Source organism: Methylobacterium currus, assembly GCF_003058325.1.
In the GTDB taxonomy this organism is placed as follows: Bacteria; Pseudomonadota; Alphaproteobacteria; order Rhizobiales; family Beijerinckiaceae; genus Methylobacterium; species Methylobacterium currus.
Genome location: NZ_CP028844.1, coordinates 205,001 through 315,843 on the forward strand (window position 1 = coordinate 205,001; position 110,843 = coordinate 315,843).

General features: G+C 71.2%; 110 protein-coding genes and 2 pseudogenes (1 of these 112 cut by a window edge). 58 read left to right on the plus strand and 54 right to left on the minus strand.

The window, feature by feature from the left end; all coding sequences use genetic code 11:
* The first annotated feature begins 216 nt into the window (after positions 1-216).
* The 5 genes from DA075_RS31020 (at position 217) to DA075_RS31040 (ending at position 5,662) form a co-directional block, all read left to right on the plus strand.
* Positions 217-1,149 carry a LysR substrate-binding domain-containing protein gene (locus tag DA075_RS31020; protein ID WP_164712571.1) on the plus strand — a complete coding sequence of 311 codons (933 nt, stop codon included), beginning with the start codon at positions 217-219 and terminating at the stop codon, positions 1,147-1,149.
* Between the two features lie 154 nt (positions 1,150-1,303).
* Positions 1,304-2,476 (plus strand): CaiB/BaiF CoA transferase family protein, encoded by a 1,173-nt coding sequence (locus tag DA075_RS31025; RefSeq protein ID WP_099957008.1) that lies wholly within the window; start codon positions 1,304-1,306, stop codon positions 2,474-2,476.
* Positions 2,473-3,345: an HpcH/HpaI aldolase/citrate lyase family protein gene (locus DA075_RS31030; protein WP_099957009.1), complete on the plus strand. Its 873-nt coding sequence runs from the start codon at positions 2,473-2,475 to the stop codon at positions 3,343-3,345. Before DA075_RS31025 ends, DA075_RS31030 begins: the two co-directional genes overlap by 4 nt.
* Entirely contained in the window at positions 3,342-4,451 is a 1,110-nt protein-coding gene (locus DA075_RS31035; RefSeq protein ID WP_210207087.1) for a zinc-binding dehydrogenase, read from the plus strand. Before DA075_RS31030 ends, DA075_RS31035 begins: the two co-directional genes overlap by 4 nt.
* A 185-nt stretch (positions 4,452-4,636) precedes the next feature.
* Positions 4,637-5,662: a TRAP transporter substrate-binding protein gene (locus DA075_RS31040; protein WP_099957011.1), complete on the plus strand. Its 1,026-nt coding sequence runs from the start codon at positions 4,637-4,639 to the stop codon at positions 5,660-5,662.
* Here DA075_RS31040 and DA075_RS31045 read toward each other — a convergent pair.
* From DA075_RS31045 to sorA, 7 genes and pseudogenes are all read right to left on the minus strand, one after another.
* Positions 5,587-5,967 (minus strand): FAD-dependent monooxygenase, encoded by a 381-nt coding sequence (locus tag DA075_RS31045; RefSeq protein ID WP_108394343.1) that lies wholly within the window; start codon positions 5,965-5,967, stop codon positions 5,587-5,589. The two genes, DA075_RS31040 and DA075_RS31045, sit on opposite strands and share 76 nt — an antisense overlap.
* Positions 5,968-5,984: 17 nt before the next feature.
* Positions 5,985-6,371 carry a hypothetical protein gene (locus DA075_RS37240; RefSeq protein WP_099957012.1) on the minus strand — a complete coding sequence of 129 codons (387 nt, stop codon included), beginning with the start codon at positions 6,369-6,371 and terminating at the stop codon, positions 5,985-5,987.
* The gene (locus DA075_RS38690) at positions 6,372-6,710 is read right to left on the minus strand and encodes a LodA/GoxA family CTQ-dependent oxidase (RefSeq protein ID WP_420813176.1); all 339 of its coding nucleotides are present in this window, start codon (positions 6,708-6,710) and stop codon (positions 6,372-6,374) included.
* Positions 6,646-7,050, minus strand: a pseudogene (locus tag DA075_RS38695) (LodA/GoxA family CTQ-dependent oxidase); the annotation flags it as partial. The pseudogene DA075_RS38695 and the gene DA075_RS38690, both read right to left, overlap by 65 nt.
* Before the next feature lie 131 nt (positions 7,051-7,181).
* Positions 7,182-7,958, minus strand: coding sequence for an SDR family oxidoreductase (locus DA075_RS31060; RefSeq protein WP_099957014.1), 777 nt, complete (start codon positions 7,956-7,958; stop codon positions 7,182-7,184).
* Positions 7,959-8,010: 52 nt separating this feature from the next.
* A complete protein-coding gene (sorB, locus tag DA075_RS31065) occupies positions 8,011-8,325 on the minus strand; it encodes a SorB family sulfite dehydrogenase c-type cytochrome subunit (RefSeq protein WP_420813177.1) in 315 nt (104 codons plus the stop codon).
* 18 nt (positions 8,326-8,343) lie between these two features.
* The gene (gene sorA, locus DA075_RS31070; RefSeq protein WP_099957016.1) at positions 8,344-9,555 is read right to left on the minus strand and encodes a SorA family sulfite dehydrogenase catalytic subunit; all 1,212 of its coding nucleotides are present in this window, start codon (positions 9,553-9,555) and stop codon (positions 8,344-8,346) included.
* Between the two features lie 399 nt (positions 9,556-9,954).
* Here sorA and DA075_RS31075 point away from each other — a divergent pair, with 399 nt between their 5' ends.
* A complete protein-coding gene (locus tag DA075_RS31075; RefSeq protein ID WP_099957017.1) occupies positions 9,955-11,550 on the plus strand; it encodes an acyl-CoA synthetase in 1,596 nt (531 codons plus the stop codon).
* A 258-nt stretch (positions 11,551-11,808) separates the two neighbouring features.
* Positions 11,809-13,068 (plus strand): DUF2252 family protein, encoded by a 1,260-nt coding sequence (locus DA075_RS31080; protein ID WP_099957018.1) that lies wholly within the window; start codon positions 11,809-11,811, stop codon positions 13,066-13,068.
* Between the two features lie 29 nt (positions 13,069-13,097).
* On the opposite strand, the gene DA075_RS31085 is transcribed toward DA075_RS31080, so the two are convergent.
* Positions 13,098-14,366 carry a serine hydrolase domain-containing protein gene (locus DA075_RS31085; protein ID WP_099957019.1) on the minus strand — a complete coding sequence of 423 codons (1,269 nt, stop codon included), beginning with the start codon at positions 14,364-14,366 and terminating at the stop codon, positions 13,098-13,100.
* Positions 14,367-14,558: 192 nt separating this feature from the next.
* Between DA075_RS31085 and DA075_RS31090 the strand changes: the two genes are divergently transcribed.
* A complete protein-coding gene (locus tag DA075_RS31090) occupies positions 14,559-15,053 on the plus strand; it encodes a DUF3429 domain-containing protein (protein WP_099957547.1) in 495 nt (164 codons plus the stop codon).
* 7 nt (positions 15,054-15,060) lie between these two features.
* On the opposite strand, the gene DA075_RS31095 is transcribed toward DA075_RS31090, so the two are convergent.
* Together DA075_RS31095 and DA075_RS31100 are read right to left on the minus strand one after the other, a co-directional pair.
* A complete protein-coding gene (locus DA075_RS31095) occupies positions 15,061-16,041 on the minus strand; it encodes a right-handed parallel beta-helix repeat-containing protein (RefSeq protein ID WP_164712572.1) in 981 nt (326 codons plus the stop codon).
* A gap of 101 nt (positions 16,042-16,142) precedes the next feature.
* A complete protein-coding gene (locus DA075_RS31100; protein WP_099957548.1) occupies positions 16,143-16,346 on the minus strand; it encodes a hypothetical protein in 204 nt (67 codons plus the stop codon).
* 190 nt (positions 16,347-16,536) lie between these two features.
* On the opposite strand from DA075_RS31100, the gene DA075_RS31105 reads away from it, so the two are divergent.
* Positions 16,537-17,631, plus strand: a complete 1,095-nt coding sequence (locus DA075_RS31105; RefSeq protein ID WP_099957021.1) for an adenylate/guanylate cyclase domain-containing protein — start codon at positions 16,537-16,539, stop codon at positions 17,629-17,631.
* 17 nt (positions 17,632-17,648) lie between these two features.
* Positions 17,649-18,836 (plus strand): aminotransferase class V-fold PLP-dependent enzyme, encoded by a 1,188-nt coding sequence (locus DA075_RS31110; protein WP_099957022.1) that lies wholly within the window; start codon positions 17,649-17,651, stop codon positions 18,834-18,836.
* Positions 18,837-18,851: 15 nt separating this feature from the next.
* Here the strand turns inward: DA075_RS31110 and DA075_RS31115 are convergent, their stop codons facing one another.
* Positions 18,852-19,244 (minus strand): hypothetical protein, encoded by a 393-nt coding sequence (locus tag DA075_RS31115; protein ID WP_099957023.1) that lies wholly within the window; start codon positions 19,242-19,244, stop codon positions 18,852-18,854.
* Positions 19,245-19,575: 331 nt separating this feature from the next.
* Here DA075_RS31115 and DA075_RS31120 point away from each other — a divergent pair, with 331 nt between their 5' ends.
* From DA075_RS31120 to DA075_RS31175, 13 genes are all read left to right on the plus strand, one after another.
* Positions 19,576-20,085 (plus strand): RNA polymerase sigma factor, encoded by a 510-nt coding sequence (locus DA075_RS31120; RefSeq protein WP_099957024.1) that lies wholly within the window; start codon positions 19,576-19,578, stop codon positions 20,083-20,085.
* A gap of 104 nt (positions 20,086-20,189) precedes the next feature.
* Entirely contained in the window at positions 20,190-21,137 is a 948-nt protein-coding gene (locus DA075_RS31125; RefSeq protein ID WP_099957549.1) for a FecR family protein, read from the plus strand.
* A 227-nt stretch (positions 21,138-21,364) separates the two neighbouring features.
* The gene (locus DA075_RS31130; RefSeq protein ID WP_244936706.1) at positions 21,365-23,791 is read left to right on the plus strand and encodes a TonB-dependent receptor; all 2,427 of its coding nucleotides are present in this window, start codon (positions 21,365-21,367) and stop codon (positions 23,789-23,791) included.
* Between the two features lie 550 nt (positions 23,792-24,341).
* The gene (locus DA075_RS31135) at positions 24,342-26,111 is read left to right on the plus strand and encodes an IucA/IucC family protein (protein WP_099957026.1); all 1,770 of its coding nucleotides are present in this window, start codon (positions 24,342-24,344) and stop codon (positions 26,109-26,111) included.
* Positions 26,095-27,807: an IucA/IucC family protein gene (locus DA075_RS37900; RefSeq protein ID WP_244936693.1), complete on the plus strand. Its 1,713-nt coding sequence runs from the start codon at positions 26,095-26,097 to the stop codon at positions 27,805-27,807. The genes DA075_RS31135 and DA075_RS37900 overlap by 17 nt, the downstream gene beginning before the upstream one ends.
* A complete protein-coding gene (locus DA075_RS37905) occupies positions 27,804-29,069 on the plus strand; it encodes an AMP-binding protein (protein ID WP_164712573.1) in 1,266 nt (421 codons plus the stop codon). The genes DA075_RS37900 and DA075_RS37905 overlap by 4 nt, the downstream gene beginning before the upstream one ends.
* Positions 29,066-30,388: a DUF6005 family protein gene (locus tag DA075_RS31145; RefSeq protein WP_420813174.1), complete on the plus strand. Its 1,323-nt coding sequence runs from the start codon at positions 29,066-29,068 to the stop codon at positions 30,386-30,388. Before DA075_RS37905 ends, DA075_RS31145 begins: the two co-directional genes overlap by 4 nt.
* Positions 30,385-30,663, plus strand: coding sequence for a DUF2218 domain-containing protein (locus DA075_RS31150; RefSeq protein WP_099957027.1), 279 nt, complete (start codon positions 30,385-30,387; stop codon positions 30,661-30,663). The genes DA075_RS31145 and DA075_RS31150 overlap by 4 nt, the downstream gene beginning before the upstream one ends.
* A gap of 5 nt (positions 30,664-30,668) precedes the next feature.
* Positions 30,669-31,193 (plus strand): GNAT family N-acetyltransferase, encoded by a 525-nt coding sequence (locus DA075_RS31155; RefSeq protein WP_232388720.1) that lies wholly within the window; start codon positions 30,669-30,671, stop codon positions 31,191-31,193.
* A gap of 76 nt (positions 31,194-31,269) precedes the next feature.
* The gene (locus tag DA075_RS31160; protein WP_244936694.1) at positions 31,270-32,190 is read left to right on the plus strand and encodes a siderophore ABC transporter substrate-binding protein; all 921 of its coding nucleotides are present in this window, start codon (positions 31,270-31,272) and stop codon (positions 32,188-32,190) included.
* 2 nt (positions 32,191-32,192) lie between these two features.
* Positions 32,193-33,134 carry an ABC transporter permease gene (locus DA075_RS31165; RefSeq protein ID WP_099957029.1) on the plus strand — a complete coding sequence of 314 codons (942 nt, stop codon included), beginning with the start codon at positions 32,193-32,195 and terminating at the stop codon, positions 33,132-33,134.
* On the plus strand, positions 33,127-34,092 hold the full coding sequence (locus DA075_RS31170; RefSeq protein WP_099957030.1) for an iron chelate uptake ABC transporter family permease subunit: 966 nt from the start codon (positions 33,127-33,129) through the stop codon (positions 34,090-34,092). The genes DA075_RS31165 and DA075_RS31170 overlap by 8 nt, the downstream gene beginning before the upstream one ends.
* On the plus strand, positions 34,089-34,847 hold the full coding sequence (locus DA075_RS31175) for an iron ABC transporter ATP-binding protein (RefSeq protein ID WP_099957031.1): 759 nt from the start codon (positions 34,089-34,091) through the stop codon (positions 34,845-34,847). Before DA075_RS31170 ends, DA075_RS31175 begins: the two co-directional genes overlap by 4 nt.
* 149 nt (positions 34,848-34,996) lie before the next feature.
* Here DA075_RS31175 and DA075_RS31180 read toward each other — a convergent pair whose 3' ends face one another.
* Positions 34,997-35,206, minus strand: coding sequence for a hypothetical protein (locus tag DA075_RS31180; protein WP_099957032.1), 210 nt, complete (start codon positions 35,204-35,206; stop codon positions 34,997-34,999).
* 308 nt (positions 35,207-35,514) lie between these two features.
* Here DA075_RS31180 and DA075_RS31185 point away from each other — a divergent pair, with 308 nt between their 5' ends.
* Both DA075_RS31185 and DA075_RS31190 read left to right on the plus strand, forming a co-directional pair.
* Positions 35,515-36,012 (plus strand): Ros/MucR family transcriptional regulator, encoded by a 498-nt coding sequence (locus DA075_RS31185; protein ID WP_099957033.1) that lies wholly within the window; start codon positions 35,515-35,517, stop codon positions 36,010-36,012.
* 319 nt (positions 36,013-36,331) lie between these two features.
* Positions 36,332-37,915 carry a gamma-glutamyltransferase gene (locus DA075_RS31190; protein ID WP_210207089.1) on the plus strand — a complete coding sequence of 528 codons (1,584 nt, stop codon included), beginning with the start codon at positions 36,332-36,334 and terminating at the stop codon, positions 37,913-37,915.
* Between the two features lie 248 nt (positions 37,916-38,163).
* On the opposite strand, the gene DA075_RS31195 is transcribed toward DA075_RS31190, so the two are convergent.
* From DA075_RS31195 to DA075_RS31215, 5 genes are all read right to left on the minus strand, one after another.
* The gene (locus DA075_RS31195) at positions 38,164-39,060 is read right to left on the minus strand and encodes a hypothetical protein (RefSeq protein WP_099957035.1); all 897 of its coding nucleotides are present in this window, start codon (positions 39,058-39,060) and stop codon (positions 38,164-38,166) included.
* A gap of 128 nt (positions 39,061-39,188) precedes the next feature.
* Positions 39,189-40,367 (minus strand): hypothetical protein, encoded by a 1,179-nt coding sequence (locus DA075_RS31200; protein WP_123834520.1) that lies wholly within the window; start codon positions 40,365-40,367, stop codon positions 39,189-39,191.
* A 785-nt stretch (positions 40,368-41,152) separates the two neighbouring features.
* Entirely contained in the window at positions 41,153-41,923 is a 771-nt protein-coding gene (locus DA075_RS31205) for an SDR family NAD(P)-dependent oxidoreductase (protein ID WP_099957037.1), read from the minus strand.
* Between the two features lie 10 nt (positions 41,924-41,933).
* Complete coding sequence (locus DA075_RS31210) at positions 41,934-43,325, minus strand: four-carbon acid sugar kinase family protein (protein WP_099957038.1); 1,392 nt, start codon at positions 43,323-43,325, stop codon at positions 41,934-41,936.
* Entirely contained in the window at positions 43,322-44,596 is a 1,275-nt protein-coding gene (locus tag DA075_RS31215; RefSeq protein ID WP_099957039.1) for a ribulose-bisphosphate carboxylase large subunit family protein, read from the minus strand. Before DA075_RS31215 ends, DA075_RS31210 begins: the two co-directional genes overlap by 4 nt.
* A 142-nt stretch (positions 44,597-44,738) precedes the next feature.
* Here DA075_RS31215 and DA075_RS31220 point away from each other — a divergent pair, with 142 nt between their 5' ends.
* From DA075_RS31220 to DA075_RS31230, 3 genes are all read left to right on the plus strand, one after another.
* Positions 44,739-45,620, plus strand: a complete 882-nt coding sequence (locus tag DA075_RS31220) for a LysR substrate-binding domain-containing protein (protein ID WP_099957040.1) — start codon at positions 44,739-44,741, stop codon at positions 45,618-45,620.
* Positions 45,621-45,646: 26 nt separating this feature from the next.
* Positions 45,647-46,549, plus strand: a complete 903-nt coding sequence (locus DA075_RS31225) for a glycine/sarcosine/betaine reductase selenoprotein B family protein (RefSeq protein ID WP_099957041.1) — start codon at positions 45,647-45,649, stop codon at positions 46,547-46,549.
* A 102-nt stretch (positions 46,550-46,651) separates the two neighbouring features.
* Positions 46,652-47,269 (plus strand): hypothetical protein, encoded by a 618-nt coding sequence (locus DA075_RS31230; RefSeq protein WP_099957042.1) that lies wholly within the window; start codon positions 46,652-46,654, stop codon positions 47,267-47,269.
* A 241-nt stretch (positions 47,270-47,510) separates the two neighbouring features.
* Here DA075_RS31230 and DA075_RS31235 read toward each other — a convergent pair whose 3' ends face one another.
* Positions 47,511-47,810 (minus strand): hypothetical protein, encoded by a 300-nt coding sequence (locus tag DA075_RS31235; RefSeq protein ID WP_099957043.1) that lies wholly within the window; start codon positions 47,808-47,810, stop codon positions 47,511-47,513.
* Positions 47,811-48,125: 315 nt separating this feature from the next.
* On the opposite strand from DA075_RS31235, the gene DA075_RS31240 reads away from it, so the two are divergent.
* Together DA075_RS31240 and DA075_RS31245 are read left to right on the plus strand one after the other, a co-directional pair.
* Positions 48,126-48,707 (plus strand): YqaA family protein, encoded by a 582-nt coding sequence (locus DA075_RS31240; RefSeq protein ID WP_099957044.1) that lies wholly within the window; start codon positions 48,126-48,128, stop codon positions 48,705-48,707.
* A gap of 13 nt (positions 48,708-48,720) precedes the next feature.
* On the plus strand, positions 48,721-49,233 hold the full coding sequence (locus DA075_RS31245) for a disulfide bond formation protein B (protein ID WP_414468193.1): 513 nt from the start codon (positions 48,721-48,723) through the stop codon (positions 49,231-49,233).
* 4 nt (positions 49,234-49,237) lie between these two features.
* On the opposite strand, the gene DA075_RS31250 is transcribed toward DA075_RS31245, so the two are convergent.
* Complete coding sequence (locus DA075_RS31250; protein ID WP_099957045.1) at positions 49,238-49,561, minus strand: hypothetical protein; 324 nt, start codon at positions 49,559-49,561, stop codon at positions 49,238-49,240.
* 166 nt (positions 49,562-49,727) lie between these two features.
* On the opposite strand from DA075_RS31250, the gene DA075_RS31255 reads away from it, so the two are divergent.
* Both DA075_RS31255 and DA075_RS31260 read left to right on the plus strand, forming a co-directional pair.
* Entirely contained in the window at positions 49,728-50,045 is a 318-nt protein-coding gene (locus DA075_RS31255; RefSeq protein WP_099957046.1) for a hypothetical protein, read from the plus strand.
* Positions 50,046-50,156: 111 nt separating this feature from the next.
* Positions 50,157-52,370 carry a cation:proton antiporter domain-containing protein gene (locus DA075_RS31260; RefSeq protein WP_244936695.1) on the plus strand — a complete coding sequence of 738 codons (2,214 nt, stop codon included), beginning with the start codon at positions 50,157-50,159 and terminating at the stop codon, positions 52,368-52,370.
* Between the two features lie 20 nt (positions 52,371-52,390).
* Here the strand turns inward: DA075_RS31260 and DA075_RS31265 are convergent, their stop codons facing one another.
* The 4 genes from DA075_RS31265 to cpdR form a co-directional block, all read right to left on the minus strand.
* On the minus strand, positions 52,391-52,864 hold the full coding sequence (locus DA075_RS31265; RefSeq protein ID WP_099957047.1) for a DUF1178 family protein: 474 nt from the start codon (positions 52,862-52,864) through the stop codon (positions 52,391-52,393).
* Between the two features lie 120 nt (positions 52,865-52,984).
* The gene (locus DA075_RS31270; RefSeq protein ID WP_099957048.1) at positions 52,985-53,824 is read right to left on the minus strand and encodes a carbon-nitrogen hydrolase family protein; all 840 of its coding nucleotides are present in this window, start codon (positions 53,822-53,824) and stop codon (positions 52,985-52,987) included.
* A gap of 83 nt (positions 53,825-53,907) precedes the next feature.
* On the minus strand, positions 53,908-54,165 hold the full coding sequence (grxC, locus tag DA075_RS31275; protein ID WP_099957049.1) for a glutaredoxin 3: 258 nt from the start codon (positions 54,163-54,165) through the stop codon (positions 53,908-53,910).
* Between the two features lie 86 nt (positions 54,166-54,251).
* Entirely contained in the window at positions 54,252-54,608 is a 357-nt protein-coding gene (gene cpdR / locus DA075_RS31280; protein ID WP_048427828.1) for a cell cycle two-component system response regulator CpdR, read from the minus strand.
* A gap of 222 nt (positions 54,609-54,830) precedes the next feature.
* On the opposite strand from cpdR, the gene DA075_RS31285 reads away from it, so the two are divergent.
* A complete protein-coding gene (locus tag DA075_RS31285; RefSeq protein WP_099957050.1) occupies positions 54,831-55,721 on the plus strand; it encodes an N-formylglutamate amidohydrolase in 891 nt (296 codons plus the stop codon).
* A 265-nt stretch (positions 55,722-55,986) separates the two neighbouring features.
* Here DA075_RS31285 and DA075_RS31290 read toward each other — a convergent pair whose 3' ends face one another.
* Positions 55,987-57,078 (minus strand): IS5 family transposase, encoded by a 1,092-nt coding sequence (locus DA075_RS31290; protein WP_099951685.1) that lies wholly within the window; start codon positions 57,076-57,078, stop codon positions 55,987-55,989.
* Between the two features lie 287 nt (positions 57,079-57,365).
* Here DA075_RS31290 and DA075_RS31295 point away from each other — a divergent pair, with 287 nt between their 5' ends.
* Both DA075_RS31295 and DA075_RS31300 read left to right on the plus strand, forming a co-directional pair.
* A complete protein-coding gene (locus DA075_RS31295; RefSeq protein WP_099957051.1) occupies positions 57,366-58,250 on the plus strand; it encodes an HpcH/HpaI aldolase/citrate lyase family protein in 885 nt (294 codons plus the stop codon).
* 192 nt (positions 58,251-58,442) lie between these two features.
* Positions 58,443-58,796, plus strand: a complete 354-nt coding sequence (locus tag DA075_RS31300; protein WP_099957052.1) for a hypothetical protein — start codon at positions 58,443-58,445, stop codon at positions 58,794-58,796.
* A 70-nt stretch (positions 58,797-58,866) separates the two neighbouring features.
* On the opposite strand, the gene DA075_RS31305 is transcribed toward DA075_RS31300, so the two are convergent.
* Entirely contained in the window at positions 58,867-59,271 is a 405-nt protein-coding gene (locus DA075_RS31305) for a hypothetical protein (protein WP_099957053.1), read from the minus strand.
* Between the two features lie 252 nt (positions 59,272-59,523).
* Between DA075_RS31305 and DA075_RS31310 the strand changes: the two genes are divergently transcribed.
* From DA075_RS31310 to DA075_RS31325, 4 genes are all read left to right on the plus strand, one after another.
* Positions 59,524-60,774 (plus strand): pilus assembly protein, encoded by a 1,251-nt coding sequence (locus DA075_RS31310; protein ID WP_164712574.1) that lies wholly within the window; start codon positions 59,524-59,526, stop codon positions 60,772-60,774.
* 133 nt (positions 60,775-60,907) lie between these two features.
* Positions 60,908-61,294: a phasin gene (locus tag DA075_RS31315; RefSeq protein ID WP_099957055.1), complete on the plus strand. Its 387-nt coding sequence runs from the start codon at positions 60,908-60,910 to the stop codon at positions 61,292-61,294.
* 322 nt (positions 61,295-61,616) lie between these two features.
* Positions 61,617-62,462, plus strand: a complete 846-nt coding sequence (locus tag DA075_RS31320; RefSeq protein WP_099957056.1) for a phasin family protein — start codon at positions 61,617-61,619, stop codon at positions 62,460-62,462.
* A gap of 70 nt (positions 62,463-62,532) precedes the next feature.
* Positions 62,533-62,799, plus strand: coding sequence for a hypothetical protein (locus DA075_RS31325; protein ID WP_099957057.1), 267 nt, complete (start codon positions 62,533-62,535; stop codon positions 62,797-62,799).
* Between the two features lie 150 nt (positions 62,800-62,949).
* On the opposite strand, the gene DA075_RS31330 is transcribed toward DA075_RS31325, so the two are convergent.
* The 4 genes from DA075_RS31330 to DA075_RS31345 form a co-directional block, all read right to left on the minus strand.
* Complete coding sequence (locus DA075_RS31330) at positions 62,950-63,210, minus strand: hypothetical protein (protein WP_099957058.1); 261 nt, start codon at positions 63,208-63,210, stop codon at positions 62,950-62,952.
* A gap of 116 nt (positions 63,211-63,326) precedes the next feature.
* Entirely contained in the window at positions 63,327-64,172 is an 846-nt protein-coding gene (locus tag DA075_RS31335) for a class I SAM-dependent methyltransferase (RefSeq protein WP_099957059.1), read from the minus strand.
* Positions 64,169-65,218 carry a lysylphosphatidylglycerol synthase domain-containing protein gene (locus DA075_RS31340; protein WP_099957060.1) on the minus strand — a complete coding sequence of 350 codons (1,050 nt, stop codon included), beginning with the start codon at positions 65,216-65,218 and terminating at the stop codon, positions 64,169-64,171. Before DA075_RS31340 ends, DA075_RS31335 begins: the two co-directional genes overlap by 4 nt.
* Before the next feature lie 138 nt (positions 65,219-65,356).
* Positions 65,357-66,244, minus strand: coding sequence for an alpha/beta hydrolase (locus DA075_RS31345; protein ID WP_099957061.1), 888 nt, complete (start codon positions 66,242-66,244; stop codon positions 65,357-65,359).
* A gap of 180 nt (positions 66,245-66,424) precedes the next feature.
* Here DA075_RS31345 and DA075_RS31350 point away from each other — a divergent pair, with 180 nt between their 5' ends.
* On the plus strand, positions 66,425-67,051 hold the full coding sequence (locus DA075_RS31350; protein WP_244936696.1) for a GNAT family N-acetyltransferase: 627 nt from the start codon (positions 66,425-66,427) through the stop codon (positions 67,049-67,051).
* Positions 67,052-67,055: 4 nt separating this feature from the next.
* Here DA075_RS31350 and fliJ read toward each other — a convergent pair whose 3' ends face one another.
* Positions 67,056-67,463 (minus strand): flagellar export protein FliJ, encoded by a 408-nt coding sequence (fliJ, locus tag DA075_RS31355; RefSeq protein WP_048431487.1) that lies wholly within the window; start codon positions 67,461-67,463, stop codon positions 67,056-67,058.
* Positions 67,464-67,555: 92 nt separating this feature from the next.
* Positions 67,556-68,920, minus strand: coding sequence for a flagellar protein export ATPase FliI (fliI, locus tag DA075_RS31360; RefSeq protein ID WP_099957555.1), 1,365 nt, complete (start codon positions 68,918-68,920; stop codon positions 67,556-67,558).
* Between the two features lie 430 nt (positions 68,921-69,350).
* Between fliI and ctrA the strand changes: the two genes are divergently transcribed.
* Positions 69,351-70,052, plus strand: a complete 702-nt coding sequence (gene ctrA / locus DA075_RS31365; protein ID WP_048450105.1) for a response regulator transcription factor CtrA — start codon at positions 69,351-69,353, stop codon at positions 70,050-70,052.
* A 669-nt stretch (positions 70,053-70,721) separates the two neighbouring features.
* Here the strand turns inward: ctrA and DA075_RS31370 are convergent.
* The 6 genes from DA075_RS31370 to chpT all read right to left on the minus strand — a co-directional run bounded on the left by DA075_RS31370 (position 70,722) and on the right by chpT (position 77,626).
* Positions 70,722-71,639 carry a CheR family methyltransferase gene (locus DA075_RS31370; RefSeq protein ID WP_099957062.1) on the minus strand — a complete coding sequence of 306 codons (918 nt, stop codon included), beginning with the start codon at positions 71,637-71,639 and terminating at the stop codon, positions 70,722-70,724.
* Positions 71,640-71,679: 40 nt separating this feature from the next.
* Positions 71,680-72,870, minus strand: coding sequence for a protein-glutamate methylesterase/protein-glutamine glutaminase (locus DA075_RS31375; protein WP_099957063.1), 1,191 nt, complete (start codon positions 72,868-72,870; stop codon positions 71,680-71,682).
* A gap of 188 nt (positions 72,871-73,058) precedes the next feature.
* Positions 73,059-73,424: a response regulator gene (locus DA075_RS31380; RefSeq protein ID WP_099957064.1), complete on the minus strand. Its 366-nt coding sequence runs from the start codon at positions 73,422-73,424 to the stop codon at positions 73,059-73,061.
* Between the two features lie 16 nt (positions 73,425-73,440).
* Complete coding sequence (locus tag DA075_RS31385) at positions 73,441-73,941, minus strand: chemotaxis protein CheW (protein WP_099957065.1); 501 nt, start codon at positions 73,939-73,941, stop codon at positions 73,441-73,443.
* A gap of 84 nt (positions 73,942-74,025) precedes the next feature.
* Entirely contained in the window at positions 74,026-76,755 is a 2,730-nt protein-coding gene (locus tag DA075_RS31390) for a hybrid sensor histidine kinase/response regulator (RefSeq protein ID WP_099957066.1), read from the minus strand.
* A 181-nt stretch (positions 76,756-76,936) separates the two neighbouring features.
* Positions 76,937-77,626, minus strand: a complete 690-nt coding sequence (chpT, locus tag DA075_RS31395; protein ID WP_099957067.1) for a histidine phosphotransferase ChpT — start codon at positions 77,624-77,626, stop codon at positions 76,937-76,939.
* Between the two features lie 163 nt (positions 77,627-77,789).
* On the opposite strand from chpT, the gene DA075_RS31400 reads away from it, so the two are divergent.
* Positions 77,790-78,668 (plus strand): 3'(2'),5'-bisphosphate nucleotidase CysQ family protein, encoded by an 879-nt coding sequence (locus DA075_RS31400; RefSeq protein ID WP_099957068.1) that lies wholly within the window; start codon positions 77,790-77,792, stop codon positions 78,666-78,668.
* 49 nt (positions 78,669-78,717) lie between these two features.
* On the opposite strand, the gene DA075_RS31405 is transcribed toward DA075_RS31400, so the two are convergent.
* Positions 78,718-79,200, minus strand: coding sequence for a YHS domain-containing (seleno)protein (locus DA075_RS31405; RefSeq protein WP_099957069.1), 483 nt, complete (start codon positions 79,198-79,200; stop codon positions 78,718-78,720).
* A 102-nt stretch (positions 79,201-79,302) separates the two neighbouring features.
* Here DA075_RS31405 and DA075_RS31410 point away from each other — a divergent pair, with 102 nt between their 5' ends.
* The 3 genes from DA075_RS31410 to DA075_RS31420 all read left to right on the plus strand — a co-directional run bounded on the left by DA075_RS31410 (position 79,303) and on the right by DA075_RS31420 (position 81,522).
* Positions 79,303-79,941, plus strand: a complete 639-nt coding sequence (locus DA075_RS31410; RefSeq protein ID WP_099957070.1) for a DUF1134 domain-containing protein — start codon at positions 79,303-79,305, stop codon at positions 79,939-79,941.
* Positions 79,942-80,104: 163 nt separating this feature from the next.
* The gene (locus tag DA075_RS31415; protein ID WP_099957071.1) at positions 80,105-80,989 is read left to right on the plus strand and encodes a hypothetical protein; all 885 of its coding nucleotides are present in this window, start codon (positions 80,105-80,107) and stop codon (positions 80,987-80,989) included.
* A gap of 287 nt (positions 80,990-81,276) precedes the next feature.
* Positions 81,277-81,522, plus strand: coding sequence for a 3',5'-cyclic-nucleotide phosphodiesterase (locus DA075_RS31420; protein ID WP_099957072.1), 246 nt, complete (start codon positions 81,277-81,279; stop codon positions 81,520-81,522).
* 22 nt (positions 81,523-81,544) lie between these two features.
* Here the strand turns inward: DA075_RS31420 and DA075_RS31425 are convergent, their stop codons facing one another.
* Positions 81,545-83,653 (minus strand): hybrid sensor histidine kinase/response regulator, encoded by a 2,109-nt coding sequence (locus DA075_RS31425; RefSeq protein ID WP_099957073.1) that lies wholly within the window; start codon positions 83,651-83,653, stop codon positions 81,545-81,547.
* A 357-nt stretch (positions 83,654-84,010) separates the two neighbouring features.
* On the opposite strand from DA075_RS31425, the gene lptM reads away from it, so the two are divergent.
* From lptM to DA075_RS31475, 10 genes are all read left to right on the plus strand, one after another.
* A complete protein-coding gene (gene lptM / locus DA075_RS31430) occupies positions 84,011-84,361 on the plus strand; it encodes an LPS translocon maturation chaperone LptM (RefSeq protein WP_244936697.1) in 351 nt (116 codons plus the stop codon).
* 120 nt (positions 84,362-84,481) lie between these two features.
* Positions 84,482-85,753: a diaminopimelate decarboxylase gene (gene lysA / locus DA075_RS31435; protein ID WP_099957074.1), complete on the plus strand. Its 1,272-nt coding sequence runs from the start codon at positions 84,482-84,484 to the stop codon at positions 85,751-85,753.
* A gap of 102 nt (positions 85,754-85,855) precedes the next feature.
* The gene (locus tag DA075_RS31440) at positions 85,856-86,065 is read left to right on the plus strand and encodes a hypothetical protein (RefSeq protein ID WP_099957075.1); all 210 of its coding nucleotides are present in this window, start codon (positions 85,856-85,858) and stop codon (positions 86,063-86,065) included.
* 86 nt (positions 86,066-86,151) lie between these two features.
* Positions 86,152-88,776, plus strand: a complete 2,625-nt coding sequence (locus tag DA075_RS31445; RefSeq protein WP_099957076.1) for a TIGR02302 family protein — start codon at positions 86,152-86,154, stop codon at positions 88,774-88,776.
* Positions 88,777-89,013: 237 nt separating this feature from the next.
* Positions 89,014-89,199: a twin transmembrane helix small protein gene (locus DA075_RS31450; RefSeq protein WP_099908654.1), complete on the plus strand. Its 186-nt coding sequence runs from the start codon at positions 89,014-89,016 to the stop codon at positions 89,197-89,199.
* A gap of 136 nt (positions 89,200-89,335) precedes the next feature.
* Positions 89,336-89,938 carry an acyloxyacyl hydrolase gene (locus tag DA075_RS31455; RefSeq protein WP_099957077.1) on the plus strand — a complete coding sequence of 201 codons (603 nt, stop codon included), beginning with the start codon at positions 89,336-89,338 and terminating at the stop codon, positions 89,936-89,938.
* A 121-nt stretch (positions 89,939-90,059) separates the two neighbouring features.
* A complete protein-coding gene (locus DA075_RS31460) occupies positions 90,060-90,647 on the plus strand; it encodes a cob(I)yrinic acid a,c-diamide adenosyltransferase (protein ID WP_099957078.1) in 588 nt (195 codons plus the stop codon).
* A gap of 231 nt (positions 90,648-90,878) precedes the next feature.
* A complete protein-coding gene (locus DA075_RS31465) occupies positions 90,879-91,628 on the plus strand; it encodes an electron transfer flavoprotein subunit beta/FixA family protein (RefSeq protein WP_099957557.1) in 750 nt (249 codons plus the stop codon).
* Positions 91,629-91,671: 43 nt separating this feature from the next.
* Positions 91,672-92,622, plus strand: a complete 951-nt coding sequence (locus tag DA075_RS31470; protein ID WP_099957079.1) for an electron transfer flavoprotein subunit alpha/FixB family protein — start codon at positions 91,672-91,674, stop codon at positions 92,620-92,622.
* 165 nt (positions 92,623-92,787) lie between these two features.
* A complete protein-coding gene (locus tag DA075_RS31475) occupies positions 92,788-93,669 on the plus strand; it encodes a 3-hydroxybutyryl-CoA dehydrogenase (RefSeq protein WP_099957080.1) in 882 nt (293 codons plus the stop codon).
* 57 nt (positions 93,670-93,726) lie between these two features.
* Here DA075_RS31475 and DA075_RS31480 read toward each other — a convergent pair whose 3' ends face one another.
* From DA075_RS31480 to DA075_RS31540, 13 genes are all read right to left on the minus strand, one after another.
* Positions 93,727-94,206 (minus strand): hypothetical protein, encoded by a 480-nt coding sequence (locus tag DA075_RS31480; protein ID WP_099957558.1) that lies wholly within the window; start codon positions 94,204-94,206, stop codon positions 93,727-93,729.
* Between the two features lie 155 nt (positions 94,207-94,361).
* Positions 94,362-94,676, minus strand: a complete 315-nt coding sequence (locus DA075_RS31485; RefSeq protein WP_099957081.1) for a hypothetical protein — start codon at positions 94,674-94,676, stop codon at positions 94,362-94,364.
* Positions 94,677-94,788: 112 nt separating this feature from the next.
* Complete coding sequence (locus DA075_RS31490; protein ID WP_099957082.1) at positions 94,789-95,796, minus strand: NAD(P)H-quinone oxidoreductase; 1,008 nt, start codon at positions 95,794-95,796, stop codon at positions 94,789-94,791.
* Positions 95,797-95,877: 81 nt separating this feature from the next.
* Positions 95,878-96,540, minus strand: a complete 663-nt coding sequence (gene upp / locus DA075_RS31495) for a uracil phosphoribosyltransferase (protein WP_048464658.1) — start codon at positions 96,538-96,540, stop codon at positions 95,878-95,880.
* A gap of 38 nt (positions 96,541-96,578) precedes the next feature.
* A complete protein-coding gene (locus DA075_RS31500; RefSeq protein WP_099957083.1) occupies positions 96,579-97,814 on the minus strand; it encodes a URC4/urg3 family protein in 1,236 nt (411 codons plus the stop codon).
* A 53-nt stretch (positions 97,815-97,867) separates the two neighbouring features.
* Positions 97,868-99,118 (minus strand): GTP cyclohydrolase II, encoded by a 1,251-nt coding sequence (locus tag DA075_RS31505; protein WP_099957084.1) that lies wholly within the window; start codon positions 99,116-99,118, stop codon positions 97,868-97,870.
* 163 nt (positions 99,119-99,281) lie between these two features.
* Positions 99,282-99,707, minus strand: coding sequence for a DUF2852 domain-containing protein (locus DA075_RS31510; protein ID WP_099957085.1), 426 nt, complete (start codon positions 99,705-99,707; stop codon positions 99,282-99,284).
* A 125-nt stretch (positions 99,708-99,832) separates the two neighbouring features.
* Entirely contained in the window at positions 99,833-100,615 is a 783-nt protein-coding gene (locus DA075_RS31515; protein ID WP_099957086.1) for a molybdate ABC transporter substrate-binding protein, read from the minus strand.
* 68 nt (positions 100,616-100,683) lie between these two features.
* On the minus strand, positions 100,684-101,538 hold the full coding sequence (hpnK, locus tag DA075_RS31520) for a hopanoid biosynthesis-associated protein HpnK (RefSeq protein ID WP_099957559.1): 855 nt from the start codon (positions 101,536-101,538) through the stop codon (positions 100,684-100,686).
* Positions 101,539-101,654: 116 nt separating this feature from the next.
* Entirely contained in the window at positions 101,655-103,091 is a 1,437-nt protein-coding gene (gene hpnJ / locus DA075_RS31525) for a hopanoid biosynthesis associated radical SAM protein HpnJ (RefSeq protein WP_099957560.1), read from the minus strand.
* A 78-nt stretch (positions 103,092-103,169) separates the two neighbouring features.
* Complete coding sequence (gene hpnI, locus DA075_RS31530) at positions 103,170-104,354, minus strand: bacteriohopanetetrol glucosamine biosynthesis glycosyltransferase HpnI (protein WP_099957087.1); 1,185 nt, start codon at positions 104,352-104,354, stop codon at positions 103,170-103,172.
* Positions 104,355-104,474: 120 nt separating this feature from the next.
* Positions 104,475-105,143: an MlaC/ttg2D family ABC transporter substrate-binding protein gene (locus tag DA075_RS31535; RefSeq protein WP_099957088.1), complete on the minus strand. Its 669-nt coding sequence runs from the start codon at positions 105,141-105,143 to the stop codon at positions 104,475-104,477.
* Between the two features lie 4 nt (positions 105,144-105,147).
* A complete protein-coding gene (locus DA075_RS31540; protein ID WP_099957089.1) occupies positions 105,148-106,236 on the minus strand; it encodes a lysylphosphatidylglycerol synthase domain-containing protein in 1,089 nt (362 codons plus the stop codon).
* 428 nt (positions 106,237-106,664) lie between these two features.
* On the opposite strand from DA075_RS31540, the gene DA075_RS31545 reads away from it, so the two are divergent.
* The 3 genes and pseudogenes from DA075_RS31545 to DA075_RS38705 all read left to right on the plus strand — a co-directional run bounded on the left by DA075_RS31545 (position 106,665) and on the right by DA075_RS38705 (position 108,519).
* Positions 106,665-107,729: an amidinotransferase gene (locus DA075_RS31545; RefSeq protein ID WP_414468209.1), complete on the plus strand. Its 1,065-nt coding sequence runs from the start codon at positions 106,665-106,667 to the stop codon at positions 107,727-107,729.
* Positions 107,730-107,879: 150 nt separating this feature from the next.
* Positions 107,880-108,065, plus strand: a pseudogene (locus DA075_RS38700) (NAD-dependent epimerase/dehydratase family protein); the annotation flags it as partial.
* Positions 108,066-108,156: 91 nt separating this feature from the next.
* On the plus strand, positions 108,157-108,519 hold the full coding sequence (locus DA075_RS38705) for an NAD(P)H-binding protein (RefSeq protein WP_420813175.1): 363 nt from the start codon (positions 108,157-108,159) through the stop codon (positions 108,517-108,519).
* Between the two features lie 513 nt (positions 108,520-109,032).
* On the opposite strand, the gene DA075_RS31555 is transcribed toward DA075_RS38705, so the two are convergent.
* Together DA075_RS31555 and DA075_RS31560 are read right to left on the minus strand one after the other, a co-directional pair.
* The gene (locus DA075_RS31555) at positions 109,033-109,908 is read right to left on the minus strand and encodes a DUF3313 domain-containing protein (RefSeq protein WP_244936699.1); all 876 of its coding nucleotides are present in this window, start codon (positions 109,906-109,908) and stop codon (positions 109,033-109,035) included.
* Between the two features lie 266 nt (positions 109,909-110,174).
* Positions 110,175-110,843, minus strand: the 3' portion of a protein-coding gene (locus DA075_RS31560; RefSeq protein ID WP_099957092.1) for an SDR family NAD(P)-dependent oxidoreductase. 120 nt of this gene lie beyond the right edge of the window; the window shows 669 of its 789 coding nt (coding positions 121-789); its start codon lies beyond the right edge, outside the window — the gene reads right to left on this strand; it ends in the stop codon at positions 110,175-110,177.

A 110,843-nucleotide genomic window follows, 5' to 3' on the forward strand; every position in this document is an offset into this window, starting at 1 on the left:
GGGGCGCGGCCGTCGGATCGCCGCGGTCGCGCTCCGGTCGAGTCGGGACAGTCGAACCGCCCCACGTCAAGGGACGAAACGGGACGGCGTCCCCCGGTAACCCGGCGAGAGATCGGGCGATCGGGGTCGTCGCTGCGAAACCCGTTGATTTCCCGCCTGCGATCGCAACACACTCCGCCAGCCGGCACCGGCCAAGAAGACGAGCGGATCGCCGCCATGTCCCCTCCTACCCTGAAGCAGATCCGCTTCTTCGTCGCCGCGGTGGATTGGGGCAGCCTGTCGCGGGCGGCAGCGCATCTCAACGTGGCGCAGCCGGCCCTGAGCCAGCAGATCGCCCAGCTCGAAGCCATCCTGCGCAACGAACTCCTGATCCGGACAGCCCGGGGCGTGCGGCCGACCGAGGCGGGCCAGCGCTTCTACCGCCACGCCCGCACGATCCTGCGGCAAGTGGACGGGGCAGTCGCCGATCTCACCCGGCCGGGACCCATCATCGGGCGCGTGGCGATCGGCCTGCCGACCAGCGTCGCCACCATCCTGGCGCATCCGCTGCTGAGCACGATCCTGCGCGATTATCCGGGCATCCGGCCGGAACTGTTCGAGAGCCTGTCGGGCTACCTGCACGAGCTGATCGCCCAGCATCGTCTCGAACTCGCAATCCTCTACCGCGACCGCTCCGGTCCCGGGCTTTCCGTGCAGCCGATCCTGCGCGAGGAGCTGTTTCTGGTCACCAAGGCCGGCGCCGATATCCCCGCCACCATCACCATGCGGGAGGTCGCAGGCTTGCCGCTGGTGATGCCGAGCCCGACCCACACCCTGCGCACGATGGTGGAAGCGGCCTTTTCGCGAGAGGGCCTGTCCCTCACGGTGATCGCCGACGTCGACAGCCTGCCGACCATGCGCCGCATCGCGGCCTCGGGGCTCGCCGCCGCCATCCTGCCGATCTCAGGGCTCTCGGGACTCGACGAGGCGGCGCGACCGGCGATGATCCGCATCGTCGAGCCGACCATCACCCGCCCTCTCGGCCTCTGCTACGCCGCCGACCAGCCCCTGGCCGGCCCCGCCGCCCTGGTGGCCGACCTGATGGTGGCGGAGGTGCGCCGCCTGGTCGAGAGCGGCGCCTGGGGCAACGCGGTCCTGGCCGACCCGTAAGACCTCCGGCCATAGGATTTTCCGATAGCCACCCCGGAAAATCCGTCTCGATCGTGGCCACTCCCTCGGACAGGATGGATCCCCAAGCAAGACAGGCCGGGGAGGCACGGATGGTACGCAAGTGGCGAGACGCCGTTCTCGACCGGGGCCGCCAGTGAGCGCCGCGAGCGCGGCCGACGGGCCGCTCGGCGGAATCCGGGTGCTCGACCTCTCGCGCCTCGTCGCCGGCAACATGCTGAGCCTGCAACTGGCCGATTTCGGCGCCGACGTGATCAAGCTCGAGCCCGACCGGGGTGATCCGCTCCGGCACTGGCAGGAGAACGGCATCCCGGCCTGGTGGACGGTCTATGGCCGCAACAAGCGCTCGATCCGCCTCGACCTGCGCGAGCCTGAGGGCAAGGCCGCCTTGCGCCGGCTCGTGCCGACGGCCCAGGTGCTGATCGAGGGGTTCCGGCCCGGCGTGATGGAGGCGGCAGGCTTCTCGCCGGAGGTGCTGCTCGGGCTCAACCCGAAGCTGGTGATCGTCCGGGTCAGCGGGTTCGGGCAGACCGGGCCTTACGCCCAGCGCCCGGGCTTCGGCTCGCTCATCGAGGCGATGAGCGGGTTCGCGGCCAAGAACGGGTTCGCCGACAAGCCCCCGGCCCTGCCGAACCTGGCGCTGGCCGACATGGTGGCGGGCCTGTCGGGGGCCTTCGCCACCCTGGCGGCCCTGCGCGTGGCCGAAAAGCCGGACGGCGCCGGGCAGGTGGTGGACCTGTCGCTGCTCGAGCCGCTGCACGCGACTCTCGGGCCCGACGCCGCGATCCACCGGCTCACCGGACGGGTGCCGTCGCGCATCGGCAACCGCGTCAGCATCACCGCGCCGCGCAACGTCTATCGCACCCGGGACGGCGAGTGGCTCGCGCTCTCGGCCTCGACGCAAGCCATGGCGGCCCGGCTGTTCTCCGCCATCGGCCGGCCCGAGATGATGGCGGATCCGCGCTTCGCCACCAACTCCGCCCGGCTCGACAATGTCGACGAGGTCGATGCGATCGTCGGCGGCTTCATCGCCGAGCGCGACCTCGCCGACAACCTCGCGTATTTCGAGGCCGCAGAAGTCACGGTCGGCCCGGTCTACGACCCGGCGGGCTTCGCGGAGGATCCGCACGTGAAGGGCCGCGGCGTCCTCGTCGAGGTCGAGGATCCCGAGCATGGCGCGGTGCCGATGCATGCCCCCTTCCCTCGCCTGTCGCGCACGCCCGGCCGGATCCGGCGCCTCGCTCCCTCCCTCGGGCAGGACGAGGCCGCCATCGCCGCAGAGCTCGACGGGACGGAGGCCACGAGATGAGGCTGCGCTCCCTGCTCTTCGCCCCGGCCGACGCGCCCCGCAAGGTCGAGAAGGCGGTCGGATCGGGCGCCGACGGCGTCATCCTCGACCTCGAGGACAGCGTCGCGCCCGGCGCCAAGGAGGCGGCGCGGGACGAGGCCGTCACCGTGCTCCGCGCCCGGCCGGGCGCGTTGATCGTACGGATCAATTCCCGCGGAACCGGCTGGTACCTCGGCGACCTCGCCGCCCTCGTTCCGGCGCGGCCCGCCGCGATTCTCCTGCCGAAATGCACCTCGCCGGCCGATCTGCTGATGCTCTCCGGCCAGATCGACGTGCTGGAGGCGGCCGGCGGCGTGCCGGCCGGCTCCGTCGGGGTGCTGCTGCTCGCGACCGAGACGGCGGAGTCGCTCAAGACCATGGATTATGCCGGCGTGTCGCCGCGCCTGCGCGCGCTCTGCTTCGGGGCCGAGGACCTGTCGGCGGATCTCGGCATCAGCCCGCGCCGTCCCGACGGCCGCCTGGCGGCGCCGGTGGCGGCGGCCCGCGACCGGCTGCTGATCGCGGCGGCCGCGGCCGGCGTCGCGGCGATCGACACTCCCTTCCCCGATCCGCGCGATCCCGCCGGCCTCGAAGACGAGACCGCGGCCGCCGCGGCAGACGGCTTCTCCGGCAAGCTCTGCATCCATCCGGGCCAGCTGGAGACGGTCACGGCCGCCTTCACGCCGCCGCCGGAGCGCGTCGCCTGGGCGCGGGAGGTGGTGCGGCTGCTCGAGGGTAGCGGCGCCGGCGTCGCAATCCTCGACGGAAAGATGATCGACATCGCCCACCTCAAGCTCGCGCGCCGCGTGCTCGCGATGGCGCCCGAGGGGCGGTCGGAGGAAAGGTCATGATGCGCTTCCCGAAGACCAGCCGCGCCGCCGTAGTGCGCGAGTTCAAGGCTCCGGTCTGCATCGAGGAGGTGCCGGTCCCGCAGGAGCTGGAGCCCGGAACGATCCTGACGAAGATCGAGACCTGCTCGATCTGCGGCACCGACGTCCATCTCTGGCAGGGCTCGCTCGCCCTCAAGGTCGATCTGCCGGTCATCATCGGCCACGAGATGGTCGGCCGGATCGTCGCCATGGGGGCCGGAACCGAACGCGATTCGGTCGGCCAGCCGTTGCGCGTCGGCGACCGCATCACTTGGACCCACACGGCCTGCGGGCGCTGCTACTTCTGCACCGTCGCCCGCGAGCCGACCCTGTGCCAGTACAGCCGCAAGTACATGTACGAGCGGATGGACGTCGCGCCCTACCTGCTCGGCGGCTTCTCCGAATACGGCTACGTGCTGCCCGATTCCGGGCGCGTGAGGGTGCCGGATTCCGTGCCGAACGAGCTCGCCAGCATGGCAAGCTGCGCCTTCCGCTCGGTGATGAACGCGTTCGACGTCCTCGGCCGCGTCGACCCGACCGACACGGTGGTGGTGCAGGGCGCCGGCCCCCTCGGGCTGCTGGCCACGGCGGTGGCCAAGATCTCGGGCGCGCGCCGGGTCGTCACCCTCGGCGCACCGGAGGCGCGGCTGGCGCTCGCCCGGGACTTCGGGGCCGACGAGGTGATCTCGATCGAGGCGACGAGCCACGCGGAGCGCCTCGACCGGGTCCGGGCCCTCACCGACGGGCGCGGCGCCGACGTGGTGATGGAGTTCACCGGCCACCCCGCCGCGTTCGGCGAGGGCCTCGACCTCGCCCGCCGCGGCGCCGCCTACGTCGTCGTCGGCCAGCTCGGCCAGGGCACGACGACGATCGCGCCCTCCACCATCGTGGCGAAGAACCTGCGGGTGCTCGGCTCGTTCTCCGGCCAGGCCAAGGCCTATTGGAAGGCGCTGCAATTCGTGGCGAACCACCAGCACGAGGTGCCGTTCCACACGATGGTGACCAACCGCTACAGCCTCGACGAGGTCGATACGGCGCTCAACCGGATGAAGAACTTCGAGGAGATCAAGCCGATCATCGCGTTGTGAGGAAGACGATGCCGGCGGTGATCCGCGTGACCGCCCCCATCGACACGTCTCGTCGTCATCTCGGGCTCCGCTGCGCGGCCCCAGGATGACGACGGGGCGTCACGGACGACGTTTGCGATCACGATCAAAGACGAGAACACCCGCCTCGCGGCCCCGCCGCCAACCAAAAAACCTCAGGAGGAACGATGTCGAGCGCCCCCCTCTCGCGCCGCGCCCTGGTCGCCGGCACGCTCAGCGCCGGCCTGGTCGGCTCGGCCTTTCCGCTGCGCCGCGCCCGCGCGGCGGAGTTCGTGTTCAAGCTCGGTACCGACGTGCCCGAGACCCACCCGATCAACATCCACGCCCGCAAGGCCGCGGACGCCATCCGGGCGCAGACCGATGGGCGGGTGGATCTGCAGATCTTCTCCAACAACCAGCTCGGCGGCCAGAGCGACATGCTCTCGCAGCTGCGCTCAGGCGCGCTCGAATGCTTCGCCCTCTCGGGCGTCAACGTGCTCTCGACGATCATCCCGACCTCGTCGATCTACGGCCTCGGCTTCGCCTTCCCGGATTACGACGCAGTCTGGCGCGGCATGGACGGGCCGTTCGGCCAGCACCTGCGCGGCCAGATCGAGAAGGCCGGCTTCGTCGTCATGGAGAAGATCTGGGACAACGGCTTCCGCCAGATCACCAACAGCGTACGGCCGATCAGGGAGCCGAAGGACCTCCAGGGCCTCAAGATCCGGGTGCCGGTGAGCGCGCTGTGGACCTCGCTGTTCCGCTCGCTCGGTGCCGCACCGACCAGCCTCAACTTCGCCGAAGTGTATTCCTCGCTGCAGACCAAGGTGGTCGACGGGCAGGAGAACCCGCCGGTCATCATCAACACCGCGAAGATCTACGAGGTGCAGAAATACTGCTCGGTGACGAACCACATGTGGGACGGCTGGTGGTTCCTGATCAACCGGCGCGCCTGGAACCAGCTGCCGGCCGACCTCAAGGACGTGTTTGCCCGCAACGTCGATGCGGCCTGCCTGGAGGAGCGCAAGGACGTCGCCCGGCTCAACGCGTCGTTGCGCGAGGAGCTGGTGGGCAAGGGGCTCGCCTTCAACGATGTCGACACCGCGCCCTTCAAGGAGGAGCTGCGCAAGAGCGGCTTCTATGCGGAATGGCGCAAGAAGTTCGGCGACGAGGCGATGGGCCTGCTCGAAGCGGCGGCCGGCAAGCTCGGCTGAGACGCCGCCCCCGTACTCATGCGCCGTGCCGCCGGCTCCAGAACGGCCGGTCGGCCCACCGGGTCTCCAGGCTTACCCGGTGCGTGGCCCTCGGCCAGGAATCCCTCCCACAGGCCCATGTCGCGCAAGAGCCGGCGCGCCGCCGCCGGCAGCGCCTCGCCGATGCGGGCGGCTCCCGGCGTGCGGGGATCCACCCGGTCCAGCACCAGCGTGCGGCAGGAGGGGGCCAGCAGCGACGCTGCGGCGGCGCCGGCCGGGCCGGCCCCGATCACCACGATGTCGGCGGCGAGGTCCGTCGTCGGCACGGCGGCTCCCGACCCGGTCAGCGGTGCCGGTGCGGCGGCAGGCGCCGCACCGTGTCGATGTCGGACAGGTCGGTCACCTTCGAATCGGGGGCGGCATTCCGCTTCAGGAGCTGGATGCCGGGCTTTGCCGGGACGGTGAGGTCCTGGACCTCCATGACCGTCGGGAAGGCGCCATCCGCGGGGCCCGGACGGCTTTCCACCACGCCCATCTTGTCGCAATGCGCGATCATCGTGTTGATCTGCGACGTGTAGCTTGCCGCGAGGTCGAGCGGGGCGTCCCAGTCGGCCCGGCGGGCGAAGGCGGCCGTCCGCTCCGCCAGCGGCCGGCGTTCGTCCCGGACGATGTCGTAATCCTCGCGCGTCAGGACCTGGTTCGGCACCCGGGCGGGCCAGAAGGTCGGCACCTAGGGATCGTAGGCCTTGGCGTAGCCGGAGCGGCAGCTCGCCGTGTCGCATTGCCAGGGCACGGCCATCAAGCAGGTCAAGCCGCCCGCGATCTGGGGTCCCAGGCAGCCATCCGGAGCGAGCGCCCGCGCACAGGTCAGGGTCATGCCGAAATCCGGCTCGACCCAGCCGTCCGGTGCGTGGGCGAACCGGAACGGCGCGCGGCACATCCCGATGTGGCGCACCGGCCAGGTCATCTCGCAGCCCGGATGGAAGGCGTCGGCGAGGCAGAAATCCAGCGCGGCCTTGGTAGGAGCCGGGCGGCAGCGGCAGCGGGTCTGGCACCTCCGGTCCGAGATACCACTCGGTCTCGCTGTTGCCGACGCGGGCGATCCCGATCGACGGGCAGATCGCGGCCGAGGTGACGATGTCGTCGCCGTGGGCAGAGGAACCGGGAACCACTGTGATGTTCGTCGACCCTGCTGGGCTGACCCTTGCGTCCCTTCGGGACGAATCGACGCCGTCCGAGTCATAGACGTTGCGCGCCGTCCTTGCATGAATCCGATCCGAATTTCGATCTCCGACTTCTTCTTCGTCGGAAAAGTTTTTCTTGATATTAAAATATTTCTTGCGTCGATTTGATTCGACAGCAACGTCATCGCCTGCCGTTGACGCCGTGGGCTCGACACGGAACGTCACAATCCGGATCTTATGCCTGTCTTGAAAATCCCCCGATCATCCAATGACATGAATACCCCGCGTGGCATCGGCCGCGCTGCGGCGCGTCGCAGCGCGGACCGGCCGGTGACGCGGACGGATCGGGCGCGGGGTCACACGACCACGGCGACCTTCGCTCCGTCCATGGTGAGCGTCACGCCCGTGACGTAGCTGGCCTTCGCGGAGGCGAGGAAGAGAATAGCGGAGGCGATCTCCTCCGGCTCGGCCATGCGCCCGAGCGGGATGCCCGCCTCCGCCCGCGCCTGGGCCTCGTCGACCGTGATGCCCTGCAAGGCCGCCTCGGCCTGCATGCCCTCCGCCACCCGGTCGGTCCGGGTGAGGCCCGGGCTGACGCCGACGACCCGCACGCCGCTGCCCGCATAGGCCTGCGCGAGCCCGGCCGTCGCCAGCATCAGGGCCGCGTTGGCGGCGCCGCCAGCGATGTGGGTCGGGGCCGCCACCTTGCCGCCATTGCCGATGACGTTGACGATCACGCCGGTGCCGCGGGCGGCCATCCGCTTCACCGCCGGATCGAAGACGTTGACGTAGGTGAAGAGCTTGGCGTCGAAGGCGGCCCGCCAGCGGTCGGGCGTGAGGTCGCCCGGCGGCACGCGCCTCGCCGCGCCGGCGCTGTTCACCAGCACGTCGACCGGACCGAGTTCCGCCTCCAGGGCGTCGAGGGCGGCGAGCGCCTGGGCCGGGTCGACGAGGTCGGCGGTGGTGCCCGCGACGGGACCGAGCGCGGCGCGGGCGCGGTCGAGGTTGTCTCGCGAGCGCGAGACGATCCCGACCTTCGCGCCCTCGTCGAGGAAGGCGCGGGCGCAGGCGAGGCCGATCCCCTTCGAGCCGCCGGTGATCAGCACCACCTTGCCGTCGAGTCCGAGCTGCATCGTGTGTCCTCCCGATGTTGTTCGTCAATCCGCAGCGGGTCGCCCGCCGCCGTCAATAGGTGTCGGCCAGGTAGGCTGCGATGGCCTTCGCCTGGGCCTCGTCGATCGGGGCGCGGTAGACCTTGATCATCTTGGTCACCTCGGCATCCCAGAACGCCTGGCCTTTGCCGGGCGGCTGCATCGCGATGTAGTCGACCGAGTGGCAGGCCGCGCAGTTCCCCTGCGCCGCCGCGAAACCGTCAGCATGGGTGCCGGCCTTCGGCGCCCGCAGCTCTGCCGTCGGCTCCGGCAGGTCGTAGCTCCGGGGTGCCGCGAGCGCGGTGCCGGCGAGGACGAGGGCCGCGGCGGTAAGAGGCAGGTGCTTCATCATCGTCGAGCCTCCCGGTCAGGCAGCCTGGATGCGGGTCGTCTCGACCCCGTTGCGCAGGTAGCCGGCCGGGTTCCAGCGCGATTCCATCGGCTGGGTCGCGCCGTCATGGCCGGTCGCCCGCACCCGGATCGCGTGTGCGCCCGGCGCCAGGTCGAGGCTCAGGGTCCAGGGCCGGAAGGCGAAGCGGCCGAGATCCTCGCCAAGCCGCGCCTCGGTCCAGCTCCGCCCGTCATCGGCCGAGACCGCGACCGAGCGGATGCCCGACCCACCGTCGAAGGCGATGCCGCGCAACTCCGTGCGGCCGGCCGTCACGCGGGCGCCGTCCGTCAGGTTGGTCAGGAAGGAGCGGATGGTGAAGCGGTTGATCGGCACGGTCTTGTCCGGCGCCTTGCCGGGCTCGGTGCAGGCGCAGTCGTTGTCCGGGATGCGGTAGGCTGACGTCATCCAGAACCCGTCGAAGGGCTTGTCGAGGACCGTGATGCTGTCGAGGTGCTTGACCCAGTAGGTGCCGTAACGGCCCGGCACCACGAGGCGCAGGGGATAGCCGTTGAGCCAGGGCAGGTCCTCGCCGTTCATCGCGAAGGCGAGCATCACCGTGCCGTCGCGGGCGTGTTCGAGGGGGAGCGACTTGGCGAAATCCGGCGTCTCCGGAATGACCGGGCCGTCGAGCCCCGAGAAGGCGACCTCGACCGCACCGGCCTTCACCCCGGCCCGGTCGAGCACGGCCTTCAGCGGCACGCCGGTCCATCGAGCGCAGCCCATGGCGCCGTTGGCGAGCTGGCCGCCGGCCACGCGGGGGACGAAGAAGCCGCGCGAGTTGCCCGAGCACTGGTTGACGGCGACGATCTCGGTCGTGGGCATCGCCTTGAGCGCGGCGAGCGACAGCGAGAGCGGCGTCGCGACATGGCCCGTGAGGGTGAGCCGGAAGGTGTCCGGATCGATCGTCGTCGGGATGTCGGCGAGGTGGTAGCGGACGAAGAAGGCGTCGTTCGGCGTGATCGGGCCCTCGTCGAAGACCCGGAACGGCGTCTCCAGCTGCGGCGGCCGGGCGGTGGTCTGCAAGAGCGGGCGCTTGCCCGGATAGGCGACCAGCGGCCGCTCGCCGTTGCCGAACGGCAGCGTGACCATCTCGCCGGCCATGGCCCGCCACGGCCCGAGACCGGCGCCCCCGAGGCTCGCCAACCCGCCGAGGCCGATCCGGCCGATGAGGCTGCGTCTGTCGAGCATGTCGTTCTCTCCCGTCGCGATCCGATCTGCCAGCGTCGCGCCGGGACGATACTCCCGATGCGGCCGATTCATCCGCCCCGGATGAAAAAACGTCGCGCGCGGAGCTGTCGGCGACGCTTCGCGCCCGGAGCCCGGTCGACCCGGACCGCTTTCGCCATCGCTGGACATCGGGAGTTCCCTGGGAATCGACGGGCCGGTGATCGAGGCCGCGCGACCGGCGCGCCCTCGCCGTCCCTGCCGGCGAGAGCCGGGCTTCGCTGGCCACCAAGCCCGATGGCGGGGTCCGGACAGGGCCTCGCCGACCTTGCGATACCTCGTGACGTGGCGATACCTCGTGACTTGCCGGCGCCACCCTGAGACAAAGAGGAATAAGCACCAAGACACGAGGGAGAGACGACCATGGACCGCGACGGCACCTTCGCCGGATCCGAGGCCGCGCGCGCCCGGCGCGACACGATTTCCGACGCCTTGCGCCGCACGGCCCGGCGCTACCGCGATCGGACCGCGCTGTCCTTCGGCGAGCGGCGTTGGAGCTTCGCTGACCTCGACCGCGCCGTCGACCGGGTCGCCCGCGGCCTGATCGAGGCGGGGCTGATCCGCGGCGACCGGGTCGGGGCGCTCGGGCGCAACTCGGATGCCTACCTGATCCTGTGGCTCGCCTGCGCCCGGGCCGGCCTGATCCACGTCCCGGTCAATTACGCGCTCACCGGGCGCGAGCTGCGCTACATCGTCGAGCAATCGGGCGCCCGCGCGCTGATCGTCGATCCGGCGCTGGCGGGGAATGCCCGGGAGGCTCTGGACGAGGGGACGGGCCCTTGGTTCGGCACCCTGTTCGGCGGCACCGGCCTCGACGTGCTGCGGCTCGCGCAGGGCGAGAGCGAGGCCGAGCCGGTGGACGTGCCGGTCGCCGACGAGGACGTGGTGCAGCTCCTCTACACATCGGGCACCACCGCGGCGCCGAAGGGCGCCATGATGACGAGCCGCGGCCTCCTCGCCGAGTATCTGAGCTGCGTCATCGCCCTCGATTTCGGCCCCGGCGACCGGGCCCTCGCCGCTCTGCCGCTCTATCACACGGCGCAGATGCACGCCTTCACCATGCCCCAGCTCCTCGCCGGGGCCGAGACGGTGCTGATCGAGGCGCCCGCGCCGGAGACCTGCCTGCGCCTGATCGAGGAGCACCGCCTCACCTCGTTCTTCGCGCCCCCGACCGTGTGGATCAGTCTCCTGCGCTCGCCCGACTTCGCGCGGCGGGACCTCTCGTCCCTGCGCCACGTCTATTACGGCGCCTCGATCATGCCGGTACCGGTGCTCGAGGAGCTGCGCACCCGCCTGCCCGGGGCGCGGCCCTACAATTGCTACGGCCAGAGCGAGATCGCGCCGCTCGCCACCGTCCTGCGTCCCGAGGAGCACGATGCCCGCCCGGCCTCCTGCGGCCGCCCGGTCTTCAACGTCGAGACCCGGATCGTCGACGACGCCATGCGCGACGTGGCCCCGGGCGAGCGCGGCGAGATCGTCCACCGCTCGGCCCAGCTGATGGCCGGCTACTGGGACAAGCCGGAGGAGACGGAAGAGGCCTTCCGCGGCGGCTGGTTCCATTCGGGCGATGTCGGGATCATGGACGAGGACGGCTACATCACCGTGGTCGACCGGGTGAAGGACGTGATCAAGACCGGCGGCACCATCGTGGCGAGCCGCGAGGTCGAGGAGGTGCTGTTCACCCATCCGAGCGTCTCGGAGGTGGCGGTGATCGCCCTGCCGCACCCGAAATGGATCGAGGCCGTGACGGCGGTCGTGGTGCTGCGGCCGGGCGCGGCGGCCGGGGCCGAGGAGCTGATCGCCCATTGCCGCACCGGGCTGGCTCCGTACAAGGTGCCGAAGCGCATCCTGTTCCAGGACGACCTGCCCCGGAACACCGCCGGCAAGCTGCTCAAGCGCGAGCTGCGGACGCATTATGCGACGCTGGACTGGGCGGGTGAGGACATGCGGGGCGCGTGAGCGCGTCTCAGCCGGCCACACCGCGCCCAGGGTCACCGGGTGCTCGCCCCAGGATACCCCGACGGCCATCCATCCACGCGCACGGGGCCCGCTCCGGTGCGCGTGACGGGCAGCCGGCTCGCCGTAGCCCTCCGAGCACGTCCGAGCATCCCTCTTCATCCACACCAGAGACGAAACGACGCGCGTTGCCATCCTGTTCTCGTGCGTTGACGGGAGCGGCCAAGGTAGCGTGTCGGCCGTGCTCGCGTAGGTGATGGAATGCCCGAGACCCGTAGCTTCGGCCCGCAAGACCGTGCGGCCGTCCTGGAACGTCAGCGCACCCTGAAGATGGCACGATCGGCCCACGCCTACGTGCGCGGCAACACCCTGAAGTTCTACGAGTGGCTGGACGGGCTTCCCCGCGGCACCCTGCCGGAGGGGCCGCCGGTCTGGATCTGCGGCGATTGCCATCTCGGCAATCTCGGGCCGCTCGCCGATGCCGAGGGGCGGGTCGAGATCCAGATCCGCGACCTCGACCAGACGGTGATCGGCAACCCGACCCACGATCTCGTCCGCCTCGGCCTGTCGCTGGCGAGTGCAGCGCGCGGCTCGGACCTGCCCGGCGTCGTCACGGCCCGGATGCTGGAGGAGATGGTCCGCGGCTACGCGCAGGGACTCGGCGTGAACGGGGTCGGCGAACAGGGCGTCGACGAGACCCCGCCGGAGCCGGAGGTGGTCCGCACGGTGCGCCGCCGCGCCCTCGGCCGGCGCTGGAAGCAGCTCGCCCGCGAGCGCCTGAGGGATGTCGAGCCGCGGATCCCCCTCGGCCGCAAGTTCTGGGCCCTCGACGCGGCGGAGCGCGACGCCCTGCACGACCTGTTCGGGGAGGAAGCGGTGCGCCGCCTCGTTCTCGCCCTCGACGGGCGCGACGCGGCGGATCTTCGCCTGGTCGATGCGGCCTACTGGATGAAGGGCTGCAGCTCGCTCGGCTTCCTGCGCTACGCCGCTTTGGTGCGGATCGAGGAGCCGGAGGGCAAGGGAGACGGCAAGGGAGACGGTAAGGGAGAGGCGAAGCGGCAAGACAGGAGCCGGCTGGCCCTGGTCGACCTGAAGGAGGCGGTCGCGCCCGCGGCCCCCCCGGCGCCCGGTGTCCGGATGCCCGGGGACGCCGCCGAGCGCATCGTCGCCGGAGCGCGGGCGCTGTCGCCGAATCTCGGCGAGCGGATGCTGCCCGTGCATCTCCTCGGCAAGCCGGTGGTGATGCGCGAGCTCGCCCCACAGGACCTGAAGCTCGACGTCGACCAGTTCAGCCGCGAGGAGGCGGTTCGGGCCGCCCATTACCTCGCCTATGTGGTCGGCCGGGCGCATGGCCGGCAGATGGACGAGGCGGCCCGCCGGGAGTGGCGGGCGGAGGTGACGAGCGGCTGCGACGCGCAGGCCCCGTCCTGGCTGTGGTCGAGCGTGGTCGAGCTCGCCGGGCGCCACGAGGTCGGCTACCTGCAGCATTGCCGCCTCTACGCCGAGAGACGCGCCGCCTGAAGGCCGGCTCCCCGCCTGCCGTGAGGGCGCTACTGCACCAGCGCGCCGTAGAGGAGGTTCTTGAACAGGAAGCGGGTGTGCTGGCGCGTGCTCGGGCCGGCCGCCAGGAAGATCCCGACGATCCCCTCCTTGCGGTCGACCGTGAAGCTGGTGCCGCCTGCGCCCGCCCACATCGCGTCGCCCTTCGAGCCTGGGGCCCAGGCTCCGCCCTCGTCGAGGCGCACGCCCCAGCCGAGACCGAAGCCGTAGCCGGGCCCGGTGGTCGGGGTCGGCGCGCCTTCGAGGCCCTGGATGTGGTTCGACAGCATGAACTCGACCGATTCGCGCGACAGGATGCGTACGCCGTCCAGCTCGCCGCCATTCGCCACCATCTGGGCGAAGCGGAAGTAATCCTCGGCCGTGATGAGCGCGCCGGCCCCGCCATGGACGTAGCGCTTGCCCGGATCCTGCTCGCTGCGCGCGAGCTTCCACAGGTCGGTCTTGAGCGGATCGGAATCGTAGGCGTCGGCGAAGCGGGCGGCCTGGTCCGGCCGGAGCTGGAAGCTCGTCTGCGTCATGCGCAGGGGCCGGAAGAGCACCTCGTCGAGGACGCGGTCGAGGCGCTGGCCCGACACCTTCTCGACGACGAGACCGAGCACGTCGGTGGCCACCGAGTATTCCCAGCGCGTGCCCGGCTCGTAGGCGAGCGGGATCGCGGCGAGCCGCTTGACGAACTCGTCGTTCGAGAGGTCGCCGTTCAGGCTCTCGACGTCGGCTTTCTCGTAGGCCTCCCTCATCTCCGGGAAGGGCGCGGAGCCTCCGTAGGTGAAGCCCGCGGTGTGGCGAAACAGGTCCCAGACCAGGATCGGGCGCTTGGCCGGAACAGCGACGCGGCTCGTGCGCCCGCGCTCGTCGCGGACCTCCGCGTAGACCTTCATGTCCTTGAACTCGGGAAAATACTGCGCGAGCGGATCTCGCAGGCCGAGCCGGCCCTGCTCCATCAGCGCCATGGCGGCCACGGCGGTGAACGGCTTCGTCATCGAGAAGCCGCGAAACACCGCGTCGCGGGTCATCGGCTTCGTCTTCGCGGAATCGAGGAAGCCGTGGGCCTCGAAGTGGACGATCTTGCCGTTGCGGGCGATCAGCGTCACCGCGCCGGGCACCGTCCCCTTCTCGATCTCCCGGCTCATCGCCGGCGCGATGCGGGCCAGGCGCTCGGTCGAAAAGCCCTCCTGCACCGGCGGCCCGTCCGCGGCGAGCGAGGCGCCCGCCAAGAACGCACCCTTCAAGACCACACCCGTCACGACCACGGTCGCCATCGACCAAGACAGAGCGCGTTTCGCGGTCCGGCCCATCCCGTCCTCCCGATTTTTTGGCAGCATAGACCGTGGACGGCCGAGGGACCAGCAGCTGAGCCTGGACGACCCACGAGGACGATCGCATGCCCATCCTGTCTGTCGAACGGGGCGCGGTGCGACGTGACGAGAGCGACAGCGGGAGACGTGCAGACCATGCAGGACGACGTGACCGGCCGGACCCTCATGATCCACGAGCCTCGGGCGGTGCCGCGGCTCGGCGTCGCCCTGGGCTTCGGACCGATGCCGCCCTTCGTGGCCGGCTCGGCCGCGTCCTGGACGCTGGGGGGCGAGCCCGGCCAGGCGGCGGTCACGGTGACGCTGCTGTGGGGGTGCGCGATCCTGCTGTTCTTCTCCGGCGTCCGCCGCGGGGTCAGCTTCCGCACCGAGGGCGGCGCGACGGTGACGCAGATCGCCACCATGATGGGCTTGTTCGTTCTCGGCTTCGGGGCCCTGCTGGCGGTCGCCCTGGGCCGCGCCGCCTTCGCCGCCGCCCTCCTGATCGCCGGCTACAGCGCGGTCGCCGTGCTCGATCCCATCGCCGCCCGGCGCGGCGAGGCGCCTCTGTTCTTCGCGCGGCTGCGCCCGATCCAGATGCCGCTCGCGATCGTGAGCCTCGCGGCGATCCTGGTCCTGGTCGCGCGGGGGTGAGGCCGCGTCACTCGACCGTGTTGGGCGCCACGACGTTGCCGGTGCCGTTGTCGGCATTGTCGATGCTGCTGCCGAACGGGTAGCCGGCATCCTCGCCGCAGGTCAGCCGCCAGCCGTTGCGGGAATTCACCACGACCGGCGCGGCCTGGAAGAAGCCGCTGGTGCGGAAGGTGTTGCCGGTGATCACGTTGTCGGAGGGAGTCTGGTGGCGCACCGTGCCGCCCTCGCCGCAATTGCGGTAGAGGCGCACGCCGCCCTGGCCGCGCAGGGTGAAGCGGTTGCCGGTGATGCGGTTGCGGGCCGAGCCGTCCACCGCGATGGTCTCGCGTCCCGTCTCGGTCTCGAAGTCGTTGTCCTCGATGCGGTTCTCGGCGCTCTCGGCATCGAGGTAGAGCGCCGTCGAGACCGAGCGGCCGGCGAGCCGCGAGCCCCGCAAGGCGACCTGGGTGACGCCGGGGCCGAGATAGAGCGGGATCGGCCCGGCGGCGACGATGGTCGTGCCGGCGATCGTCACGTCGGTCGGCGCGGCGTCCTGGGCCCGCCCGGTGTGGCCGAGGCTGTGCGAGGAGTCGCGCAGGAGCGGGCCCTGCCCGTTCTCGCCCATGCCCCAGATCCGGACATGGCCGTAGATCGTGCAGTCGCGGATGCGGATGTCGGCCGGACGGTCCCATGTACCGCCCGGGCGGGCAGGAGGCCGGGAGCGGATCGCGATCGTGTAGGCGCCGAGATGCGCCGGCTCGCCCGCACGGCCGAGGGTGGCGCCGGCGCAGTCGAGCGTGAGGCCGGACGCCGCCGCGCCCTCGATCACGAGGCGCTTGAGTACCCGGTCGCCCGGCGACAGGCGCAGGGAGCAGGTGAGCCGAACGTCGTCGTCCTCCGCCGTCGGCGGCGCGAGGAGGCGCGCGCGGGTCCCCGCGTCGCAGGGCGCGGCGGCGGCGGGGCGCACCAGGGCGGGCGGGTCGGGCGGCGTCGGGAGCGTGAACGGCATCGAATCGCCCATCCCCGTCGGACGCTCATGCGGAAACGGGCGGGACGTCAGGCGTCCCGCCCGTTTCCGGACTCATGAGAGATGTGCGGCGGCGCCGGCGCTTACCAGCGCCCGCTGCCCGCGGAGTGCATGCTGCGCTCGACGGCGGCCAGCGCGCTGGCCTCGGCCTTCGCTTCCGTCGGATGCGGGCGGTCGGACCGCTCGACCAGCTTGCCGTTCCGGCGGATGGCCCACTGGAACTGGCCGGCCGGCTTCGTGATGGGGGAAACTTCGATGGTGTAGGGAGTGGAAGTGCTGTCTGCCATGACCCCCATATAAGGGCGGTGCGGGCACTTTTCCACCCCATCCCGGCCAACTGTCATCCCGGCCGGTTCCGTACCGGCCAAATGATGCGCGCGCGCCTTGCACGGCGCTATATCCTTGCACCGCCGCAAGGCGGGGAAGCGCAGGGCGAGACCTGCTATTCTCGGCTGAGCGAGGCGCGAGTGAGGAGCCATGACGTCGTCTTCACCCGTGACGCCCGCTGAGGCGTCGGCCCGGCCGCTGGGCCAGGGCGGGGCCGTGATTCCTTTCCGCGCCCGGTTCTGGATCGTGGCGCCGCTCATCGGGGCGCTGGCGGGCCTGCTCTACGGCCACGCCGTCGGCGTCGACCCGTTCGTCGCCGCGGTCCGGGGCGTCTTCATCGGCGCGCCGCTGATGCTCTACGAGCGCGGCCTCCTCCTCCGGCGCTGGCGCGAGGCGACGCGCCGGGCCGCGACCCCGGTCTTCGCGGTCGCGACGCTGGCGACCTACATCGCGATGATCGTCCTCGGCAACGCGGTCGCCGGCACGATCCTCCATCGCGGCTTCGGCGTCATGGCCGATGCCCGCAGCGCGATGATGATGTCGCAGACGGGCTTCGCCTACGCCCTTGGGATCTCGGCGCTCGCGACCTTCGTCTTCCGCGTCCGCGAGCTGATGGGACCGCGGGTCTTCGCGAGCCTGCTGGTCGGCCGCTATCACCGCCCGATCACCGAGGAGCGCATCTTCCTGTTCCTCGACGTGGCGGGCTCGACGCGCTTCGCCGAGGAGCACGGCGACCTCGCGGCCCAGAGCTGGCTCGGGGCGATCTTCGCATCCATCGCCCTGCCGGTGCACCGCGCCCGCGGCTCCATCGACGACTATGTCGGCGACATGGCCCTGGTGAGCTGGTCGATCGACCGCGGCACCCGGGACGCCGCCTGCCTGCGCTGCGTGTTCGATGTCGTCCGCACGATCGAGGCCGAATCCGAGCGCTGGGTCGCCCGGTTCGGCGCGATGCCGGCCTTCCGCGCCGCGCTCCATTGCGGCCCGGTGGTGACCGCCGAGATCGGCCTGGAGCGGCGCAAGATCGCGTATTTCGGCGACGCGCTGAACACGACGAGCCGGCTCGAAGGACTGGCCAAGGAACTCGACGTCCCGCTCATCGTCTCGGGCGACCTCCTCGACCGTCTCGGTCCCCTGCCCGGCGATCTCCGCGCGGCGGATCTCGGCCTGCGCCCGGTGCGCGGCCGCAAGGAGCCGTTGCGGATCGCGACGGTGCGGGAGACGGCTGCATCCCACGATCGGTAGCCTGCGAAGGATGGATCATGAGCCTCGACGTCGCCGCGCTCCGGTCGGACACTCCGGGGGTCGCGCACCGCGTCCACCTGAACAATGCCGGCGCCGGGCTGATGCCGCGGCCGGTGCTCGACGCGATGCTCGGCTATCTCACCCGCGAGGCCGAGATCGGCGGATACGAGGCGGCGGCTGAAGCGGCCGGAACGCTCGACGGCGTCTACGACAGCATCGCGCGCCTCCTCGGCGCAGAGCGGGACGAGATCGCCCTGACCGAGAACGCCACCATTGCCTGGCAGCTCGCCTTCTACGCCCTCGCCTTCCGCCCAGGCGACCGGATCCTCACGGCGCGGGCCGAGTACGCCGCCAACTACGTCGCCTTCCTCCAGGTGGCGCGGCGAACCGGCGCGGTCATCGAGGTCATTCCCGACGATCCCAATGGGGTGCTCGATCCGGAGGCTCTCGCGGCCATGATCGACGAGCGCGTGAAGCTGATCGCGATCACCTGGGTCCCGACGAATGGCGGCCTGCGCAACCCTGCCGCGGCGGTCGGCCGGATCGCGCGCGCCCATGGCGTGACCTACCTTCTCGATGCCTGCCAAGCGGTCGGGCAGATGCCGGCCCGGGTCGACGAACTCGGCTGCGACATCCTCTCGGCGACCGGCCGCAAGTTCCTCCGCGGTCCCCGCGGCACGGGATTCCTCTATGTCCGGCGCGACCTCCTGCGCGATCTGGAGCCGCCGATGATCGACCATTTCGCGGCGCCCTGGATCGCGCCGGACCGATACGAGTTGCGCCGGGACGCCCGCCGCTTCGAGACGTGGGAGAACAACTACGCGGCCCGGCTCGGGCTCGGCCGAGCGGTCGACTATGCCCTCGCCCTCGGTCTCGATGCGATCGAGACGCGCTGCCGCGCCCTCTCGGCCCGCCTGCGCGACGGTCTCCGCGGCGTTCCCAGCGTTGCCGTCCACGACCTCGGGCCCGATCCGGCCGCCATCGTCACGATCTCGGTCGGGGACCACGATCCGGACGCGGTGAAGGCGGATCTGGCCCGGTCCGGCTACAATGTCAGCGTATCCCGCCCCTCGAGCACCCTGCTCGACGCGCAGGCGAGGCGGCTTCCCGCCCTGCTGCGGGCTTCCCCGCACTATTACAACACGGAGGACGAGATCGACCGATTCGTCGCGGCGCTCGCCACGCTGCTCTCCGGGCGCGATTGAGTCGGAAGCGGGGGGTCAGGTTCGGCTTTGGCGCTCGGCGGACGCCACCACGGCCATCGCCAGCGTGACGGCAGCCGCATCCTCGGCGAATCCCCGGGCGCGTCCGGCGGAGGTGCGGGATTCCGCGCCGCGCGCGGCCCGGCCGAGGAGCGTGCCGGCGACGGCGCCGATGGCGAGCCGTGCCGCGAAGGACGGGGGGATGCGCCGGTCTGGCGCGAACGGCATCTTGTCGCCGGCGATCTCGGCCAGGGCGGCCGCGGTGGCGAGGCCCCGGGCGCCGGGGCCGGAGGGGATGAACGCGCCGCGGGTCCGATGCTCCGCCGCGGCGAAAGCCAGCGCGGCGCAGGCCGTCATGCTGCGCAGGCCCGCCACGAACCCGATGCCGAACGAGCCGCCGTCATCCCGCATGATGCCGCCCTCTTGCCCTGATGCGAGGGACAAGGCGCGGGCGCCGCGGCACGTTCCTGCCAGAGGCCGGAGGGTCCTGGCCCGCCGATCGTTGCAATCCTGCACCATGACGGGGATTTTCATGCCCCGGTGCGCATCGGGAAGGCCGGCGAGGCAGGCATGGTCGCCAATTATTTCCGCCAGACACACAACGGCTTGCGCCGGCGCACCCCGCCTAGTTTAGAACTAGACGTACTACGATGAAGATCTCGCGTTGCGACAAGCGCTTGTGCAAGCGTATCCAAGATGGTTGATTGATCAAGGGCAGTTTAGATCAGTTCGGAGTTGGGGCATGCCGGCAGTCTCGATCGATGCTCTGCATCGGGACGACGGGGTGAGGCTGCGGCGCTTCCTGACGCGCCGGCTCGGCAACCCGACGGATGCGGCCGACGCGCATCAGGAAACCTATCTCCTGATGCTGGCGGCGCTCACCCGGACGCAGATCGAGCAGCCCTCCGCCTTCCTGTTCCAGATCGCCAGCAACGTGGCGCGCCGGATGCGCAACCGGCAGCGGCTGGAAGGCCGGATCTTCCAGCCCGTCAGCGACGAGGATTGGGCCGGCCTCGCCGACGGGCATGCCAGGCCGGAGCAGCAGGCGATGGCCCGCCAGGACCTTCGGCGGCTCGCCGCCGCCATCGACGACTTGCCGCCGCGCTGCCGTGAGGCCTTCCTGCTCGCGCGCATCGAGGGATTGCCGAACGGCGAGGTCGCGGCACGGCTCGGCATCAGCCGGAACATGGTCGAGAAGCACCTGATCAAGGCGCTGCTGCATTGCCGCCGCCGCTGCGGCGATCTTTTCTAAGCAGCGGAGGTCAGGAGTCCGGCGTCTCGTCGATCATACGGGACAGGGCTTGCATCCCCGGACCGTCCGGGCTTGGGTAAGGCCCCGTGAGGGTACCCTTGGCCATCGACCAGACCGACGCGCGGGACCGGGACGACGATTCCGACGAGGATCCGATCGACGAGGCGGCGGCCGGCTGGGTCGTGCGCCTCGCCTCCTCCGACGCGACCGCGGCCGACCGGGCGGCATTCGACGTCTGGCTCGCGGCCGGTCCGGCCCATGCGGCGGCCTATGCCGAGATGGACGCCCTGTGGCGCCAGCTCGGCCATCTGCCCGACCGGGCGCCCCCTCCCGCCAAGCGCCGGAGCCGGACGGGACCGGCCTGCCTCGCCGCGGCTGTCGTGCTGGGCTCGTTCCTGGCCTCCCAGGCGGGCCTCGTCGACTGGCTGCGCTCCGACCTCTGGAGCGGGGTCGGCGACATCACGCACGCGACCCTGCCCGACGGCAGTCGCGTCGACCTGAATACCGGCACCGCGCTTGCCCTGCACTTCTCCGGGACCGAGCGCCGGATCGCCTTGCTGCGCGGCGAAGCCGTGTTCGACGTGGCCCGCGATCCCGGCCGGCCCTTCGTCGTCGAGGGCGGCGGGCTCCGCGTCCGGGCCGTGGGCACGGTCTTCTACGTCCGCGCCGACGGCGCCGGGCAACCGGTCGGCGTCGCCGAGGGCAGGGTCGAGGTCACGGCAGCAGGCCGGCCTCTCGCCGTTTCGGCCGGCGAAGCGTTTCGCGAGGGCCCCGCACATGCCGTCGTCAAGGCGGATGTCGCCCGGGCGATGGCGTGGCGCGACGGGCGCCTGATCGTCTCCGGCGAGCGCCTGTCCGACGTGCTGGCCGAGCTCGCGCGCTATCGCCGCGGGCGCATCCTCCTGCTCGACCGCCGAGCCGGCGAGCGGCGAGTCACCGGTGCCTTCGATCCGCGCCACACGGACGAGGCGCTCGACGCCCTCGCCGCCAGCCTGTCCCTCCGCGTCGCCCGGCTCACCCCCCTGCTGGTCCTGGTCGGCTCCCCGCTCTGAAAAAAATTTCAGGAGATCGTGCGGTCCGACGTCAGGAGATCGCGGCCCCGTTGATCTCAAGCCGGTAAGGGGCTGAGGGCGCGTGGCAGTGCCGCCCCTTCGCAAGACGGACGGGGTGGTCGGACATGGTGGCGCGCAGGCGTGGGGTTGGGTGCGGACGGTTGGCCGGGATGGCGCTCGCCGGCGTGTCGCTGCTGGCGCTGGTGCCGGCGGCGCACGGTCAGACGATGTCGCGCGCGGCGTCCGGGGTGACCGAGGCCGCCGACGATGCCGTCGCCCTGTCGATCCCGAACGGACCACTCGAACCAGCGCTCGTCCGTTTCACCGAGCAGGCCAAGGTCAAGCTGGTCTACGGGACCGACCTGACGCAGTCCCTGACGACGACCGGCATCGAGGGCACGTTCCAGCCCCTCGACGCCCTGGGCAAGCTCCTCGACGGGACCGGCCTGAGCTATCGCCGGGTGAGCCCGTCCACCCTCACCCTGGTCAATCCGCGTTACGCCCAGCTCGGGGGCAAGCCGGAGGCGACCGTGCCCCTCGACGAGATCGTCGTCGAGGGCCGCCGCGCCCCCGGCCCCGCCGCGGGCCTGCCGCCGCCGACCGGGACGGTGGGACAGCCCCCCGTACCGTACGCCGGCGGCCAGGTCGCCACCGGCGCCCGGATCGGCCTCCTCGGCAACCGCTCCGTGCTGACGACGCCGTTCAACGTCACCGGCTACACCGAGAAGCTGATCGCCGACCAGCAGGCGCGGTCCCTCGCCGACGTGGTGCTGAACGACTCGTCGGTGCGCAACGACGCGCCGCCCTTCAGCGAGCGCGACTCGTTCTTCATCCGCGGCTTCTCGGTCGTGAACCTCGATGTCGGGTTCGACGGCCTGTTCTATCTCGCCAACCCGCGGCGGGTGTTCACGGAGGGCATCGAGCGGGTCGAGATCCTGAAAGGCCCGTCGGCCTTCCTCAACGGCGGCACCGGCCGCGTCGGCGGCACGATCAACCTGATCCCGAAGCGCGCCTATGACGAGCCGCTGACGCGGCTCACCACCACGTATCTGAGCGACTCGCAGGTCTGGACCCACGCCGATCTCGGCCGCCGCTTCGGCCCCTCGAAGGAATGGGGCGTTCGCACCAACCTCTCCTACCGCAACGGCGATACGCCGCTCGACAAGAACGCCATCGAGGTCGGCGTCGCGACCCTCGGCCTCGATTATCGCGGCGAGCGCCTGCGCGCCTCGCTCGATCTTGTCCACAACACCCAGAACATCACCGCGCCGACCTCGCTGTTCAACTCGGTCGCCCCGACCATCCCGGTGCCGCGGGCGCCGAACAACCGCCTCAACACCGCCAGCTCGCTCGAATATATCGACACCCGCCAGAACATGGCGGCGGGCCGGGTCGAGTACGACATCCTGCCCGACACGACGCTCTACGCGGCCGGCGGCGTGAGCCGCTACAACGAGGACTTCCTGACCTCGTTCTATCGGGTGACGAGCCTGACCGGCCAGGCGACCAACACCCTGTCGATCCAGCCCCAGGAAATCGAGGGTCTCACCGGTGAGGTCGGCCTGCGCACCAAGTTCCAGACCGGCCTGCTCGGCCATACCCTGACCGTCTCGGCGGTCGAGGCGAACAACCGGAACTACCGTGGCGGCTTCCTCACGCCGACCCTGCCGGTCTTCCAGACCAACATCTACGATCCGGTCCACTTGGCGCGCGGCTCGGTCAACACCGCCCTGCTGCCGCGCTCCAACAACCGGCCCCTGTTCACGGAGCTGAGCGCCCGCAGCGTCGGCATCGCCGACACCCTGTCGCTGGGCGAGGACCGCTTTCTCCTGACCCTGGGCGGGCGGTTCCAGGAGATCGACCAGCAGAGCTACGTCACCACCCCCGGACGGACCCTCGGCAACCTGGCCTCGAACTACCAGCGCGGCCGGTTCAGCCCGGCGCTCGCGGCGGTGTTCCGCCCGACCGACAACCTGTCCTTCTACGGCAACTACATCGAGGCGCTGGAGCCGACGCAGATCGCGCCGATCGCGGCGATCAACGCCAACGAGGTCTTCGCGCCCGCGGTCAGCCGGCAGCAGGAGATCGGCGCCAAGTACGATTTCGGCACCGTCGCGGTCTCGGCGTCGCTGTTCGAGATCGAGCAGCCCAACGCCTTCACCGACCCCGCCACGCGGCGGTTCTCGGTCAGCGGCCTTCAGCGCAACCGCGGCGCCGAGCTGTCGGTATTCGGCGAGCCGGTGCCGGGGGTGAGGCTCGTCGGCGGCGTCACCTTTCTCGACGGGCGGCTGGTCAACACCGCCGGCCGCCAGTTCGACGGCAAGGTCGCCCCCGGCGTGCCGGACGTGGCGTTCAACCTCTATGGCGAGGTCGACCTGCCGCCGTGGCTCGCCCCCGGCCTGACCCTCACCGGCCGCGCCATCTACACCAGCGGCCAGTTCTACAACCAGGCCAACACGCAGCGCGTGCCCGACTGGACGCGGTTCGATGCCGGCCTGCGCTACACCTTCGAGGGCGCGTCCGGAAAGCCCGTGACGGTCCGGGCCATCGTCGAGAACGTGTTCGACAATTCCTACTGGGCCTCGGCCGCCCGCGGCTTCCTGGCCGTCGGCGCGCCGCGCACGGTCATCGTCTCGGCGACGATGGATTTCTGAGGGCCGAGAGAGGAGCAGGATGTGACCCCGTCCCGCTCCCCGTCCGCGGCAAGGCTGTCCGGCGAAAGAAGGAGCGCGGAATCTCTCCTCTCTCCGCCCGCGGGGAGAGGCGGATACCCGCGCCTTGTTCTGTCCCCGGACAACACTGCCGCCCGGGGGGAGACGACATTCTTCCGCTCTCGCTGGATGTCCGCGCCATTTCTGCCGTCCGGGCTGATCGATGTCGCTCAGCCCGCCACGGCCTATGCGACGCGCCAGGCGAAGCAAGTGTATCTCACGGCAGGTAGTGCGCTATGATCCTGATGATCATTAGAAATATCGCATATATGTTTTCATAATAGTTCAAATCTACGCATCTCTGCACGAGAGATCGGCATAATTTCTTGACTCGTGCCTGATGCGCAGGCGATAGACCCGATCGTGGCGCGGGCCCGAAACGATCCCCCCGCGGTCCTGCGGCGGCCCCGCCGATCGCCGGGTGATGGCCGGGCGACGACGCCTCGCCGACGCGCGAAGTCCCCACCGGAGGCCAGAACGAGGTTTGGTCGTCATGCCGCAACCGTCTGAAGCCGTCGCCGAGGCGGCGGCGTTCCGCAGCTTCGCCAACGGCTACCTGCGCGAGATCGATCCCGGCATCCCGGTGCGCCACGCCCTGGCCGACGGGCCGCCCGCGCGTTGCGTGGAGTGGAACCTGCGCGGTCCGCGCGTCGCGATCCGGGCCGAGATCGTGGCGCCCTCGCTCTGCGGCGCGCAAGGCTTCGGCCGGCTCTGGACCCGCCACCTGTACGAGCCGCGCTGGCGCCCGGTCGCGCCGATGCGGGCGCTCCAGGACCTGCTCGGCGAGGCCTATGCGCGCTGCGACGATCAGGGCGACACGGCCCGCGGGCGGGAGCTGGAGCTGCTGGGGCGGGTGCTCGACAGCTACCGCGAGACTGCCCGCCAGCTCGACCTCGCCGCGCCGGCCCCCGGCGCGGGGACGGACTTCATCGAGGCCGAGCGGGCGCTCGTCTTCGGCCATTGGCTGCACCCGACGCCGAAGAGCCGGCAGGGCCTGACCCCGTGGCAGGCGCGCGTTTACGCGCCCGAGGAGGACGGGACGTTCCGCCTCGCGGTCTTCGCCGCCGATGCCGCCCGGGTGCGGCACGATTCGGCGATCGCCCGCTCCGCCCCGGAGATCGCCCGGGACCTCCTCGGCCCGGATGCCACGGGCCTGAATTTGCTGCCCGGCGAGATCGCCCTGCCGATGCATCCGCTCCAGGCCGAGGCGCTGCTGCTCACGCCCTCCATCGCCGCGATGGTGGAGGCGGGGACATTGAGGCCGCTCGGCGCCTTCGGCCCGCTCTTCACCGCGACCTCGTCGCTGCGCACCGTCTACGCACCGGACAGCGCCTGGATGGCGAAGTTCTCGCTCCCCGTCACCCTGACCAACTCGCTGCGGGTGAACCGGAGGCCAGAGCTGGAGGCCGGGGTCGCGGTGGCGCGGCTGCTGGCGCGCAGCGGCGGTGCCGGGCATCCCGCCTTCCGGATCATCGCCGATCCGGCCTGGCTGACGCTGGACTGCCCCGGCCAGCCGGAGAGCGGCTTCGAGACGGTGTTTCGCGAGAACCCGTTCCGCGGCGGGGCGGAGCGCGGCATCGCGACCGTCGCAGCCCTGACCGCCGAGCCGGTGCCGGGCCGTCCCTCGCGGCTCGAAGCCCTGCTGCGCCGGGTCGGCGGCACCGACCTCGCCCATGCCGGCCGGACCTGGTTCAGCCTCTACCTCGACTGCATGCTGGAGCCGGTCGTCGCCCTCTATGACCGGCACGGCATCGCGCTCGAGGCGCACCAGCAGAATGCGCTCGTCGACGTCGCCGAGGGCTGGCCGCGCCGCGGCTTCTACCGCGACAACCAGGGCTTCTACCTGTCGGAGGCCGCCCGGCCGCGGATCCAGCGCCTGGTGCCCGAGACCGGCACCATCGCGTCGCTCTACTACGACGACGGCGAGATCCGCCGCCGCCTCGCCTATTATCTGATCGTGAACCAGGTCTTCTCCGTGGTGGCCCGGATGGGCCATGACGGGATCGTCCGGGAGGAGGTGCTCCTCGACGACCTCGCCCGCCGGTTGGAGACGATCGCGCGGCGGATGACGGGTCTGGGGAGGGCCTTCGCCCGCTCGGTCCTCGACGGTCCGACGCTCTGCACCAAGGCCAACCTGCGCGTGCGCCTGGCCGACCGCGACGAGCTGGCCTCGGCCGACGGCGCCGGCACCTATATCGACATGCCGAACCCGCTCCGGCGGCAGGCTCACCGGAGCGCCTCCGGCCGTGTCCTGGCATCCTGACATGGCGGAGCCGCCGGCAACCCGTGTCCTGCGGCAGCTCGCGGAAGCGGTGCTGTTCGAGGGGCTGGCCGAGATCGAGGCCGCGCCCGGCGATCACCGGCTGTCCTGGCGGCTCGGCGGGCGGCGCTTTCGCGCCGTCGGCACGCGCGGACCCTTCGGGCGTCCCCGCCTCTCCGCACCGGTGGAGATGGCGACGGAGGGCGGGTGGCACGAAGCCCGGCTCGCCGATCTGGTCGACGCCCTGCCGGCCGCTCCGGAGCACCGGGAGCGTCTGGGGGTGGAGCTTCGGCAGACGGTCGCGCTCTGCCGCTGGAATGCCGGGACCCTGCCCGCGCCGGAGCGCCGCGCGCTGCCCTTCCACGTGCTCGACGCCGCCCTCTGGGAGGGTCACCCCTACCACCCCTGCTTCAAGACCCGCACCGGCTTCACCCTCGACGACCATGCCGAATACGGGCCGGAAGCCGCGCGGGCCTTCCGCCTCGACTGGCTCGCCCTGCCGCGGGACGGGGTCGCCGCCTCGCTGCCGTGCGCCGAGGACGCGTTCTGGCGCGCCACGCTCGGATCGGACTGGGACGGGCTGCTGGAGCGCCTGCGCGAGGCCGGCCATTCCCCCGCCTCGCACGCGGTGATCCCGGTCCATCCCTGGCAGATGCGCCACCTCGCGGAGATGGAGCCGTGGCGCTCCCGGCTGGCGGATGGCATCGCCGTCGTGCTCGGGCCGGCCGGGCCGCCCTACCGGGCGAGCCAGTCCCTGCGCACGCTGCACGATGGCGACGACCCGAGCGCCCCGAGCGTGAAGCTCGCCCTGAGCGTCGTCAGCACGTCGAGCCTGCGGATCCTCGATCCCGCCTTCGTCCTGACCGCGCCGGCGCTCTCGGGCTGGATCGCCGCGATCGTCGCCGGCGACCCGTTCCTCGCCCGGATGGCGGTCCTGCGCGAATACGCCGCCATGATCGCCGACCGGGATGGACGGCTCGCCGCGATCTGGCGCGAGAGCCCGGCCCTGGCGCCCGGCGAGGCGGCGGTGCCGTTCAACGCGCTCTACGCGTGCGAGCCGGACGGACGCAGCTTCGTGGCGCCGTGGCTGGCGCGGTACGGCCTCGCGTCCTGGCTCGACCGGCTGGTGGAGGTCGCGGTGCTGCCGATCTGGCACCTCCTGGTGGCGCATGGCGTCGCCCTGGAGGCGCATGGCCAGAACATGATCCTGGTGCACCGCGACGGCTGGCCCGAGCGGGTGATCGTTCGCGATTTCCACGAGAGCGCCGAATACGCGCCGGACTTCCTCCGCGAAGTGCCGCCCGTGCCGGATCTCGGTGCCATCGACCCCGCTCATGCCGGGCCGCCGGACGACCGCTTCCACGCCATGCGGGCGGCCTCGACCCTCGCCGAGCTGGTGACCGACAGCCTGTTCGTCTTCAACCTGAGCGAGGTCACCCACCTCCTGGCCCGCCGGCACGGGCTCGACGAATCCGGGTTCTGGGACGGGCTCGGCCGGCGCCTGCGCCGCCACGCGGCCGAGCACCGGCTGACGGACCGGCTCGCCCGGCTGGGCGTGGAGGCGCCCCGCCTGCGGGTCGAGGCGCTGCTCGCCCGCAAGCTCGGCCTGGCGGAGGCGCGCTTCGGCCACCTCGTCCCGAACGCTCTCTTCCCCTCTCCCCTTGCCCTCTCCCTTGCCCTCCTGCGGACAGGCTCATGATCGAGATCGACGGACGCATTCTCGCGGCGGACGAGATGGAGGCCGCCCTCGCCCACGTCACCGAGCGCGCCCGCCTGCGCAGCGGCAGCGGCGAGCGCGTCGCCGCGCGTTTTCGCGACACCGCGTCGAGCCTCGCCTTCATCCTGGCCGCCCGCCGGGTGGGCGCGACGCTGCTGCCGATCCATCCGGGCCTGCCGGATGACGGCGCGCGCCGGCTCGCCGCCCGCGCCGGCTGCCACCGGATCTTCCTCGACGACCTCGACGGGGAGTTTCTGGAGGACGCCCCGCCCCCGGAACCCGGTGAGGGCCACCTGCTCCAGATGAGCTCCGGCACGACCGGCGAGCCGAAATGCATCGCCCGCCCCTGGAGCGTGGTGGCGCGCGAGATCGAGAGCTACGTCGCGGCCTTCACCCGGCCGGAGGGAATGACGCCCGTCATCGCCTGCCCGATCACCCATTCCTACGGGCTGATCTGCGGCCTCCTCGTGGGCCTGCGGCGCGGCCGGGCGCCGGTGGTGCTCGACACCGGCAATCCCAAGTACCTGCTGCGCCGGCTGCGCGAGGCCGAGCGCCCGCTGCTCTACACCGCGCCCGCGATGCTGCACACGCTCGCCCGGCTGATGCCGGAGGGCGAGCGCATCCATGCGGCGATGACCTCCGGCACGCTTTTGCCCGCGCCCTGGTTCTCCGCCATCCGGGCCCGGGTGGAGCACCTCTTCCAGCAATACGGCTGCTCGGAGACCGGCTGCATCGCGGTGAATCCCGACCTGCGGCGGGCCGACGCGATCGGGTACCCCCTGCCGCATCACCGCGTCACCGCGGGCACGGGTGCCGAGGCGCCGGCGGAGATCGTGGTCGAGGACGGGGGCGGCACGGTGCGCACCGGCGATCTCGGCTACCGGATGCCCGACGGCATGCTGGTCTTCGTGGCGCGGCAGAGCGACACGATCAACGTCTCGGGCCTCAACGTCTATCCGGGCGAGGTAGAGGACGTGGTCATGGCGATGCCGGGCATCACCGATGCGGTGGCTTTCGCCCGGGCCGACGCCTTCGCGGGCGAGCGGGTGACGCTCCTGTTCAGCGCCGAGGCGCCGGTGCCGCCCCGCGCGCTCCAGGACTGGTGCCGCCGCTACCTCGCCGGCCACCAGGTCCCGGTCGAGGCTTTGCAGGTCGCCGCCATTCCGCGCCAGGCGAACGGCAAGATCTCCCGCCGCGAGGCCGCGGCGCGCTACCGCAACGGCGCCCTGGAGGCCGCGCGATGAGCGTGGCCCTGACCCGGGACGACGCCGTCGCGGCCGTCGAGACGATCCTGCGCGAGGAGATGCACCATCCGCATCTCGACCTGTTCGGGCCGCAGGCGCGGCTCAACGAGGATCTCTACCTCGACTCGGTGCAGGTGCTGCAGCTCATCCTGTCGCTGGAGATGAATCTCGGTCTCTCGATCCCCGAGGAATCGATCGCCCGGCAGGACCTGTCCACGGTGGCCGACCTCGCCGGGCTGCTCGCCCGCGAGCCGGCCGCGCTCCCTGCCGCACCGGATATGCCGCCGGAGGGCGTCCACGGCCCGCTGACCTACGACCTGAAGATCCACTGCTTCGTCAGCTGCGTCTGTGACGGGCTGAAGGCGCGGGGGATCGACCACCGCCCGTTCTACGGCCTGATTTGGGACGCCGAATTCGCCATCACCGACGAGTTCCGCCTCGCCTACCACTCGGACGCCCAGGACCACGAGACGTTTCGCTACTGGTTCGAGCGGCTCTACGGCGTGCCGCTCCACGCCTGGTACGACCCCTCGCGGAGCAAGGACGCGAACGTCGCGACCCTGCTCGACCTCCTGGCGCGCCGCCGCCCGGAGGAATGCGTGATGGTGATGCTGGACATGTTCCACCTGCCGGAGCGGGAGAACAAGTTCAACCAGAACCCCTTCCCGCATTACCTGCTGGTGAGCCTCACCGACGATCCCGAGACCTGGCAGGTGCGCGATCCCGATTTCCGCTGGGAGGGCAGGATCGCGCGGGACCGGATGCTGAACGCCATCCGCCAGCCGACCGTTGCGGGCGGCTACGTCTTCGATCCCGCCTGCGCCCGCCCGCCGGCGGATGCCGATCTCGCGGCCTTCTTCGAGGCCTGCTTCATCCTTGAGGCCAACCCGCTGATCGATGCGGTCCGGGCCATCGTGGCGGCCCACGCCGAGGGGCGGGCTGGGCTCCATCTCGCCTCCGTCGGCGAGGCACTGCGGGAATTGCCGGTCATCACCATCCGCAAATGGGCCTACGAGCACGGCTTCGCCTTCTTCTGGCGCGCCCTGCACTGGCCCGATTCCGAGTTCCAGCGAACGTGCGACGAGATCGAGGCCCTGGTGAATGGCCTCACCACCCTGCACTACGCCGTCCTCAAGCTCGCCCGGTCGGCCGACCCGGCGCAAGTCGCCGCGATCATGGCCCGGCTCGACGGTCTCGACGCGGCCGAGTTCGCGCTCAAGCGCCGGCTCGCCGCGGCCTTGTCGGCCTGGCGCGCCTCGCGCCCGGAGCCGGCGCGTCTCCCGGATCACCGCCCCGTCGAGGAAGGATGCCTCCCATGATCCAGTCCCGCGCCGTCGTCGGCACGGCCCATGCGAGCCGCTACCTGCAGCAGCTCGCCAAGCACTGGTCGCACCGGTTCGAGACCGAGTTCGACACCGAGAAGGCCCGGATCGCCCTGCCGCTGGGCGAAGCGCGGCTCGCCGCCAGCCCCGAGGCCCTGACGATCGACCTCTCCGTGGCCGATCCCGCCTCGCTGCCGGACTTCCACGCCGTGATCGTGCGCCACCTCGAGCGGTTCGCCTTCCGCGAGACGCTGCAAATCGACTGGGCGTGACCGGCATGGAAACGATCGTGGAGGCGACCTTGGACGTGACCGTGCGGGCGATGCGCGAGGCCGACGCGGCGGACCTCTTCGAGCTCTACAACCAGCCCGCCTTCCGCTTCGGGACGCTGGCCCTCCCTTACGAATCCTTCGAGGCGGTGAAGGCCTGGGCGACGCCGCGCTCGCCGCGGGACCTGCATCTCGTCGCGGAGGCCGAGGGCCGGGTGGTCGGCGCCGCGGCGTTGCGGCCGTTCTACGGCCGGCGCGCCCATGCGGCGGAGTTCTGGCTCGGCGTGAACGAAGGGCTTTCGGGGCGCGGCATCGGCTCGCGGTTGCTGGCCGCGATCATCGACACCGCCGACAACTGGCTCAACGTCAACCGGATCGAGATGACGGTGTTCGTCGACAACACCCGGGCGATCGCATTGTATGAGCGGTTCGGGTTCGAGATCGAGGGCACCCACCGCGCCGCGAGCTTCCGGAACGGGGCGTTCGTGGACGTGCACTGCATGGCGCGGCTGCGTCCGGGCGGCGTGAGGTGAGGGGCCTTCGTCGCCGGTCCGGCCGGACTCGCGACGACGGCCTGACTGCCAACAGATCCACGAGAGGAAACCCATCTTGCCGTCGCTCAAGACGATCCGGTGCCGAATCGCGGCCCTCCTCCTGACGCTATTATGCACCGGCCCCGCTGCGGCCGAGATCCCCGTGCAGCACACCCGCGGCCAGACGATCCTGCCGGCGACGCCCAAGAAGGTCGTCGTGTTCGATCTCGCCGCCCTCGACACCCTCGATGCCCTCGGCATCCCGGTCTTCGGCGTGCCGGCAGGGGCGAAGCCGCAATCCCTCGTGCAGTACAACGAGCCCCGCTTCCGCCGGATGGGCACGCTGTGGGAGCCCGACTACGAGGCGATCGACGCGGCCGAGCCCGACCTGATCGTCGTCGGAGGCCGCTCGGGGCCGCGCTACGAGGCGCTGGCGAAGATGGCGCCGACGATCGACCTGTCCGGCGACGACGCCGACCCGCTCGGCAGCGAATTGCGCAACATCCGGACGCTCGCCCGCCTGTTCGGCAAGGAGGCGGAGGCCGAGGCGCGCATCGCCCGGATCCAGGCCGGCATCGCGTCCATCCATGAGAAGGCCGGGCAGGCCGGCACCGCCCTGTTCGTCCTCTCGACCGGGGGACGCCTGAGCGCCTTCGGGCCGGGCTCGCGCTTCGGCCTCGTCCACGGCGCCCTCGGCTTCCGGCCGGCCTCGACCGATCTCGGGGCCGGCATCCACGGCCAGCCGATCTCGTTCGAGTTCATCGCCAAGACCGACCCGGATTGGCTGTTCGTGCTCGACCGTGACGCCGCGATCGGCGTGCGCGGCCAGCCGGCGCGCCAGCTCCTCGACAACGAGCTCGTCCGGCAGACGAAGGCCTGGCGCAAAGGACAGGTGGTCTATGTCGAAGCCGGCAGCTGGTACCTCGCCGCCGGAGGCCTGAGGGCGCTCCAGGCCACGGTCGACCAGATCGCCGCCGCCCTGGGCGGCCGACGCTGAGAATGACCCTGCCTCTCCTTCAGAGATTTCTCCCCGCTTGCCTCGTCCTCCTGGTCCTCGCCGCCGCCAGCCTCCTCGTCGGTGTCGGCGATGCGGGCGGATCCGAGATCCTGCTGGCGAGCCGGGTGCCGCGCACCCTCGCGCTGATCCTCGCCGGCGCCGGCATGGCGGTGGCGGGGGTTATCATGCAGCTCGTGGCGCAGAACCGCTTCGTCGAGCCCTCCACCGCCGGCACGGCCGAAGCGGCGACGCTCGGCATGCTGCTCGTCACGCTGCTCGCCCCCGACGCGCCGGTGGCGGTGAAGATGCTGGCGGCGACCGCGACGGCGCTCGCCGGCACCGCCCTGTTCCTGCGGGTCCTGCGCGCCATGCCGCTGCGTGCCCGCCTGACGGTGCCGCTCGTCGGGATCATGCTGGGCGGCGTGGTCGGGGCGGCCTCGACCCTCATCGCCTACCGCACCGACATGCTGCAATTCCTCGGCACCTGGCAGGCGGGCGATTTCTCGACCGTCCTGCGCGGGCGTTACGAGCTGCTCTGGCTCGCCGCCATCCTGACCCTCGTCGCCTACGCGCTGGCCGACCGCATCACCATCGCCGGCCTCGGCCGCGACGCCGCGATCAATCTCGGGCTCGATCACCGCCGCGTCGTCGCAGGCGCCATCGCCATCGTGGCGATGATCACCGCGGTGACCATCGCCACGGTCGGGGCGATCCCGTTCCTCGGCCTCGTCGTGCCGAACCTCGTCGCGACGGTGGCGGGCGACAACCTGCGCCGCTCCCTGCCGCTCGTGGCGGTCTCCGGCGCCGGGCTGCTGCTCGTCTGCGACGTGCTCGGGCGGGTGATCCGCTATCCCTACGAGATCCCGGTCGGCACGGTGATGGGCGTCGTCGGCAGCGCCCTCTTCCTCGTGCTCCTGCTGCGCCGGGACGCCCGCCATGCATGACGGGCTCGCGCGGCCGCGCCTCCGCCCGGGCCACGTGCTGCTGCTGCTCGCGCTCGCCGCCCTGGGGCTCGCCGTCGCCTTCATGACGGTCGGCGCCAACGGCCGCTGGAGCTTCGTGCTGCCGTTCCGCGGCACCAAGCTCGCCTCGCTGCTCCTCGTCGCCTGCGCCGTCGCCACCGCGACCGTGCTGTTCCAGACCGTGTCCGGCAACCGCATCCTGACCCCGGCGATCATGGGCTTCGACGAGCTCTACCGCCTGATCCAGACCGGCACCGTGGTGGCGGCCGGGACGGGCGGCCTCGGCGACCCGCGGCTGCGCTTCCTCGCCGAGACCGGCGCGATGGTGCTGTTCGCGCTCCTGCTGTACCGCTGGCTCCTGAGCCGCGACGAGCGCGGCCTGCATCTCCTGCTGCTCGTCGGCGTGGTCTGCGGCGTGCTCTTCCGCAGCCTGTCGCAATTCCTGCAACGGATGCTCGACCCGAACCAGTTCGTCGTCCTGCAATCGAGCTTCTTCGCCAACTTCAACACCGTCCATCCGGAATTGCTGGCGCTCGCCGCCCTCGGCCTGGTGGCGGCCGGGCTCGGGGTCTGGCGGCTGACGGGCCGGCTCGACGTGCTGCTGCTCGGCCGGGACGAGGCCATCGCGCTCGGGGTCGACCACCGGCGGACGCTGACCCTGGTGCTGGTCCTCGTCGCGGTTCTGGTCTCGGTCTCGACGGCGCTCGTCGGGCCGGTGACCTTCCTCGGCCTCCTCGTCGCCAACCTCGCCTACCGGGTGATGCCGAGCTACCGCCACGCCGTCGTGCTGCCGGCCGCCGCGCTGATCGCGGCGATCACGCTCGTCGGCGGCCAGCTCGTCCTGGAGCGGGTCTTCTCGCTCAACGCCGCCCTGTCGATCGTGATCGAGTTCCTGGGCGGCCTCACCCTCCTGCTCCTCCTCGCGAGACGCGCCCGATGATCGAGACGCACGACCTCACGCGCCGCTACGGCGACACCGTGGTGGTGGACGGCGTCTCGTTGCGCCTGCCGGAGCGCGCCTTCGTCTCGGTGATCGGGGCGAACGGCGCCGGCAAGTCGAGCGTCCTGTCGATGGTCAGCCGGCTCCTGCCCCCGAGCGCCGGCCGTGCCCTCGTCGACGGGCTCGACGTCGGCACGACCCCCGGCGATGTCCTGGCCAAGCGGCTCGGCATCCTGCGCCAGGAGCACGGCGTCACGGCGCGGGTGACGATCCGCGACCTCGTCGCCTTCGGGCGCTACCCGCATTCGAAGGGCCGGCTGACCCCAGCAGACCGCGCCCACATCGCCGATGCGCTCGCCTTCCTCGATCTCGATCCCCTGGCCGACCGCTTCCTCGACGAGGTCTCGGGCGGGCAGCGCCAGCGCGCCTACATCGCCATGGTGCTGGCCCAGGACACCGACTGCATCCTGCTCGACGAGCCCCTGAACAACCTCGACATGCGCCACGCCGCCGCGATGATGAGCCTGCTGCGCCGGGCCGTCGACGAGCGCGGCCGCACGATCGTGGCGGTGCTCCACGACATCAACTTCGCCTCCTGCTACTCGGACTGCATCGTGGCGATGCGCGACGGCAAGGTGGTGGCGATGGGCCCGCCCGAGGAGATCGTGACGCCCGAGGTGCTGCGCGCGGTCTACGGGATCGACGTCGAGGTGGTGACGGTGAAGGGGTACAGGACCGTGTTCTTCTACCGCTGACCCGTTCCCCCGCGGGATAGCCGGGGAGACGGCAGAGGTTACGCGCCTCTCCCCGTCTCGATCGGACCTGACGCCGCCGGAGCCGCCGGGCGCTTCCGGAGGCGTGGCGGGCTCGTCGTCGATCCGTCGAGCCGCCCCCCTCGGAGGGTTCAGGCCGTCGCCCGCCCGCGTCCGGCGGCGCGCCCGCGCTCGGCGGAATCACATGGCGTCGCCGCCGCCAGGGCGACCCGGTCCGGCACGTCCTCCTCCGAGCCCCACCAGACCGTCTCGCCGCTCGCCAACCGGGCGTAGCGGGCCTGACCGCGAATTCCGACCTCGACCACCCGCCCGAGGCGCCCCGACTTCCGTCCGACATCCATGGCTGCTGCTCCCGCACCGCCTCCGTCAGCGAACGCCGCTCGCGGCCCCGGGTTCGAGCGGGGCCGTGACGCGCCGATGCGAGTCCTGCGCCGGCTGGCACACCGGGTCGGGCCGCGCGGCCGTCTTGATACCGTCATTCCTGATATCCCGCCGCCGATCGACCCGGTGGTGCGCGTCCGTTCGCAATCTTGATCGGCGCTAATTCCACCCGCCCGGCAATTTTATATGCTGATTGTTCAATCTTGCCGATTGACCCTGGAACGGCCGACCTCCATCACGAGAGAGGTTAGTTATCTGGAAGAAAAAAATGGACGACGCGGCCACCCACACCTCTCCGTTGATCGAGCTGACGAGCGATATCGTCGGCGCCTACGTGTCGAATAATAATGTTCGGACCGCAGATCTTCCCGGCCTGATTGCATCGATACACGCAACGCTGGTCGGCCTCGGCCAGTCGGCGACCGAGCCGGAGGAGGACCACAAGGTCACCGCCGCCCAGATCCGGAAATCCGTGACGCCGGATCACATCACGAGCTTCCTCGACGGCAAGCCCTACAAGAGCCTGAAGCGCCACCTCACGACGCGCGGCTACACGCCGGACGAGTACCGGCAGAAGTTCGGCCTGCCCTTCGATTACCCCATGGTCGCGGCCAGCTACGCCGCCCAGCGCTCCGAGCTCGCCAAGAGCCTCGGCCTCGGCCAGATCCGGCGCGACCGCGCGGCGGCGCGAAAGGCGCAGGCCGAGCCCGCCGCACCGGCGCGCCGTGGCCGCCCGCGGAAGTCCGGGGCTCCCACCGAAGGGTGAGGATGCCCGCGACACCGTGACGGCCCGGCAGGGCCGGCATGCGGCGTCGCCTCGGAATCGATCGTCCCGAGGTCCGGCTTGCGGCTGCGGCGGACCGGGCGCCATCGCAGGTCCTACCGGACGCTCTCGTGTCACCTGACCTGCGGCCTCGGGACGAGGCCGCATGTGGGATGCCGCACATCCGCCGAGCCGATACCGGCGCGTCGCCTGATCCGCCCCTGCCCGGCGCTCGATCGGCCCTTGGCGCGCCGCCTGCGACCGGTCATCCTCGGTCGATGCGACAGGCTGCGGGAATGACGGATCTCGGGAGGACATGAGGATGCCGGCTCAGGACACCACGCCCTATCGGACGCAACACTGGTCGGTGACGAAGCCGGTCGCGTCGGGTCGGGACGGCATCGTGGTGGCACAGAACCGCGAGGCCGCCGAGGCCGGGGCGGCGATCCTGGCGGCGGGCGGCAACGCCGCCGATGCGGCTGTCGCCACCGCCTTCGCGCTGGCCGCGGTCGAGCCCTGGAACAGCGGACTCGGCGGCATCGGCTTCGCGCTGGTGCTGCCGCCCGGCGCCGAGCGGGCGACCGTCGTCGATTTCGGGCCCGTGTCGAGCCGCAACATACGGGCCTCCGACTATCCCCTCACAGGCCGGGAGAAGCGCGACCTGTTCACCTGGCCGGAGGTGGCGGAGGACCGCAACGTCCACGGGCCGCTCTCGTTCTGCATCCCCTCGGCGGTGGCAGGCTATGCCACGCTGCACGAGGCGTTCGGGACCGGCCGGCCGGTCGCGGACCTGCTCGCCCCGGCGCTCGCGCTGGCGCGCCGGGGCCTCGCCCTGGACTGGTACACCACCCTGAAGATCGCCACCTCGGCCTCGGTGCTGCGGCTCTACGAGGAGAGCGCGCGGATCTACCTGCCGGACGGGCTGCCGCCGGTTCCGCCCTACCAGGGCACGCCCGGCTTCCGGCCGCTCGGATGCCTGCCCGAGACGCTGGAGCGGCTGGCGCAAGCCGGCCTGCGCGACTTCTACGAGGGCGGGATCGCCCGCGACCTCGTCGCCGACATCGCGGCCCTCGGCGGCGTCATCGACGGGCAGGATCTGGCCTCCTGCCGCGCGGTGCTGCGCGACGCGCCCACGATCGCCTGGCGCGACGACCACCTCGTCCATACGGCGGGCGGTCTCACCGCGGCGCCGACCCTCGCCGAGGTCGTGGCCGGCATGGCGGACGCGAACCGGGCCGCCGCTCCGGACGCTGCCTGGTTCGCCGCGCTCTCGACCGTGATGCGGGAGGCCTATGCCAGGCGCCTCGCGGGCCTGGGCGCCGCCCGGGAGCCGGCCGAGACCTGCACGACGCATCTCACCGTCGTCGACCGGGACGGGATGCTGGTGTCGATGACGACGACGCTGCTCTCCTCGATGGGCAGCCGGGTCGTGCTGCCGACGACCGGCGTGCTGATGAACAACGGCGTGATGTGGTTCGATCCGCGCCCCGGCAGCGCCAACCCGATCGCCCCCGGCGCACGCCCGCTCTGCAACATGTGCCCGGTCATCGTGACGCCGCGCACCGGCGACGGCCCCCGCATCGCCGCGGGGTCCTCCGGCGGACGGCGCATCCTGGCGAGCGTCTACCAGACCCTCGCCTTCCTCATCGATTTCGGGATGGATCCGCAGGCGGCGGCCCACGCGCCGCGCATCGACGTCTCGGGTCCGGACGGAACGAGCGCGGATGCCCGGCTCCCGCCAGAGGTGCGTGACGCGCTCGCCGCGTCGGGCCCGCTCGCGGTGGTGGAGCACGGCGTCCTGCCGATCAACTTCGCCTGCCCGAACTTCGTGCGGGTGGCGGGCGGCGAGGCCGCAGGGTGCAGCGACGCTGCCTCGCCGTGGTCGGCCGCCGTGGCGGCGGGGTAGAGTTCCGATCGATCCAACCGCCTGCGGTCGCGTCGGTTCAACCGGATCGGTTCGAAGCGGGCTGGTGATACGATTTCCGTACGATCCGTCCGGAAATCGTATCACCAGCCCGCGACGGCGGAGCTGCGCTCCGCACGCTTGAGCGAAGCCGATCTCCGCATCGCGAAGCGATCGGCCGGAGATCGCATGACGCGTCGTCTCGGCCAGCCGAGCCTGACGACGATGCCGGCCGAGACGGTGCTGGCCGTTCAGACGCCGAGATAGGTCGCGGCACTCTGGACGATCGTGGCCAGGACGACCGTCGTCTTTGACTTGCCCGTGATCGCCACGTCGAGGCGACCGGCGTCGTCGAAGCTCACCATGGTCTTCGCCGCGGTCGCCGGAAGATAGTAGGGCCACGCCCCGGCGGCCTTCACGCCAGCCTCGACGAGGGACTGGCTCACCGCGTCGAAGGGCGCGGTGGAGCCGGCGGAGACGGACAGACCGGAAGCTACGACGAGGCCTGTCGTCATCCATCGGAGCGTCCCGTTCGGGCCGAAGGCCGTGTCCCAGTTGACCGCGGAGGCCGGATTCCAGGGCGCCGCGCCGGGCGTGCGGTAGGCCAGGGACAAGGCCGAGGAGACGTACCAGTCGCCCGGCTGTGGCCTGACGACGGACAGGTGGTTGCAGGCGACGGTCGCCTTCACCGTGCCACTGGCGAAGGTTGCGCTGGGGTCGAGCGGCGGCAGGCCGCCGAACAGGCCGAAATACCCGGCTGGCGGCGTCGGGACGGCGTCGAAGTGGAAGGTCAAGCCGGACGCCGCGGCGAGCAGGCGGTTCAGCCCGGCGGAATCGATGCTCCACGTCGCCGGAGCCGATCCCCACTCCGCGAGCCGTGCCTGCGCCGCCGCAATGGGATCGAGCAAACTGCCGCTGGGAACCAGCGCTCCGATGACGGCGGAATAGGCGGTAAAGAAGTCCGACGCCGAAGGCGCGTAGATCGGGCCCGGCTTCGGGAGCGTGTTGAACCAGCCCCAGAGCGCGGCGTCGTCGCCGGCGGGAAGGGCCATGGCGGGCTGGGTAATCGCCGCGCCTTGGCCACGGAGCCCGAATGCCTGGATTTCCTGGTCCACGAAACGGCTCTGCAGGGTATCGAAGCTGGACATGGGAGGCCTCCGCAGGATCGTCGCCGAGAGGGGTCGGGTCGTCCGCCGGTCGCATGACGGGCGGACGGACGGCTTTCGAAGGGCGCCCCTCGCCCGCAGGCAAGGGACGCCTTCCGCGCGGATCCGCGTCAGGCGGCGAAGAAGAGTTTGGTCAACGTCTTCGCGGCCTGCGCCTCGGCGCCGAGATACTGGCTTGCGGAGAGCACCTTCGCGCCGATCACCACCGGAACGCCGGGCTTGCTCGTGGTCTTCACGACCATATGGCCCGAGTTATCGAAGCTGACATTCGAGGACGAGCCACCGGAGCCGCCGCTGGTGTAGAACGGCCACAGCCCGTTCTGCGAGTTGGAGGTGATCTGGTTCTGCTCGTCCGACGTGTAGACCGCCGACGAGGTGACGACGATCGACATGCCGCTCACGACCACCAGGCTGGACATGAAGCGCTGCATGTTGCCCTGGGGGCCGAAGGTGTTGGTCCAGTTGATCGGCTTGCTCTGATCCCAGGGCGCTCCGCTCTGGTTGTGGAACGCCAGCCCCAAGGCCGACGAGGTGTACCAGTCGCCGGGGGTCGGCGCGAAGCTCAGCACGTGCTCGAACGTCGCATCGAGATTGACGCCGCTCGACGCGAACTTCTCGCTGACCTCCGAGGTCGAGGAGCTGCCGCCCCACAGGCCGAAGAAACCGCTATTGGCGCTTTTCGTCCAGCTCTGCGAGACGTCGGTATTCCAGCTGCTCTCCGCGACCGAGAAGGACCGATTTGGCGCATTCTTCAGAAGCTGTTTCAGCTTGCTGTAGTCTTGCGAGAAGTCGACCGGCTTCTTGCCGACCGGCTTGTAGGCCGTGACGTTCATCTGGGCCGCGAAGACCGGGTCGAGCATGGCGGCGGCGAGCGCCGAGGCCCCCGAGACCGCAACCGGGCTACATGCCCCGTTGGTGAGGGCCCAGTTGCGGAAGTCGATGGCGCTCGTCCCCGCATCTCCGTTCTGCACGGCCTGCGTGTAGGCATTGTTGCATGCCGGGCCGATGGTGCTCTGGAAGCTGTTCGGCGCTGCCAGCAATGCGGACATCACGCCTTGATAGTTGGAAAGGAACTGATTTCCGCCCGATATCGCCGTGTTCTGGGTCAGGGAATAGGGGGGTATATTGTTGAGATATGCCCAAAGATCCTGATCTGCCGTTTCTCCAGCGACAAGTGGCGGCGATGGCTGGATGATCTGAAAAGGATCATTCGGAGAAAAGCCGAGTCCTTGCGAGAGCGCATTATAAAAACCAGCCTGAAGATCTTGGAAATTATGAGGTTGCGACATGGCTTTCCTCCGAGTTGCCGGACAGATGAGTGATTCGTCTGTCCCTGATTCGATACACCCTCAGGTAATTTTCATCAACCTTAGGTCATAAAAAACTCCGCGGCCGGGCTGCGTCCGGGTCGGCGGAGGGGAAAACAGTTTTCCATGACAATCATGACGATAGCGGGAAAGATTTCGATACTCGTACTCGGAGATATTATATTGATTAATTCGATATATCGAGTGCATTTATCAAATATCCGACAATATTAATGTCTATCGACAGTATCGATCTGACATTTCAATAATGCATATTAAATATCGTAATATATTGTAAAAATAAATAATCGCATACTTCGATATAAAATATCAAGAATTATTGAATTTGTTAAACAATCAAGAAATTGAGGATTGCTCCATCCATAATGCTTTTAAATCATGTGAATGTACTGAATTGCTTCTGCATCGCACGGCCGAAGGATCGCCGCGAGGGTCACGGCCCGGCCGCAAGGGCGCCCCACCGGACACCTCGCCGTCCGTGGATGCGGGTCACGCCACGTGTCGACCGCCGGCCGGAGGCCGCAGCAGCTGACCCGTCTCCAGCCGAACCGCTCTGCTCCTTCGATGAAGGGAGCGGCGTCCGTCCTTTCCGCTACGATCCCGTGCAGGATGGTGCTTCGCCCGGAAGAGCGGGCGCACCGGCTGACCGCATCCGGTCCGAAGCCACCCCCAGCAACGGCGGCTCATCCCTGAGCCGACGAGGTCGACAGGCCGGCCCGCACCGCGGCGCGACCGCTCGCCGCCACTCACCCCGCGTCGCGCTCGAACATCAGACCCGCCTCGCGAAACCCCCCATCGACGTTGAGGGTGTGGCCGTGGATGTAGCGGGCCTCGTCGGAGCACAGGAAGACCGCGGCGTCGGCGATCTCCTCCGGCGTGCCGTAGCGGGTCATCGGGATGCGGGCGGCATAGGCGGCCCGCGTCGCCCGGTCGTGCATCGCCTTGGCGATCTCGGTCTCGATCGCACCCGGCGCGATGTTGTTGACGTTGATGTTGTACTGGGCGAGCTCCACCGCCATCACCTTGGTGAGCAGTTCGAGCCCCGCCTTGGCCGAGCCGTAGGCCGCCCGGCCGTTGCCGCCGCGCTGGCCCGACAGCGAGGCGATGTTGATGACCTTGCCGCCGCCGCTGCGCACCATCTCGCGGGCGCAGGCCTGCGCCACCATGAAGGCGCCGGTGAGATTGACCCCGATGATGCGGTTCCAGTCGGCGAGGCTCGTCTCCAGGAACGGTGTGTTGGCGCCGATTCCCGCATTGTTGACCAGGATGTCGACGCGGCCATGGGCGGCGAGGATCGCCGCCATCATCACGGCGACGGAATCCGGGTCCGCGACGTCGACGGTCACGGGCATCGCCTCCGCCCCCAGGCGGGCGGCGGCCTCCGCCGCGCCCGCCCCGTTCAGGTCGGCGATCGCGACCGTCGCGCCCTCGCGCACGAAGGCGGTCGCGACGGCGAGTCCGATGCCCCGCGCCGCCCCGGTCACGAGGGCGACCTTGCCTGCGAGCCGCTGCGTCATCGTCGTCTCCTCACGCGGGGGTGCGGCCGCCCTGCTTGACGGCCAGGAAGAAGTCGGGCCGGCCGACCTGGCCGCCCTTGAGCGCCAGTTCGAGACCGTCGAGCGGCGTGTCGGCGCCATGGGCGCGACAGAGTGGCGAGCCGGGATCGAGGGGAGCGAGCGCCGTGAGCGCGTCGATCCCGAGCTGGAGCGCGGCATGGCCGGACGTGTCGCCACCGGCGATCACCGCCCGGGCCAGGCCTGCACCGAGCACGACCTCCCGCAAGATGCGCCCGAGCCCGGCCCCGAGCCGCTCGCTCGCCAGGACCGGATCGAGGCCCGCATTCGTCACGGCCTCCCGCAAGGCGGCGACCGCCGGGTCGTCCGGGCCGGCGGCGCTGTAGACCAGGGGATCGCGTCCCTCGCCGAGGGCCTCGCGCGCCGCCTCGACTGCCCGCCCGATCTCCTGCGCAAAGGCCCGGTCGTCGACGACGCGCCTCGCATCGAGCCGGATGCCGGCGAAGCCTCGGTCGAGCGCGTGGGCGATCTGGCCGGCCGTCGCCGGGGAGACCGATCCGGAGACGACCGCGATCCGCTCCACGGGTGCGCACCGGGCCGCCGGCGGCTCGGCCGGCAGCAGGCCCGCCCGGCGCCAATGGGCGACGAGGGCGGCCTCGACCCCCTGCGAGCCGACGGCGAAGACGGGCTGTCCGCCGCGCTCCCAGATCAGCCGGCCGGCCTCGGCCAGGGTCTCGGCATCGAGCACGTCGAGGGAGACGATTCTCCCGCCCTCGGCCACGGCCCGATCGAGCGCCGCGTCGCCCTCGCCCCGCTTCATCGCCACGAAGTCGACGAGCCCGACCGGCAAGGCGGTCTGACGGGCGAGGTGGCGGCCGAGATCGGCCTCGTCCATCGGCGTGACCGGGTGGCGGGCCATGGTCGGGTGGCGGTCGAGGCGGTAGCCCCGGCCGCCGGCCGCCGCGAACAGGTGGCCGAAGCTCTGGTAGCGCCCCATCCCCGGATCGGCGACGACCATCGGGGTCCAGGCGCCGGAGAAGATGGATCGGCCGATCTCGACGGCGCGGCCGATCGAGCCGACATGCGGCGCCGAATCGAAGGTCGAGCAGACCTTGTAATGCGCGATCCGAGCGCCGAGGGAGGCGAGGAGCCGGAAGGCGGGGGGCAATTCCCGGTCCATCCAGGCCGGCGGCTGCGAGCGCGCCACCCCGGCGATGCCGATCGCGCGGGCGCCCGCGAAGGCCTTCAGGCGCGCTTCGCTCGGGGCAGAGAGGAACAGCACGGTCTCGAGCCCGGCGAAGGCCAGCACCTCCATCGCCGCCGAGGAGCCGGTGAAGTCGTCGCCGTAGAAGGCGACGAGGGGACCGTCGGGGAGCGGGCGAGAACCCTGGCACCCGGCGGTCACGCCGCTCCCTCCAGCGCCTGGGCCAGAGCCGGATGGGTGCGGGCATGGTCGGGGAGCGGGATGCCCGCGACCGCCGCCTCCCAGGCCTGGCGCAGGGCCGCCACCCCCTCGCCGGGCCCGCCCGGATGGGCGACGATGCCGCCGCCCGCCGTCACGATGAGATCGGTCGAGCCGAGGGCCGCGAAGGTGCCGGGCGCCTGCCGTACCGTCTGTCCCGATGAGAAGACCGGCATGGCGAGGCAGGGCTTGTCGGGAAAGAGCGGGGTCAGGCAGGTGCGGGCCGAGGCGACGACGCTGTCGTCGTCCTCCGAGAACTTGTTGTCGAGGCCGTTGACATGCATGTGGTCGGCGCCGGCGAGCCGCCAGATCTTCTGCCAGGCGACGTAGGACCAGCCGAGCAGCGGGTGGCGGGCGAGATAGCCCCAGCCGTTGCGATGGGCGTGGATCGGCAATTCGCTCATCCGCGCCAGCTCGATCATCCCGACGAGGCCGACCGAGTTGAGGCTCGCCATCACGCAGGTGCCGCCGAGGTCGCGCACGAGGTCGTGGCGCCGTCGCATCTGGTCGATCTCGCCGGTGAGGTTGAAGGCGACCATCACCTTCCGGCCGGTGCGCTCGGCATGGTCGTTGACGACCCGCATCACCGCGCGCGCCCGGTCGTCGAACGGGCAATGCGGCCCGTCGGCCTGCAATTCGTCGTCCTTGATGAAGTCGATGCCGCCCTCGCAGAGGGTGCGCACCAGGGCGGCGGTCTCCTCGGGCCCGAAGCCGACGCTCGGCTTGATGATGGTGCCGATGATCGGGCGCCCCTCGATGCCGGCGAGGCGCCGCGTGCCCCCGATTCCGAATCGCGGGCCCGGATAGGCCTCGGCGAAGGCCTGCGGCAGCCGGATGTCGAGGAGGCGCAGGCCCGTGATCGGGCGCAATTCGAACAGGTTGCCGGCGACGGTGGCCAGGAGGTTCGGCAGCGAGGGACCGAGATTCTCGATCGGCCAGGACAGGGTGACGTGCGCGCGGCGCAAGCGGGCCGGATCGACCGCGGCGGTGGTCGGCAGCGACGGGCCGGCAACGGCCTCGTCCAGCACCTCCAGGCGCTCGACCCGGGCGGCGGAGCGGGCCTTGAGCTCCGGTGTCTCCCCCGGCACGGGCACGAAGGTGCCGCTCGATTGCTCGCCGGCCATCGTCTCCGCCACCCGGCCGGGATCGCTCGCGGTCTCGAGCAGGTAGTCGGCCTCGATCCGGATCGGGGGCGCGGCAGGACGCTGGCTCATACACTCGGCTCCGGGGAAGCGCGCCGCCGGCGCGGGCCGTGACCCTAACGACGTCTCGGACGCGCGAGAACTTGAGTTCGGCGCAGCGACCTGTGAGAAAAACTCGTACGTGCCCGGGAGCCCGCATGCCCAGGGGAAAGACATGCCGAAGCCGCGCCTGCCCCTCAACGCGTTGCGCGCCTTCGAGGCCGCGTCCCGCCTCGGCAGCATGAGCGCCGCGGCGATCGAGCTCGGCGTCACCCACGGAGCGGTGAGCCGGCAGGTCCGTGCCCTCGAGGCGCAGCTCGGGCTGCCCCTCCTCGATCGCGGCGCCCGGGCCGTCGCGCCGACGCCGGAGGGGGCGCGGCTCGCCGCCGAGCTGGCGGAGAGCTTCGAGCGGATGCAGGCCGCGGTGGCGCGGGTGCAGCCGGGCCCGCTGACCCTGTCCTCCTCGGCCACCGTGATGATGCGCTGGCTCATCCCGCGGCTGGAGCGCTTCAAGCGGGACCACCCATCGATCGAGCTCAGGCTGACCGTCAGCTACGGCGAGGTCGATTTCATCCGCGACGAGATCGGTCTCGCCATCCGCAACAGCATGGTCCGCGCGCCTCCGAGCGCGCTCGCCGAGACCTTGACCCGCGAGGAGATCGGGCCGGTCTGCCACCCCGACTACGCCCTGCGGGTGACGGCCGGCGGGCCGGACGACCTCGTCGCGCGGGCCCGCATCCTCGGTACCGCGACGCGGCCGGACGCCTGGGCCGAATGGGCCCGGGCGATCGGGCGGCCCGACCTCGCGATCGCGCCCGACGAGGCGTTCGGGCATTTCTACCTGGTGATCCAGGCGGCGGCCTGCGGCCTCGGCTTCGCCCTGGCACCGCGCCTCCTCGTCGAGGACGAGATCGCCGCCGGCCACCTCGTCGCGCCGCTGGGCTTCGTGCCCGGCCCGCACGCGATGCAGCTCTGGACCGCCGAGCACCTGCGCCACCGGCCCGACCTGCGCGTCGTGGCCGACTGGCTGCGGCGGGAGATGGCTGGGACGCGTTGATCCGCAAGCGGGACAGGAGCCTTACGATGGACGCAGCCGCCGACCTGGACGAGCCGATCCCCTATCGGGCGCGCACGCGGGCCTATTACGGCGCCCTCGGCTACCCGCCCTATCGCTGGGCGCGTTTCGACGACGTCCCCTTCGCCCCTCTCCGAAAACCCCTGCCGGAGGCCTGCCTCGCCCTCGTCACGACGGCCGCCCCCTACCAGCCGGACAAGGGCGACCAGGCCCCCGGTGCGCCCTATAACGGCGCGGCCAAGTTCTTCACCGTCTATTCCGGCCCGACCGACAGCGACCCGGACCTGCGCATCGCCCACATCGCCTATGACCGCGACCACACGCGGGCGGACGATCCCGACACCTACTTTCCGCTCGCGGCCCTGCGGGCGGCGGAGGCCGCAGGGCGGATCGGCCGTGTTGCCTCCCGCTTCCACGGCCTGCCGACGAACCGCAGCCAGCGCGTCACGATCGAGACCGACGCGCCGGAGATCGTCCGCCGCGTCCGCGCCGACGGGGCCGATGCGGCGATCCTCGTGGCGAACTGCCCGGTCTGTCACCAATCGCTCGCGCTCGCCGCCCGGGCGCTGGAGGAAGCCGGCCTCGCCACCGTGCTGATGGGCTGCGCCAAGGACGTCGTCGAGCATTGCGGGGTGCCGCGCTTCCTGTTCAGCGATTTTCCTCTCGGCAACGCCGCCGGCCGGCCGCACGACCGGGCCTCGCAGGCGGCGACGCTGGACCTGGCCCTCGCCCTCCTCGAATCGGCAATAGCACCGCGCACGACCGTGCAATCGCCGCAAGCCTGGAGCGCCGACCCGTCCTGGAAGGCGGATTACGCGAGCCTGCACCGCCTCTCGGCCGAGGAGATCGCGCGCCGGCGCGAGGCGTTCGAGTCCGAGAAGCGCAAGGCGCGGCCTGAGCGACGGGCGTGACGGCGGTTCCACACCGGGCCCGTCCTGCGCCGCGTCGGCCACGCTCCCGCCAGGAACGGCTGCTACGGGATCAGCCTCCCGTCCACAGCCAGCCGATCGTCGATGCTCGCCCGTACAGCCGTGCTCCTCCTCCTCGCCGGTCCCGCCCTCGCGCAGGACTACAACCGCAACGACCTGGTGCGCGGCCTCTGCCACAAGGATGGCTGCGACGAGTTCCAGGTCCTGCGGGTCGAGCCGATGCTGACCGGCACCACCGGCAGCCTCAAGCGCACGCAGGTGAAGACCTTCCACGCGAGCCATGCCGGCCGCAGCGAGCGCGAGGCGGAAGCAGGCTACGTCTATTGCTCGCCGACGAAGCCCGCCGTGATGGCGCAGGGCAAGACCCGCACGGCAGCCTTCATGCTGGCCCCCTTCGCCACCGAGGACAGCAGCGAGACGATCCGCAAGAACGCCAACTTCGTCGCGATGTACTTCGCCATCTGCCACGGCCCGGACGTCGCCCGGCAGGCGGTGCGCGACCTGCGCGGCACGGCCTCCTCCCTCGGCTACCGCGTCGCCGCGACGGCCTCCCGGATGGTCGAGCTGACGGCGCCGGTGGACATCGTCGACCGGGCGCCCGCGCCGCCGGTGGCCCAGGCGCCCCGCCCCGCGCCGACCGCCCCGCCGCGGCGGGAGGCGGCGCCGGCCCTGCTGCCCCCGGGAGAGATCCCGGAGGATTGAGCCGGCTCTCGTCCCGAGAGGGACGGGCCGAGCGGAGAACCTTCCGGGGCGCGACAGGCACGGGATGTCGCCTCGCCGCGGAAGAAGCTGGGCTCGCCCGCCGGCGTTCCCGGGCATCCTCGCCCGCAGACGAGAGAAGCCCCGCCGTGGCGGGGGCCGGGCGGGGCGGGAAGTCGAGGTCCAGATGTCGCAACCTTAGCGTCGGCCCGGTCGCCGGCGCATCCTCCATTTGCAGGAGAGATCAGGCGTGCGGGCGGGCCCGGCGCCGCGGCATCGCCCGCGCCGTCGCGGCCGGCGCGCAACGCTGCCAGCCCCAATGGTCGTAGTCGGTCGTGGCGCGCGACTCGCACCAGCCCTGGCGGCGCAGCGACGCGGCGTAGCGGTCGCGGTCCTCGCAGGCCTGGTTGGCGAGCGGCGAGGCCGGCAGGGCGCAGGCCGCATCGGCCCGCTGCCACCGGGCCACCGCGTCCTCCGCGGCGAGGACGGGGCCGGCACAAGCGGCCAGCAGGGTGAGGACGAGGAGCGAACGCAGGAGCGACATCACGCGGGCCTTCGGTAGAGTGAAGGGTGATCGATGACCGATGATCGTGGCGGGGATCGGACGGATTCGCGCAGTCCCGTCAAGCAGAATCCCGTCCCCGCCATCGGGCTTAATCCTTTTGGATGAGTTTTTCCGCGGGTCTGGACTGTCCCTCTGCGGCTTGGGCGAGGCGGACCGGCCCGGCCCTCCTCGGCCCGCTTCCTGCCGTCGCCGGCCCGGCCGTCCTGCCCGGGCTGTGCCGCCGGCGCCCTCGCCAGCGCCGCAATCCTGTGCTCAAAGGGCCCGGACCTCACCCAGACGGGCACTCCCAGACCCATGCTGCGCCGCCTCTACGAGTGGATCCTCGCCCTCGCCGCGCGCCCTTCGGCTCCCTACGCGCTCGGCGCGGTCTCCTTCGCCGAGAGCTCGTTCTTCCCGATCCCGCCGGACGTGATGCTGGTGCCGATGGCGGTGACCCGGCCGGAGAAGGCCTGGACCTACGCGCTGATCGCGACGTTGACCTCGGTCGTCGGCGGGATTGCCGGCTACGCCATCGGCGCGCTGCTCTACGATTCGCTCGGCGCCTGGCTCTTCCATCTCTACGGGCTCGACAAGGGGGCCGACGCCTTCCGGGAGGCCTATGCGCATTACGGCCACTGGGTGATCCTGCTCAAAGGCCTCACCCCGATCCCCTACAAGCTCGTCACCATCACGTCGGGCTTCGCCGGCTACGACCTGTTCTGGTTCATCGTGCTGTCGCTGATCACCCGGGGTGCGCGGTTCTTCATCCTGGCGGGGCTCGTCGGCCGCTACGGCGTCGGTATCCGGACCGTCCTCGACCGGCACCTGAACGCGGTGGCGGCCGTGTTCGTGGCGGTCGGCGTGCTCGGCTTCGTCGGCTTCCGCTACCTGTTCTGAAGGCATCACGCCCATGGCCCAGGCCTCGATGGCTCACGCCCTCACCGCTCCCCGGCCGGCGGCCCTGCTGGTGCTCGTCGGCGCCGCCGCCACGGTGGGCGGCGCGCTGATCTTCCAGCACGTCCTCGGCTACGTGCCGTGCAAGCTCTGCCTGACCGAACGCCAGCCCTACTACCTCGCCGTGCCGCTCCTTGCCGCCGCCCTGCTGCTGCCGCGCCGTCCCGCGTCCTGGCTGCTGGCGCTGGTGGCGGTGATCTTCCTGGTCGGGGCCGGGCTCGGCGCCTACCATGCCGGGGCCGAGTGGGGCTTCTGGCCGGGACCGAGCGATTGCGGCGGCGGGGCCGGCCCGGCACCGGCCGGCGTCAACGACTTCCTCAAGGCCCTCGAGAGCACCCGCCCGGTGGATTGCACCGCGGCGGCCTGGCGCTTCCTCGGGATCTCGCTCGCCGGCTACAACGCCCTGATCGCCGTCGTCCTGGCGGCTTTCGCCGGCATCGCGGCCCTGCGGGGCCTGCGCCGCGGCTGACCCGTCAGCGCTTCGGTTTCATTACCGTCGGCTCGGCGAGGAGCGCGGCCAGCCGCTCGGAATCGAGGGCAGGCTCCGCCTTCTTCACCTCCTTCTTCGGCGCCGCCTTGGGCTCGACCTTCGCCAGCCGGGCCATCCTGGCGGCGGGCGGCATCGGCACGATCGAGCCGGTGGTGACCGGCTCGTCCAGGGGCGCGGCCTTGACCGCAGCGACCACTTGCGGCGGTTGCGGCGGCTCGCGGTCGAGCTGCGCCGAGCAGACGGCGCACACCGTGGCGAAGCCGAGGCCGGCGATCATCGCGAGGGTGAGATTGGTACGCAGGGACACGGTCGGATACTCAGGAACGGTTGACCATCGGCGAGCCTAGGCGCCGATCCCTTAATGATCTCCTCAGGTCTCCGCGACTCCGTTCAGGATTCGCATACCACACCGGCAGTGCCGGACGAACCTGGCAGAGCTTGACGATTTATTGCCGGGATCCAAAGGAGGACCGATGTTCTTTACCATGACGGCGGCGATCGGCGGTGCGATGGCCGCGGCAGCCTGGTCGATTCAAGACGGGCCGACGATCGTGGCGCTCGCCGCCGGAGCGGCCGGCCTGATCTGCGCGACGGCGGCGGCCTCCCTCGTCGTGCGGCTCGACCGGCGGGTCCGGGCGGCCGACCCCGGGGCCGGCGAAGAACCTGGGCCAGGACAGACGGCGGACGAGTGGCCACGCCTCCCGCGCCGTCGCGCCGCCGGATCCTGCCCGCCCGGCCGCGACCGCCTGTCCGTCCGGCCGGACGCCGCCCGGTTCGCCTCCGTTCCGTGATCCGCCCGGAACCCGGTCCGCAGCGCCCGGTTGTCGGTCGCACGAAGCGAGAGGACCCGGCATCCGCGTCATGGCGCCTTCCCCCCAGGACCGATCCGACGGGTCCGTCGCGTGAGGCCGGCGCTCCTCGCCGCGACGCTCGGCATCGCGCTCGCGGCGTCGGCGCTCCTCGCCGGCGCCGCTGAGGCCGCCGGGATCGGCTCGGGCGGCGGCCCGTCCGAGGTCGTGCTGGTCGTCCAGATCGTGCTGCTCCTCACCGTCGGACGCCTGCTCGGCGAGGCGATGCTGCGGGTCGGGCAGCCGGCGGTGATGGGCCAGCTGCTCGCCGGCATCCTGCTCGGCCCGTCCTTCCTCGGGGCGGTTTGGCCGGAGGCGCAGCACTGGCTGTTTCCGCCGGGCCGCGATCAGAAGGCGCTCCTCGACGGCATCGCCCAGCTCGGCATCCTGCTCCTCCTGCTCATGACCGGGATGGAGACCGACCTCGCCCTGGTGCGCAAGGTCCGGCGCGCGGCGCTCAGCGTCTCGGTCACCGGCGTCGCGGTGCCGTTCGGCTGCGGCTTCCTCCTGGGGCAATTCCTGCCCGAGGCGATGCTGCCGCATCCGGAGCTGCGCCTCGTCACGGCGCTCTTCCTCGGCACCGCGCTGGCTATTTCTTCGGTCAAGATCGTCGCCATGGTGGTGCGCGAGATGGATTTCCTGCGCCGCAACGTCGGCCAGGTCATCGTCGCCTCGGCGATCATCGACGACACGATCGGCTGGGTGATCATCGCGGTCATCTTCAGCCTGGCGCAGGCCGGCACCATCGATCCGTGGGAGGTCGGCCGCAGCCTCGCCGGCACCCTGGTCTTCCTCGGGGTCAGCCTCACGGTCGGGCGCCGCCTCGTCTTCCTGCTGATCCGCTGGGCGAACGACTCCCTGCAGAGCGAGGCCGCCGTCATCACGGCGATCCTGGTGCTGATGGGGGGTCTGGCGCTGATCACGCAAGCCATCGGCGTGCACACGGTGCTCGGCGCCTTCGTGGCCGGCCTCCTTGTCGGACAGTCGCCGATCCTGACGAAGCGTATCGACGAGCAGCTGCGCGGCGTCGTCACCGCCCTGTTCGCACCGATCTTCTTCGGGCTCGCGGGCCTGAGCGCCGACCTCACCATCCTGCGCGACCCGCGCCTGCTCCTCCTCACCCTCGGGCTCATCGCCATCGCGAGCCTCGGCAAGTTCGCCGGCGCCTTCGCGGGCGGGCTGATCGGGGGATTGCGGCGGCGGGAATCCCTGGCGCTCGCCTGCGGCATGAATGCCCGCGGCTCGACCGAGGTGATCGTCGCCTCGATCGGGCTCGGCATGGGGGCGCTGAGCCAGGACCTGTTCACCATGATCGTCGCGATGGCACTGATCACCACCCTGGCCATGCCGCCCACCTTGCGCTGGGCGCTCCACCGCCTGCCGCTGAAGGGCGAGGAGAAGGAGCGGCTGGAGCGCGAGGCGGCGGAGGAGCGCGGCTTCGTTGCCCATCTCGAACGCCTGCTCGTCGCCGCCGATGACGGTCCGAAGGGCCGCTTCGCCGCCCGGGTCGCCGGCCTCGTCGCGGGCTCGCGCGGCATGCCGGTGACGGTGGTGCGGCTCGGCGAACCGACGGAGGAAAACGCCCTGTCCGGCACGGTGGCGGAGGCGGCGAAAGGCGCGCGGCAAGGCGCACGCGACGAGGATACCGGGGTGGTGGAGGTGACCGAGCTCGCCCGGGCCGCACCCGCGGCCGAGGCCGTCGGCGAGGAGGCCGCCAAGGGCTACGACCTTCTGATCGTCGGCATCGACCCGACCGTGGCGCCGGAGGGCGGCCTCGCCGATGCGGTGGCCGGCGCGGCCGAGCGGTTCGACGGGCCGCTCGCCATCGCGGCGGCGCGAGGCGCCCATCGCGCCGATCCGGAGCGGGCCGCCCTCTCGGTCCTCGCGGTGATCGACGGCACCCAGGCCGCCCGGCGTGGCGCCGAGATCGCCGTCACCCTGGCCCGCGGCACGGGCGCGCCGCTGACGGTGCTGTTCCTGTCGGAGGCCGCCGGCACGCGGCGCCGCCTCACCGGCTTAGCCCAGGGGGATTCGGCGGCCCTGCGCGACGTGCTCGACCTCGCCGAGCAGGCCGGCCTGCGGGTGCGGATGCAGGTGCGGGCCACGCGGGCGCCGGAGCGGGAGATCCTGCGCCAGGCCCGGGCCGGCGATCACGACCTGATCGTGATGGGCGTCACGCGCCGGGCGGGCGACGGCGCGGCCTTCGGGCCCCTCGCCGAGACGGTGCTGGAGGCCTCGGACCGGTCGGTGCTTTTTCTGGCGAGTTGAGGAACTGGGCGAGTTGGCGCTCAGTTGCGGTCGTCCGGCAGCGACGGCAGCGGCTGCACGGCGATCCCCTCCTCCAGGAGCGAGCGTGCCTCGGTCAGGCTTGCCTCGCCGTAGATCGCCCGCTGCTCGGTCTCGCCGTAATGCATCCGCCGGGCTTCCGTCGCGAAGTTCTCGCCGACATGGTCGGCGGTGCGGGCGACGTGCTCGTGCAGGGCGCGGATCATCGCGCGCAGCTGTCGCTCGGGCTCGGAGACCAGGCTGACCGGCGCCTCGGCGGGCGCCGGCGCGGCGGGGGCGGTCGGCGCCTCGACGGGAGCCGGCAGGTTCGGCGTGCGGCCGAGCGACGGCGCCATGATCTGCTTGGCCACCTTCGGGCTGTTGCAGAACGGGCAGGTCACGAATCCGGCCCGCGCCTGCTCGTCGTAGGAGTCGCTCGACGGGAACCAGCTCTCGAAGCTGTGGCCGGAATCGCAGGACAGGGCGTAGCGGATCATGACGGAGGATATCGGTGGGCGGGCGCGCGTTTGCGAGGGGCCGCGACCCTTGACGCGGTCCTTGTGGCGGAAATCCGGCCCCGAGGAAACATCGGGGCGAAGAGAACGTCGACGGGTCCGTCAGGCGCGCGCGGCCTCGACGACCACCGGCCGGGCGTGGCGCAGGGCCGGGATGCGGGCGCGGGCGTCGGCGACGAGGGCCATGTCGATCTCGGCCAGGATCACCCCCGGCGCGTTGCCGTCGGCCTCGGCCAGGATGCGGCCCCAGGGATCGACGATGAGCGAGTGGCCGTAGGTCTCGCGCCCGTCCTCGTGCCGGCCCCCCTGCGCGGCCGAGATCATGAACGAGCCGGTCTCGATCGCCCGGGCGCGCTGCAGCACGTGCCAATGCGCCTCGCCGGTCTGGCGGGTGAAGGCGGCCGGCGCCGACAGGATCTCGGCCCCGGCCTCGGCGAGGGCCCGGTAGAGGGCGGGGAAGCGCACGTCGTAGCAGATGGCGACGCCGAGCCGGCCCCAGGGCAGGTCGGTCACGACGGCCCGGGCGCCGCCCGTATAGGTGGCCGATTCGCGGTAGCTCTCGCCGTTCGGCAGGTCGACGTCGTAGAGGTGGAGCTTGTCGTAGGCCGCGACGATCGCGCCCTCGCGGTCGATCACGAAGGCGCGGTTGGCGACCTTGTCGCCGTTCTTCACGGCGAGCGAGCCGACATGGACCACGATTCCGCGCTCGCGGGCGACGTCGCGGAGCGCACCGAGGGTCGGGTCGTCCTCCGGCGCGCGGATCTTCTGGAACAGGCTCAGCCTGTCGCGCTCGAGGAGCGAGGTCATCTCGGGCGTCTGGACGTAATGCGCGCCCTGGTCCGCCGCCTCGCGGATGCCCGCCACCGCGGCGTCGCGGTTCTGCGCGGGGTCGCGTCCGGAGCGCATCTGCACGCAGGCGGCGACGAAGCGGGGAGCGGTCATGGGAGCAACTCCGGAAATGCCCGAGAAGCTTACGCCGGAACGCCGCCGCCCCGCCAGATGCGTGACGTCGGACGCGTGTCGCGTCAGCCGGCGAGCAGCGGGTCGAGGCGGCCGGAGCGGTCGAGGGCGTAGAGGTCGTCGCAGCCGCCGACATGGGTCGTGCCGACGAAGATCTGCGGCACGCTGGTGCGGCCGCCGGCCTTGTCGATCATCTCGCGCCGGGCGCCCGCCTTGGCCTCGACGTCGATCTCGGTGAAGGCCGCGCCCTTCTCCTGCAGCAGCGACTTCGCCGCCGCGCAATAGGGGCACCAGCTGGTGGTGTAGATCGTGACCGGCTGCATCCGTCGGCTCGTGCGCTGCTGGGGGGTGACCCGATATAGGCGCGCGGGAGCGAACGCGCCATCGGCGTCGCGACCCGAGGCGGTCCTCAGGCCGCCATCAGCTTCTCGACTTCCGTGACGAGCTCGCGCAGGTGGAACGGCTTCGACAGGACCTTGGCGTCCTTCGGAGCCTTCGAATCCGGGTTGAGCGCCACCGCGGCGAAGCCGGTGATGAACATCACCTTGATGTCGGGGTCGAGCTCGGTGGCGCGCCGCGCCAGCTCGATGCCGTCCATCTCGGGCATCACGATGTCGGTGAGCAGGAGCTCGAAGGGCTCCTCGCGCAGGCGGTTATAGGCCGACAAGCCGTTGTCGAACGAGGCCACGTCGTAGCCCGCGTTCTGGAGCGCCTTGGCGAGGAAGCGACGCATGTCGTTGTCGTCTTCCGCGAGGAGGATCTTCATGAACGAAAGTCCCGGATACCGATTCGGTTCGTTCATTCCATAAAGCGGCCGCGTGGTAAACAGAGTGTTGACGCGGGGCCCGCCGGCGCGGTTTCCCCCAGCGGATTCTTAACGGGGCGCTAAGACCCTCGCGGCAGTGGACAGGCTGGATCAGGGGCGCCAGATTAGCCGGATGAAGGTGCGATCGCGTCCCTCCCTCACTCCCCTCTCCCGGACGACCGGATGAGCCGGGTCCCCCCCGCCAGCCTGTTTGCGCCGCCCTTCCGGGTGGACGAGCCGGAGCGGCAGACCCTGCCGTTCGTCTACAACACCGGCCATTCGGGGGCGGTCTACCCGACCTCCTTCGTGGCCGCCTCGCGGCTCGACGCGGTGGCGTTGCGCCGCTCGGAGGATGCCTTCGTCGATCGGCTCTACGCCCCGGTCGTCGGCCTCGGCGCCCCCCTGTTGCAGGCCGCCTTCCCGCGAGCCTATCTCGACGTCAACCGCGAACCCTACGAGCTCGACCCGCGGATGTTCGAGGGGCGGCTGCCGCCCTTCGTCAACGTGCGCTCGATGCGGGTGGCGGGCGGCCTCGGCACGGTGCCGCGCGTGGTGGCGGACGGCCAGGAGATCTATCGCGGCCGCCTGCCGGTCGAGGAGGCGCTGGCGCGGATCGAGGACCTGTACAAGCCGTATCACCGCACCCTCAAGGAGCTGGTGGCGCGCACCGCCCGCACCTTCGGCCACGCGGTCCTGATCGACTGCCACTCGATGCCCTCGACCAGCCTCGCGCGCGACGAGGGGCCGGCGGTCGACGTGGTGCTCGGCGACCGCTTCGGCACCTCCTGCGCGCCGGACCTGATCGACTGCGCCGAAGCGGCCTTCCGCGGCCACGGCCTCCGGGTGGTGCGCAACAAGCCCTATGCGGGCGGCTTCATCACCGAGCATTACGGCGAGCCGGCGCTCGGCCGCCACGCCCTGCAGATCGAGGTCAACCGCGCGCTCTACATGGACGAGCGCAAGCTCCTGCCCCGTCCCGGCTTCGACGCCCTGTCGCGGATCCTGACGGCGGTGGCGGAGACGCTCGGCCACGCCTCCCTCGATCTCGGCCCCCGGCGGATCGCCGCCGAGTAGGGCCGGACGGCACCTCGCGCTCCCGGACCGTCGCCCCGCGGACGGGGACTGGTCGGACACGGCCCGGCGGCGCGCAGACCCCTCTAGCAGGCTGCTGAAAAAGGGGCTTGTCGCTTTGATGCCTGGCTTGGCGCCGTTTGGTTTGCTGGTTTTCGCCTTGCACCGGCGTTGCGGTGGCTCGTCGTGCCGGGCTCAACCGCTGCGCTGGGGCAGGGTTCGGCTGCGTTGAGCAAGAGGCGGCACCGTTCTGTCGTCAGGCGGTCGCTTACGCTCCGAGGAGTTTTGGCAGCCGCACGAGGTTGAAGGCTGCGGCTGTGAAGGTGAAGGCCATGTCGATCCGCTCCCGCCCGCGGACCCGGATGCGGCCGATCAGGCCGATCTCCTTGCTCCAGCCGAAGCTTTCCTCGATCCGCTTGCGGATCGTCTGGCTGATCGCATAGCCGGGCTGGCGTGTGGTGCGTCCGTCGATGGCGGAGCGGCGTCCCGCCGTGTTGCAGGCCACGTGCGGCGTCACCGCCATGGCGCGCAGTTCGTTCACGAAGTCCGCGGCGTCGTAACCTTTGTCGGCGCCCAGGGTGACGCGGGTGGGACGGTTGGCCCGTTTCTCGATCATCGCCAGGGCCGCGACGCGCTCGGCCTGCCCCGTCGCCTGGGTCACGCAGCCATCGACGATCAGCCCATTGCGGTTCTCCATGAGCGCATGACCCATGAAGCAGAGCTTGGCTTCCTTGCCCTGACCCTTGCGGTAGAGCCGCGCCTGGGGGTCAGTGCTGCTCTGATGAGTGTCGTTGGACAGGCTCTTGCCGCGAAAGTCGACGTCGGGATTGCGCCCGCCTGCCGGGGGATCAGGCGGGTCGGAGGGCGCAATGTCCTTGGGCTTGAGGCTCTTCATCGAGGCCCAAGCCTGGATCAAGGTGCCATCGACGGTGAAATGATCCTGCGACAGCAGCCGCTTGACGCGCGGGATCGCCAGCACGGCGCTCAGGAAGGCGGCGGCCACGCTGCCGCCCAGCAGCCGATCGCGGTTCTTGGAGAAGGTGGAGGCATCCCAGACGGGATCGTCGATGCCGAGGCCGACGAACCAGCGGAACAGCAGGTCGAAGTCGAGGCGCTCCATCAACTGTCGCTCGGAGCGCACGGAGTAGAATGCCTGGAGCAGCATGGCGCGCAGGAGTTGCTCGGGTGGGATCGAGGGGCGGCCAATCTGCGAGTAGATCTCCGAGAACTGCCCGTCGAGCGTCGTGAGCGCCTCGTCGACCAAAGTTCGGATCGTTCTCAGGGGATGGTCAGGCCGAATGCGGCGCTCGAGATCCACGTAGGAGAACAGCGAGCTGCTTCGGAGATCCTGACCACGCACTGAAAACTCTCCCGATGATCCCAGAAGAGTGAATCACGCTTCTGCCGACAGGCGAAGCCCTTTTTCAGCAGCCTGCTAGTACCCTCGCGCCGTGGCATCGATTCGTCGATGCCACGGCGTCCGGCGCATCAGCGCCGACGCCCGTTCGGGCTTAGCCAGCGCCTTCGAACGGGTCCGTTCAGGGCGCGGCGGTACAAGCCCACTGGCCCACCGCCCGGTTGCGCACCATGTTGCAACGCAATCGGACGCTGCCGTAATCAGGGGGGCGACCGCAAGGGAACCCCGCGATGATCGATCTCCGCCTCCGCCGCAGCGTGCTCTACATGCCGGGCTCCAACCCGCGCGCCTTGGAGAAGGCGCGCACGCTCGCGGCCGATGCCCTGATCCTGGACCTCGAGGACGCGGTGGCGCCCGACGCCAAGGACCTCGCCCGCGAGCAAGTCTGCGCCGCGGTCCGCCAGGGCGGCTACGGCGAGCGCGAGCTGATCATCCGGGTCAACGCCCCTCAGACCCCCTGGGGCGAGGCCGACCTGCGCGCCGCGATCGAGGCGAAGCCCGACGCGATCCTGATGCCGAAGGTCTCCTCCCCGGCGGTGCTCGAGAACATCGCCGACCGGCTGGAGGCCCTCGACGCGCCGGCGGAGATCAAGATCTGGGCGATGATCGAGACCCCGGCCTCGATCCTCAACATCCAGGCGATCGCCGCGGCCCGGCGCAACCCGGGCACCCGGCTCACCTGCTTCGTGCTCGGCACCAACGACCTCGCCAAGGACACCTGGACGCAGATCGTGCCCGGCCGGGCCCCGATGATGCCCTGGCTGATGACGGCGCTCGCCGGCGCCCGCGCCGAGGGCCTGACCATCCTGGACGGCGTCTACAACAACTTCTCCGATCTCGACGGCTGCCGCCAGGAATGCGAGCAGGCCCGCATCCTCGGCTTCGACGGCAAGACGCTGATCCATCCGAGCCAGATCCCGCTCGCCAACGCCGCCTTCGCGCCGACGGAGGAGGAGGTCGCGGTGGCCCGCACCGTGATCGAGACCTACGAGCGTCCCGAGAACGCCAAGCGCGGCGCGATCCAGATCAACGGCCGGATGTTCGAGCGCCAGCACATCCCGATGGCCCGCCGCTCGGTGGCCTGGGCCGAGGCGATCGCTGCGAAGGGTCAGTAATCCGCGGCTGTGCCGCGCGAATCATCCGGGCTTGACGCCCGGATGGTTGCAGCGCACAAATTGCTGAGAAATAATTTACGCGCGATCTCCGGGGGCGCTCCCGAAGCCGCGACGCCCGGCTCCGCCGGGTCATCCTTTGGCGCTCCCTCTCTGCCGGCGCCGCTCCGCGACAGACACGCGACGGAGATGCCCATGCGCTGCGCGCCTCCCGCCTTCGAGACCATCTTCCGCATTCCGGGCGGGCACCGGCTGGAGAGCGCCGGCATGCTCGGCCGCGGCGGACGGGTGTTCGGGATCTGCTGGTTCCACCGGGAATACGACCGGCACGACCGCCTGGTGGCACGCTACGAGACCTATGACGAGGTCGGGGCGGACGGCGCGCCGCGCTGCGGCTGGCGCCGCTACGACGAGACCGGCCGCCTCACCCTCGGGCACGAGGTCGGCATGCGCTGGGCCGCCCTGGTCGAGAGCCTGTCGCGCCGCGAGGCCGAGACGGCGCTGCAATCTCCGCGGCAAAGCGCAGAACTCGACTGCCTCCCGGCCTGACGGGCCGGGCGACGCGCCGGCTTCCTGACCGTGACGGATCGTTGCCGCGCCGGCTACCTTACCGCGCCGGCTACCTTACCGCCGGCTTCTTGGCCTCGGCGGCCGGGGTGATGCTGCCGGTCTGGGTCACCTTGTCCTTCGCCTGATCGAGGCGCTTGGTCAGCGAGGCGAGGTCGCGCTGCGTCGCGGCGAGCTGGGCCTTGGCCTTGTCGCGGGTCGCGCCGAGCTGGGCGATCTCGTCCCGCGCTGCGGCGATCTTGGCCTGACGGTCGCGCAGCTCGGCCTCGACGTCCTGGAACTGCTTGACGCGTGCGGCGAACGCGTCGCGCTGGCTCTCGGCCTCCGCGAGCTGGGCCCGGAGCGCGCTCTTGCCCGACGAGGAGACGCCGTAGGCGCCCCAGCCCGACAGGGTGCCGAGACCGAGAATACCGGCCGCGAGGACGGCGGGATGGGGGCGGAACCGCAGGGCACGCATCGGCAGTCCTCGTCAGATACTCGTAGGGCTGCCTTCGGCAGCTGAGGATGTCCCGAACCCGGGAACACGACTGTCCCTGATTATGATGCGGCTTCGTTAACACGAGCTTGCCGCGATTCGTGGCCGGAAACCTTAACGAAGCATGATGGACACGGCCTCATGCTCCAGGACCTCGTCACCGAACCCTTAACATTCGCATTGTTAGATCTTGCTCGTAACGGCAACGAGCGGCACCGGGAGGGCGTCCCATCGATGAGGCGGCTGTTCGATGGTTTCCGGCGCGACCGCAGCGGCGGCGTCGCGGTGATCATGGCCCTGACGATGATTCCCCTCGCCTTCCTGGCCGGGGCCGGCATCGATTACGCCCGCGGCGCCGGGATCCGGGCGAAGCTCCAGACCGCCACCGACGCGGCGGTGCTGGCGGTCATCCGCGAGGCGCCGGTCCTGACGACCGACGCCGATTTCCGGTCCCGCGCCCGGGCCCTCTTCGACGCGAGCTTCCCGGCCCAGGCCGGTGTGACCGTGACCCGCTTCACGCCGGTCCGCGCCGGCACGCAGGTGACGGTGAGCGCCACCGCTCAGGTGGACATGACGCTCGGACGGTTGATGCGGACCGGGCCGCTCGAGGTCAGCGGCACGTCGCAGGCGATGTCGGGTGGAAAGTCCGTCGAGATCGCACTGGTGCTCGACAATACCGGCTCGATGAACAGTTCCGGCAAGCTTCCCGCCCTGAAGCAGGCGGCGAAGGATTTCCTGAGCTACCTCGACAAGGTCGTGTTGACCCGCGACAGTGCCAAGGTCGCCCTGGTGCCGTTCTCGACCCAGGTGAATCTCGGCACCGCAGTCACTGACGCGGCCTGGCTGAACTACACGAAGGTCGGCTCCGTCAGCGAGGGGACCTGGAAGGGCTGCGTCACCGACCGCGACCAGCCCTACGACGTGCAGGTGCCGAACGCCGAACCCGGCCGTGCCGACGCCTATCCGGCGGACAAATGCGCATCGATGTCTTACGGCAAGCCGACCCTGACGGCGGTCCGCCCGCTCAGCACCGACTATCCCGGGCTAGCCGCCGCCATCGACAGCATGAGCGCGGGCGGCGACACCAACGTCACCATCGGCGTGGCCTGGGGCATGGAGGCCCTCACGCCCTACGGCCCGCTCAACACCGCGACGAGCCTCACCGACGACCGCGTCAGCAAGATCATGATCGTGCTGACCGACGGACTGAACACCGACAATCGCTGGGACGGCGTCTGCGCGGGCAAATGGTGGTACGGTCGCAGCTCCGACTGCATCGATACCCGCACGCTCGCGGCCTGCGCGGCGGCGAAGGAGGCCGGCATCACCATCTACACGGTGCGGGTGATCGACGGGAACACCAATATGCTGAAGTCGTGCGCCTCCAAGGACGGCTTCTTCTACAACGTCGTCACGGCGAACGATCTGAGGCCGGCGTTCCAGAGCATCGGCAGCTCGATCGCGCAGTTTCGGCTCACGCAGTAGCGCGGCGTCGCGCCTGCGCAAGGGCAGGCTGCACGCGACCCGTTGACTTGCGCGCTGCATTGCAGCATCGTGTTTGCTGCGTCGCACAAATCCTCACGGGCGGCGCGCGTAGCGAGAGCCAGAGGCCACGCCCATGAGCAGCACCCAGAAGCCCTTCGAGATCCCGACCGAGATGCGCGACTTCGCCGAGAAGGGCGTCCAGAACGCCCGTACGGCGTTCGGCACGTTCCTCGGCTCCGCCCGCAAGCTCGCCGAGACCGTGCAGTCCTCGACCCAGACCTCGCAGACCGGCATGGGCGCCGCCGTGGCCCGCGGCTTCGACTACACCGAGCAGCACGCCACCGCGACCTTCGACCTCGCCGAGAAGCTCGTGCGCAGCCGCGACGTCAAGGAGGCGCTTGAGCTGCAGGGCGAGTACATGCGCAATCAGATGAGCGCGCTGCAGAACCAGGCGAAGGAATTCGCCACCCTGTCCGAGTCGATCAAGGCCGACCTGACCAAGACCCAGGCCAAGGCGTAAGCGAGGTCCGATCAGGCCGAGGATGGGGGCCGAGGGACCCGGCGGGGCGTGGCGTCGCCGCGCGTCGACGAGCGCGTCCGGGCCGGACACCGTCTTCCGGCCTGGCGACATCGGCCCTGCCGCTCGGCCGGGATGAGACCGGCGGCGCGTCACGGCGCGCCGTCGATGGCCGCGCGGCCTCGTCCGCGCCCACCTGCCGGTGCCCCGGACGAGCCTGCCGGCGCTCCGGCTCCGCGCGTCCGCCCCCGCATCGGGTGAGGGCGGCCGCCCGCCGGGTGACGCGCCAGGGACGCGGCGCCCGCTACTCCGAGGAGGCCGAGCCATGACCACGACGCGCCGCACCGACAGAACCCGCAAGCCGCCCCGCCGCCCTCCCGTCCGGGCAGCCGCGCGGGCGGACGATCCTGCCAAAACCAGCGAGACGACCTCCGGCGAGACGGCGTCCGACGAGGTGATCGTGGCCGAGGCCGAGACCTCGACCGAGCTGGAACAGGCCGAGACCGAGCAGCCCGGCACCGCGCCGGCTGCCGAGGCCGAGGACGCGCCGGAGGAGGCCTCCGTCACCGAGCCGGAGCAGGAAGCCGCGGCTGAGGAGCCCATCGAGCCGAGGGCCGACGAAGGCGAGTCCAAGACCGACGAGGCACCGGAGAAGTCCTCGACCGAGACGCCCGTCGTCCCGGAGCTGGCTGACCAGGAGCCGGTAGCCCAAGAGCCTGTGGCCGAAGTCGCTGCGGCCGGGAGCGAGCAGGCCCCGGCGCAGAATCCGGACGCCCCTGACGCCGCTCCGCCGGTGGCCGAGATCCCCCTGGCCGAGCCCCCCCTGGCCGAGCCGGTCGCGGACGAGGCTCCCGCCGTCGCGACCGCCGATGATTCGGCCCCGGCGCCGGAGCAGCCCGGTCCGACGGGCCGGGAGGAGATTCCGCTCGCCGCCATGCAGGGCTTCGTCGAGATCAACGGTCGGCTCGTGGCCTTCTTCCAGGGCGAGAGCCAGGCCGCCCTCGCCTTCTGGAAGGCCGCGCTCGCGGTCCGCAGCCCGGGCGACCTCGCGCAGCTTCAGGCCGCCGAGATGAGCCGGGCCGTCGATGCGGCCATCGCCTGCTGGACGGACCTCGCCCGCCGGATGGGGCGTCTCCCGGCCTTCGCGGCGCCCCGCGCCCGCGCCGCTTGATCCCGCTTGGGCCGGCACCACCATGGTGCCGGCCTCCGCCTGCGATTTGCAAAATGCGAAGGAGCCCAGGATGTTGGACGCTTGGTACGCGACCGCGATGCTCGCCATGGAATCCCAGAGGGTCATCGAGCTGCGCATGGTCAAGCTCGCCTGGGGTGGCCTCGCCGGTCAGGTCGAGGCGCAGCGGATGGTCAGCGAGAAGATCGGCGCGGCCCTCGAGGCGACGGGCACCCTGCTCGGCGGCGGCACACCGGAGGCGGTGATCGACCGCTATCGCGAACATGTCCGCAACAACGTCGAGCGCCTCTCCGCGCCGACCCACCCCAACGGTCACTGAGAGACCGCCGATCTCTCCTGCGCGACTGGTCGCGCGGGCCATCGGATCGGCATCGGAGCCTCGCCGACCGCACCCGACCTCGTCGCGATACTCTGGATCCCCGGCGCCGCAGGCTGCGGCGGGCCGGGCGCGCGAAGGGTCTTCGTCACGCTAGTTGATCGCGCAGAAGCCTGCGCCGGATCCGAACACCCGGCCGGTGCACCAGGGCCGTGCCTGCGCCGGAGCGGGTGCCGGGATTGCCTCGCGCCGCCCGACCCGCACGGTCGTACCCGTGGTCATCGGCTCGGGCCCGCCGGCATCGGCCGCCGCCGTCTGCATCCGGGGCTCCTGCGCGGGAGCCTGCGCCGCTGCGGGCGCCACCGTCGCCAGGATGCTCAAGGTGATGAGCCCGACCGTCAGACCTGCACGCATCGCCTTAACCCCCTCGCGGCCGCAGGATGCGGCCGGGTGCGGGGCCAGGATGGCCTGGCGGCGTTAATCCCTCATCGCCATCGATCGGCGGCATTCGATCGATCGGCGTGAAAATCTCATGCCTTGCGCAGCCACAGGCTGGTCTCGAAGGCACCCCGTGGCAGGGGCAGCCGCGAGAGGACGCCGTCGAGCGGCCAGCCCGTCCCGACCGCGACGTAGCGGCTGGCGAAGAGCGGGGCATAGGCGCCGCCCTGGAGCAGCGTCCCGACCATCAATTGCTCGTTGTAGCCGCGCCAGGCCCATTCCTCGGGATAGGCGTCCGGCAGGAAGATGTCGTGCAGATGCACGATCACGCCGGCGCGCAAGCGCGGAAGGACATCGAGGAGGAGCCGGTCGACATCGGTGCCCGGCATCGCGACGTGGCTCGAATCGATGAACAGGACATCGCCGGGTTCGAGGGCGGCCGCCTCTTCGGCATCCGCGGGGCCGAACAGCCGCGCCGCGTGGCGCAGGCCGAGGCCGGTGAGGGGCGCGCGGGGCGCCGGGTCGATGCAGGTGATCGCGGTCGGAAGGCCGGCGTCGCGGACGGCTTGCGCGAGGAAGCGGGTCGAGTGGCCCGAGCCGATCTCGACGATGCGGCGGGGCCGCTCGCGCCGCACCAGGGCGTAGGCGGCGGCCGCGTCGAGGCGCGGGAACCAGTCCTGCGTGAACCGCGCCGGCCGCTCGCCGACGAGGTCGGGGCCGCCGGCCATGATGCGGTCGAGATCGGGGGCGCAGGCCTCGATCGCCGCCAGCACTGCCCGAAAGGTGGGCTCGGCCTCCGAAAAGATCGGGCGGAGGGCCGGGTAGCCCTCCGCCCGCGCCTCACCGGCATGCCGGTACGGGATCAGGAAGCCGCCCGGCCGGAGGCCAAGCAGGGTGCTGAGACCGAGCCCGGCGCGGCGCAGACGAGGGCGGCTCATACGGCCTTGCGCACCTTGACGTCATGCAGGTCCGGGGTGATGCCGGGCCCGTCGACCGGCGGCGGCGGCACGGTGTCGGGAGACTTCGCCTTGTTGCGCAGCGCATCGGCGAGCCGGCCGCGCTCGAACAGCAGCACCACGCCGATCGCCAGGGCGAAGGGCAGGAGCAGGTAGAACAGGCGGAAGATCAGGACGGCGGCGAGCACGTCGGTCTTCGGCAGGTCCGGCATCGCCGTGATGAAGACGAGCTCGAACACCCCGATGCCGCCCGGCGCGTTGGAGACCAGCGCCACCGAGAACGAGGCCAGGAACACTGCGAGCACGACCAGGAAGCCCGGATTCCCGACTTCCGGCAGGGCGAAGTAGATGATGCCGGCGGCACCGAGCAGTTCGAGCGGCGCGGCGATCAGCTGGCGGCCCATGATGTTGGGGCGCGGATACTCGATCTTGAACGAGCGGATGTGCAGCGGCCGGAAATGCAGGATCGAGCCGATGACGTAGAGGGCGACGAAGCCGAGGAGGCCGAAGCCGACGAGGCGGGCGGTGGTCGGGCTCGCGAGCACCGGCGGCAGCAGGCTCGCCACGCGCTGCAGCAGCTCGGGCTCCAGCACCAGGACCAGGCCGCCGAGGAAGGCCGTGCCGAGGCCGAAGGTGAAGGAGCAGAGCGCCACCAGCACCGCCACCTGCGCCGGCGAGAGGCCCTTCGACGTGTAGGCGCGGTAGCGCACCACCGCGCCGGAGAACACCGAGGCGCCGATATTGTGCGACAGCGCGTAGGTGGTGAAGGAGCAGACCGAGACGAAGAGCCACGAAATGCCCTTCACGCCCAGGTGCAGGAGCGCGATCCGGTCGTACCAGGCCAATGCGCCGTAGGCGACCAGGGTCGAGGCGACGGCCAGCGCGTAGCGGTGCGGCGGGATCGCCGCCAGGCTCGCCTTCACGTCCGCGAAGGACAGGCCCTTCAGCAGGTGCCACAGCAGATAGACCGAGACCACGACGGCCCCGAGGCCGATGACCGGCCAGATGAACTCCTTGATCTTCTTCATCGCGGTCCCGTCACGTCCCCTTCTCGCGCGCGCTTCTGCCCGACCCTGCGGGCGACCGCAAGGACGGCCCCACGCCGGCGGGGCCGTCCTTTCATGGGATCGTGACGGTTTCGTGCCGGCCGCGAGGTGGCGCCTCTCTCAGGCGCCCCTGGCGTCGAGCCAGTCGAGGAGCAGGCGGGCGACGCCCTCCGAGCCGAGATCGAGCTGCAGGAAATGCGCGATGCCCGGCACGGTGCGGTGCTCGGCGCCGTGATAGAGCGCCGTGCGCCACGTCGTCGCCGGCCAGATCATGCGGTCGTCGGCGCCGCCGAGCACCAGGGCCGGCACGCCCGCGAAGGCCGCCGAGAGCGGCAGGCTCGGCCAATGCGCCTCGGCGAGGGCCATCGGGCTCTCGGCCGACATCCGGGCGGCGTAGTTCTGGGCCCGCTCCAGCGGCAGCCCTTCCGAGAAGAGCCAGTGCCGGGCGAGCGCCACCGCCGGCTCGCGGCCCGGGAGCAGCGAGCCCGCCAGCGCCTCGACCCAGAACCCCGCATCGGTCATCGCGATGCGCGGGCCGACGACGCCGAGGCCCTCCGGCGGCAAGGAGGCCATCAGGACGAGTCCGCGCAAGGGCACGCGGCCGAGGACCCGCTGCGCCAGCAGCCCGCCGAGCGAATGCCCGACCAGCACCGGCGGCTCGCGCCATTGCGAGAGGGCCAGCGTCAGGTCGGCGAGGTAATCGGTCAGCGAGGCGGATCGCAGGTCGCGTCCGCCCTGGCTGCGGCCGTGGCCGCGCAGGCTCACCGCGGCGGCGCGGCGGCCGCGCCGGGCGAGGTGGGGAAGGAAGATCTCCTCGAACATCCACGCGCCCCCGAAGGCGCCGTGCACGAACAGGAGCGGCGCGCCGCGGGGCTCGCCGGCGGGCTCCGCCTCGATCCATTCGAGGGCCGGGCCGTCGCGGCGCTCGATCATGCGGCGCGACACCTGAGCGCGCGGCTCGGTGACGACCGTGAAGCGGCGCCGGTCCCGCGCCTGTGCGTCGTGCATGATCGTGCCTCTCAACGGTCCGGCGAGCGGCCCGGCTCATATCTAACGGTCAAGCCCCGTTCGCCCAGTCGTCCGGACGGCGCGGAGCCCGCATCCGGACAGCGTGGCACGAGAAAGCTTGACATAGGGGAAACGGGCCGGCCCCCTCGTCCCGCCACCCCGACAGGAGACCTTGCCGCCGTGAGCGAACACCCGACCGACCCACCGCGCCTGGCCCTCGACGGATATACCCCGGTGCCGCCGACCCATGTCGCGGCCGTGGTGACCTATCTGGAGATGCGGGAGCCCCCTCCCCCTCTGTCGCGGGAGCCTGAACCTGAGCCTCTTCGGCTCGCGGAGATCGGGGCGGATCTCGCCCGTTACCGGGCGCTCTACGCCGCGATCGGGGAACCCTGGCTGTGGTTCGGCCGCGCCCGATTGACCGACGACGCGCTCCTGACGATCTTGAGCGATCCTGACGTCGAGGCCCTCGCCCTCATCGAGGACGGGCGCGACATCGGCCTCCTCGAACTCGACTGGCGGCAAACCGGCGAGGCGGAGCTCGCCTATTTCGGCCTCGTGCCGGAAGCGGTCGGCCAGGGCCGGGGACGCCGGCTGATGGAGGCGGCCGTGGCCCGCGCCTTCGCTCGCCCGATCGGGCGGTTCTGGGTGCATACCTGCACCCTCGATCATCCGGGGGCCGTCGCGTTCTACCGGCGCTCGGGCTTCCGCCCCTACGCCCGGGCGATCGAGGTGACGCCGGACCCGCGGCTCACCGGCGACCTGCCCCGCGACGCGGCCGGGCAGATCCCGTTGCTGGCAGAGTAATGCGTCAGGCCCGGGCGCGGCCGAGGCCGATCGCGTCCATGCTGGCCTGGTCGCGGGCGTTCTCGGCGGCGCGCTCGCCCGAGCGCTCGCGGTCGTCGAGGATCTCGACCTTCTTCAGCTCCTCGAAGGCTTCGGCGAGGGCCGCCTTGGCCGCGGCGAGCTGGACGTCGAGGTCCTCGGCCGAGCGGCGGATGTTGTCGCGGCGCTGCGCCGCCGCGCGGGCATAGGTCGGATAGGCGAAATGGGCCGGATCGGAGATCCCGGCCCGCTGCTCCTCCTGGCCGATCTCGCGATCGAGGTCGGCGGCCATACGGGCGAAATCGGCGATCATCGCCTCGATTTGCGCGACTTTGCGGCGCTTCTCGTCGGCCTGGAAGCGGCGCAGCCGGATGAGCGTGTCCCGCGACTTCATTGTTACTCCACTCCCGCCAGCGGCTTGCGGCCGAGCTGTGAGCCCGCCACGCGCCGTCATGCGGCCGCGTCGGCGGACCGCGCGACCGGCCCTCACGGCTCGCCGACGATCGCGGCGAGGCGTTCGTAACCCTCGCGGATGGAGGTTGCTTCTTCCTTACCCTGCCCCAGAAAAGCCTCCAGATCCGGCATCAGGCCGATCGCTTCGTCCACCTCCGGCGAGCTGCCGGGGCGATAGGCGCCGAGCCGGATCAGCTCCTCCATGTCGGCATAGGTCGAGAGCACCCGGCGGGCGCGGCGCACCACGGGCAGGAAATCCGGGTCGCAGGAGCGCGGCATGGTGCGGGAGACCGAGCGCAGCACGTTGATCGCCGGGTAGCGCCCGCGCTCGGCGATCGCCCGCTCCATCACGATATGCCCGTCGAGGATGCCCCGCACCGCATCGGCCACCGGCTCGTTGTGGTCGTCGCCCTCGACCAGCACGGTGAACAGGCCGGTGATCGCCCCCTCGCCCGTCCCGGGCCCGGCCCGCTCGAGCAGGCGCGGCAATTCGGAGAAGACGGTGGGCGTGTAGCCCTTCGCGGTCGGCGGCTCGCCGGCGGCCAGCCCGATGTCGCGCTGGGCCATGGCGAAGCGGGTGATCGAATCGACCATGCACAGGACCTGCGCGCCGGAATCGCGAAAGTGCTCGGCCAGCGCGAAGGTGACGTAGGCGGCGTTGCGGCGCATCAGGGCCGGCTCGTCGGACGTGGCGACCACCACGACCGAGCGGGCGAGTCCCTCCTCCCCGAGATCGTCCTGGAGGAATTCCTGCACCTCGCGGCCGCGCTCGCCGACGAGGCCGATCACCGCGACGTCGGCGGCGGTGTAGCGCGCCAGCATCGACAGCAGCACCGACTTGCCGACGCCGGAGCCGGCGAAGATGCCCATGCGCTGGCCGGCGCACATCGTCAGGAAGGTGTTGATGCAGCGCACCCCGAGATCGAGGGGCGGGCCGACCCGGCGCCGCGCATGGGCGGGCGGCGGATCGGCCTGGAGGCCGTAAGCGGCCGGCCCGGGCGGCAGCGGTCCCTTCCCGTCGATCGGGCGCCCCAGCGCGTCGACGACGCGGCCGAGCCAGGCGTGGCTCGGCCGGATCGCACCCGCGCCCTCCGCCCGCACCCGGGCCGGGCAGCCCCGGCGCACCCCCTGGAGCGAGCCGAACGGCATCGCCAGCGCGTGGGGGCCGGAGAAGCCGATGATCTCGCAGGGCACGGCGGTGCCGGCGGCCTCGTTCACCACGACGTCGAGCCGGCCGCCCAGCCGCATCGCCGCCACCGGGCCGGCCACCTCGATCAGGAGGCCGCGCACCGCCGCCACCCGGCCGAAGGTCTCGACCTCCTCGATGCCCGCCAGCGCCGCGTGCGCGGCGTCGAAGCGCCCTCCTCCGGGCCGGGACCCGCCCGTGAACCCGCTCATGGCACCATCCTGTTGATACGAGGCCGTTTCCCGGACCGTGATGCTGCCATTGCCGGATTCCATCAACGATCCATTTACCCCTCTCCTTAACACTGAGGCAGATGGGATCCGCGGCAGGTCCCCGGAGGTTCTCCGGGGCGTGGCGCGGGCGCAACATCAGGGCAGGCCTCAATGATGCGAGTCATTTAGGCCGCCCGACAGGGGCGGATGCAGGTATGCTAACGCGATTCGGCCGGAACGGAACGCCAACCCGCAAGGGGCCGGCCCGTCAGGCGGTTTCCTAACCGCTTGCGGGACCGGAGCAGGGTTTGTTAACCGTTCAGGCATAGCGTCGCGGTTCGGAAGATAACGGGCGTCCCCCACGGGCCGGTGGGAGACGGGCGGCGGGGGCTTGCCTTAACCCTTGAGGGCCAGGGCTTGGGGACCTGAGATGCGGGTACTTCTGATCGAGGACGACAGCGCGACAGCGCAGAGCATCGAACTGATGCTCAAGTCCGAGAATTTTAACACCTACACGACCGACCTCGGCGAGGAAGGTGTCGATCTCGGCAAGCTGTACGACTACGACATCATCCTTTTGGACCTGAACCTGCCTGACATGTCGGGCTACGAGGTTCTGCGTTCGCTGCGGGTGGCGAAGGTGAAGACCCCGATCCTGATCCTCTCCGGCATGGCCGGGATCGAGGACAAGGTGAAGGGCCTCGGCTTCGGAGCCGATGACTACCTCACCAAACCTTTCCACAAAGATGAACTGGTCGCGAGAATCCACGCGATCGTGCGCCGGTCGAAGGGCCACGCGCAGTCGGTGATCACCACCGGCGACCTGATCGTGAACCTCGACCAGAAGACCGTCGAGGTATCGGGCGCCCGGGTGCACCTCACCGGCAAGGAGTACCAGATGCTGGAGCTCCTCAGCCTGCGCAAGGGCACCACGCTCACCAAGGAGATGTTCCTGAACCATCTCTACGGCGGGATGGACGAGCCCGAGCTGAAGATCATCGACGTGTTCATCTGCAAGCTCCGCAAGAAGCTCGCGAATGCCAGCCAGGGCAAGAACTACATCGAGACGGTCTGGGGCCGCGGCTACGTGCTGCGCGAGCCGACCGAGGACGAGGACCGCATCGCGGTCTGACGACCGGCCCCATCCGGGTCGGACGGCGAAAGAACCCCGCTCCGGCGGGGTTTTTTCGTTGGTGGCTGAAACGATGTCGGGCTGTGCTGCCGGTCCGGGCCCGGCGGGCTACGCGGCGGTTTGCCAGGGACGCGTCCTGGGTCGCATGCGCCGGATCAGCACCCGCATCAGGGGACGATCCCCGTGCGATCGATCCCGGCGGAGCAAGAGTGTCCGCCCGAGGCGATCACCGGAATCGATTCCGAAAATCGGCTTCATACCAGCGCGCCCTCGCATCGACGTGTCGATGCGAGGGCGTCCGGCGCATCAGCGCCGGCGCCCGCTCGGGCTTAGCCGCATCGATCCACGGGCCGCGAAGGCGGAGACCGGGACGATCCGGCGGGTGTCAGATCGGCCAAGACGAATCGCGGAGGGTCTGAACCTTGGAGAGGATGTCAGGTTCCGGGCCTCGGGGCGCCGCCCGGGAACGCCACCATCCTCCTCCGCCCACCTTGCGCAGAGCTGTTGCGATGCAAAGGTCGGGCATGGCCCCGGCTCCTGGCCGGGGTGAGACGCGGGCCATGCCGCCTCCCCGCGACGGCGCCGGGCCGCTCCGGTAAGGCCGAACGCATCCTTGTGCAGAGAGCCGCGCTGCGGCGCCCGCAGCCCGACCGCCGCGAGGGCCGCGCCTCAGCGCGCCGCCCAGCGCAGACCAGCCACGGCGGCCGTCGGTACGGCCGAGGCCCCGAGGCTCGGTGTCAAACCACTCGGGACCACGACGCCTGGGCTCGCGCCGGCCCTGGCGTGGCGGTAGAGGCCGCGATGCTCGGGATCGGGCATCAGCGTCTCGGTGATGCCGATCACCGTCTCGGCGGCGCCGAGCAGCACCGCGCCGTCCGGGGCGAGCTGGTCGGCGATCCGGCGCAGCACGTCGGCCTTGGTCGCCGTGTCGAAGTAGATCAGCACGTTGCGGCAATAGACGATGTCGAAGGTGCCGAGCTGCTCGAACGGCTGCAGCAGGTTGAGCGGCCGGAAATCGATCATCTGGCGCAAGCCGTCCGCGATGCGCCACTGCTCGCCCACCTGCGTGAAGTGCTTGAGCATCAGCTGCACGGGCAGGCCGCGCTGGACCTCGAACTGGTTGTAGAGGCCGATCTTGGCCTTCTCCAGCACCTCGGTCGAGAGGTCGGTGGCGACGATCTCGACCCGCCAGCCGGAGAGCCGGGGTGCCGCTTCCGCCAGCAGCATCGCCAGCGAGTACGGCTCCTGGCCGGTCGAGGCGGCGGCGCACCAGATCCGCAGGCGCCGCTGGCCGGCCCGGGCCGTCAGTGCCCCGGGCAGCAGCACATCGCGAAAAAGGTCGAACGGCGTGCGGTCGCGGAAGAAGAACGTCTCGTTGGTCGTCATCGCCTCGACCACCGCGCGCTCGATGGCGCTGTCGCGGGCGAGCCGCAGGCAGCCGATCAGCTCGGTCAGCCCGGCAAGGTTGAAGCGCCGGCAGACCGGCGAGAGGCGGCTCTCGACCAGGTAGCGCTTCTCCGCCGTCAGGGCGAGGCCGGAGCGCTGCTTGAGGTAGAGGCGGAGGAAATCGAACTCGGTCTCGGTCATCGACGCGGCATCCTCCCCGGGATCCGTGGCAGGATTCGCATCAGTGGCCGCCCGGACCGGCGATGGCGGTCCGCAGGGCCGGGCCGATGGCCGGCAGCGGCAGGATCTCATGGGCGTAGCCGGCCCGCACCAGGCTGCCGGGCATGCCCCAGACGGTCGAGGTGGCCTCGTCCTGGGCGAGCATGACGCCGCCGGCATCCACCAGGGCCTTGGCGCCCTTGGTGCCATCCGAGCCCATGCCGGTGAGCACCACCGACAGGGTCGCGGCGCCGTAGACCTCCGCGGCGTCGCGGAACATCACGTCGACCGCCGGGCGGCAGAAATTGACCGGCGGGCCGTCGTTGAGCTGGATCACCGTCTCGGTTGCGCTGCCGGAGAGGCCCATATGGCGCCCGCCGGGAGCGACGTAGACGGTGCCGGGGCGCACCGGCTCGCCGTGCTTGGCCTCCGCCGCCGGCAGGCCGATCCGGGCGCCGAGATGCTCCGCGAAGACGGCGGTGAAGACCGGCGGCATGTGCTGGACGATCAGGACCGGAACGCGCCGCAGGGTCGCGGCGCCGATGCTCTCGAGCACCTCCCCGACCGCCCGCGGCCCGCCGGTCGACGACCCGATGAGCAGGCAGCGCGGCGGGGTGACGCGCAGGGGGCGCGGGCGCACGCTCACCGGGGCCGCCGCCGCGGCCGGGCGCGGCACCGGCGCCGGCGCGGCGGCCGTGCGCTCGGGCAGACCGACCGGGCCGGGCCGCTCGGGCAGAGCCGCCGGGCGCGCCCGCGGCCGGTTGCGCAGGTCGGCCCCGAGCATCCGGATCTTCTGGACCAGGTCCTCGCGGAAGCTCGCCTGGGTGGTGACCCCGCGATTGCCCTCGGGCTTGGGCAGGTAGTCGATCGCGCCGAGCGCCAGGCAGCGCAGGGAGATCTCCGCATTGCGCTGAGTCAGGGTCGACATCATCACGACCTGGAGCCCGGGGCGCTTGGCAAGCATCCGGGGCAGTGCCTGGGTGCCGTCGAGTTCCGGCATCTCGATGTCGAGGAGCACGATGTCGGGCTGGACCCGGTCGAGGGCATCGAGCGCGATACGGCCGTTCGAGGCGGTGCCGACGATCTCGCAGCCGGCCTCCTCGAGCCAGCGCGAGACCAGGCCGCGGACCACGACGGAATCGTCGGCGACGAGGACGCGGATGCGCGGTCCGGCGCTCGGTGACGGGGTGGAGGGCGCGGCGGATGCAGCCATGGCGTGTCTCGGTGGGCGCGCCGCGGGGCGGGCCGGGGGATCGGGCTCCGGTGCGTAGCCGGGGCGTCTCGGTCGTCTCGTCGTTCGCGCGGGCCGGCCCGTCGGGCTTGGGCTCACGGCGCCGTCGGCCTCTCAGGTGAGGCCGACGGCGCGATCTGTCTCAGGCGAGGCCCATCGTGCGGTCGGTCTCAAGCGAGGCCGACCGCCTGGAGCTTGGCGGTCATGATGTCCTTGTCGAAGGGCTTCATGATGTACTCGTCGGCGCCGGCATGCAGGGCCCGGGCGATCGACGCGACGTCGTTCTCGATGGTGCAGAACAGCACCTTCGGCTGGTCGCCCTCGGGCAGCCGCCGGAGGGCGCGCAGGACCTCGTACCCGTCCATGTGCGGCATGTTCCAGTCGAGCAGGACGGCGTCCGGCATGTGCGCCTGGCACAGCTCGACCGCCTGGCGGCCGTCCTCGGCCTCCGCCACCCGGAAGCCGAGGCCTTCGATGATCCGACGCGCCACCTTGCGGATCACCGCAGAGTCGTCGACGATCAGGCAGGTTCTCATCCGGCTTTTCCCGGGATCACGCCGCGCTGGCCGTCTTGCGCTCGTCGCCGAAGGCGAGGACCGCTTCGACGTCGAGGATGATCAGCAGCCGGCCGTCGAGGCGGTGCACCCCGCGCGAGATCGCGCGCCAGCGGGTGTCGAGATGGACCGGGTTCGGCTCGTAGGTATCGGTGGCAAGCTTCATCACCTCGCCGACCTGGTCGACGAGCAGGCCGTAGGCCTCGCCGCCATGCTCCAGGCCCACCGCCATGTTGCGGCCGTCGCCGGTGCGGTCGGGCAGGCCGAGGCGCCGGCGCAGGCAGAGCGCCGTGACGACCCGGCCGCGCAGGTTGAGCAGGCCCTTGATTTCCGGTGGTGCCAGCGGGACGTCGGTGAGGTTGGTGGCGATGAAGACGTCGTGCACACGGTCGATCGGCAGGCCGAACAGCTCGTCGCCGAGCAGCACGGTCACGTAGTCGGTCGTCTCGCCGGTGGACGGCGCAGGCGTGCCGGCGGTGTTGGTGTTGGCAGCCATCATGGGCGGGACTCGAGGCGGTATGAGGGCGTGGCAGGCGATGTCTGGGGCCCGGATGCCCGAAGGCACCCGGGCTTCGGCGAGCGATCAGGCCGCGGCGTCGAGGGGGGCGCTGGTGATCTCGTTCACGGCCGCCACCAGGCCGGACCGGTCGAACTTCGCCACGCAATCGGCGACGCCGAGCGCCCGGGCGCGGGCGAGCGAATCCGGCGCCATCGTGCCGGCCAAGGCGACCACCGGCATCGTGGCGAGCCGGCCGCCCGCCTTGCGCATCGCCTCGATCAGGTCGAAGCCTGAGCGGCCCGGCATCTCGAGGTCGCAGACCACGAGGTCGAAGCGGGCCTCGCCGCCGAGATGACGCAGGGCCTCCTCGGCGTCGCCGGCCGGGGTGACGCGGAAGCCGGCCGCCTTCAGCACCGGGGTCAGCATCTCGCGGAAGAAGGCCGAGTCGTCGACGAGGAGCAGGCTCGGGGCCTTCGGCACCGCGCGATGCACCGCCTGGCCCCAATCGTCGTGGGCGAGCGGCAGGTAGTGGGCGATGTTGACGATCTCGGTCGCCCGGTTGCGCACCACCGCCGAGCCGATCAGGTCGGAGCGCTCGGTCACCAGTTCGACGTCCAGCACCTCGTCGACGATGTCGACGATCTCGTCGACCACGAGGCCCATCGAGCGCTCGCCGTCCGAGAACACCACCAGGGCCTGGGCGCCCTCGCGCTTCATGCCTTGCGCCGGATCGGCCGGGACGAGCGGCATCAGACGGCCGCGATACTGGATCAGCGGACGCCCGCCGACCCACTCGATCTTCGCCGCGTCGATCTCCTCCAGGCGCGTGACCAGGGAGAGCGGCACGGCCTTCAGCGCGTCGCCGCCGCCCTTGAACACCAGGAGCGTCACCGCCTGATCGGCACCGGTCTCCTCGCCCTCGGCCTCCGCCTCGACCTCGCCGGGCTGGCCGCTCGCCGTGCCGGAGCCGACCATCCGGGCGACGCCGTTCGGATCGATGATCAGCACCACCGCGCCGTCGCCGAGGATCGTGTTGCCCGAGAAGAGCGGGATGTGCCGCAGCTTCGTGGACATCGGCTTCACGACGATCTCTTCCGTGTGGAAGACGCCGTCGACCAGGATGCCGAAGCGCTGGCGCCCGACCTGGCTCACCACCACGAAGCCCTCGTCGCTCGAGGCCGGGGCGTCGGGCGCGTCGAGCCCGAGCATCTTGGCGACCGGCACGATCGGCAGCAGGCGGTCGCGCAGGCGCAGGACCGGCGAGCCGTTGATGCGCTCCACCGCGTGGTCGGTGCCGGGCTGCACCCGCACCAGCTCCAGCACCGAGACCTGCGGGATCGCGAAGCGGTGCTCGCGGGCCGAGACGATCAGGGCGGCCACGATCGCCAGCGTCAGCGGGATCTTGATCGTGAAGGTGGTGCCCCGGCCGAGCTGGGTCTGGATGTCGATCGTGCCGCCGATCAGCTCGATGTTGGTCTTCACCACGTCCATGCCGACGCCGCGGCCGGAGACCGAGGTGACCGCCTTGGCGGTGGAGAAGCCGGCATGGAAGATGAACTTCGCCACCTGGGCGTCGGTCATCCGCTCGACCTCCGCCTCCGTGGCGACGCCGCGCTCGACCGCCTTGCGGCGGATCGCCTGCAGGTCGAGGCCCTTGCCGTCGTCGGCGATCTCGATCGTGATCGTGCCGCCCTCGTGGAACGCGTTGAGGCGGATCGTGCCCTTCTCGGGCTTGCCGGCCGACTTGCGCTCCGCGCCCGACTCGATGCCGTGATCGGCCGAGTTGCGCACCATGTGGGTGAGCGGGTCCTTGATGACCTCGAGGACCTGGCGGTCCAGCTCGGTCTCGGCGCCCTGCATCACCAGGTCGATCTTCTTGCCGAGTTCCGACGAGAGGTCGCGCACCACCCGCGGCAGCTTCTGCCAGGCCGACCCGATCGGCTGCATGCGGGTCTTCATCACCCCTTCCTGCAGCTCGGCGGTAACGTGGGACAGGCGCTGCAGCGGCACCTTGTAGTTGCCGTCCTCGTGACGGCGGGCGATCTCGAGCAGCTGGTTGCGGGTCAGCACCAGCTCCGAGACCATGGTCATCAGGTGCTCGAGGGTGTCGACGTTCACGCGGATCGTCTGCACCTTGCTGACCGGCGAGCTTTCCGTCTCGGCCGCGGGCTGCTCGGCCCGTGCCGCTTCGGGACGCGCCGGCTCGGGCCGGCGGGGCTCCACGGGAGCCGGCGCGGGTGGCGCCGCCTCCTGGCGCACGGGCTCGGATGCCGGCACCGGCGCCGCGGCCGCGACCTCGGGGCCGGGCGTGTCGCGGAAGGCGCGCTCAAGGTCGTCGAGGGAGACCTCGCCGGGCTTCAGGGCTCGCTCGAGCACCTGGAGCACCAGGGTGCCGGAGGTCTCCGGAGGGGCGACGGGAACCGGCTCGGGCGCCGGCACCGGCCCCTCCGACATGCGATCGAGGGCGCCGATCAGGTCCTCGTCGATGCCGGCGGGCTCGGCGGCAGTGCGCTCCAGCTCGGCCACGATCAGCTTGATCCGGTCGAGGGTCTGCAGGATCAGGCTGACGGCCGGGCTCGTCACCGGCATGCCGTCGCGGAACTTGCCCATCAGGGTCTCGGCCGCGTGCGCCAGCGCCTCGAGGCGGGGCAGGCCGAGGAATCCGCAGGTGCCCTTGATGGTGTGCACCAGCCGGAAGATGTTCCGCAGGATCGTCTGGTTGTTCGGATCCTGCTCGAATCGGACGAGTTCGAGGTCGACAGTGTCCAGGTGCTCACCTGTCTCCGTCAGGAACTCACGCAACAAATCGTCCATCGCGGCCACTCGTCGATCCACGCAGGATCTCTGCGCCGTGTCAGGCTGCCATGGGAGCCTTTATGATCCGTTGCCGGAAAACCTCACACTGGCCGGGTCCCGGTCGCAAATCCGACCGGGACCGGAGAAAAGCCCCGGCTGCGGGCGGGGATGAGGCCCGCTCCGGGTTTCGGCCTCGGGGTTAGATGCCGTTACCGTCGGCGCCGGTGTCGGCGTCGGGCTCGGCCGGGGCGGCGGGCTCGGCCCGGATCGTGACCGTGTCGCCGTCGATCGAGAACCGCACGCCCATCTCGGCGGCCCGGGCGACGAGGCCCGCATAGAAGGGCTGGATCGCGTGGGCGTCGACGGTGCCGCTCGCCGGCGTGCCGGCGATCAGCGCCTCGACATGGGGCGGGATGCGCGCGTAGGCGCCCTTGGCGGTGAGCACGAAGACCGGCGCCTCGGCCTCCCCGGTGACCGCGACGTCGATCGCGCCGCCCCGCGGGATCGCCGTGACGGCGATGACCACCAGGTTCAGGAGCAGCTTGACCTTGTTCTTCGGGAACAGCGCCCGGGGCGCGCTCCAGGACAGCTGGGTCTTGTCGTCGCCGAACATGCCGCGGGCGACGTTCTCGGCATCGGCGAGGTCGATGCTGGCGCCCGCCGAGCCCGCGGCCCCGAAGGCGATGCGGGCGAATTGCAGCCGGGCCGAGGCCTGCCTGGCGCTCTTGCGGATCAGGTCGAGGGCGAAGTCGCGCATCTCGGCGCTGTCCTCGTCCTCGAGCACCTCGAGGCCGTTCACGATGGCGCCGACCGGGCTGATGACGTCGTGGCAGACCCGCGAGCAGAGCAGCGCCGAGAGGTCGAGGGCGTCGAGGGTGACGGTGGTCATGGGGGGCTCCGCGGGGCCGGCAGATGGTGTCGAGTCGCGGCGGCGCCCGCCACGGTTTGCCGGCACGGATAGCCGCCGCGGGCCGGTTTGAAAAGGCGATCCCGCACGCTCCGTCTCGCCCGGACCGGTCGACAAACCCGCCGGCGCCGGGCATGACGGGGGCATGACGCCCGCCCCGATGACCTGCGGCCCGACGCCCGTCCTCTCCCTCGACCGCGTGCCCGAGCCTGCCGAGCGCGACGCCGTCGCGGTCCGGCTCGCCGAGATCGCCTGCGCGGCCGGCGTGATCCTGCGGCGCTACGAGCTGGGCGGCTGCCGCCATCACCTCAAGGAGGACGGCTCGCCGACGAGCCAGGCCGACCTCGCCGCCGAAGCGCAGATCGTCGCCGCCTTGGCCGAGACCTGGCCCGGCATCCCGGTCATCGCCGAGGAGACCGCCGCCGAGGCCGCCCCCGCCGCCCTGTTCTTCCTCGTCGACCCGCTCGACGGCACCAAGGACTTCCTGAAGGGCACCGGCGAGTACACGGTCAACATCGCCCTCGTGTCCGGCGAGCGGCCGGTCGCGGCGGCGCTCGCCGCGCCGGCCCTCGGCCGGGTCTGGGCCGCCGGGGATCGCGCCGTCGAGGCGCCGATCGTCGAGGGCGTGCCGGGCGCGTTCACGCCGGTCGCGGCGCGGCCCGTCCCGGCGGAGGGGATGACGGCTCTCGTCAGCCGCAGTCACGGCGAGGCGGCGGACGAGGCCTGCCTCGCGGCGTTGCCGATCGGACGGCGGCGCGGGGTTTCCTCGGCCCTGAAGTTCGGCCTCCTGGCCTGCGGCGAGGGCGACGTCTATGTCCGCTGCGGCCCGACCATGGAATGGGACACGGCCGCGGGCGACCACGTCCTGACCCAGGCCGGCGGCCGCCTGGTCGGCCCGGACGGCGCGCCCTTCGGCTACGGCCGCCGGCCCGGCCAGTACCGCAACGGCCCCTTCGCGGCCTTCGGCGACCCGGCCTATGCCGCCCGCGCGGTGCTGCCGGCGACGAGCCCGAAGCGGGCGTGACGCTCGCCCGGCACGGTCCCGAGCCGGGAGCGCGGGCCCGCCCGGGATCTCAGCCGCCGAGCGCGGCGTCGGACCGCAGGAGCGGCCAGCGCGCCTCCGCCGCGTCGATGACCGTCATGTCGGCCCGCTTGCGGCGGTCCGCATCGCGGAACAGGTAGAGCCTGTCGTCGCGCAGGGCCGCCACCAGGGGATCGGCCTCGACGAGCCGGCCGCCGGCCACGCCCTCCGGATCGAATCCACCGAGGCGCGGCGCATAGGCCTCGGGGGCATGCGCGAAGGCGCCGCGATTCGCCGCGGACGCGAAGCGCCAGACCAGGCCCGACCAGGTGAATTCATGCGTCTCCACGCCCGGCGCGGGCGTGGGTCCGAGCCGGTAGGAGACCGGATCGAAGCCGCGCAGGGCGAGCGCAGTCAGGGGGTCGGCGACGTAGAGCCCCGGCACCCCGAGCGGCGTCTCGCCGCGGGCCGGCCGGCCCATCAAGGCGGGCAGGAGCGACAGCGCGCCGCGCCGCGTTAACCGGATCTTACCCATATTCGCTGCATCTGTGGCATCCCGCCGCCCGTCCGCGCCGGCTCCCGCGGGCTCCCGCCCGACGGGACCGACAGAGACCTTCTAAAGCCGGGACGCTAACGAATGCTCTCAGCCTCCTCCGCCACTTCAGGTCGGCAGACATCCGGGAATTCGCGCGGGGTCTCGCGCCGGCGCGCCCTCGCGGCCCTCCTCGTCGGTACCCCCGCGATGCTGGCCGCCCTGCCCGGCCCCGCCGCCGCGCAGGGGCCGGGCGATCCGGGCACCTTCCAGCCGCGGGAGATCATCGATTCGGGCCACCAGTTCTTCGGCTCGGTGTCGCGCGGCCTCGCCCTGACGGTGCAGGAGGCGACCCGCCGCTGGGGCGAGCCCAACGGCTACATCCTCGGCCAGGAGGCCTCCGGCGCCATCATCGGCGGCGTGCGCTTCGGCGAGGGCACGCTGTTCACCCGCAATGCCGGCCAGCGCAAGGTGTTCTGGCAGGGGCCGTCCCTCGGCTTCGACGTCGGCGGCGACGGCGCCCGCACGATGATGCTGATCTACAACCTGCCGCGGGTGAACGCGCTCTACCGCCGCTTCGTCGGCATGGACGGCTCGGCCTACGTGGTCGGCGGCTTCGGCATGTCGGCGGTGACCGCCGACAACATCGTGGTGGTGCCGATCCGCGCCGGGGTCGGGGCGCGCTTCGGGATCAATGTCGGCTACCTGAAGTTCACCGATTCGCCGACCTGGAACCCGTTCTGAGGGAACCGGCCGCGTCCGGCCGCGCTGGTCCTGGCGGCCGTCCCGTGGCAGGGTCCGGCCGCGCCGCCCGCGCCTGGCTCCCATGCCCCCGCGCGGGTGCGCCGATCGTATCCACCGTCCGCGCGGGGCTGATCCGCCCGGACGCCGAGAGAGTATCGCCCGGGTGATCGAGTCCCTGATGTTCGCGGCGCTGGGGTTCCTCGCCGCCAGTCTGTGCGCCCTTTTGATCCTGCCGGCGCTCAACGCCCGGGCCGAACGCCTGACGCGGCGCCGGCTGGAGGCGCTCTACCCGATGTCGATCGTCGAGCTGACCGCCGAGAAGGACCACCTGCGGGCCGAGTTCGCGGTGCGGGAGCGCCAGCTCGAGCGCCGGGTCGAGGAGGCGCAGGCCGCGCGCCGGGCCGAGATGGAGGAGATGGGCCGGCGCACCGTGCGCATCGGCGCGCTGACCCAGGAGATCGAGCGGCGGGACGCCCACCTCGCCGAGATCGAGCGCGACCTCGCGGCAGCGCGCGGCAACCTCGCCCAGATCCAGGGGGAGCTGGCCGAGGCCCGCACCGCCCGCGCCGCCGCCGAGGAGGCGATGCGGGCGCTGGAGGGCCCCTACCAGCGGGCTCTGGCCGAGTTGTCCGTCTTGCGCGGCGAGGTCGAGGCGAGCCGCACCGGCCAGGCCGAGGCCGAGACGGCCCGGGGCATCGCCGAGGAGCGGGTGCGGGCCAGCCGCGGGCAAGTGGCCGCGGCGGGCGAAAGCGTCGCCAGCGCCGCCCGCGAGCAGATCCAGGCACTGGAGGATGCGCTCGCCAACCTCAATACCCGCCACGAGGCCGAGGCCGAGGCGGCCCGGGCCGAGATCGCGCGGCTGCACCAGGCGCTTCAGGAGGCGTCGCGGGCTGGCTCCCCGCCCCCCACCGCCGAGATTGCCGCGCAGAACGCCGCCCTGGAGCGCCGGATCGTCGAGGTGGCCGACGCTCTGATGCAGGGGCAGGGTCGGCCCGAGCCGCGCCTGCCACAGGCGACGCCCCTGCCGACGCCCGCCACGGCCGGATGATGGCGGTGACGGATCCCGCAAGAGGTTGATGACAGGGAGGGCGGTGTGCTCTGCGGCACATCGCTGCCTCGCCGGGAGGCGCGCGACTGCGCCGCGCCGCGCCGGAAACAGCCCGGAAACACATTCCAAGACCTTGTGGGGACAAGGCTTTCCCGCTCCGGACGGCACGCCTGGCCGCGCCCGGTCGCCCTCCTCCCCGCATCGGCCTCGTTCCCCGGCCCTTGTCAGGCTGCGGGTTTCGGGCCATGTCGCTGCCACTTCCCACGCTCTGCAAGGCTTCGACAGACATGATGCTCAGGCCGATGTCGCTCGCTCTCCTGACTGCCGGCAGCCTGGTCGTGCTCGCCGGACCGGCCCTCGCCCAGCGGGACGACCCCAACCTAAAGAAGTACTGCACCGGCGACTACATGACCTATTGCGGCAACCTGCCGCCCGACAGCCCCGAGGTCGACCGCTGCTTCGAAAAGAACATGAGCAAGATTTCGGTCAACTGCAAGAAGGCGATCGACTACTACGAGCAGACCCACAAGTAGGTCGCTCGGAAGAGGCCTCGGCTCACGCCGAGGCCTCTTCCCGGCTCGCGGCCTCCAGGGCCTCGGCGAGGGCCTCGATGGTGAAGGGCTTGCGCAACACCGTCTCGCCGGGCGCCGGGCGCGGGCCCTCCTGCTCGTCGTCCCGCGGATGGCCGGTGGCGAAGATCACCCGCAGGTCGGGCCGCCGCCGCCGCGCCTCGGCTGCCAGCGTCGGCCCGTCGATGCCCGGCATCACCACGTCGGTGAACAGCACCGCCACGTCCCGCTCGCTCTCCAGGGCGGCCAAGGCCGCCGCCCCGTCCGGCGCCGTCACGGTGCGGTAGCCGAGCTCGCCGATCGTCTCGGCACTGGCCAGCCGCACCGCGGCGTCGTCCTCCACCACCAGCACCGTCTGCCGGGCCCGGCCGGGCAAAGCGGCGGCGAGACGCGACCGGCCCGCGGTTTCGGCCGGGATCCCGTCGGCGCTCACCGGCAGCGTCAGCTCGATGGCGGTGCCTTTGCCGGGCTGGCTGTCGATGCGCACACGCCCGCCCGACTGGGTGACGAAGCCGTAGACCTGGCTCAAGCCCAAGCCCGTGCCTCGCCCCTGCGGCTTGGTGGTGAAGAACGGCTCGAAGGCGCGCGCCACCACGTCGGGCGGCATGCCGGTGCCGGTGTCCCGCACCGTGACGGAGACGGCCTCCCGGCCGTCGTCGAGGGTGCCGTGGGAGGTCTCCAGCGAGAGCCGTCCGCCGCCCGGCATCGCGTCGCGGGCATTGACCGCGAGGTTGAGGATGGCGTTCTCGAGCTGGTTCTGGTCGACGAAGATCGCCGGGGGATCGGCCATCAGCCGGGTCTCGACCAGGACTGTCTCGCCCAGCGTGCGCCGCAGGAGATCGATCATGCCGCCGACGAGGCGGTTCGGGTCGGTCGGGCGCGGCTCCAAAGGCTGCTGGCGCGCGAAGGCGAGGAGCCGGTGGGTGAGCTTCGCCGCCCGGTCGGTGCCGTCGAGGGCGCCGGCGATGAAGCGGCCGACATCGGTGTCGCCCCGGGCGATGCGGCGCTGCACCAGCTCGAGGGAGCCGGTGATGACGGCGAGCAGGTTGTTGAAATCGTGGGCGATGCCGCCCGTCAGCTGGCCCACCGCCTCCATCTTCTGCGACTGGCGCAGCTGGCTCTCGGCGGCGAGGCGCTGGGCATGCTCGCGCTTGAGGTCGGCCAGCGCCTGCTGCTCGGCCCGCGCCCGGGCGAGCGCCAGCCAGGCCATCAGCACCAGGGTCAGGGCCGAGACGGTGGCGACGAGGCCGTAGACCCGGAGGTTGTCGTACCATCGGTCGAGGGCGATCACGGTCTCGACCGAGAAGGCGACCTCGACCGGGTAATCGCCGATGCGGCGCCAGGCATAGAGCCGCTCGGCCTCGCCCGGCGGGGTGCCGGTGGCCGCGCCTCCTTGCGGCCGGGCGCGGATCGCCCGCAGCAGCGGATCGCCCGGGGCCAGCCGCTCGTCGACGTCGGGGCCCGGCGGCTCGCGCACCAGCACGGCGCCGTCGGCGCGCAGGAGCATCGCCCGGTGATCGGTCGGGGCGGCGATCTCGGCGTAGAAGCGGGCGAAGTACTCGGTGCCCAGCGCGATCACGATCACCCCGTCGAAGCGCCCGTCATCGGTCGAGCGCCGGCGGCTGACCATGAAGGCGGTGGTGCCGTCCGCCTCCCGCACCGCGGGGCTGACATAGATGCCGATGTCCCGCGGCCGGTGGACCGAGAAGACGTCGCGGGCCGCCAGGTCGCGGCCGAGATCGGCCTCGCGGCTCGACGCCTGGATCTTGCCCTGCGGATCGACCACCCACACCGCCCGGGCCTGGGCGAGGGGCGCCTTCAGGCTCGCCAGGAAGCCGCCGGTGGCGGGCGCCGCGATCTGGCTCCAGCTGCGGTCGAAGACATAGTCGTCGACCCGGTCCATCGCCAGCTCGGCGGTGTCGAACACCTTCGAGGCGTGCTCGTGCATCACCGCCGCGGTGCGGACCACGGCGCTGTCCTCTTCCCGCAGGACCTCGGCCCGGTTCCACCACGCCGCGCCCACCAGGACGACGCACGGCACCAGGAAAGCCGCGGCGACGAGGAGCTGGTGCAGCCGCACCGTCGAAAGGCTCACGGGACACTCACAAACGCGGCGGAAAGCCGACGCGGCGATCGGCCAAAAGCTTAACTGTTCGTTAGCGGATTGGCGAGCGAAACGATCGCCGCACCGTCGCGCCACCGCTGCCTTTGCGGGAGCGGTGTGTTGTCCGGGCATCGGCGGTGCTTTGCGGGCATCGGTGGCCTTCCGGGGACCGGCGGGATTTGCCGGGCCGTCGCCGCACTCTCCGGGCGGCCTTTCAAAGGCCGTGTTAACGGCTCCGCTCGAATGCCGCGCAACCGCCTCGCAAAGGCTGTGAGTGCCGGGCTCGCCTCGCGGGATGCGGGCCGCTATGGTGCCGCGGCCACGCTTCGCGTTTTCCGGATCCCGCCCGTGTTCCGTTCCCGTACCCTCGTTCTCCTCGGCCTGATCGCGCTCGCGGCGGCCGCCTGCGGCCGGCGCGGCCCGCTCGAGCCGCCGCCCGCGGCGGCGCCGGCCGCCCAGCCTCGGGCGGGCGCGAATGCGGCCGGGACCCGGCCGACGACTGGGGCGGCCGCCATCAACACCCTGCCGGCCGGGGTCGGGCTCTCGGCGGGCGCCTCCGTGCCCGACCCCGAGGACGAATTGCCCTCCGCCGCCGTCGCAGCGCCGACCGGGATCCCGGCCCCGACCGAGTCGTCCTCCCGTCGCCGCAAGGGCTACCAGATCCCCAAGGAGCCCTTCCCCCTCGACCCGCTGCTCTGACGGCGCGAGCCCGCTCGCGAGGGTGCAAAGGCCGGCCGGTTTCGTGTAGAGGGCGCGTCTAACGCGCTCGCGGCAGGCGCGGCAGCGCCCGGACCCCGGACACCTCCCAGGTCGACTTCCATGCACCATTTCACCTATCGCGATGGCGTGCTCCATGCCGAGGACGTCGACCTGTCGCGGCTCGCGGGCGCGGTCGGCACCCCGTTCTACTGCTACGCCTCCGCCACCCTGGAGCGGCACTACCGGGTCTTCGCCGAGGCCTTCTCCGGCGACGACGCCCTGGTCTGCTACGCCATGAAGGCGAACTCGAACCAGGCGGTGCTCGCCACCCTGTCGCGGCTCGGCGCCGGCATGGACATCGTCTCGGAGGGCGAGTTGCGCCGGGCGCTCGCCGCCGGCGTTCCGGGGGAGCGGATCGTGTTCTCCGGCGTCGGCAAGACCGAGGGCGAGATGGCGGCGGCCCTCGACGCCCGCATCCTGTGCTTCAACGTCGAGAGCGAGCCCGAGCTGGAGCAGCTGTCGCGGGTCGCCGCCGCCAAGGGCGCGACCGCGCCGGTCTCGATCCGGGTCAACCCGGACGTCGACGCCCGCACCCATGCCAAGATCTCGACCGGCAAGTCCGAGAACAAGTTCGGCATCCCGATCTCTCGCGCCCGCGAGGTCTACGACCGGGCGGCCCGCCTGCCGGGCCTGTCGCTCGTCGGCGTCGACATGCATATCGGCAGCCAGATCACCGATCTCGCCCCCTACGACAACGCCGCCGCCCTGCTCTGCGGCCTCGCCCGCGACCTGATGGCGGCGGGCCACCGGCTGCACCACGTCGATTTCGGCGGCGGCCTCGGCATCCCGTACCGTGACGACAACGCGCCCCCGCCCGACCCGGCCGCCTTCGCGGCGGTGCTGCGGCCGCATTTCCGGCCCTTGGGCCTCAAGCCCGTCTTCGAGATCGGCCGGATGATCGCCGGCAATGCCGGCGTGCTGGTCACGCGGGTTCTCTACGTGAAGCACGGCGAGGGCCGCACCTTCGTCATCGTCGACGCGGCGATGAACGACCTGATCCGCCCGACGCTCTACGAGGCCTACCACGCCCTGCGCCCGGTGGCCGAGCCGAAGCCCGATGCCGGGCGCCTCACCGCCGACGTGGTCGGCCCGGTCTGCGAGAGCGGCGACTACCTGGCGCTCGCCCGCGAGATGCCGGAGGTGAAGCCCGGCGACCTGATCGCCGTGATGTCGGCCGGCGCCTACGGCGCCGTGCAATCCTGCACCTACAACACGAGGCCGCTCGTGCCCGAGGTGCTGGTGCGTGGCGGCGACCACGCAGTGATCCGGCCGCGGCCGACTTATGAGGAGCTGATCGGCCTCGACCGGATGCCGGACTGGCTCGCGGTCTGACCGATCCCGCGGCAATCGCTAAAATGCGAGAGGATTTCCGAACGAGGCGGCCAGTCCTCGCGGGCTAACGTCCTGGCATGTGATCCGGGAGGAGCTGACGCGATGGCGCCCCAAGGCAACCTTCAAGGCAATCTTCTCGCCCGCGCCGAGGCCGTGGTCGAGCGCGCGTTCCGCATCGCCGCGGAGCACCAGGCGACCCTCGCCCAGGCCCGCAAGGCCGTGCAGCCCCTGCGGGAGGCCGCGGCGCGGCAGGACGGGGGCGTGCCCTACGCGCCCGACACCGGCCGGCCGCGCAAGGAGCGGTCGGCCTGAGCCGATTTGACCCGCTGGCCCGGCCGGTCCGGCATGCTAGCCTGCCGTCTTCGCCCGTCCCCGGACGGGGCCAGCGGGAGCAGGGCATGAGCAAGGCCGAGCCGGAGACCGCGCAGCGCAGCCTCGCCCCGGAGGGCCGGGCCGATCCGGTGCGCGCCGGGCTCGACCGGCTGGTGGTCCGCGCCGGGCGGGTGACCCTGTGGGAACAGGCCTGGCCGATCCTGTGGCGCGGCCTCGCGGTGGTGCTGGTCTTCCTCGCCGCGTCGTGGCTCGGGCTGTGGCTCGATGCCGGGCCGACCCTGCGCATGGCGGGGGTGGCCGTCTTCGGCCTCGCCCTCGTCGTCGTGCTGCTGCCCCTCCTGCGCCTGCGCCGGATCGCCCGAACGCAAGCCCTCGCGCGGATCGACCGCGATGCCGGCCTGTCCCATCGCCCGGCCCGGACGCTCGAGGACACGCTCGCCCTCGGCCAGGGCGATCCCGGCACCCGGGCACTCTGGGCCCTGCACCGCACGCGTGCCGCCGCGACGCTCGCGCGGCTGAAGGTCTCGGGCCCCCGGCCCGGCATGACGCGGCGCGATCCCTTCGCGCTGCGCGCCGGGGCCATCCTGGCTGCCGTGGCCGGCGCCTTCGTGGCGGGACCGGAGGCCGGCGACCGCCTGCGCGCCGCCTTCGACTGGCGCGGCCCCGCCGCGGCCGCGCCCTCGTTCCGGGTCGACGGCTGGATCGACCCGCCGCTCTATACGCGGACACCGCCCCTCATCGTCACCCTGGCGGAAGCCGGCCAGCGCCTGCGTGCGCCGGTGAACTCGACGCTCGTCGTGCGCGTCGCCGGCGCCTCCGACGCAACCGTGACGCCGGGCGCGGGGCTGAAGCCCCTGCCCGCCACGGCGCCGGCCCGGCCCGACCTGCGCGAGGAGCGCTTCACGCTCACCGGCGGCACCGCCGAGGTCGCGGTGCAGACGGGCTTTGCCAGCACGCACCGGCTCACGATCGAGACCATCCCCGACCGGCCGCCGGAGATCGCCTTCGCGGGCGCTCCTGAGACCAACGGGCGCGGCACCTTCACCCTCGCCTACCGGGCGAAGGACGATTACGGCCTCGCCTCCGCGGAGGGGGTCGTCGAGCCGCAGACAAGGGGGCGCAGCCTGGTGCCGCCGCCGCGGCTGAGCTTAAGCCTGCCGGCGGATGCGCAGGGGACCGGCGACACCCGCACCCTGATCGACCTCACCGACAACCCCTGGGCCGGCGCCAAGGTGCTGCTGACCCTGGTGGCCAAGGACGAGGCGGGCCAGGAGGGGCGCTCCGCCCCCCTCGCCTTCACCCTGCCGGGCCGGTTCTTCACCAAGCCGCTCGCGCGCTCGCTCGCCGAGGAGCGCCGGCGGCTCGTCCTCGATCCGGACGGGAGCCGGGCCCGGGTCGAGACCTCCCTCGACGCGCTCCTGATCGCGCCCGAGCGGTTCACGCCGCAATGGGGCGTCTTCCTCGGCCTCAAGGAGGCGGAGCGGCGCCTGCGGGCGGCGAAGACCGACGAGGCCCTGACCGAGGTCGCCGACCTCCTCTGGACCATGGCTTTGCAGATCGAGGAAGGCGACCTCTCGGATGCCGAGAAGGCCCTCCGCGCCGCCCAGGACCGGCTCAAGGACGCGCTTGACCGCGGCGCCTCCGACCAGGAGATCGCGAAGCTCACCGAGGATCTGCGCCAGGCCATGGACCGCTTCCTGAAGGAGTTCGCCCAGCGCCAGCAGCAGAACCCGCAGAATCCCGGGCAGCAGAACCAGCAGGCCGACCGTACGGTCACGCCGGACGACCTCGCGAAGATGCTCGACCAGATGCAGGAGGCGATGAAGCGCGGCGACGTGGCGGAGGCCCAGCGCCTGCTCGACCAGCTCCGCGGCATCCTGGAGAACCTGCAGACGGCGCAGCCCAACTCGCGCATGTCGGACCCTACCGCCCGCGAGATGAACCGCCAGATGCAGGATCTCGAGGCGATGGCGCGCGAGCAGCAGGGCCTGCGCGACGAGACCTTCCGCCAGGGCCAGGAGCGCCGCTTCGGCAATCGCGGCCAGCCGCAGCAGCCGGGCCAGCAGGGACAGCGCCAGCCAGGTCAGCGCGGCCAGCAAGGTCAGCCCCAGGGGCAGGACGGCCAGCAGCAGGGCCAGCGCGGCCAGCAGGGCGGCAATAAGCAGGGGGGCGAGAAGCAGGGGGGCTTGGGCGACCGCCAGCAGGCCCTGCGCCAGCGCCTCGAGGACTTGCAGCGCCGGATGAAGGAACTCGGCATGCAGGGCGAGCAGGGCCTGTCCGACGCCGAACAGGCGATGCGCGAGGCCGAGAACGCCATCGGCCAGGGCCAGGACGGCTCCGCCGTCGACGCGCAGGGCCGCGCCCTCGAAGGGCTGCAGCGCGGCGCGCAGGGCATGGCCCAGCAGATGCAGCAGATGGGCCAGGAGGGCGAGGGCCAGCAGGCCGACGGGCAGCAGGGCCAGGGCAACCCCAACCAGCCCGGCCGGCAGGGCGCCCGCGACAACGATCCCCTCGGCCGCCCGACCCGCAGCCGCGACTTCTCGGACGGCCGCGTCCGCGTGCCCACGGCCGAGGAATCCGGCGTCGAGCGGGCCCGGCGCATCCTGGAGGAGCTGCGCCGCAAGCTCGGCGACCCGAGCCGCCCGGCCGAGGAGCTCGACTATTTCGAGCGCTTGCTGCGGCGGAACTGAACCCCGGCGCCGGGATGCGGCGGCCACGGCCGCCTTCCGGGAGAGATGCCCGGACCGCTCCTGCGTCGCGGGGCCGCCTCCCCGCGCGGTCCCGATCCGCCCTATGAGGCCGCGTCACCGAGAGCGTCACCCGATCGCACGGCGATTGGGTGACGCTCTATGTTTTTGATTCTGCCGCATTTTCTGCGACGAGCCGGTCGCCGCTCCGTCGGAAAATGCCCTCGCGAGCCTCTCCGGATGTCCAGCAACACCCTTGTTCTCATTGCCTGCCTGGCGGTCGCCGTGGTGCTGCTGTTCGGCCTCGCCAACATGCTGCGCGGCGGCAGCGCCAACGTCTCGCAGCGCCTGATGCGCCTGCGCGTGGTGCTCCAGTTCGTCGCCATCCTGGTCATCATGGGCGTGCTGTGGTGGCGCGGCGGGTGACACCGCGCGACTGTGGCGGGGCAGACGCAGGGGGTGGGAAATCCGTGCAGAGAGGATTGTACGGCGAGACGCGACCCGAACCGTCTGGCTAGGGTGAACCTCGCCCCAGCAACGGGGCGGTGGACCCGTTCGACAGATGCGCGTTACCCTTCCGAGCCTCGCCGTGGCGATCGCCACCGCGACCGTACTGGCCGCACCGGCCGCCCAGGCCGCCGACCCGTCGGCTCTCGTGCCCGCCTACCGGCCGCCGGTTCAGCCGCTCAGCATCGTCTCGGAGTTCCGCATCGGCGGCTCCGCCCAGGATCCGGGCAGCAACGAGAAGAACACCAGCAACATTAACGGCGAGTTGCTGTTCGCCAAGCCGGTCACCGGCCTCGACAGCTTCTGGGCCAAGCTCATCCCGCGCCCGACCGTCGGCGGCAGCTACAACGTCGACGGCCGGACCAGCTACGCCTATCTCGGCGCGACCTGGACCTTCGACGTCACCGACCGGATCTTCGTCGAGGGCTTCTTCGGCGCCGGCTTCCACGACGGCTATACCGGCCCGAAGCTCTACGTGCCGAAGATCTACAACTCGCTCGGCTGCTCGCCGCTGTTCCGCGAGGCCGCTGCGATCGGCTTTCGGATCGACGAGCACTGGAGCGTGATGGCGACGATCGAGCACATGTCGAATGCCGGCCTGTGCGTCGAGAATCGCGGCCTGACCAATTACGGCGGCAAGATCGCGTACACGTTCTGACGGCCACCTGAGGGCGGAGGGTCTGGCGGCCCGGCCAAGAGCCGCTAGAACATCGCCGTCGAGGCGGGCCCGTCCGGGCGGATCCGGCCCTGCCGACGGAGTCTGCTCAAGGAAGCCTGCCGTGGTCGTCCTCAACCGCATCTACACCCGTACCGGCGATTCCGGCACTACCGCGCTCGCGAGCGGCGAGCGCCGCTCGAAGGCGGATCTCCGCGTCGAGACCTACGGCACCGTCGACGAGACCAATGCCTGCCTGGGGCTGGCCCGCCTGCACACCACGGGCGAGCTCGACGCGATGCTGGGTCGGATGCAGAACGACCTGTTCGATCTCGGCGCGGACCTCGCGACGCCGGAGACCGGCGAGCCCCTGTCCTACGAGCCGCTGCGGATCGTCGCCGCACAGGTCGAGCGCGTCGAGCGCGAGATCGACGCGCTCAATGCCGGGCTCACCCCGTTGCGCTCCTTCGTGCTGCCCGGCGGCTCCCCGGCCGCCGCGTCGCTCCACCTCGCCCGCACGGTCTGCCGCCGGGCCGAGCGCCTGGCGGTCGCCCTGGCGGCGACGCCGGGCGAGACCGTCTCGCCGGTGGCGATCCAGTACCTGAACCGCCTGTCGGACTTCCTGTTCGTCGCCGCCCGGGTCGCCAATGACGGCGGAACCGCGGACGTGCTGTGGGTGCCCGGCAAGACCCGCACCGAGTCCCGCACCTAGTCCTGTCGCGAAACGCCCGATCGCCGCCGTCGCGCGCCGTGGCCGCGGCGGCGCAAAGGGAGTTTCGCGAGATGCACTTGACGGTGGGGCGGCCGGCCTCCGGCGCGCGTTGACAATTCGGAAAATCGGCCGCTACGGTCCGCGCCACCTTGCTCCATCGGGGATGATCGTTGGCCGGCCGTGGGAGGGCCCGATCACGATCGCCCCTTCATCCTGAAGGATGCGACGATCATGAAGGTCCTGGTGCCCGTCAAGCGGGTGGTCGACTACAACGTGAAGATCCGGGTCAAGCCGGACGGCTCGGGCGTCGAGCTCGCCAACGTCAAGATGTCGATGAACCCCTTCGACGAGATCGCCGTCGAGGAGGCGATCCGGCTGAAGGAGAAGGGCAAGGTCACCGAGATCGTCGCCGTCTCGATCGGCCCGCAGGCCGCCCAGGAGACGATCCGCACCGCGCTCGCCATGGGCGCCGACCGCGGCATCCTGGTGAAGACCGACGCCGCCGTCGAGCCGCTCGCCGTCGCCAAGCTCCTCAAGGCGCTGGTGGAACGAGAGAGCCCGGATCTCGTCATCCTCGGCAAGCAGGCGATCGACGACGATTCCAACCAGACCGGCCAGATGCTCGCCGCGCTGCTGGGCTGGCCGCAGGGCACCTTCGCGTTCAAGCTCGAGGTGGCCGATGGCAACCTCGACGTGGTGCGCGAGATCGACGGCGGCCTGCAGACCCTGAACCTCAAGCTGCCGGCGATCGTCACCACGGACCTGCGCCTCAACGAGCCGCGCTACGCCTCGCTGCCCAACATCATGAAGGCGAAGAAGAAGCCCCTCGACACGGTCGAGCCGGAGGCGCTCGGCGTCGACATCGCGCCGCGCCTGAAGGTGCTCAAGACCGTCGAGCCGGGCGGCCGCAAGGCCGGCGTCAAGGTCGCCAGCGCCGCCGAGCTCGTCAACAAGCTGAAGGTCGAGGCCGGGGTTCTCTGACGAGAGCCTCAAGGCATCCCTCTAGGTTAAGGAACGAAACGCCATGACCACCCTCCTGCTGGTCGAGCATGCCGGCGGCGCCGTGAAGGACGCCAGCACCAAGGCCCTCACGGCGGCCAAGCAGCTCGGCGCCCCGGTCCATGCCCTCGTGGTCGGCGCCGATGCGCAAGGCGCGGCGGACGCCGCCGCCAAGCTCGACGGGGTCGAGAAGGTGCTGGTGGCGGCCGACGCCGCCTTCGACCACCTGCTCGCCGAGCCGACCGCCGCCCTGGTGGCGGAACTCGCCGCCAATTACGACACCGTGATCGCCGCCGCCTCGACCGAGGGCAAGAACGTGCTGCCGCGCGTCGCCGCCCTCCTCGACGTCGCCCAGGTCTCGGACATCATCAAGGTCGTCGGACCCGACACGTTCGAGCGGCCGATCTACGCCGGCAACGCGATCCAGACCGTGCAGGCCACGGACGCGAAGCGGGTGATCACGGTGCGCACCGCCGCCTTCCAGGCCACGGCCGAGGGCGGATCGGCTGCCCCGGTCGAGGCCGCCGCGGCCGCCGCTTCGCCGGAGGCGAAGTCCTCGTTCAAGGGCGAGGAGATCGCCAAGTCCGACCGTCCGGAACTGGCGGGTGCCCGCATCATCGTGTCGGGTGGGCGCTCGCTCGGCTCGGCCGAGAAGTTCAAGGAGCTGATCGAGCCGCTCGCCGACTCGCTCGGCGCGGCGGTCGGCGCCTCGCGCGCGGCGGTGGATGCGGGCTACGCGCCGAACGACTGGCAGGTCGGCCAAACCGGCAAGGTCGTGGCGCCGGATCTCTACGTCGCGGTCGGGATCTCGGGGGCGATCCAGCACCTCGCCGGCATGAAGGACTCGAAGGTCATCGTCGCCATCAACAAGGACGAGGAGGCGCCGATCTTCCAGGTGGCCGATTACGGCCTGGTCGGCGACCTGTTCCAGGTCGTGCCGGACCTGCAGCAGGAAATCGCCAAGGCCAAGGGCTGACAAAGCCAAGGGCCGAGACGCGTCGCCGACGGTGATTCGCCCCTCGCGCGGGACCCGCGCGAGGGGTGCCACAGAGACCCGTCCGGGCTTTGCTGGAACCCTTCGCATCTGCGAAGGCGCAATGGTATGAACGCCCGGGACGGCGTGGCGGAAGGCAGGGTTGTGATGGGCATCGAGATCAAGACGGTCGGGATCATCGGGGCCGGTCAGATGGGCAGCGGCATCGCCCATGTCTGCTCCCTGGCCGGGCTCGACGTGCGGATGAACGATCGCGATCCCGAGCGCCTGAGGAACGGGCTCGCCACCGTCAACGGAAACCTGCAGCGCCAGGTCTCGAAGGGCGCGATCACCGAGGACCAGCGCCGGGCCGCGATCGAGCGGGTTCTGCCGGTCGATTCCTTCGACGATTTCGGCCCCTGCGATCTGGTGATCGAGGCGGCGACCGAGGACGAGTCGATCAAGCGCAGCATCTTCAGCGCGCTGTGTCCGTCGCTGCGGCCCGAGACGATGGTGGCGACCAACACCTCGTCGATCTCGATCACGCGCCTTGCCGCCTCGACCGACCGGCCGGAGCGCTTCATCGGCATCCACTTCATGAACCCGGTGCCGGTGATGCAGCTCGTCGAGCTGATCCGCGGCATCGCCACCGAGGACCCGACCTACGAATCGGCCAAGGCCTTCGTGAAGCGCCTGGGCAAGATCGTGACGGTGTCGGAGGATTTCCCGGCCTTCATCGTCAACCGCATCCTGCTGCCGATGATCAACGAGGCGATCTACACCCTCTACGAGGGCGTCGGCTCGGTCGATTCGATCGACACGGCGATGCGGCTCGGCGCCAACCACCCGATGGGCCCGCTCCAGCTCGCCGACTTCATCGGCCTCGATACCTGCCTGTCGATCATGCAGGTGCTCTACGAGGGCCTGGCCGATTCGAAGTACCGCCCCTGCCCGCTCCTGGTGAAGTATGTCGAGGCCGGCTGGCTCGGCCGCAAGACCAAGCGCGGCTTCTACGATTACCGCGGCGCGGAGCCGGTGCCGACCCGCTGAGGCGGCTTACCGCTGCGATCCTGCGGTGAGCCGTGCCAGCAGAGTGCGGCGATCCTGTCAGCGGATCCGGATCAGGATGCGCGGCCGCCAGATCCCCAGCACCACGTTCGCTGTGGCGATCGCGAGCAGCACCCACAGCGTGCCTCGTTCCGCACCGAGCGACTCGGCCAATGTCGCCGGGTCGACGCGCCCGGTCAGCGCCTGGGCGCTGCGTTCCGCCTCCCGCTGCATCGGCCCCTGAACGCCGACGAAGCCGTACTCGAACATCAGGATCCCGGTCGCGAGCTTCACCCAGGCCCAGCCGGCCTGATGGAAAGCCCGGTTGAGCGCGATGGCCAGCAACCCGGCCACCAGCATCAGCGCGAGGGACGGCAGGAAGATCCACGTCGCCACCGCCGCCATGGCGCCGCGCATCAAGGCGTAGCCGGAGAGAGCGGAGGGCGGGGGCGCGAGTCCGAGCAGCACGATCAGGGACGCCATCGCGCCCATCAGGCCGATGGCCCCCATCGTGTGAAGGAACTTCATCAAGCGTCGCATCGCCACGACACGGCTCCCCCGAGCGGCCCTCGCCAGCCTAAGGGACCGAAGCGGGCCGAGGGGAATCACATTCCCGTGCCGATCGACGCCGTGCCGACGGCAGAAGGGCCGCCTCCCGGGTGAGAGGCGGCCCTTCTGCCGTGTCGGCGTCGAGCTTACTTGCTGTTGGTCGAGCCCGTCGACTTCGGCTCGGCCGGGGCCGGATAGGCCGGGTTGCCGGCCGGCACGCCCGAGCTGTTCGCCGAGGAGGTGCCGCCGCTGCCGGTCGTCGAGCCGGTGATCTGCTGGCGCGAGGCGTCCTGGCTCTGGCTGGCGTAGTCCTTCGGGGCATTGCTGCCGTTCCAGCCGAGCAACGCCACCATGGCGATCGCCAGGAGGGCGAGGCTGCCGAGCAGCACGTAGAGGACGGGACGGCCCTTCGCGCCCTGGCGGGCCTGGGTCGGGGTCTCGACGGTGCGATGGGGATCCATGGGGAACCTCGGCTTGAGGCTCGGCGGAGGTTGCGCCGAGCGATGATCGATGTGAGCAGCCAACGTCACCGATCGGCCGAGGTTCCTCCCGCCCGCTGCGGTGGCTCGCGCTCTACTTGCCGGTGAGCAGCATGATCTTGCCGAGATGGGCGCTCGATTCCATCAGCTCGTGCGCCGCGCGCGCTTGTTCCAACGGGAATGTGGCGTGGATCACCGGCTTGACGGTGCCGGCCTCGAGCAGCGGCCAGACCTCCCGGCGCAGGCCCTCGGCGATAGCAGCCTTCTGGGCCACCGTGCGGGGGCGTAAGGTGGAACCGGTGACCGTCAGGCGACGGATCATCACCGGGGTGAGGTTGACGTTTTCCGCCAGGAAGCCCTGCAGGAAGGCGATGATGACGAGCCGGCCCTCGAGGGCGAGCGACTTCAGGTTGCGCTCCAGATAGGCCGCGCCGACCATGTCGAGGATCAGGTCGACCCCCTGGCCGTCGGTCAGGCGCTTCACCTCGGCGGCGAAGTCGGCCTCGCGGTAGTTGATGGCGTGGTCGGCTCCGAGCTTTTCGCAGAAGGCGCATTTCTCCGCCGAGCCGGCCGTGGCGTAGACCGTGGCGCCGAACTGCTTGGCGAGCTGGATCGCCGTCGAGCCGATGCCGCTCGAGCCGCCATGGACCAGGACGCGCTCACCGCGTTGCAGGCGACCGCGCTCGAACACGTTGGTCCAGACCGTCCAGTAATTCTCCGGCAGGCCCGCCGCCTCGACGAGGGAGAGCGGCCCGGGCTTCGGCAGGCACAGCGCGACTTCCGCGACGCAGTACTCGGCGTAGCCGCCGCTGATCGTCAGCGCGCAGACCTCCTGGCCCTCGGCAAGACCCGTGACGCCCTCCCCGAGGGCGACGACGCGGCCGGCGATCTCCAGGCCCGGCACCTCGGTGGCACCGGGCGGCGGCGGGTACTTGCCGGCGCGCTGCTGGCAATCGGGCCGGTTCACGCCCGCCGCCACGACCTCGACCAGAACCTGGTTCGGCCCCGGCCGCGGGACCGGCACGGTCTCGATCCCGATCACCTCCGGACCGCCGGCCCCGTTGAAGCGGATCTGGCGCATGGTGGCGGGGATCGACGGCATGGGGCGGCTCCGGTGTTGCAGGCTGTGCGTGCTTACCTGCCGCGCGGGCGGCCCACCGGCAAGGCCCCCATCAGCAAGGGCCTACCGCGTCCCATACATCCGGTCACCGGCATCGCCCAGACCCGGCAGGATGTAGCCGTGCTCGTTCAGGTGGCTGTCGATCGAGGCGGTCCAGACCGGAACGTCCGGGTGGGAGCCCTGGAACTTGGCCAGGCCCTCCGGCGCGGCGAGCAGGCAGACGAAGCGCAGGTCGCGCGCGCCGCGCTCCTTCAGCCGGTCCACCGCGGCGACCGCCGAGTTCGCCGTCGCCAGCATCGGGTCGAGGACCAGCACGGTGCGGTCGGCGAGGTCGGAGGGTGCCTTGAAATAGTACTCGACCGCCTCGAGCGAATCCGGGTCGCGGTAGAGCCCGATATGGGCGACGCGGGCCGAGGGCAGGAGCGACAGCATGCCGTCGAGGAAGCCGACGCCGGCGCGCAGGATCGGCGCCAGGACGAGCTTCTTGCCGGCGATCTGCGCCCCCTGCATCGTCACCAGCGGGGTCTCGATCTCGACCGGCTCCAGCGGCAGGTCGCGGGTGACCTCGTAGGCGAGCAGCATCCCGATCTCGTTCAGGAGCTGGCGGAAGCCCTTGGTCGAGCGGGCCTTGTCCCGCATCAGGGTCAGCTTGTGCTGCACCAGCGGGTGATCGACCACCGTCACCGGCGCCACACCCGTCTCCCCGCGCGCACCCGCACCCTGCATCGCCGTCTCCCCGCTCACGATCACGCTCTCAGATGCCTTTAGAATACGGTGCCGTCGCTCGCGATGGCCAGCGGCGGCGCGCCCTCCGGCCGCAAGGATTTCGCCAGGCGCCGGCCTGTCGCCCAGGTGCCGCCTTCCAGCACCTTGGCCAGCGGCAGCGCGGCCGGGTCCTCGATGTCGAGCCGCTCCCGCACCAGCGGCGCCAGCCGGTCGAGGAGCGCCACGGTGAGCGCCCGCCACTCGACGACGAGGCGCGACCCGACCTCGTGCGGGCGCGATGCCTCCTCGGGCCGCCGCAAGGCCAGCACCCCGGTATCGAGGAAGAGGCCGCCGTTGCGGTACTCGGGCAGGCCGGTCAGGGCGTCGAGGCCGGTGACGGTCAGGCCGGCCTCCTCCAACGGCTCCAGCAGCGAGTAGGCGAGCCACTGCGACAGCTTGTGGAACGGCACCAAGCCTTCCGTCGGCCCGGTGCCGCCGGCCAGCGGATGTCGCCAGGTATCCCCGAGATCGACGCCGTCGAGGACGATGCGGCCGGGCCAGATCGGCCCGAGATGGGTCAGCAGCACCTCCAGCACCGCCTCCGCAGGGACCTCGCCGTCGCGGGACTTCGCCTTGATGAGGTCGAACAGGAAGCCAGGCCGCGCCTGCGGCCCGAAGCCCTCGGGATCCGCCGCCGCGACCTGGCCGAGGCGGTTGAGGAGGGCGGTGCGGCCGGACAGGCCGACGAGCGGGTTCGTCGGCGAGACCTGGAAGCCGTCGGCCAGCTCCGCCTCGGTCAGGGTCGCCAGCGCGCGGGCATCGGCGCGGAACGGATCCTCGGGCTCGGAGGAGAACAGGCCCGAGACGAACATGTCGAAGCTCGCCACCGCCAGCCCTTCCGAGCGGGCATAGGTCTCGCCGGTGCGGCCCTCCTCGTAGCGCCAGGTCGGTCCGGCGCCGGCATCGAGGAGCACGCTCACCACCACGAGGTCGAAGGCGGCGCGGGCCTGCTCGGCCGGGTCCTCGAAGGGCGCGGCATGGACGAGGGAGCCCCAGCGCTCGAACCCGCCGACCGAGAAGTGGCGCCAGCGGGCGTGGTAGGGGATCGCGAGGTCCGGATAGGCCTCGCGGATGGTCTCGACCACGGCGTCGGCGCAGGCGCCCAGGCGGTCGAGATCGACCACGAAATGGTCGAGCTGCCCGTCGAGGCCGGCCTTGAGCAGGGTCTCGGCGCGGGCGCGCACCGCCCGGGCCGAGAGCAGGCTGCGGGCGGTCGAAAACTCAGGCACGGGCATCTCCAGAGATAGTTCGCGGCGCCATCGTGGGTTTGTCAGAACCGCTCGGTTCGTCAGAACCGCTCGAGATCGCGGCCCTTCACGGCGTCGAGGGACTCGGTGACGCCGTCCGGCGCGTAATAGCCCGCCGCCTTCTTGGCTTCCATCTCGACCGAGGCGTCGGGCGGGATCAGCTCCGGCGGGATCGGCACCCGCTCGCCGACCTCGATGCCCGACCCGGTGATGGCGTCGTACTTCATGTTCGACATCGACATCAGCCGGTCGATGCGGCGGATGCCGAGCCAGTGCAGCACGTCCGGCATCAGCTGCTGGAAGCGGGCATCCTGCACGCCGGCGACGCACTCGGTGCGCTCGAAGTAGGTGGCGGCGGAATCGCCCCCCTCCTGGCGCTTGCGCGCGTTGTACACCAGGAACTTGGTCACCTCGCCGAGCGCCCGCCCTTCCTTGCGGTTGTAGACGATGACGCCGGTGCCGCCCGCTTGCGCCTCCCGCACGCATTCCTCGATGCCGTGGGTGAGGTAGGGCCGGCAGGTGCAGATGTCGGAGCCGAACACGTCCGAGCCGTTGCACTCGTCGTGGACGCGGCAGGCGATGCGCCGGCGCGGGTCGGATAGGCCGGCCACCTCGCCCATCACGTAGACGGTGCAGCCGCCGATCGGCGGCAGGAAGACCTGGAGGTCGGGCCGGGTGACCAGTTCCGGGAACATGCCGCCGGTCTGCTCGAACAGGATGCGGCGCAGGGCCGTCTCGCTGGTGCCGAACCGAGCGGCGACGCCCGGCAGGTACCAGACCGGATCGACCGCGATCTTGGTGACCGAGATGTCGCCGGTCGCGTGCAGCACCGTGCCGTCGGCGGCGAGGCGATGGGCGCCCATCGCCGCCAGGATCTCCGGCAGGCTCAACCGCGCCTTGGTCACCGCGATGGTCGGGCGGATGTCGGTGCCGGAGGTAATCGCCTCGCGGAACACCTCGCCCGGCAGATGGCCCCAGGGATCGAGGGAGACGATTTTCTCCGGGTCCGCCCATTGCGGGTGCGGCCCGATCGCGACCACCGGATGGGTGTTGGTGAGGTCCGGCCGCGCCAGGGGATTCATCGCCCGGCCCGCGATCGCAAGGGCGCGGTAGAGCGAATAGGCGCCGCCATTGGCGCCGATCACGTTGCGATCGGCCGGATTGGTGACGGTGCCGATGATCGGCCCCCGCTCGCGCGGGTCGGCGGCGCCCCAGCGGATCGGCCAGCGGGCGGCGCCCGGCTCCGGATGCGAGGTGAGCCGGATATGCGTCGAGCGGTTGGAACTGGTCATGCGGCCGCGCCGTCCTTCAACGGAGAAGGCTCCCCGCGGGGGCCGCGGAGAGCCTGTCGAGTGCTTGACCTGGTAGAGGGTAGCCCCGCGCAATTCGGTGCGTCAAGCTTAAGGCCGAGGCGCGCCGCTCAACATCGCGGCAGGCTGCCCTCCGGCGAGGCGATCAGAAGTTCGAACCGGCGCGGCGGCGGGCCATGAAGGCGTCGAACTGCTCCCGGTCGCGGGCACGCTTCAGCTCGTCCACGAACTCGGTGAAGGCGCGGCTCTCCTCTTCGAGGCGGCGGCGCTCCTCTTCGAGGCGCTCGATCTCCTTGCGGCGATACTCTTCGAAGGCCCAGTTGCCGCTGTCGTGGCGGGCCGCGCCGAAGCCGGAGAAGCCCGAGAAGCCATTCCGGAAGGACCGCTCGGCGAAGGACTTCATCTCGTTGAGAGCCGGATAACCCATGAGCTTCCACACCACGTAGGCCGCGGCCAACGGCCACGCATAGATGAAACCGATGACGATCGCGCCGATCTCGATCGAGCGGCGTGGGAACGGGCCGTTGCGGCAGGCACGGCCGCTCGACCAGGGGGCTGAGGTATACGACACGTCACGATCTCCCGCAGGATGTGAATGTGAACGACATTTACATGCGGGGTCGCCCGGGCGGTTTCAAGGAGGGCGCGGCGCTTAAAATCGGGCCTGCGGCAACCCGGGCCGCGTCTCGGAGCCGGTCACGGCGGCGCCATGCCCTTCTCCGCCAGGACCGGCGCGGCGCCGGCACCGGCGAGGTTGCGCAGGAGCGCAGCGGCAGCCTCGGCCTCTGCCGCCCCCACCGGGACCATCCCGGCATACACGGTGTCGTTCTGCAACTCCGCCGGGATTGGGCCGACGAGGCGCGCGCCCGCCACGATCAGCAGCTCGCTCGTCTGCTGGAGCGCGAGGTCGGCCTCGCCGGAGACGAGGCGCGAGGCAGCCAGCCCGCCCTGCACCAGGACGAGCTTGTCCTTGAGCCGATCCGCAATGCCGAGGCGCTCGAAGAGCTGCGCGAGGTAGATCCCGCTCGACCCGCCCGAGGCCGGATCGACCATCGCGACGGCCCGCGCCTGGAGCAGCGCCTCGCGAAAGCCTGCCACGGTGGCGATGTCGGGAACCGGCGCTCCGTCACGGACCGCGACGCCGATGCCGACCTTCGCGAGCGGCATCGGCGGCGCACCGGCGAGATGACGGTCTCGGATCAGCGCCTCCAGGCCGTTCGGGGTCAGCACCACGAGGTCGGGGCGCGCACCGTCGCGGATCGCCTGCGCCACCGCTCCGGCGGTGCCGTTGCGGATCGTCACCCTGTGGCCGGTGCGGCGCTCGAAATCCGGCACCAGCGCGGCCGCGATCGGCTTGTAGGCACCGGTGGTGAGAAGCGTGATCTCGGCCGCCCCTGCTGGCGCAACGAGGGCGAGGACGAGGCACGCCGCGCCGCCCGCACGGTGCAGGGCTCGGATCGGGGTCTCGAGGCGGCGCATGCAAAAGGCTCCCGGAGGACGGGCCGCGTGCCCGGCCCCGCCCCGTCGGTAGCCGAGCCGGCGGCGCCTCAGCGAGAGAAATCCGAGAAACCGCCCGTCACGGCACCCGAAGCCGCCAGCGCCGCCCGGCTGCCGGGCGCCACCAGGGCGGCGAGTTCCTGAGCATAGGCGTAGCCCGGCGCCTCGCCGGGGAAGCCGCCATCGGTGGCGGGGTGCAGGTAGAGCTCGGTCAGCCCGTCCGGCAGCTGGCCCAGCAGGGCCTGGACCCGGGCGGGCATCATCGCCCCCGACCAGGCGAGGCCGAGCACGCGGTCGGGGACGAGAAGACCGGCGCGCCGGGCCCGGGCGCGCAGCAGGGCCGACCACGGCGCGGTGTCGAGGGCGAGGCCGGGCGTCGTCCCGGGCTCGGCGCGGCGCAAGGTGTCCCGCGGCTCGCGCGGCACTCGGATCGCCCGCATCCCGTAATCGCGCCCGACCGCCAACACCATCCCGGCGATGATCGGGTGGATGTGGAAGTGCTTGTGCGCGTTGACGTGGTCGAGGGGCAGCCCGGTCGCCCGGAAGGCCTCGAACTGCGCCCGGATCTCGGCCTCGAGCTGGCGCCGGGCGCGGGCCTTCAGTGCCAGGTCGAGACCGAGCCGCGCCTGGTCGGCCCGCATGAGCCCGGCGCCGTCGGTAAGATCGGGCAGCTCCGCCGCCGGCAGGGTCGGCCAGGCCTCGACCAGCACGAGGTGCAGCCCCACCCGCAGGGACGGCATCGCCCGGGCCCGCGCCAGCGCGTCGGCGGCGGCGGGTGCGGAGACCATCAGGCTCGCCGCGGTGAGGATGCCGTGCCGGTGGGCCTGCTCCACCGCTGCGTTGACCTGGGGCGAGAGGCCGAAATCGTCCGAGGTGACGACGAGGCGCTTGCGGGGCGCGGGCATGGTCATGGGCGGCTCAAGTCTCGCGATACGAAAGAGCCTCCCCGTCCGGGCGGACGGAGAGGCTCGCACCCGCTTCAAGGCAGGCGTGTCAGGCGTGAAGGCTCACGCCTCTCGATTCAGGCCGCCTTCTTGGCGACGCCCTGGCGCTCGCGCAGGAAGTGCCAGAACTCGACGCCCTCGCGCAGGCGCCGCTTCATCATGTCGGGTGAGCGCACCATCTCGCTGACGATCGAGGCGATCTTCGGGGCGCGGAAGTAGAACTTCTTGTAGAACTCCTCCACCGAGTTAAAGATCTCGGTGTGGGACAGGTGCGGGTAGTGCAGCGGCGCGATCTGCACGCCATTCTCGTCGACCAGCTCGGCGTTGTCCTTGTCGAGCCAGCCGTTCTCCACCGCCTGCTTGTACAGGAAGGTGCCCGGATAGGGTGCTGCGAGCGAGACCTGGATGGTGTGCGGGTTGATCCGCTTGGCGAAGGCGATCGTCTCCTGGATCGTCTCCTTGGTCTCGCCGGGCAGGCCGAGGATGAAGGTGCCGTGGATGGCGATGCCGAGCTCGTGGCAGTCCTTCGTGAACTTCTCCGCGACCTCGACCCGCATGCCCTTCTTGATGTTGTGCAGGATCTGCTGGTTGCCCGACTCGTAGCCGACCAGCAGCAGGCGCAGGCCGTTCTCCTTCAGAACCTTCAGGGTCTCGCGCGGCACGTTGGCCTTGGCGTTGCACGACCAGGTCACGCCGAGCTTGCCGAGCTCGCGGGCGATCTCTTCCGCGCGCGGCAGGTTGTCGGTGAAGGTGTCGTCGTCGAAGAAGAACTCCTTGGTCTGCGGGAACTCCTTCAGGCAGTACTTGATCTCCTCGATCACGTGCGCGACCGAGCGGGTGCGATAGGTGTGGCCGCCGACCGTCTGCGGCCACAGGCAGAAGGTGCAGCGCGACTTGCAGCCCCGGCCCGAATAGAACGAGATGTAGGGGTGCTTCAGGTAGCCGATGAAGTACTTCTCCATCTGCAGGTCGCGCTTGTAGACCGAGGTCACGAACGGCAGCTGGTCCATGTCGGTCATGATCTCGCGGTCCGGGTTATGGACCACGACACCGTCGGCATCCCGGTAGGAGAGACCCTTGATCTCCGCCATCGGCACGCCCTCGGCGACCTCCTTGACGGTGAAGTCGAACTCGTTGCGGGCGCAAAAATCGACCACCGGCGCCTGGGCCATCGACCCGGCGGCGTCCACCGCCACCTTGGCGCCGATCAGGCCGGCGATCAGCTTGGGGTTGGCCGCCTTCAGCGCCTCGATGGTCTTCACGTCCGACTTGAACGACGGCACCGAGGTGTGCAGCACCACGAGGTCGAAGTCGTTGGCCTGGGCCACGATCTCCGGCAGCTTGATGTCGTGCGGCGGCGCGTCGATCAGCTTGGAGTTCGGCACCAGGGCGGCCGGCTGGGCGAGCCAGGTCGGGTACCAGAACGACTTGATCTCGCGCTTGGCCTGGTAGCGCGAGCCGGCGCCGCCGTCGAAGCCGTCGAAGGTGGGGGCCTGGAGGAAGAGGGTCCGCATCATCGGGTGGATCGTCTCTTGAGGAGAGGAGGCCGCGGATGCGGCCGGTGAGGCCGCCGGGCGGCCCGATGAGGTATTTTAAGTCGAGGGAGCGCCGGACTCGCGGGCGAGGCCGGAATCCGGGATCAGCGTACCGTCCGCAACGACCCGATAATCATGACCTTTCCAAGTCACGGCGCCGGACATGAAGCACCAGGCGAAGCCGGCGAAGGACAGGAGGTCGCGGATCGGCAGCAGCCAGTAGGGGTGCGGCTCGAGGCCGAAGGCCCGCTCGACCCGCATGCACAGCACGATCCGGCAGGCCAGCGCCAGGGCGGCGGTGGCGAGGGTGTAGGCGCCCGAATCGGGCAGGAGCGCCGCGATCAGCGCCAGCGGAAAGGCGTGGGTGACCAGCGTGCCGGCGTAACCCACCGGGTCGACGTTGCGGATGGTGCGGTTCCACCGGGTCTCGTGGCGCCACAGGCCGGAGAGCGAGGTGTCGACGCAAGTGTGCCCGATGGTGAAGTTCGGGATCGCCACGACGCCACCCTGGGCGCGGAGCGCCGCCCCGAGGGTGTAGTCGTCGGCCAGATCGTTGCGGATCGCCTCGAAGCCGCCGATGCGGGCGAGCATCTCGGTGCGGAACGCGATGGTCGAGCCGAAGCACGGATCGGCGAGGCCTAAGCCCGTGCCCATCAGCACGTTCGGCAGGAACTGGGTGTCGATCGCGAGCGCCGAGAGATGGGCCCAGACGCCACGGTTGGCGGGCAGGCCGTGATACAGGCAGGTCACGCCGGACACGCCCGGCTGGCCCAGCTCGGCGACGATGCGCTCGAGATAGTCGGGCGCCACCACCATGTCGCTGTCGGCCAGCACCACCACGTCGTGGGCGATCAGCCCCGCCATGTTGATGAGGTTCGAGACCTTGCGGTTCGAGCCGTGCTGGCGGGCGTCGATCACCAGGTCGATGCGCAGATCAGGGTGCTCGGCCTGGAGCCGGTGCACCACGGCGATCGCCGGATCGGCCGCGTTCTGCACCCCGAAGACCACCTGCATCGCGCCCGCATAGGCCTGGGTGCAGAAGGTGGTGAGGTTCAGGTAGAGGTTCGGCTCGTCGCCGCAGAGCGGCTTGAGCAGGGTCACGGAGGGGCGTGCTGCCCCGGAGGCGAGGCGCGGCACCGGGCGGCGTGCGAGGCGCCCAGCGAGCCAGGCGGTCGTCAGGCCGTAGACGCATCCGGCGAGCGCCAGGACGAGCAACAGGGCGGAGATCCAGGTCCATTCCATGGCGGGCGGCGATCCCTGGGAGAGAGTTGGCCGCACGGAACGCGCGGCGGGTGTGTTGTGGGTTGGGTCTGCGGGTCGGGGCCGGGGGCCGCCGACCGTCGCGGAGCGGCGGCGTCGCGACTACTTGGCGGCCGGGGCCGTGGAAGTCGGGCTCTTGGGCGCCGGCGCCGCCAGCATCGTCTCGGTGGACTTGCGCAGGTGAGCCAGGAGGCCGTCGGGCCCGCCCTCCTGCAGCGGCTCGGTGAAGCCGGTGCGCAGGGTGCCGGCTTCGCTCACCGTGCCCTGGAGGTAGACGTCGGTGATCCGGTTGTCGGTGTTCAGCACGTAATCGACCGGGGAGGTGTCGCCGCTGCCGTCGGTCACCGTGACGTGGACGATGTGGCCGTTGCCGCGGGGCTCGCTCTTCGGGTCGATGGCGAAGGTGCTGCCCGTCGCGGCGCCGAGCCGCGTGGCGTAGGTCGCCGCCAGATAGGGCTCGAAGGCGGCGATCAGGGCCTGCTGCTTCTCGGCCGGGATCTCCTTCCAGCGGGTGCCGACGCCGAGGCGCAGCATCGCCGGGAGGTCGAAATTCGCCTTCATCGGGCCGGACAGGATCTCGGCCCGGGCACGCACGTCGCCGGCCTTGAGCGCGGCCTCGAGGGCGTCGGTCATGCGCCGCACGGTCGCGACGGCCGGGTCGCCCTCCCCGGCCGCCGGGGCGGCGGCCGGGATCTGGGCCAGGGCCGGCAGCGCGGCCACCAGGAGGCCGGCGATCGTCAGGCTGCGCAGGGTCTCGCGTCGGGTCTGCACCAGATCACTCTCCTTTGCCGTCGGCGGGCGCCGCGGCGTAGCCGTAGGCGGGCATCGGCGCCTGCCGCAACGGGGCCGGGCGCGGGCGAAAGCGCGCCCGCAGGGCCGCGCCGATCCCGGCCGCCGCGGAGCGGCCCTGGGCGACGTCGTTCTCCATGGCGTGCCAGAGCATCAGGCTCGGCAGCCCGACCGCGAGGTCGGCGAGGCGCTTGATCAGCGACAGGGCGAGCGCCGCCTCGGCCGGGATGCCGAACACCGCGCAGAGCGCGATCAGGCCGCCCTCCTGGGCGCCGAGCGCGCCCGGCACCGCGAAGGCGGCGCCGCGCACCGCCTGGGCCAGGCTCTCGATCACGATCGCCTCGAGGAAGCCGACCTCGTAGCCCATGAAGCGGAGCGCGATCCAGACCTCGAGGGTGCCGATGATCCAGCCGAACAGATGCGTGCCGATGGCGGTGACAATGCGGCCGCGGGCGGCGTAGAGGCCGCGCAGGCGCTCGAACAGCACGTCGACCGCCCCGAAGATCCGCCACTCGCGCCCGCCGGCGAAGCGGTTGATCGCCGCCTGGAGCAGGCTCTGCCCGAAGCGGCGCTGCACCAGGTAGAAGGCCAGCAGGGCCGGCGCCGCCACCACGAGGCCGAGGCCGACGTAATGCACGATCGGCCCGTCGCCCCCGAGCGCCACCAGGATGCCGAGGCCGGCCAGCGTGAACAGGAACTGGGTCAGCGCCTGGACCATCAGGTCGACGAGGGTGCTGGCGCCCGACAGCGCGCCGGTCACACCCTGGCGCGTGAGCAGCCGGGCGCCGATCAGGTCGCCGCCGACCTGCGCCACCGGGAGGAGCGTGTTGATGCCTTCGCGCACGAAGCGCACGCTGACGCAAGCCCGCAGCAGCGGCCTCTCGCCGCGGGGAAACACCACCCACCAGCCGAGGCCCGCCCAGGCGACGGCCACGAAACGCGCCGCCACGACCAGCAGCGCGCCCCAGCCGGACGCCCACAGGGCTTCCGCGACCGCCTCCGGCCCCGAGGAGACGAACAGGCCGATCACGGTGCACAGGCCGGCGATCAGGCCCAGTGTCGTCAGTCGCTTCATGACCCTCTTTCTGTCGCAGCGGCAGGGGCCCCGGGGGCGCGCCATTCCGGCAACGGAGTCGAAACAAAGCAGCGCCGTTGCATCCCGGCACGTTGCAGCTTTGATGGGCGCTGTCTATCACCGCCCGGACACAGTGCCGGCGAAACCGGCATGCTCCACCGGCGCGGCGGGCCAGCCCAAAGCATTGCCGCCCAAGCAACGCCGCAAGCCTATGTTATGGCGCAGCTTCCTCCCCGCCCCGTTTCGGCCGGCGGGGGCCGGAGCCGCGAAGGGAGGCCGCTCGTGACGGCCGTCAGGGGATGAACAGCATGGATCGGGAGACGACCTTCGAGGCCGAGCGCGGCGCGCTCGACGTTGCAGCCGCACGCGACCTGGCCGCCTTCCAGGATGACGCCCCGGGCCGGGCCCCGGCGCCGCAATCGCCGGTCATGGCCTGGAACGAGTGGGACCCGCTGGAGGAGGTGATCGTCGGCTCGCTCGACGGCGCCACGATCCCGACCCACCACCTGACGGTGATCTTCAACCTGCCGCGGGCCGCCCAGCCGTTCTACCGGCTCGCCTCGGGCTGGAAGTACCCGAAATTCATGAAGAAGCTGGCCCAGCAGGAGCTGGACGGCTTCATCAAGATCCTGGCCGGCGAGGGCGTGAAGATCCGTCGCCCGGATTCGGTCGACTTCTCGAAGAAGTTCCGGGCGCCGCGCTGGTCGTCGCGCGGCTTCTGCGTCGCCTGCCCGCGCGATCCGTACCTGGTGATCGGCGACGAGATCATCGAGAGCCCGATGTGCTGGCGCTCGCGCTACTTCGAGGGCGACGCCTACCGCTCGCTGTTCAAGGAGTACTTCCGGGCCGGCGCGCGATGGACCTCGGCGCCGCGGCCCCAGCTCACCGACGAGCTCTACAACTACGATTACCGGGTGCCGAACCTGAAGGCCGGCGAGCCGATGCAGTTCACGGTCAACGAGTTCGAGCCGGTCTTCGACGCGGCCGACTTCGTGCGCTGCGGCCGAGACCTGTTCGTCACCCGCTCCAACGTGACGAATCTGATGGGCATCGAGTGGCTGCGCCGGCACCTCGGGCCGGGCTTCCGCATCCACGAGATCGAGAGCCGCTGCCCGCAGCCGATGCACATCGACTCGTCGTTCATGCCGCTCGCCCCCGGCAAGGTGCTGGTCAACCCCGACTACATCGACGTCGAAAAGCTGCCGGCGGTGCTCAAGAAATGGGACGTGCTGATCGCGCCCCGCCCCGACCCCGTCGAGGGCTTCATGAGCAAGATCTCGATGTGCTCGCCCTGGACCTCGATCAACGTGCTCGCCATTGACGAGAAGAAGATCGTGGTCGATGCGAGCCAGCCGACCCTGATCAAGGCGCTCAAGGATTGGGGCTTCGACCCGATCCCGACGCCGTTCCTGTCCTACGGTCCGTTCGGCGGCTCGTTCCACTGCGCCACGCTCGACGTGCGCCGGCGCGGCCCGCTGAAGTCCTATTTCTAGGCGAAGACGTCGTGGGGCAGCCTGCCTGGACGGCGGGCTGCCCCACGATCATCGTAACCTCCGGGCGAGACCGTTTCGACGTCGATCTTGCAGCGTGGGCGACCCTTAGGCGAATCGGCGGGGAGCGTCTCACCCGGAGGCCGTCGCCCGATGCCGATCCTGGTACTCGGCGGCTACGGCCTGATCGGCTCCGCCGTGCTCCTCCGCCTGCTCGATGCCGGTCACGCCGTGGTCGCCCTCCGGCGCGACACCGGGTCGGCGAGGCGCCGCTTTCTCGAGGCGACCTGGATCGACCGCGACATCGCGGCCTTGAGCGAGCCCGCCGCGTGGCAGCCGCTGATCGCCGGCTGCGATGCGGTGGTGAACTGCGCGGGCGTGCTGCAGGACTGGACCGCGCGACGACGTGCACGCCGTCCAGGACATCGCCATGCGGGCCCTGTTCCGGGCCTGCGCCGAGGCCGAGATCCGACGGGTCGTGCAGGTCTCCACCGTCGGCGCCGCCCCGGACGCCCGGACCGCCTTCCTGCGCACCAAGGATGCGGCCGATGCCGCCCTGGCGCAAGCAGACCTCGACTGGACGATCCTGCGCCCCGGCCTCGTGCTGGCCCCCACCGCCTATGGGGGAACCGCTCTGCTGCGGGCCGCTCGCCTCCGCGCCGCTCCTCCTCCCCGTGGTCGATGGCGCCGGGCCGATCCAGATTGTGCATGTGGAGGATGTGGCCGAGGCCGTGCGCCTCGCCATCGAGGGGCGAGTGCCGGCGCGAGCAGCCGACGATCTCGTCGAGGATGAGGCGCATCCCTTGAGCGACGTGGTGGCGGCGTTCCGGGCCTGGCTCGGGCATCCGCCGGCCACGATCCTCGCGGTGCCGCTCTTCCTCGTGCGGCCGGGCGTGGCCGTCAGCGACGGTCTCGGCCGGCTCGGCTGGCGCTCGCCCCTGCGCAGCACCGCCCTCGTCCAGGTCACCGAGGGCGTCACCGGCGCGCCGGGCCCTGGCGGCGGGCCGGTACTGACGGGGCTCCGCGCCAGCCTGCGCCGGCCTCCCCTCCACGGTGCAGGAGCGCTGGTTCGGCCGGCTCTGGCTCCTGAAACCGGTCGTCGTCGGCGGCTTGAGCCTGTTCTGGCTCGGCTCGGGCCTCGTCGGGCTCTGGCGGTTCGACGCGGCGGCGGCTGTGCTGACCGACCGCGGCGTCGGGCCGGGCCCCGCCCTCGCGGCGGTGGCGGCCGGCATCCTCCTCGATCTGGCTCTCGGGGCCGCGATTTATGACCGCCAAGCCATCATTGAGCTGAGACGCCCTGCCCTCGCTATCGCCCGGCCGTCGGCCCCTTGTCGGTCCAGTCCGGCGGCAGGCCGAAGGAATCGCCGATGATGCCGTCCACGCCAGGCGCCCGGCCGAAGGCCTGGCAGTCGGGATCGCGGGGCATCTCGCCCAGCATCGTCACGCGGATGCGCTCGTAGGTCGGGATGGTCAGCTCGGACTCGAACGGGTCCTCGCCGGTGGCGAGATACGAGCCGAAATCCTGCCCGAAATCGCCGGCAAGGTCGTAGATGTCGGCGATGGCCGAGAAGCGGGCCTGGTTGGTGAAGGAGTTGGCGCCCCCGGCCCACACCATCGCGGCGCGCTGCTGGCGGCGGGCATCCAGGGCCTCGGCCTCGACCGTGAGGTCGCCGAGCCCGATCGGCAGGCGCGGCACAGGCACCTTGCCGATGGTGTCGGCGAAGCCGACGCCGACCTGCGCGGCGATCGTGATCGCCGCCGAGGCGCCGACGGCGACGCCGGAGGCCGGCACGTTGGTGAGGCCGGCGCGGGTGACGTTCGCCCGCACGGTCAGGTCGGCCGGGCCGGACGAGACCACGTCGTAGCGCAGCGACAGCTCGTAGCAGAGCGCCCGGTCCGCCGCGTTGGAGACGACCCGGCGCTCCTGCTCGGTCACGCCGGGGCCGGACACCGCCGCCGAGAAGGTGGTGGGGATGATGCGGACGGTCCGCACCCGTGACATCGCGGCCTTGTCGATGAAGATCCGCGACTTGGTGGCGGTCGCCTCGCTCGGCGTCAGGTGATCGTAGTTCGTCAGAAGGCCGGTCTGGGTCAGCACCGGCGTGGCGCAGCCCGCGAGCACGGCCAAGGTCGCCACGGCCGCGACGCGGCGGGCGGCCCGCGCGTTCAAGGCAGCCTTCATTGTCGTCCGCATTCGGTCGCTTTCCCGGATGGCGCGAAGCCGCACCCCCGGGAAACCCTGCGAGGATCACTCCCGCGAGGTTTCTGGAGGCCGGCTCCCGGCGGCGCAAGAGCGGCCCCGTCCGGGCCCGCCGCGCCGTTATGCCGGTCAGCCTAACCGTCGCCGCGTGGGCGGGAAAGATGAGCTTGGCCGCGGCGATCGCTTCGGCCCCAGCTGTAACGCTTCCGCCACATTGTTTCCGGCGGGCCGTGCCCCGATCGGGCCGTTCAGGCCAGGGCCACCATGCTGCAGCTCTGGCCGCCATCCACCGGCAGGCATACGCCGGTGATGAACCGGGCCTCGTCCGAGGCCAGGAAGACCGCCGCATGGGCGATGTCCCAGGCCTCGCCGAGGCGGCCGAGCGGCACCCGGCGGTCACGGCCCGCATCCGGGGTGCCGGCGCCGCGGCACTCGTCGGCGAGGGTGGTGTCGAGCAGCCCCGGCAGGATCGCGTTGGCCCGGATGCCGTCGCGGGCATACTGCATCGCCACCGAGATCGTGGCCTGGTTCACCGCCGCCTTGGCGGCCGCGTAGGCGAACGCCGGGGTGCCGGTCCAGCGCCGGGAGGCGACCGACGAGATGTTGACCACCGCACCGGACCGCCGCGCCCGCATCCCCGGCAGCACCGCCTTGCAGGTGCGCCAGACGCCGCCGACATTGACCTCGATCGCCCGGCGCCAGGTTTCCTCGTCGAGGTCCTCGGGGCCGCCGGCCTCCGGCAGGCCGACATTGTTGTGCAGGATGTCGATGCGGCCGAAGCGGGCTTCCCCGGTCGCCACCGCCCTCGCCACCGCGTCGTAATCGGTGACGTCGGCGCAGAGGGCCTCGGCCTCGTTGCCCTCCTCGGCGATGAGCTGCGCCGTCTCCTCCGCGGCGGCGAAGCCGCGGTCGACGCA

Excerpts from the sequence above, each read along its gene's own strand:
- DA075_RS31215 (WP_099957039.1), bottom strand. The coding sequence starts at position 44,596 with ATGAGCCAGCGTCCTGCCGCGCCCCCGATCCGGATCGAGGCCGACTAC.
- DA075_RS31105 (WP_099957021.1), top strand. The coding sequence starts at position 16,537 with ATGACGTCGTCTTCACCCGTGACGCCCGCTGAGGCGTCGGCCCGGCCG.
- DA075_RS31270 (WP_099957048.1), bottom strand. The coding sequence starts at position 53,824 with ATGACCGCTCCCCGCTTCGTCGCCGCCTGCGTGCAGATGCGCTCCGGA.
- DA075_RS31340 (WP_099957060.1), bottom strand. The coding sequence starts at position 65,218 with ATGAAGAAGATCAAGGAGTTCATCTGGCCGGTCATCGGCCTCGGGGCC.
- DA075_RS38705 (WP_420813175.1), top strand. The coding sequence starts at position 108,157 with ATGCGGGCCCTGTTCCGGGCCTGCGCCGAGGCCGAGATCCGACGGGTC.
- DA075_RS31335 (WP_099957059.1), bottom strand. The coding sequence starts at position 64,172 with ATGAGCCGCCCTCGTCTGCGCCGCGCCGGGCTCGGTCTCAGCACCCTG.
- DA075_RS31120 (WP_099957024.1), top strand. The coding sequence starts at position 19,576 with ATGCCGGCAGTCTCGATCGATGCTCTGCATCGGGACGACGGGGTGAGG.
- DA075_RS31130 (WP_244936706.1), top strand. The coding sequence starts at position 21,365 with ATGTCGCGCGCGGCGTCCGGGGTGACCGAGGCCGCCGACGATGCCGTC.
- DA075_RS31265 (WP_099957047.1), bottom strand. The coding sequence starts at position 52,864 with ATGATCCGCTACGCCCTGTCCTGCGATTCCGGCCACAGCTTCGAGAGC.
- DA075_RS31255 (WP_099957046.1), top strand. The coding sequence starts at position 49,728 with ATGTTCTTTACCATGACGGCGGCGATCGGCGGTGCGATGGCCGCGGCA.
- DA075_RS31195 (WP_099957035.1), bottom strand. The coding sequence starts at position 39,060 with ATGTCCAGCTTCGATACCCTGCAGAGCCGTTTCGTGGACCAGGAAATC.
- DA075_RS31385 (WP_099957065.1), bottom strand. The coding sequence starts at position 73,941 with ATGATGGCTGCCAACACCAACACCGCCGGCACGCCTGCGCCGTCCACC.
- DA075_RS31400 (WP_099957068.1), top strand. The coding sequence starts at position 77,790 with ATGACGCCCGCCCCGATGACCTGCGGCCCGACGCCCGTCCTCTCCCTC.
- DA075_RS31150 (WP_099957027.1), top strand. The coding sequence starts at position 30,385 with ATGATCCAGTCCCGCGCCGTCGTCGGCACGGCCCATGCGAGCCGCTAC.
- DA075_RS31080 (WP_099957018.1), top strand. The coding sequence starts at position 11,809 with ATGCCCGAGACCCGTAGCTTCGGCCCGCAAGACCGTGCGGCCGTCCTG.
- DA075_RS31455 (WP_099957077.1), top strand. The coding sequence starts at position 89,336 with ATGCGCGTTACCCTTCCGAGCCTCGCCGTGGCGATCGCCACCGCGACC.
- DA075_RS31060 (WP_099957014.1), bottom strand. The coding sequence starts at position 7,958 with ATGCAGCTCGGACTCGACGGCAAGGTGGTGCTGATCACCGGCGGCTCG.
- DA075_RS31115 (WP_099957023.1), bottom strand. The coding sequence starts at position 19,244 with ATGCGGGATGACGGCGGCTCGTTCGGCATCGGGTTCGTGGCGGGCCTG.
- hpnI (WP_099957087.1), bottom strand. The coding sequence starts at position 104,354 with ATGGAATGGACCTGGATCTCCGCCCTGTTGCTCGTCCTGGCGCTCGCC.
- DA075_RS31465 (WP_099957557.1), top strand. The coding sequence starts at position 90,879 with ATGAAGGTCCTGGTGCCCGTCAAGCGGGTGGTCGACTACAACGTGAAG.
- DA075_RS31320 (WP_099957056.1), top strand. The coding sequence starts at position 61,617 with ATGACCACGACGCGCCGCACCGACAGAACCCGCAAGCCGCCCCGCCGC.
- DA075_RS31200 (WP_123834520.1), bottom strand. The coding sequence starts at position 40,367 with ATGTCGCAACCTCATAATTTCCAAGATCTTCAGGCTGGTTTTTATAAT.
- DA075_RS31515 (WP_099957086.1), bottom strand. The coding sequence starts at position 100,615 with ATGCGCCGCCTCGAGACCCCGATCCGAGCCCTGCACCGTGCGGGCGGC.
- DA075_RS31185 (WP_099957033.1), top strand. The coding sequence starts at position 35,515 with ATGGACGACGCGGCCACCCACACCTCTCCGTTGATCGAGCTGACGAGC.
- DA075_RS31295 (WP_099957051.1), top strand. The coding sequence starts at position 57,366 with ATGATCGATCTCCGCCTCCGCCGCAGCGTGCTCTACATGCCGGGCTCC.
- DA075_RS31230 (WP_099957042.1), top strand. The coding sequence starts at position 46,652 with ATGCTCGCCCGTACAGCCGTGCTCCTCCTCCTCGCCGGTCCCGCCCTC.
- sorA (WP_099957016.1), bottom strand. The coding sequence starts at position 9,555 with ATGCTCGACAGACGCAGCCTCATCGGCCGGATCGGCCTCGGCGGGTTG.
- DA075_RS31035 (WP_210207087.1), top strand. The coding sequence starts at position 3,342 with ATGATGCGCTTCCCGAAGACCAGCCGCGCCGCCGTAGTGCGCGAGTTC.
- lysA (WP_099957074.1), top strand. The coding sequence starts at position 84,482 with ATGCACCATTTCACCTATCGCGATGGCGTGCTCCATGCCGAGGACGTC.
- DA075_RS31410 (WP_099957070.1), top strand. The coding sequence starts at position 79,303 with ATGCTCTCAGCCTCCTCCGCCACTTCAGGTCGGCAGACATCCGGGAAT.
- DA075_RS31310 (WP_164712574.1), top strand. The coding sequence starts at position 59,524 with ATGAGGCGGCTGTTCGATGGTTTCCGGCGCGACCGCAGCGGCGGCGTC.
- DA075_RS31380 (WP_099957064.1), bottom strand. The coding sequence starts at position 73,424 with ATGAGAACCTGCCTGATCGTCGACGACTCTGCGGTGATCCGCAAGGTG.
- DA075_RS31020 (WP_164712571.1), top strand. The coding sequence starts at position 217 with ATGTCCCCTCCTACCCTGAAGCAGATCCGCTTCTTCGTCGCCGCGGTG.
- DA075_RS31165 (WP_099957029.1), top strand. The coding sequence starts at position 32,193 with ATGACCCTGCCTCTCCTTCAGAGATTTCTCCCCGCTTGCCTCGTCCTC.
- fliI (WP_099957555.1), bottom strand. The coding sequence starts at position 68,920 with ATGAGCGGGTTCACGGGCGGGTCCCGGCCCGGAGGAGGGCGCTTCGAC.
- grxC (WP_099957049.1), bottom strand. The coding sequence starts at position 54,165 with ATGCAGCCGGTCACGATCTACACCACCAGCTGGTGCCCCTATTGCGCG.
- DA075_RS31345 (WP_099957061.1), bottom strand. The coding sequence starts at position 66,244 with ATGCACGACGCACAGGCGCGGGACCGGCGCCGCTTCACGGTCGTCACC.
- DA075_RS31190 (WP_210207089.1), top strand. The coding sequence starts at position 36,332 with ATGCCGGCTCAGGACACCACGCCCTATCGGACGCAACACTGGTCGGTG.
- DA075_RS31245 (WP_414468193.1), top strand. The coding sequence starts at position 48,721 with ATGGCCCAGGCCTCGATGGCTCACGCCCTCACCGCTCCCCGGCCGGCG.
- DA075_RS37905 (WP_164712573.1), top strand. The coding sequence starts at position 27,804 with ATGATCGAGATCGACGGACGCATTCTCGCGGCGGACGAGATGGAGGCC.
- DA075_RS31085 (WP_099957019.1), bottom strand. The coding sequence starts at position 14,366 with ATGGCGACCGTGGTCGTGACGGGTGTGGTCTTGAAGGGTGCGTTCTTG.
- DA075_RS31330 (WP_099957058.1), bottom strand. The coding sequence starts at position 63,210 with ATGCGTGCAGGTCTGACGGTCGGGCTCATCACCTTGAGCATCCTGGCG.
- upp (WP_048464658.1), bottom strand. The coding sequence starts at position 96,540 with ATGCAGGGTGCGGGTGCGCGCGGGGAGACGGGTGTGGCGCCGGTGACG.
- DA075_RS31390 (WP_099957066.1), bottom strand. The coding sequence starts at position 76,755 with ATGGACGATTTGTTGCGTGAGTTCCTGACGGAGACAGGTGAGCACCTG.
- ctrA (WP_048450105.1), top strand. The coding sequence starts at position 69,351 with ATGCGGGTACTTCTGATCGAGGACGACAGCGCGACAGCGCAGAGCATC.
- DA075_RS31555 (WP_244936699.1), bottom strand. The coding sequence starts at position 109,908 with ATGAAGGCTGCCTTGAACGCGCGGGCCGCCCGCCGCGTCGCGGCCGTG.
- sorB (WP_420813177.1), bottom strand. The coding sequence starts at position 8,325 with ATGAAGCACCTGCCTCTTACCGCCGCGGCCCTCGTCCTCGCCGGCACC.
- hpnK (WP_099957559.1), bottom strand. The coding sequence starts at position 101,538 with ATGCCCGCGCCCCGCAAGCGCCTCGTCGTCACCTCGGACGATTTCGGC.
- DA075_RS31225 (WP_099957041.1), top strand. The coding sequence starts at position 45,647 with ATGGACGCAGCCGCCGACCTGGACGAGCCGATCCCCTATCGGGCGCGC.
- hpnJ (WP_099957560.1), bottom strand. The coding sequence starts at position 103,091 with ATGCGGACCCTCTTCCTCCAGGCCCCCACCTTCGACGGCTTCGACGGC.
- DA075_RS31475 (WP_099957080.1), top strand. The coding sequence starts at position 92,788 with ATGGGCATCGAGATCAAGACGGTCGGGATCATCGGGGCCGGTCAGATG.
- DA075_RS31220 (WP_099957040.1), top strand. The coding sequence starts at position 44,739 with ATGCCGAAGCCGCGCCTGCCCCTCAACGCGTTGCGCGCCTTCGAGGCC.
- DA075_RS31180 (WP_099957032.1), bottom strand. The coding sequence starts at position 35,206 with ATGGATGTCGGACGGAAGTCGGGGCGCCTCGGGCGGGTGGTCGAGGTC.
- DA075_RS31135 (WP_099957026.1), top strand. The coding sequence starts at position 24,342 with ATGCCGCAACCGTCTGAAGCCGTCGCCGAGGCGGCGGCGTTCCGCAGC.
- DA075_RS31485 (WP_099957081.1), bottom strand. The coding sequence starts at position 94,676 with ATGGATCCCCATCGCACCGTCGAGACCCCGACCCAGGCCCGCCAGGGC.
- DA075_RS31480 (WP_099957558.1), bottom strand. The coding sequence starts at position 94,206 with ATGCGACGCTTGATGAAGTTCCTTCACACGATGGGGGCCATCGGCCTG.
- DA075_RS31170 (WP_099957030.1), top strand. The coding sequence starts at position 33,127 with ATGCATGACGGGCTCGCGCGGCCGCGCCTCCGCCCGGGCCACGTGCTG.
- DA075_RS31545 (WP_414468209.1), top strand. The coding sequence starts at position 106,665 with ATGGCCTGGAACGAGTGGGACCCGCTGGAGGAGGTGATCGTCGGCTCG.
- DA075_RS31420 (WP_099957072.1), top strand. The coding sequence starts at position 81,277 with ATGATGCTCAGGCCGATGTCGCTCGCTCTCCTGACTGCCGGCAGCCTG.
- DA075_RS31100 (WP_099957548.1), bottom strand. The coding sequence starts at position 16,346 with ATGGCAGACAGCACTTCCACTCCCTACACCATCGAAGTTTCCCCCATC.
- DA075_RS31440 (WP_099957075.1), top strand. The coding sequence starts at position 85,856 with ATGGCGCCCCAAGGCAACCTTCAAGGCAATCTTCTCGCCCGCGCCGAG.
- DA075_RS31205 (WP_099957037.1), bottom strand. The coding sequence starts at position 41,923 with ATGACGCAGCGGCTCGCAGGCAAGGTCGCCCTCGTGACCGGGGCGGCG.
- DA075_RS31445 (WP_099957076.1), top strand. The coding sequence starts at position 86,152 with ATGAGCAAGGCCGAGCCGGAGACCGCGCAGCGCAGCCTCGCCCCGGAG.
- DA075_RS31300 (WP_099957052.1), top strand. The coding sequence starts at position 58,443 with ATGCGCTGCGCGCCTCCCGCCTTCGAGACCATCTTCCGCATTCCGGGC.
- fliJ (WP_048431487.1), bottom strand. The coding sequence starts at position 67,463 with ATGAAGTCGCGGGACACGCTCATCCGGCTGCGCCGCTTCCAGGCCGAC.
- DA075_RS31175 (WP_099957031.1), top strand. The coding sequence starts at position 34,089 with ATGATCGAGACGCACGACCTCACGCGCCGCTACGGCGACACCGTGGTG.
- DA075_RS31305 (WP_099957053.1), bottom strand. The coding sequence starts at position 59,271 with ATGCGTGCCCTGCGGTTCCGCCCCCATCCCGCCGTCCTCGCGGCCGGT.
- DA075_RS31470 (WP_099957079.1), top strand. The coding sequence starts at position 91,672 with ATGACCACCCTCCTGCTGGTCGAGCATGCCGGCGGCGCCGTGAAGGAC.
- DA075_RS31110 (WP_099957022.1), top strand. The coding sequence starts at position 17,649 with ATGAGCCTCGACGTCGCCGCGCTCCGGTCGGACACTCCGGGGGTCGCG.
- DA075_RS31405 (WP_099957069.1), bottom strand. The coding sequence starts at position 79,200 with ATGGGTAAGATCCGGTTAACGCGGCGCGGCGCGCTGTCGCTCCTGCCC.
- DA075_RS31240 (WP_099957044.1), top strand. The coding sequence starts at position 48,126 with ATGCTGCGCCGCCTCTACGAGTGGATCCTCGCCCTCGCCGCGCGCCCT.
- DA075_RS31540 (WP_099957089.1), bottom strand. The coding sequence starts at position 106,236 with ATGAAGCGACTGACGACACTGGGCCTGATCGCCGGCCTGTGCACCGTG.
- DA075_RS31095 (WP_164712572.1), bottom strand. The coding sequence starts at position 16,041 with ATGCCGTTCACGCTCCCGACGCCGCCCGACCCGCCCGCCCTGGTGCGC.
- cpdR (WP_048427828.1), bottom strand. The coding sequence starts at position 54,608 with ATGAAGATCCTCCTCGCGGAAGACGACAACGACATGCGTCGCTTCCTC.
- DA075_RS31030 (WP_099957009.1), top strand. The coding sequence starts at position 2,473 with ATGAGGCTGCGCTCCCTGCTCTTCGCCCCGGCCGACGCGCCCCGCAAG.
- DA075_RS31075 (WP_099957017.1), top strand. The coding sequence starts at position 9,955 with ATGGACCGCGACGGCACCTTCGCCGGATCCGAGGCCGCGCGCGCCCGG.
- DA075_RS31235 (WP_099957043.1), bottom strand. The coding sequence starts at position 47,810 with ATGTCGCTCCTGCGTTCGCTCCTCGTCCTCACCCTGCTGGCCGCTTGT.
- DA075_RS31450 (WP_099908654.1), top strand. The coding sequence starts at position 89,014 with ATGTCCAGCAACACCCTTGTTCTCATTGCCTGCCTGGCGGTCGCCGTG.
- DA075_RS31090 (WP_099957547.1), top strand. The coding sequence starts at position 14,559 with ATGCAGGACGACGTGACCGGCCGGACCCTCATGATCCACGAGCCTCGG.
- DA075_RS31500 (WP_099957083.1), bottom strand. The coding sequence starts at position 97,814 with ATGCCCGTGCCTGAGTTTTCGACCGCCCGCAGCCTGCTCTCGGCCCGG.
- DA075_RS31325 (WP_099957057.1), top strand. The coding sequence starts at position 62,533 with ATGTTGGACGCTTGGTACGCGACCGCGATGCTCGCCATGGAATCCCAG.
- DA075_RS31285 (WP_099957050.1), top strand. The coding sequence starts at position 54,831 with ATGAGCCGGGTCCCCCCCGCCAGCCTGTTTGCGCCGCCCTTCCGGGTG.
- DA075_RS31315 (WP_099957055.1), top strand. The coding sequence starts at position 60,908 with ATGAGCAGCACCCAGAAGCCCTTCGAGATCCCGACCGAGATGCGCGAC.
- DA075_RS31145 (WP_420813174.1), top strand. The coding sequence starts at position 29,066 with ATGAGCGTGGCCCTGACCCGGGACGACGCCGTCGCGGCCGTCGAGACG.
- DA075_RS31505 (WP_099957084.1), bottom strand. The coding sequence starts at position 99,118 with ATGACCAGTTCCAACCGCTCGACGCATATCCGGCTCACCTCGCATCCG.
- DA075_RS31375 (WP_099957063.1), bottom strand. The coding sequence starts at position 72,870 with ATGGCTGCATCCGCCGCGCCCTCCACCCCGTCACCGAGCGCCGGACCG.
- DA075_RS31370 (WP_099957062.1), bottom strand. The coding sequence starts at position 71,639 with ATGACCGAGACCGAGTTCGATTTCCTCCGCCTCTACCTCAAGCAGCGC.
- DA075_RS31490 (WP_099957082.1), bottom strand. The coding sequence starts at position 95,796 with ATGCCGTCGATCCCCGCCACCATGCGCCAGATCCGCTTCAACGGGGCC.
- chpT (WP_099957067.1), bottom strand. The coding sequence starts at position 77,626 with ATGACCACCGTCACCCTCGACGCCCTCGACCTCTCGGCGCTGCTCTGC.
- DA075_RS31155 (WP_232388720.1), top strand. The coding sequence starts at position 30,669 with ATGGAAACGATCGTGGAGGCGACCTTGGACGTGACCGTGCGGGCGATG.
- DA075_RS31040 (WP_099957011.1), top strand. The coding sequence starts at position 4,637 with ATGTCGAGCGCCCCCCTCTCGCGCCGCGCCCTGGTCGCCGGCACGCTC.